This window comes from Paradesulfitobacterium aromaticivorans, assembly GCF_054657415.1.
The window spans coordinates 516,728-632,070 of record NZ_BAAHYT010000011.1 but is presented as its reverse complement, the minus strand read 5'-3'; the positions used below and the strand labels follow the sequence as shown (position 1 = coordinate 632,070).

Sequence of the window (115,343 nt, the reverse complement as noted above, 5' to 3'; positions counted from 1 at the left end):
CTTCCTATTTGTCATCCCCGTGGTCACTGGCAGCAAGATGGGTCTGGAAACTGTTTTTAACACACATAAAATAGTCTCCCCATATTTTGGGTGTTCTTCTTTATTAAGATGCTGTAAGACATTAGCATCACATGCTACTTCGCAGTCTTCCTGCATTTTGGCAAAGGCATACCAGATGACGGGATTAAACCAGTATACGGCCCTCAAAAGTAAGGTAAGCCAATTCATCCATAGGTCCCTGCGCTTGAGGTGGGACAATTCGTGCAAGAGTACATATCGTTTTTCATCATCTGAGAGAGCGGAGAGTATTTCTATAGGAACCAGCAAGGAAGGATTAATAAGACCGAACATTGATGGAGTATTCACATGTCTGCTATAGAAGATTAATATTTTTGAGCGAATTCCCATTTCTTGTTTGCATTTTTCGATAGCCTTAATAATAACTGGGTCACTGCAATTATTCCCATTATTCAGCTTTAATACATTGCTGGCGTAGACTAGGACTAAATACAGTACTATCATAATTGCACCGATTAACCAGGCTATTCCCAGCAGATCTACGAAGCTCAAACTACTTTTTTGGGGGAAAGTATTAGCCCTACTGTTTGGAGTTGATTCGTTATACGGAACACCGGGAGTGGAACTAGCATTAATTAGCGAGCCGGGATTACTTTCAGGTACAGTGAACACGAAATTGTTTCCGGTAATATTAATGTTACTAATCTCTTGAATGGCAGGGTTCAAAATATTTAAGGCACTTAAAGAACTCTCAGGTGCATAGGGAACCAGAAGTCTAAAAATTAACAGGAACCATATATAATGGTGCCACTGGGCTGACAACTTGTTTTTAAACAGCGCTTTACTAACAAGAATTAGTACAACTAGAACGCTTGCTGATATTGATAGAGAAAGCACCTCTCTAAATATTTCGGTTAGCATCATAGTCCCGACTCACCTCCAACTAATCTCTTTTTTGGCGGAGGATTTGCTCTAACTCCTCTAATTCCTCGGGTGAAAGCCTAGCTTCTTTGAGGAAATTAACAGCCATCAACTTGAAGGAGCCATTATAAACTCTTTGCAGAAAAGACTTAGTTTCAGCCTGTTTACAATCTGATTCTGTTACTTCCGGAAAATATAAATAGGTTTTACTGCCGGTGTTTACCGAAAGAGCTTTCTTCTTAACAAGTCGGCTAATAAGAGTATGGATGGTTTTGGGTTTCCAATCAGTAGTAGCCTCTAACGCTTCAATTATCGCACTAAATGGCAGTGGTGTCTGTGAGGCCCAGAAGACTTTCATTACCCGCCACTCCGCATCTGAAATTTGCGGAATCTCTTTCACGCTAAAACCCCCTCTGTCCTACGTCAGTAATCCATGTTTTTATCTTACATGTGTAGTCCTTCCATTGTCAAGTAGGTAATGTAAATTTTGGGTAAGCCGAGTCAAAGTAATTAATTTTTTATAATGGTTCGAGGTTGCAAGCAAAAGAATACTCTTTAGAACTTACCACCCTACAGATAATCCGTAATATTCAAAAAGATAAACCCGAAAGGTTAGCATTATTGCCAACCCGCAGGCGTCTTGTTTTTGGGTATTATCCCTTTACCACCGTGCCGTCCCTAAAGGTAAACAGGACATCATCATCAGCAAAGACCGTGACTTTATCTATAACCGCAATCCAAAGATCTTCGTCAAACTCCGTCAAAACAGAATCCTGCCGCAGCAATGTACTAAGAAAGGTATCCAATTTCTCTCGCTTTATCCGGCGGGCTTGCCGCTGTTCTTCGATTTTTTCCAGCTTAGCCTTGGCTTCTTCGTACCTTGCTTCAAAGCTTGAGTACCGTTATTGGTATTCAGCCTGGTCTAATTTTACACGGGCATTCTCCTCCACAACTGTCTGGTTAACTGGGTTTTCCCTTTTATAATAATAGGAATAATCCTTTATAATCGCTTAATATCTTGACATACTAATATCAATGTCACGTTCAATAACCACACTTTGGAGGACAAAATGATAACTACCGACAAACAACCTAACAGACTGCTAAGAGAAAAAAGCCCATATCTCTTGCAACATGCCTATAATCCCGTAGACTGGCATCCTTGGAACGAGGAAGCTTTCACAAAGGCCTCGAGGGAAAATAAGCCTATTTTCCTAAGTATTGGATACTCGACCTGCCATTGGTGTCATGTGATGGAGAGAGAATCTTTTGAAAACGATGAAGTTGCCGCCTTGCTCAACCGTTATTTCATCGCAATTAAGGTCGACCGCGAGGAGCGCCCGGATATCGACCATATCTATATGGCATTCTGCCAGGCGCTTACAGGTTCGGGAGGATGGCCGTTAACGATTCTGATGACCCCCGAGAAACGACCGTTTTTTGCGGGGACTTATTTCCCCAAGAACCGCCGCTACGGTCGCCAGGGACTGCTGGAAATTCTGGAACAAGTCGGGTCGCTCTGGGTGGAAGATGACCATAAACTTCGCGGGGCTGCGGAGGAAATTTTTGATGCCGTGCAAGCGCATACCCAAACCAAAACCGCACCGCTCATAGACAATGACCCCAGTAATGCACCTCTGCTTGGTCAAGACGCATCCCTTATAAAAGAGCAGGGAATAAAGCTAATAAACGAAACCTTTAGCCGTCTGGCCCATACTTTTGATAACCGCTATGGGGGGTTCGGGCAAGCACCTAAATTCCCATCCCCGCATGTACTCGGTTTTCTCTTGCGCTATGCCTTTAGTGAACCGGACAGTTCTGCTTTGGTTATGGCCTCTAAAACCCTGGACGGTATGGCACGCGGAGGAATGTATGACCACATAGGGTACGGATTTGCGCGTTACAGTACGGATGAGAAATGGCTGGTGCCACACTTTGAGAAAATGCTCTATGACAATGCCCTGTTGGCATACGTGTACCTGGAAGGGTTCCAAATGACACATAATGATGATTACCGCCGGGTGGCTGAAGAGATTTTCACTTACATTGAACGCGATTTGACCGCGCCCACGGGCGGGTTTTATTCCGCAGAAGATGCCGATTCCGAAGGAGTGGAAGGAAAATTCTATGTATGGAGCCCTGAAGAAGTCATTGAAATCTTAGGTTTGGAACAGGGCAAGCTCTATTGTGCTACTTACGACATTACGCCAGCGGGCAACTTCGAAGGTAAAAGTATACCTAATATAATTAATTCAGATCACCAACTCTTGGCACAGGAGTATGCACTCAGTCTGAAAGAACTTGAGTCTGCACTCACCAAAGCCCGCAGAACCCTTTTTCAGGTGCGGGAAGGGCGCATTCATCCCCATAAGGACGACAAAATCCTCACTTCTTGGAACGGCCTCATGATCGCTGCTCTAGCTAAGGGAGCACAAGTACTCCAAAATGACCGCTACTTGCTCTTGGCTAAGCGTGCTGTCAAATTTATCCTTAAGAACCTGCGCCGCCCTGATGGGCGTCTTTTAGCGCGCTACCGGGACGGAGAAGCAGCCTATCCGGCTTACCTTGACGATTATGCTTATCTCATATGGGGTCTGCTCGAACTTTACAGCGCACAGGGTCAAAGCAGTTACCTTGAAACAGCACTTGAACTGCAGCAGGACCAAAATCGGCTTTTCAGCGATGAGCAAAATGGTGGCTACTACCTGACCGGAACAGATGCCGAGGAACTCCTCATCCGCCCCCACGAAACTTATGACGGGGCCACACCTTCCGGTAATTCGGTCAGTGCTCTTAACCTCCTGAGGCTGGCGCGTCTAACCGGAGATACGCAGTGGGATGAAAAAGCCGCTAAGGCACTCTCTGCTTTAATGATGGCAGCAGTTGAATACCCTACCGGCTATACTGCGTCTTTACAAGCTTTGCAATTTTCCCTCTACCCAGGCCAGGAGATTGTGCTGGCCTCTCGTTCGCAGGCAGAAGAGCTTCCAGCTTTTCGCAAGACATTTTTCTCTGATTTACGTCCCTACTCAACCCTACTCTATCAAGACGGGAGCCTCGAAGAAATCCCCTGGCTTAAGGATTATCCAATCCCGGATGCAGGAGTTACTGCGTATGTCTGTCAAAATTTTGCATGTCAACAACCTGTACACACGCCAGAGGAATTTCAAAGCCTTATGTCACATTAGTTGACTCAAGCAATTTCCCGGGAGGATTCACTGGTTGCCAAATATCACTCATTTTCCACTTTAACTATCATAAGCGATGGATGTTCAGCAAGGTTAAGATCAATGGGGGCTAACAGAGGGCTGTTTTCCTCATACAGAGCCCGCACAAACGGGCGGCTTGGAAAAGACTGGTTTTGCTTTACCACATTCCCTCTAAGCCCGTTGCTGAGACGAACTCCCGAACCAGTTGGATAAATAGCGACATTTTTCGTAAATGAATCTACTATCTTGGGTTCAAAGTGAGTTCCGGAATTGGCCATCAGATACTCGAAAGCCTTATAAGGCTGGAAAGCAGGACGGTAAACTCTTCTGCTTGTTAAGGCCTCGAACACGTCAGCCACAGCGGTAATACGGCCGTATTCATGGATTTCTGTCCCTTTTAAACCCCGCGGGTACCCACTCCCATCCCATTTTTCCTGATGTTGAAAGGCAACATGAGTGGAAAGCAAACTAAAATCCCGATTTTTGCGCAAGATTTCATACCCATATATCGTGTGTTTTTTAATCTCATCAAACTCATCTAGTGTTAAAGGGGCAGTCTTGTTCAAAATTTCATCAGGAACCTTTATTTTCCCTACGTCATGCATAAGTACACCCATGCCAAGCTCAAGCAGTTTAGATTCAGAATATCCTGCGGCCAAAGCCAAAATCAAGGCTAAAACTGTAGTATTAATAGAATGCTGAAAAGTGTATTCGTCATATACTTGTATCTCAGTTAAATTCCCGACAATGTCCCTGCTGTTTAGTAAATCTTCAATCATTTCCTCAACTGCCGTGCGCACCTGTTCAATCGGAAGGGCATTATCCCGACCTGTGCCGATATGCCCGGTAATTTGTTTAAGGGTCTTATGGGCTAACTCTCTTGTAGGTGTGCTGATAGCTGGCTGAATTTCTACATCAGCTAAACGCTCATCTTCAATGAATACAACTTCACAGCCATAATTCTGCAGGCGGGATATGTAAGAAGAAGTAAGTTTTACCCCCGCTTGCAGCAAGACCTGGCACATAGCATTCATCACAGGCCGTGCGAGCACAGCCCCCTCTTTTAAATAATTAACATTTACTAAACGCATAAACATCTCCCTAAAAACTTTAATTTTTTGTCTATAATGCGTTTACATTCAGTAGTTTGCTGAATACCCCTTCTGCCTTATAAAAAAATCAGCCAACAATACTCTCTCAGCCGGATTTACTTTTCGTTATTTGCACTTTTGCCGCTAACCATATTTACTCGTACTAGCTAATTTTCGCACAAATAGTCCTTAATCCCGGCTTGTTCTTTGTGTTAATCTAATTTCTGCGCAAATTCGAAAATACCTGTCTCTGGTTGAAAATTTTCCCTTTAGTCCTATGCCTTTTAGGCCTAGTCCCATCAGCATCGTTGCGATTTTCCTTGCTTCTGATAAACAGCCAAATCTTACTTGAATCCTTCCCTTATATAAAAATTAAAAACGCAGAACTACTACTGTTGTGTCCTGCGCCACTACTAAACGGTTTTTTCCATTGGCCCCATTCATGAAGGTTATTTTTGCCCTTGGCGCTCCCACTCTACAACTGCGAGCAGAGCCGCGCCGCCAATAGCCCTTGCCTTTTCTGAGAGTGTGAAACAATAATCCTGTTCGCCCCGGGGGTCGATGTCACCGGTCTTAACTTTTTCCTTAACATACGTACCGGCGCGCAAAAGCCCGCGCAACATGCCCGTAATTGTTGCCCTCACTTCCGCTTGTGCTCCTTGTGCCTCCTGGATTATCCCCAACACTTCCCCTGCGCTCACGTGCTCGCCGATCTTTTTAAAGGGGCTGAACACTCCGGCTTGAGGGGAATAAACGACTCGTTCAGCTGCCACCCCGCCTATTTCTCCCGGGACTCCCGTGTTAGGCTCAGCCATACCTTCATAAATCAGGCGGGCCAGATTATGACCGCGGTTGGTCTCTAGCACTAGATCTACGTCTTTACCGGCGCTGAACCCCGGCCCTAAACCTATTGTCAAAGGGGCCATGTCTCTATTCGTTCCTAAGTTGCGTTTAGCCATGATGGCATCAATCACAACCACAGGCTTAATCTCAGGCAGAGTTTGCAAGTCGGGATCAATGAAAATCGGCACTGCCCCGAGATCCCACAAGCGTGAACACGCACCCGGTTCACTTGCCAGACGGGCTTGCACCCCTTCTACTTCCCATTTCCCTTCGGCGATGGCCGTCCCAAAACAGACCGGCCAGCGCACCATCAGGGGTTGGCTTACTTCCGTCATAAGGACACGAAATCCCGCTTTGGCCAAAGTCCACCCTACTCCTGTAGCCAGTTCTCCTGCTCCCCGCACCAAGACTATGGGACCCCTAAGCACTCTGGTATTATTAATCTTAAGATAAGTCATATTTAACACCCTAACTTTATTTAACATGATTTTAAGCAAGAAAATCTTATTTTTTCAAAGTTAATTATTCTAAACAATACCTATACCCTTTAACTGTGCTATTTTGAGTTTACACTCAAACGGATGCTAGATTAAGGGGCTTACCCGTTCCTCCCTTGAGCTCTTTCACAAGTTCTGCAGTCATACTCAGAGCAACTTCATACGGGGTTTCCCCGCCGAGGTCAAGACCCACCGGGCCGCGCACCTTAGCCCATTGTTCTTCACTTAACCCGCTCTCAAGCACCTGTTTGTGCAGAGCGGTAATTTTGCGCTTGCTGCCCATAACGCCGACGTAACGCAGCTCATGCTGCAAAACTTCGGATAAAATCTCTTGTTCCTGGCCCAGAGAGACCACAAAGAAAATCGTTTCTGAGGTAACATTACACTGCTTTAATCCTTCAAGGTAATCCGTACAGATCAATTGTACCCCTGATTTCGGAAAATAACTCTCATTTACCAGCTCAGGCCTAGGATCAATTAGCACTACCGGCAAACTGAGCTGGGCTGTTAAAGTCGCTAAGGGCTGGGCCACATGCCCAGCTCCAAAAATGACAACCTGAGGTGCGATGGTGTATACCTCATGGAACACTTCGATCGTGCCGCCACAATGCATTCCAATTCCTTCCGGAATAAGGTCATAGCGTTTCAATGTGCTCTGGCGGTTATTGAGAAGCTCCTGAGCGTCTTCAATTGCTAAATACTCGAGCTTGCCCCCTCCGATCGTCCCCTCAATTTTCCCGTTAGCCCGTACGATCATCTTGGCTCCCAAGCTGCGGGGCGTAGAACCCTCAGCGCGGACAATTGTGGCCAGAACGAAGGTTTCCCCGGCAGCACGCAACTCCTGAACCCTTGCAAGAATATCCATACTTCTCCCTTAAACGGGCCCACCTCCGCACCTCGTAATTTTCATGAATAAGTGGAACTGCTTGTCCCAATTTATTTCACCTGGACTGTCTCGGAAATTTCGAACGCGATTAAAGAACTTTTTCAGGGGACACTATTCACACTTTCTTAAACTTATTATACTCCTCCGGAGTATCTAAATCAGTAAAGAAGTCAGAATTTACTTGATAGGTTTTTAATTTTCCCTCATAGTTTTTAAGAACAGTTTTCCCCCCTTGCTCACCACTTAATGAAGATAATTCGGGGATCAGTTTGCGGTGAAAAAACACAGGAGAACCTGGCACCATTCCCGCGACTGGAACGAGTGCATCAGGTTCTGTGTGGGCAAAATTCTTAATAAGCCTGGCTAAAACTGGACTGTTAACTCCAACTTGATCCCCCGGTAAAAAGGCAATCCCCACAACATCATCACTCACACCCTCAAGTCCGGTTTTGATCGTTTGTGCCAGGGGTACCGGATCCGGGAGCAAACGCCACTTTCCTTTATTCTTGGTAAAAAGTGCATGCACTGAGGGAGAAAGGTAGACCGCAGGGGGTTTACGGGCAATAACTACTAGTTCGCCATTGAGCCCGGACTCTGCCAGAGCATCCAAGGCCTCGTGCACAACATATCCCAGCACGGTCGCACCGTACCAAGCTAAGGCTAATTTATCAGTGCCCATGCGCGTTGCCTGCCCCGCTGCCATTACCACCAGTCTAATCAACCGAACTGCCTCCCTCGGCGAGTCGCCATATTCTTAAACCGTTTCTAATCTTAGACACAGATCAACTTCTTAAGCAACTTGGATTTACCATAGCATTTAGGAAGCTTATTTGCAACCATTGTATTATCAGGTTGCTTGCAACATTACATCATCAGCGTGTATTATCCCTCCATCATTGAGCTAATTTCCTCAATGCCAACCTTAGCTGCTTTCGCCGCCCTAAACATTTTCTCCCTTTGAAATGAAGAACTAAAACCCACGATCCAGATCGCTGCTACCAACCAGCCGCGGGCATCAAGGAGGGGGACACTGACCGCATGTACGCCGTGGATATATTCCTCAAAATCTGTGGCAAACCCTGCTTCACGCACACGTTCTAATTCTACCAGATACTCATCTTCATCTGTAATAGATTTGTCTGTGAATTTAGGGAGGGTTCGCTCCTGCAAAATCCTGCGCTGCTGAGGTTTATCGAGGCTTGCCAAAAAAGATTTAGCTGCTGCCCCTGCAAAGAACGGAATACGGGCACCGACCGGTGCCGACACTTTTAGTTCAACCGGGCTCTCTGCTTTCTCAATAATAGTAATCCCGTATTCGTCAAACCTTCCTAAAAACACTGTCTGTTCGAATTCCTCAGCCAGCTTCAGCATGAACGGACGGGCTAGGCTGCGCAAACTGATCCCGGCCAAAGACTGGTTCCCAAGCTGAATTAAAGCCGGGCCCAGCCTGAACTTCTTACTGGCCCCATCCTGGCGCAAAGCTCCCAAGTCTAGTAGAGCCTGAGTAACTCCGAATACCGTGCTCTTATTAATATTAAGCACGCGGGAGAGATCGCTTATCCCCAGGGAGCCGGGAGTTTTTGCCACTTCCTGCAAAACAGCGAAGGCTTTATACACAATGGGTGCGCTATAAGCATTGCTGTTACCGTTGCTATGACCCTCTTTTACAATCCTCTCATTCATTGTTCTTTCACCTGCTTTCGCTGCTTTTGATTCAGAATTTACTATGAGCTAATACCTCATTTAGAATCCCGTTCGCTCTTATCTTTCAAGGCCCGCCAGATTTTCTCATAAGACATGGGCAAAGAATTAATGCGGACGCCAAGCGCATCAAAGATGGCATTGGAGATAGAACCCATGGTCGGGGTAGTTGCACCTTCCCCCACTTCTTTAACCCCCCAGGGAGCGTTTGGTTCATAACTGTCCACCAGCTCAGAGTTAAACTTAGGCATATCTAAGGCGGTAGGAAGACGGTATTCGGCCAAATTGGGATTGAGGATCCTGCCTTGGTCGTCAAAAAGCACCTCTTCCCACACTGACTCACCCATGCCCATATAGAAAGCACCGTGCACCTGCGCGTGGAGCAAGGCCGGATTTATCACCTTGCCGCAGTCATGCACATCCCAAGCTTCCAGAATTTTAACTTCCCCGGTCTCCTCATCTATTTCTACTTCCGTTACCTGAGCTGCGAAGCTGTAAGCAGGAGAGGTACCGACAGCAGCCCCTTTGAATTTGCCCCCCAGCTTAGGCGGGGTATATGATCCTTTTCCTACGAGCGGCCCTTTCTTCACAAAAAACTCCTGGGCGACTTCCCTAAAGGTTTTACTTATCTCCGGCTTTTCTTTCATAAATATCAGCTCATCCCGGCACTCCAACTCCTCCGCACTGGAACCCATCATCAGCCCAGCTGTTTCGAGAAGCTGGGTTTTAATCTCTTCCCCTGCCCTCTTGACGGCCCAGCCCGACATCAAGGTCTGGCGGCTGGCGTAAGCGCCGAAATCATGGGGCGCAGCTTCAGTATCAGCTGAGACTATGCGCATCTTATCAAAGGAAAAACCCATAGCTTCCGCGGCCATCTGGCAGAGAATGGTGTCACTCCCCTGACCGATGTCCACTGCTCCTGTGTACAGAGTTGCGGAACTGCCGTCCTCATTAACCTTGATCACTGCGGACGCTTGCGGCAAATTAGTGCGGTAAATCGGATACCCTGCGCCTGAGACAAAGGCTCCCAGGCCAATCCCGATTCCCCGCCCTTGAGGCCTGTCTTTGCGCTTTTCGTCCCAGTTGGAGGTTTCGCGCGCTTTCTCTATCGCTTCCGTAAGGGCACAGGATTCCACCTTAAATTCATTAGGAGTAATGGTATTGGCCTTACGAGCATTTCTTAGCCTAAGTTCAATCGGGTCAATTCCCAAATCTTTGGCGATATTGTCCAAATGACTCTCGAAAGCAAAGCGTGGCTGTGGGTGCCCGTGCCCGCGCTGCGCTCCACAGGCAGGCAGGTTTGTATAAACCCGGTACATATCAAACTTGTAATTCTCAAAGTCGTAAAGAATCGTAAGCAAGGCTCCCGCATAATACGCACTCGCAACCCCCAAGCTGGTATAAGCCCCGCCGTCCATGATAAAATCCGCATGCACCCCCAGGATCTTCCCGTTTTGGTCCACACCGGTCGTGAGCTTCATATACTGGCGATGACGTCCCCTGTTGTGAGCAAACATTTCATGGCGGTCATAAAACATTTTCACGGCACGACCGGTAAGTTTGGACAGAGCCGCCCCGGCAAACTCCAGCCCGGTCGGTTCAAGTTTCCCCCCGAAACCGCCCCCAATGTGCGTCTTAATTACGCGCACATTCCCCATGGGCATCCCAAACTGGCGGGCAATATAGTATTGGAAATAATGCGGGGACTGGGTGCTGGAATAGACTGTGAGTTTGTCATCCTCCCAGATCGAGATGGCAGAATGAGGCTCGATCGGGCTTTGATAAGCCCGTTGCCCGACAAAGTAGTCAGTGCGTACATGATAGGCTTGGGCCAACGCCTGCTCTACATCCCCAAAACTTTGGTGAATCTCAGTGTTAAGGTTGCGCTCATATTCCTCATGGATTTGCGCAGCATCCTCATCCATGGCATGCAGGGGGTCAAGTACCGGGGGGAGCACTTCGTATTCAACCTTGATTAACTTAAGCGCTTTATAAACGGTCTCTTCGTCCACCGCCGCTACCGCAGCCACTTTATCCCCGACAAACAAGACTTTGTCGATACAGAAAATGTTTTCATCCCAGCGCGCCGGACTGATGCCGTATTTTATGCTGGGCACATCTTTGTGCGTAATGACCGCTTTAACCCCGGGGAGGTTCTCAGCTTCTGAGATGTCTATACTAAGAATGCGAGCGTGAGCATGAGGACTGGTAAGGATTTTACCGTAAAGCATACCTGGGAATTTGAGATCGCCCGTATACTTTGCCTGGCCGGTGGCTTTAACCCGTCCGTCAAGCCGGCCCACACTCTTGCCGATAACAGAGTATTCTTGACTTACGGAATTACCCTGAGCAACCGCTGTTTCCTCCGTATTAAATTTTGCCTGAATCGCATTTTTTTCCTGAATAGCAGATTCTTTCTCAGCCACGGAGTTGTCCCTCCTCTCTTATTCCCGCTCAGAGGCAGCGAGAATAGCTTTCACAATATTTACATACCCGGTACAGCGGCAAAGGTTGCCGGAAATCGCTGCCCGAACTTCCTCTTCGGTGGGATGCGGGTTCTGCGTAAGCAAGGCCTTGCCGGATAAGATCATACCAGGAGTGCAGTACCCGCATTGAATCGCGGCATGATCAATGAACGATTCCTGCAGTTTATCGAGCTTGTCATTAGGGGCAACCCCTTCGATTGTCGTAATCTCCAACTCCTCTGCCTCAACTGCCAGGACTAAGCAGGAATTAACAGGCTTGCCATCGATAAGGATCGTACACGAGCCACAGTCCCCCAACTCGCACCCCTTTTTTGTTCCTGTTAACTCCAGATCATCGCGCAAAACATTCACTAGCAAAGAATTCCCTTTAACCATCAAGGTATGGGTATCCCCGTTAACCTTAAGATTAACTAAATAGCGTTTAACCCCTTGGGCATCTGTAACATCCTGGGCCACCTCTATCCACCCCTCTCTAAATTTAGCTGAGATAATTCTCCGTCACTTCATAAAACCAGTGTAAGCTCTTGTCGCGTTCAACAATATTCTGAAATCGAGCTAAGTTCCTTCCATTCAAAAAAGACATCTATTTGAAACAACTTTGTTACAATATAAAGAGACTTTACTCGGAACTCCTCGCAACAATTAATTTTCTCAAAAATCCATTAATCCAATGCAATCTATGCTTGCTTAGACATTTCCCTCATTTATTGCCTTCCGTAAGGCCCTGCGGGTTAAAACCCGTACTAAATCCCTACGGTATTCCTCTGAACCCCGGATGCTGGTACGTGGCCTGCTCTCATGCGCCGCCTGCACCCCCGCTTCTTCCAACAACTCATCCGTGACTTTTTGGTTTTTAAACACCTGTTCAGCCGCCTTAGCCCGCATGGGCACAGGCGCAGCCGCAGCCAAGACAATCTTCACCTCGTGGCAGATTTCCCCGTCCATTGTTACACTCACGGCAGCCCCGGCCACAGCCAAGGCTCCGGACCGGCGCAGCCCAAAACGGATATAGGTGCTGCCCGTCGAGTCTTGGTCCGGAATCATCACTGCGGTTAAGACCTCATCTGCTTTGATCTGTGTCTGGTGGACGCCCAGGAAAAACTCCTCCAGCGGCATGGTTCGCTCCCCTGCCACCCCCACCAATTTTATCACTGCGCCTAAAGCGATCAGAATCGGCGGCAAATCAGCAGAAGGCACAGCATTGACAATATTTCCTCCAACTGTCCCAAGATGGCGAATTTGATTGTTTGCCATATGATGTGCAGCTTCGGCTACAGAACGATACTTCTCTTGAATGATCGGAGAATTGGCAATTTCATTATGCGTTGCCCTGGCTCCGATCACTACTCCCGTACCTTTCTCATACCTGATTTCCTTCAATGCCCCCAAATTATTCAGGGAAATAATCACTTCCGGGCTTAGCTCACCGTGCTTCATCTTGTGTAAAAGGTCTGTCCCGCCTGCCAATATTTTAGCCTTAGACCCATGTTCAGCCAACAGCCAACAAGCTTCCTCCACACTCTCCGGCGCATAATAATCAAAATCCGGCAAGTACACTGCTTTCCCCCCTTTAAGTCTCCTATAAAGAACAATCTTTCAGTATGGGAATACTATACCATCAAACACACCGGTTGTCAGTAAATTCTGATAAAATGTTGATTTAGAGTGGTAAACAGTCGTTTTCTTAAGAGAGCAGAAGCTGGGATCTTATTCCCAGCTTCTAGAGCTTAATTTGACCCCTATTACTCCTGAAAACCATAATCTTTCCATTTTTCAAGAACACTATCTAAAACTGAATCAGTTAGTTCAATATTAATCGGTTTTTCTTCCCATTCATAGGGAATACAACAATCCATGATTATTCTGGATGTAATATCTCTGTTCTCAATAGGCAAAGATGGATCAAGAGGAGTCGAGCGCCCACGAGAGATAATCTGAACCCCTCTTCCTGGTGCCATGCGGGTGCTCATCGCCCAGATGACACGGCCCATATCATCAGCCGGAATATCTTCATCGACCACGACCACAACTTTTATGCCATAAGAACCGGTGGACGTAGAGATAACCGCGTTTCCAACATGAGCAGAATGGCCAGGATACATTTGTTTAACTGAGACAACAGCCATAAAGCGTCCACAGGACTCAGGAGGAATATAAACGGATTGAATACCAGGGATCTTCATAGCCTCAAGATCAGCCCAGAGTGTGGACGTTCTGTTCATCGCTTGAATCATGTGAGTATCAGTCACGGGGCGACCCACCGTTGTAGCATGGAACACCATGTTGTTACGATAGGTGACAGCTTTAACGTCGATGTAGTGCCTTGGCACTGTACCCTTGCCGGAATAGTAGCCTGTATATTCACCAAAGGGCCCCTCATCCCTCAGCTTCTCAGGCCACAGCTCTCCTTCAATCACCATCTCAGCACCAGCAGGAATAGGCAGATCAACATATTCGCCCTTAACGACTTCCACGGGGAACCCGCGCAGGGAACCGATATAGTTATACTCATCTTCCCCGGCCCCAATGAGGGTGCTTGACGCCAAGAACATTAGAGGGTCATAGCCAACAACTGCGGCGACCTGCATCGGCTTGTTCAGCTTGGCATATTTCATGCGGTGAAGGTCGCCATGTTTTCCTTTGATCAACTGGATGCCGCATGTTTTATCATCAAGAATTTGCATGCGGTAAGTCCCCAAGTTCACCCAGCCTGTCTCCGGATCTTTCGTAATAACACTGACAAACGTGCCAATATATCTCCCGCCGTCCATTTCATAAAATTTGGGCACCGGAAACTTAAAAAGGTTTACATCGTCACCCTTGTCAATATTTTCTTTAACAGGGCCCGTCTCGACCCATACGGGGGGAATCAATTCTTTGGTCCGGTCGACCCACTCCCTGGCCATCTGGCTGAGCGTGGTATTAATAGGCATATGCATAGCGAGCGCAAGACGTTGAGTAGAAGAGAGGGCACTTACAAAAACCGGAATACTGTAGTCCTTAACATTCTCGAACAGGAGTGCGGGGCCATTTTTTTCTTCATTTACTTTAGCGATATGAGATAGCTCCAAATTCCAGTCTACCTCGGTCTTTATCCTCATTAATTGACCCTGTGCCTCTAATTCCTTAATGAAATCTCTTAAGTCTTTAATTGCCATAAAATGCTCCTCCTAAATTCATAATCTTCAGGAAATAGCAGGTGAATCGCCTAAGACATTTAATATTCCCTTAGTGATTGGAGACAAGCCTGTCATTCGCAGACATCCCTCCCCAGACTGTAACCGGCCTACTTTGGAGAATCAACAGATTTCTGGGGAAAGGAACATCTCTGTCTAAGGCCCACTCAATGTCCTGCGGCCTGCCATAATGTCCTTCGATAGACATAGCTGTTTGAGCCAACAATTTGATCTCCATTGCTGTCAAACACGAAATCTTCTGTCTTTCCTTGGGTACTTCCCACGGTACCGTTTCGCCGGAGTTAGGATCTCGAATAAACTCCATGGTTTTGGGTGAGATCCACTGTTCTTTAATCTCCAAAGTTTTTTTGTCCACCACGAAATGATCCGGAGTGATAAATCCTCCGACAATGCCTTCCCCAAGACCCCAAGCCGCATCAATCACCACACGGTCGTGGTTCCCACTCACAGGGTCAACAGTGAAAGCCACGCCTGAGACTTTAGCATTCACCATTTTCTGCACCACTACTGCCATCGCTTCGTCGTCCAAATTAATTTCATTGCTCGAACGATAATGCAGCGCGTGGCTGGAAAACATACTTGCCCAGCATTGAAGAGTCTTGCTCAACACATTGTCTTCACCGTACACATTTAGGAAAGTCTCATGCTGCCCGGCGAAACTCGTGTTCGCGCTGTCTTCCATCGTAGCACTGGAGCGCACAGCCACTAATACATTGTCTCCTGTTCGCTCGCACAACTGCCTGTATGCGCTGCGAACCGCTATTTCGACCTCTTGCGGTATCCGGGCCTTTTCAATATACGGATAGAATTCTGTCTTTAATCTATCGTCTGAAACTTCACGTCCTTTTGACATGAGTTCAGTCAGTAATTCATTAATCCCGGCAATGTTCGCAAATTTGCGGTAGGCGTTGACTGTGATCGAAAACCCAGGCGGCACTTGCTTGCCTGCTTTGCTCAGTTCCCCCAGACTTGCGCCCTTGCCCCCTACCAGAAAAACATCTTCCTTCGAACATTCTTCCAGAAAGCGGATCATGTTTAGCCCCTCCTCCTAATCGTCAAGAATCTCTACCACGCCTTTGGTACCATTAATGCGGACACGATCCCCTGTCTTTACGCCCTCTGTCACTCTTTTTCCCCGCGTTATTGTGCCGACCACAGCCGGAATGTTGTATTCCCGAGCGCAAATTGCGGCATGGGCCAGCATCCCTCCACTATCGGTAGCCACACCCTTAATCTTAGAGAATAGAGGCGTCCAGGCCGGGGTCGTAAAGGGTGCGATCAGTACATCGCCAGGCATGATCTGAGAGAAACCTTCATACCCATATATTACCTTGGCGGTTCCTTCGATGATTCCCGGGGCACCTGGGAACCCTTCATACCTGTTCTCTACATCGATTTCAGGTACGGCCTGTCCCCTGATAACCTCGTTGGTCATGCCCCAGATCTTAATAAACACCGGATCGTCGACCCTGCCCTCGGGCACGGTGCCGATAATGGTCGGCACTTTCACATCGTGCAGCGCTTGCCAAACGGTCTTGCGCCGCTCGACCATGCTCTTCACCCGCGGCTGGTGTTCAGCCAGGGCAATTTTTTTGTCCAGAACGATATCTTCCATAACTTCTTCCAGTTCGTCGATGGTCATGAAGAACACGTCATCAGTCTTATCGAAGAATCCCCAATGAGCCAGGCGGCGGCCACATTCCTGGATGGCGTAACGCAGTTCAGAGTAGGTCCACTGCTCCACATAAAAGTTGTGGTCTTCGTTGAAAGGATAGGAGTACTGGGCATGCTTCAGAGCCTGTAGGAACTCATCCCTGTTCTCCGCCGGAATTTCACTCACGGTCTTGGCGATGTACTCGTCCCTCTCCTGGATTATCTTTTCGGTGTGTTCCTCGAAGTCGAAGCCGCCTTTCAGGATATAAGTTTGAATGGTTGAAAAGGCCGGCATGGGATCTTCGATCCAGGTTTTGTAGTAGGGATCGAAGAGAGCAGCCGTGGTCCTGCGCCCGTATTTGGCCAGGAAGTCGTTGAATTTGCCCAGCCACAGCTTGCCTTTGGTGCTGCTGCCCAGCCGTTCCTGCAACTCTTCCTGCCTGGAAATCTCGTTGAATTCTTCTACCAGTTCCAATTCGCTGGCCAAATCCGCCAAACGCCACAATCCCCGGTCGATTTCATACATTTTGGTTTCAAACCCCTGCAGAAAAGTGCGCATCTGCCTTTCTTCGATGCCGTGCTTCTGGCAGATCGCCTCAAAGGTCATATAGGCGAAGATGGAGGGGTACATGGCAATAAAGTGCAGCTCCCAGCTGCGCTTGGATATCTTCACCGCGTCTTTGAGCACCGTGATCAACCGGTCCGTAGGCAGAGTCTTCTTATCTATTCCTTTCAAATAGCTGAGGGAAGCTGTCCATTCCTCCACAATGTCCGCATAGCGTTTAGGCCAGTTATCCAGCATATCCTTAAGTTTGGCACCGAAAACCGGCTCTTTGGCCTGTATCACCTCGGGATCTGCAATAGGCACAGGTCCGGGGAAGATGCGCCCGTAGTAAAGGACAAAGTCAAAACCCTCAGAATAGGGAAAAGTAAAGTATTCCGAGGCAACACGGGCTCCCCGCGGCCAGTGATAGACTGATGCCCCCATGGGACTGATGGGAGGGGTATTGTGCAGGTTATCATGGAACCATAACCTTTGGGAGTCCTCTTCGCGGTAGGCTCTCTCTGGCAGCCACTCCACTTGATGATCACTGAATTCCAAATTTTCGCTGTTCAAATAATTCTCCTCCTTAAATTTTAACTTTTATGTCCTATTTCATCCTTAACAGTGCCAGGGTCTTGTCAAATCACCCCCCAGGCTTGAATTACCCGGCCTGTCCCCGGAGTATTACTCACCTCGTGGGTCTTAGCCTGCTATTTTCCCTTCCTGCTTCAACTTCCCGGCTATTATCTCACGCAAGCCCTTCTTGTTAATCTTTGACTCAGAAGCCAGGGGGAATGTCTCTACTATTTCCAGCCTTTCAGGCAATTTGTAGTTGGCAAGCTTTTTGGTCTTTAAATAATCGACCATTTCTTCAAAGGTTAACGGATCTTGGCGCTCAGCCGGAATCACAAAAACACAGGCCTTCTCTCCCATGATACGGTCCGGCATAGCTACCACTGCAACATTCGAAACTTTGGGATGGGACATCAGAGCATTTTCGATCTCGCCGGGATAAATGTTTTGCCCGCCGCGGATGATAATATCTTTCTTGCGTCCCGCAATCATTATGAACCCATCATCGTCAATCTTGACAAGATCACCCGGAGAAGCCCAGCCTTCTGCATCATACGCTTCGGAAAATGTCTTTTCCGGATCCCGATAATAGCCGCTGGAATTTTGGGGGCCGCGGAAATATAGCTGCCCCACCTCACCTTGAGGCACGCGGTTCCCGTCATCATCGACGAGTTTAATTTCATTTCCGGGCAGAGGCCGACCGACTGTTGAACGACGTTTTTCTGCCGAATCAGTGGCGGAGATTCCGGAAATTGATCCCGTGTCTTGCGATCCATACGTGCTTAAAATTGGTCCTGCCAACAACCGTTCAACTTCCTCAGCGAGAGTTGGGGAGAGATAACCACCGGAACAACGCACGGCTCGAATTGATTTTAGGTTATGGCTCTTAGGCAGTTCCTGAATCATTTGCGCCAGCTGTGCAGGAACCACACAGGGAATTGTAACCTTTTCTTGCTCAAAGAACTCTAACGCCTTTTGAGCAGTATACTCGTATAAGAGTGCTATCTTGGCCGCAACCTGCGGAGCGCAGAAATAGGTAGGAGTTCCTCCCGCCGCACCGGCCGCAGGTGCAACCGCACACACAACATCGTCCGGTCCAAGTCTCCAGTTCTTGACATGACTTTTAGTGCTCCACAACCGCGCGGCCATTGTCTGTTCTACAACTTTAGGAACACCGGTTGTACCGGTTGTTGTCGTTAAAAATCCTACATGAGTTGGATTCAGGCGACGGCTGACTAACAAATCCAGGGGATATTTTTCCTCAAGCGGTTCGTTTACAATATTTTCAAATGGCAAAGCCCCCTCAGGTACATCGGATCCGATAACAATAATATTTTTTAAGAGAGGCAACGATTCTTGAATTTCTTTGATCATTTCGTAATAATTAAAGTTTTTATATATATAGGGAATTACGATGGTGGTGGCCTCAATCAAGCCAATGATCTCTAACAGTTCCTTATGCCTTAAAGTGTGCATTAAGGTCATGGAAATAACTCCGGCCTTTTCGCACGCTACCCTGGCCACAAACCCCTCCACGCAGTTTGGCAATTGAATGACTACCCTGGCATCTTGGGGAATACCCCACTCGATAAATTTAAGCGCAACCCGGTCTGTTTGTTCCTTGGCTTGGGCCCACGTAAGGCGTGAACCCTTAGAATCAAGCAATGCTTCTTTATCTGGATATTCCCTCGCATTCCTCTCCCAAAAATCCGCAAAAACCTCATCTGTCCAATATCCTTTAGCCCGATAATCCTCCACTTGTTCTTCACTGTAACGAACTGGTTTCACCCTGCGTCCCTCCTCAACATCGAATCTCCCATAATTTCTTTAAATGCCTTAAGTACAGCTTCGGCGAATTCCGGTTCATCCAGGTTTGCATTCACTTCTATAACTTCTACATGATCTTTAACCTGTTGTTTTATTTCCTGAATGAAAATCGAATCACTCTCTGGCTGATAGACAGCACATCCCTCAATATCGAAAGAAGCCCATCCTTTGAGAGGAATAAGAAATTTTACCCGACTTTTAGCAAGATTAAGTTTTGGGGCCATGGTACGGGCCACAATTAAGAGTTCTTCATCATTTAGCCGCAAAAATGTCCGCAGAGCATCTAAATCATATTTCTGCCGTTGGTAATAATCAGGTTTGTATTTGCTGCGTGGCGGAGTCATCAAATTTACGGCACAGGGAGCAATGATTTGAGGAATTCCGTTTTTGCCCGCAGCCTCCAACCGATTGGGTCCTGCTGCCCGCGTTCCCCCGAAAATTTGTTCTCCTACTCCCCCAGGAGCCAGATCAATCACTGCAGCGAACATGTTTTCTTTTGTGATTAATTCTTCCATTGCTTTATCTGCAACGCCTGTCGCAGAAAAGCCAATCACTTGATAACCTTCTTCCTCTAAGCGTTCACGGACCAGGCTTGCCGTGCGCTCACACAGGCTTAACTGAGTCATCGCAACTAACTTTTTGGATTTATTAGATTTTATTTTAACGACTTCTTCAGATTTTTGTACCATGCCCACAATAGAGCCCGCCGCCCGCTCCAAAACATCACGAATTAAATCATTTAATCCGGTAAAATCTACAACAGAATGTAAGATCGCAATGTCAGACGTGCCAAAATACCGGCTGGCTAATCCCTGAGCGGCTGCCACACTGCAAACCATTAGTTTCGGCACCCCAAAAGGCAGCGTGCGCATGATATTCGTTTCCATCAGAGAATTGGTTGCCCCACCGATTCCAATGACACCCTGCACTTTACCGGCAGCATAAAGCTCGCTAATCTTGGCGCTGGCCCCAGCGGTCATAATTTCTCCCAGTTTCACCCGGTCTTCAGCGGCAAAGGCTCCATCACCAATGTTGCCCCGTGCAAAAATTTCTTCCCTCGTCACATCTGCCGGGATTCCTGCCAGCCCCCTGGTTCCCAGATCTAAAACAATCGTGTCGCATCCCCGCATTTCTATCTGGGCTTTTAGAAAATAAGTCTCAGCCGCCTTGGTATCCAGGGTGCTGAAAATGCCTACCGTCTTGCGCATACTCAACTTCACCTCCTCGTGTGATAATTTTCAATATTTTGAATTTTTAGTTACTATTAGTGTTATATTACACCTAATAAATATGATCGGCTATTCACACACTGGGTAAAAAGTTCAGTCAAAGCTTAGCCACTCTAGGTAAATTATCTTAAATTCCTGCCTCGTTAAAACGTCTTTCTAATTCTTGTAGAGCAATTCTCCGGGCAGAAGCAGTAAAAAACCAGCGATCCGTTTTACTTTCCAGCCATTTAAGGCGTTCTGGGATATCCGGGCCAAACCGTGCCAGATAAAAAGCTAACCCCTCTGCACTAAACCGGAATAGTTTATCCGAATCTTTGACAATTTGATCACTGCCGGAAATTGGTGTCAGGCGGGAATCATGTCCATCGATAATAGCCAAAATCTCTTCGGATTGTGCGGAATTGTAGCCCACCTGATCTAAAATTCCCCTAGCGATTTTAACTCCTTCAACCTCATGAATCCGATTTAGGTCTTTATCATAATTGCCCGGTCCAAACGCCTTAAGCTGTTCGTCTTCGCTTAATTTGCTCCACCCAACATCGTGGAGCAAGACTGCAGGAATGACGATTTTAGAATCCCCTTTTTCCTCCTGTAATAAGGTTTCTGCGAATCCCCGGGAAACAGGAACATGGATTTCATTACCCCTTGTCTGCAAATAAGGGGATGCCAAAGTAAAAATCTGCTCGTAAATCTTCATTAACAGTCCCTCCAAGCTTTTATAAAAACTTTAACGCCATCTGTACTTGAAGACTAACTTCCGGATCTGCCAAATCAAGTTTTGAGATTTCCTGAATCCTCTTAAGCCTGTATTTTAAGGTCCCATCATTGATGAATCCCCGTCGCGCTGTCGCCTGGATATTCTGATTGTTTTGATAGTAAAGTTTCAGAGTCTGAACTAACTCCGTTTTGTGTTTTTCGTCATACTCTATCACTTCTCCCAAAAGTTTCTTGGCAAACCATACAAACCGCTCGGGGTGAATTCCCAACATGCCATAGATCCCGAGCTTTTCGTACCTAAAGCAGGTGTGGTTCTTCTTCAAATTCTTCATAATCTTATTGGCTGCGTTCGCATTTTTATAGTTCTCTCTTGCCTCTGAAATGCTAAGGCTGCTGGCACCGATGGTAATCCACCAATCTAAGTAAGGTATAGACTCCAATCCTTTGATGAACTCCTGCATAATTGATTCAATCATTTTGTTTCCTTTGTCTTGATAAACCATTGCAATAATCCTATTTTCCTCAAAACCCATCACACCGTTGGCTGGAATGATATCCAGCGCTTCTTTAATCCATTTGCTCATGTACCCGGTTCGATCCCCTTCAAAGTCTAAGACCAGCTGGCTGATTGGGTACTCAAGTTTCAGGCCCAGTTTAACCGTTAGATCCAATACCCGTTCCTCACTGAATGACTCGCTGTATAACCATTCATCCAACAGGTTTTTGACGAAACTGCGTTTATTTTCGATTAAAACCTTCATTTTGAGTATTTCCAAGGCAATAACGATACTGGCATCACGTAAAATGATTCTTTTTTCTTCAGTGAGTTGAGTATTTCTAAGTTCTACCGTAAGAAAACCAAGAATTTCTTTACCACCCATCACCGGTGTAAGGCAGCGCCGAACTTGTTCCCCTAAGGAGTTGACTGTTTGAATAACAATCGTTTGCTTTTTGGAAAACAATTCGTGGCTCTCTGCCGGAAACATAGCCAATAATTCGGAAGAAGCCATTTGTTCTGTAATCTTAGCTGAAGCTAAGATCCTAAAATCAGCATCCTCAATCAGCACAGGGAGTCCCAGCGTGTGTGAGATAGCCTCAACAATCTGCTTCAAACCTAAATTCTCTAAAACCAGACCTGTGAGTTTATCGTGCAGATCTAAGGACTTCTGAAGAGATTTCTGTTGCTTTACCAAATGTTCGTTCACTTGCTTAAGTTCAGAATTCTTTTCCTGCAATTGACGATCGGTCAAGCGGTATAGTCTGGTGTTTTCCATCACCATCGCCACTTGTACCGCTAACATCGATAGCAGATTTTCGTCATATTCCGTAAAACCTTCTCCTGAGAGTTTATTGGCCACAAATAAATATCCTAACTGACGGTTTTTCAATACCAGGGGAACCCCAAGCAGGTCATTATTGATACCAAGAAAGGCTCCCGTTGTCGGAAGTTGGGACCCGTTAAGGCGGATGGTCACACCACCTGCCATAATATTCCCTAATGTTCCTTCTATTAGCCCCCGATATTCGGAAGCAAGGTTGGGAACCAAGTCATAACGGAAAATACGTGAAGCCTCGGAATCCTCTTCTTTGAGCACGAGCAAGGCTTTATCGCAAGCTACCAACTGGCAAACCTGATGATAAAACTCTTTTTCAGATTCGTTAAAATTCAAGCCATTCGATAAATGTAAGGTAAGTTCATTGAGAAATTTCCATTGATTAATGCGCTCCCTTTCCTCTTTGAGCATATACTGCAGGCTTTTAACAGCGGTATTCGGCTGCAGATCAAACCAATTTCTATCGGCTAAACCGTCCCATTCGTCTTTAGCCCTAACCTCATATTCACAATAGGGATCACCCTTAGCCACACATTTAGTTTCTACACAAACCGCTTCCTGGCCGAAAAATCCGCTGCAGTAGCCACTGGCATATCCGACGAGAGTCCAACAGACCGCTTCTGAGTTGCTCCCATACATTTTTAGATACTCTTCCGCTTCATAGGAGAATTCCCATTTGCCGCGCATGTAAAAATGCCCCAGACTACGATCATAGTCCAGCACCTCATTCGTGGCTCGCACCATGCCTTCAAGGGTGTGAATCTTAGGACCAAACAACATCCACTCGGCATCAGATTCAAAATCAAAAAGATGCTTGAAACTCTGACTATCGTTAAACCCGCAGCGATAGCCAAATCGTGCCAGAATCCCCCTGGCTAAGTCATAGCCAAGGCTTTTGATAAGCTCATCTTTTAATTGACTCAACGCATCCGCATGAAATAACAGCAATCTGTTATCTCGCAGAGAAATCAGGCCATCGCGTGGATAAATTGTGACGGCATCTTGAAGCTTCAGCCATTCCAAATCCATTAGTTTTCTTACCTCCTTAAATACGCGGGTAAGATACCTGAATATTCAGAATGTTTTTAACAAGTTTATTCCCTATACTCTGCAAAGTCTATTACTTATCTGGGTAAACGTGCGTTCATTAAATTACCTACTATAGATAAATTTAATTGGTTCAGACACTAATCAGTACAACTTTTTTGTCCCTGAGATAAAATCGAATCATGATCAAGTCCGGGTACCGAACGGGCAAGAGTCTACGCGGGAAATCATAAAAGTTCCTAGTACAGTAGCTATTGAAGCTATTCATGAAGAGGAATTGCTTTTAGTACGGTCATTTTTTCTGGAGTAACGACTTAGTATGGGACACTCTGTCTCCTGATGAAGAAGAATTTGTTGAACTTGAACGAGTTTCGTGGACACACGCACTTCATATGGCTTACGCAGGACAATTTACAGATGCGAAAACTGTTTTAGGCATTCTTCTAGCGCACGGGAAAATGACAGCGAAATAGTTTTCTCGAATATGGCAGCCCATTAAAATATTAACAGGAAAGAATCGGTGCATCAGTCTCTTTTTAATCGGCGACACAAATCTCAGCGTGAACGGTCTGTTTCTCAGGGTAAACAGTGGTGAATTTGTTGTTGAACACCTGGATTTTCTGCCAAAAATGAAAGCTGTTATTAAGCAGAGCCTAATAACAGCTTAGAGCGGCATTATTTTATCCCACTAGTCCTATGCGCAGTGCGAATTCATCCTAAATGTCAGTCCCCACAGGGTGTTCGTTCTCCTGCACTTGAAATACCCTTGAACCCACACCCATAATCAGGAGGCAGCTAATTCCCATCAGCACCCCGTCTAAAATCAGAGGTGTACTCCAGCCCCCTGTGCTGTCACGCAATGCCCCTGAAATAACCGGCGATAGAACAGCGCCAATTTCCGCAATTAGATTCCACATACCAAAGGCTGCCCCCCGTTGTTTTTCAGGAGCGGTTTCAGCCGTAAGAGCATGCGACACGGACTGTAAAGCGAAAAAAATCAAGCCGGAAATGAAGAGAATGAGAGACATTATTACCTTATCTTTTCTTCCTGACATCACATATCCAGCAAAGATAAAGATAAATACAGTAAGTGCTGCGGTAAGAGCCATCAAAACATTGCGTCGACCATTGGCTTATGTGCCATGTGATCCGAGATCCTTCCTCCGATTGGAAAACCTATAAGCCCGGCGGCAGCATTAAACGAAGCTACCAGCGCTGCCGAAGTCAAAGCTCCACCCCCGAAATCTTTGACAATTGCTACAGACCAAAACCCATAAAACCAAAGGTGCCACAGAATGGGGATTGCTGAAAGGTAAATAAGAATGAGGTTCGGATTTTTAAGGACGGGTTTAACCTCCCGAGCCTTATTTTTATAAATAAACACGATCAGGAGGAGCACCAGACCCGTTAGAGTGAAGGAAATCGCAACATCCGAAAGTCCTAAACTGTTGGTCAAAAAGTAGATTGCCATAATGGCGATTAGAAATACCAGTGAATACCTGATAAGGCTAAGGAGTGCCTTGGCAAAGGGTTCCCCTCCCTTTTCCCCTGGAGTATAAGATCTTATAAACTTGGAGATGATCATGGCAATTATGAAAGTGGTAACACCAAGCATCAGAAATGGATCCTTCCACGCATTAAGCCCCATCATCGGCTTAGCCCAATTAATCAAGTAAATGGTACCTATAAGCGCAGCGGTTAAGCCGACTGAAGTCCCCCTATAACTACACCCATGCCTAGACCCAATTTTTGGGGTGGGGTAATTTGCGCAATCAGGGAACGATCATTTGAATAAAAAACTCCCTCTCCTAAACCGGTCAGAACACGTAAGGCGATAAAAACAACCAGACCGCTTGTGAGTCCTGTTAAGAATGTCGTAATCCCTGCCCAAAAAATGCTGATGATAATAATCGTTCTATAACCAAACTTGTCCCCGAAATACCCTCCGGGAAATTGAGTAAGCATATAACCCGCAAAAAACAAACTCCCCAAAAGCCCACCAAAGCATGTGGATTTGCCGCAGCGTGCAAAAAGCCAACATTGTTTGCAATCATCCAGGTAACAACAGGTCCTGTAAGCGTACGATCAGCATAGGAAAAAACCCACCCTTAAAACAGCATTGCCCATATCGTATGGTAATGTTGCCAGCCCCCAGCTGCTTTCTTGCTCATTATTAATCCTCCCTCACTATACGACATTATTTAAGACATTATTCTTAAGCGTTCATCCAGTACCCGTCTGGATTTCATCTCAAACCGGGGTAGTGAAGCAGGCTCAGCAATTTCGACATTAAATCTTAAGCCGATTCTTTCCCGCAGCAATTTTTCAAGCTGTTTCTTCACATCATGCACATTTGTCTCAATTTGAACTTTAACTTGATTCATCTCCTCCTCAGTGTAGTACACGATCCGAAACTCACTGATATCCGAAAACTCCCGCACAATAGCCTCGATAGACTGGGGATAGATATTGATTCCACGAATGACAACCATGTCATCAGCCCGTCCCACGATTCCTCCCGGCAAATGGCGGTACTCATTGCCGCAGTCACACAATTTACTCGTCTTCTTGACTAGATCTCCAGTCCGGTAACGAATGAGAGGGTACCCTAAACGGCCCAAGTTTGTAAGCACTAACTCTCCATTCTCCCCTTCTTCCATCGGCTCCATAGTTTGAGGATTTATGACTTCGGCTATAAATTCCGCTTCGTTAATATGAAGTCCATTTTGATGAGAGCAGGAGTACCCGTAAGCACCCATTTCCGTCATACCCACGTGGTCATACACCTTGGCATTCCACGAACTTTCAATCCGCACCCGCACGGATGGAATAGACCCCCCTGGTTCACCGGCCAAAATAAGTCTGCCAATACGTGAATTCTTAATATCTAGGTTTTGTTCACTGGCTAACTCCGCCAAATGCAAAGCATAACTGGGCGTACATAACAAAACTGAGGCTTTATTTTCGATAATACTGTGTAACCTATCCGGAGAAGACTGTCCACCGCCTGGAATTACCAGAGCACCAATTTTTTTTGCAGCTTCATATGCAGACCAAAATCCAATAAACGGTCCAAAAGAAAAAGCCAAGAACACCCGGTCGTGATGGTCAACACCCGCTGCTTTGAATACTTCTACCCAGCAATCACGCCACCAATCCCAGCTCTCCTGAGTATCTAATACTTTCAGAGGCCGTCCGGTGGTCCCTGATGTTTGATGATACCTGACATATTGAGACTCTTCGTAGGTATGGTTACGCCCAAACGGCGGATAATTCACCTGTTCTGCTACAAGTTCCTTTTTCGTGGTGAAGGGAAGTTTACGTAGATCATCAAGCGAACAAAGCGGCAAACACGCAGATTCTAATTTTTCCTTATAGAATTCATTGAAATGAGTTACGTGAACCAACAGCTGATTCAGCTTTTGTAACTGGAGCATCTTAAGCTCCTTAGAGGAATGATGCGATTGTATAGGTATTGACATAGATAACCCTCCCACTCAACAGCTCTTCCATGCATTTATGTGTCATAACCTTCCTGCCGATGGCTATACTCCTATAAAAAACCCCCTTTCACTATAGTAATAATGCTATTATGAATTTTCTGTTAAATCAATCTAAGCGCGGTTAATCATTTAAAACCAAACCTCAAATGCTTAAATCCGGCTGTGAACGGGAATTCTCACGTTGCTACTCCAAAGCAAAAAGTGTGCCCACGGCACACTTTACCTTGTTCATATATCTTTTTACCATACATCTACCGAGCGTATTTCTCCTGCTCTGCCGTTCCCGGCAGCCAGGCGCAAGTGAAGGGGCTTTTCCCTCAAACTGTACAAGTCGCGAACATCATCGTTTGGCAATAGCTCTTCGATATCAGTCATTTCGCCTACGCCCTTGTCATTAAAAAACACTACCCACTGCATCTTGGTATAATTCGCAGAAAAAGCAGGAGAACCAAAGAGATATTCCCACAATACTCCTTTATCCCACACTCTGCCGTTTAGGGCTTGACAGCATTCAGGCCGGTGAATTTCTGTGCCTGAAAGCTTCCTCCCCCAGAGAGTACCGTCAATAACTAGGATTGCACATTCTGTCGTGGACGGGATTTGGGGCTCATGCTCAGCCCAGCACTTAAGCCCCCGTTCTTTAGCTCCATCTCCTTCTATTACCCACAACCGGCTGCCCGGTAAATAAGCCTTCCTACCGAGATCTCGTCCGCTTACGTGGTTTAGTCTTGTTCCATTTCCGTATAGGTAAATTGGTACGGCTCCGGTGTTATTTACAGCTTTATCTACTGATTCAAGCTTAGGCCCGACCCATTTTCCGCTCTCCTGCTCTTCCCTGGCATACCAAAACCAGATGGCAGGGTTAATCAAATCGGCAACATTGCTTGAATTAGTAGAACTAGCATAATCATCATCGCTAAGCAAGTGAGCGTGCTTGCCTAAATCGTAAGGTGTATTCGGTGGTGGCTCCGTAGGGTTCTTCCAGGCCACAATGTCAGCCAACGGCCACACCTTAGTCGTCGTTGTAAGCACAGCTTCATAACCTGCTGCCTGAATTTCCCGTCCTAACCGCTGCAGGGACGTTGTCTTTCCACCCGCGCCTATCAAAGTAATTACCCTGACGCACCCAGTCATTTCCCACAGAGTGCCTATCCGAATCAAGATAGCCCCCTCTTTCCTCTTGTGTAACCGTATTATTTTCCTTATGTAGCCGGATCAATGGTATATGGCATAAACCGGGCTTGCACTCTTTCGATTGACCGCGCGCCGCTCTTAGCGCAGACCCTCATTGACTTTTTGCGCTATTGCTGCCGCCAAACTGTTTCCTTCCTCCGCCAAGGAAGACGAGACAACCAGCAAATCTCGTTTGTTTTCCTCTGATTTTAAGCTTACAGCATTGATGCGCACATTATAAAGGGCCCCGTCTAACCCGGCCTTGAACATAAGGGCTGCCACACCCATATCGCTTAAGGCATTGGGATTGGCGTCTGTCAGAAGCTTGGGAACTTCGCGCAACCCTTCAAGGCAAAGCCTAGCCGTCTGCAAAGGGATTTCCGCAGCTTTGAAGGTGGCATTTTCCATCGCTTCACGCCGCCCTGCCTTCTCTTCATCCGTAGTTTTCGGCAAGCTTAAAGCATCCATCACAGCCTTGAACCCTTGGGTATCTTCATCGACGAGGGACAGCAGCCGCTCCCCTTTTTCTTCCGCAGTATCGAGCAGAGCACGCATCTGTCCTTCAACCGCCGCATATTTTTCTCGTCCGAGCGTAAGGCGGCAAACCATCGCGATCAGGGCAAACCCCTGACTCCCGGCATAGGCCGCCACGCTTCCTCCTCCCGGAGCCGGGGACAAGGATGCTACTTCCTCAACGAAACCTTCTAAAGTCAGATCGATCAAGTTCATTATACTACCACCTCGGTTATAACATTTTTTGTATTGTGTTCGATAATGCCAATATTTCTGCATCCACTAATCAACAAAAACTTTGGTAATACTTAACTTTTCTACATCCACCAACCCCAGGTCGGTGATCTTCAATTCCGGAATAACCGGCAAGGACATAAAAGCTAAGGTCATGAACGGGTCGATATCAGGGGACATCCCCAAGGCATGACCCTGAGCATGTAAATGGGACAACTGCTCGGCCACTTCTTCCGGGGATTTGTCCGTCATAAGGCCGGCAAGCGGTAAGGGCAGCTTGCCGATAACTTTCTCGCCCTCGATTAAGCATAACCCCCCACCCATCTTAACCACAGTCCTGATCGCAAGATCCATTTCTTGATCGCTCATCCCCGCGACCACAAGATTATGAGAATCATGGGCAACCGTTGAAGCCACCGCCCCCTTCTTGAGACCCAAGCCCTTAATAAAGCCTACCCCAACCCCACCGGTCGCGTGGTGCCGTTCCAGAACAGCTATTTTGGCAATATCCTGCTCAGGGTCCGGCTCGATGCAGCCGTTTACAAGCGGAAGCTCTGCAACTAGGGCGGAGGTAACAAGAGAATGTTCTTGAACCCCAATCACGCGCACTTTGCTCCTCGCTTGACCCTGGGTGAAGCCCTTAGTTTCAGCGGGTCCGGGAGGAACCTTTACCTCTAGCTTTACTTGATCCCATTTTCCTATGTTAACACTTTCCGTGAGACCCTGAGTGCTTGCATGCAAAAACGATGGTCTTTTCCCCTTGCTGCTCATTTTTTGCCCGTGCCAGTAAACATCTTCGATTTGAAAACTTTCAAGATCGCTAAGAATAAGGAAATCCGCCTGGTAACCGGGGGCTACAGCTCCGAGACGGGAAAGTCCTAAGGCGTGGGCCGCATTGATCGTACCCATTTGTACTGCCCTTACTGGCGGCTGCCCGGCCTTGATTGCCAGACGCACCAGGTGATCAATGCTCCCTTCGTTTAAGAGGTCAGCGGGATGGCGGTCATCTGTCACAAACAAGCACCGGTGGGCATTGCCGTTGTTCACTGCAGGCAGTAAATCCAGAAGGTTCTTGGCGGCACTTCCTTCCCGGAGCATCAGATTAAATCCGCGCCGCAAACGCTCCCTGGCTTCAGCGGGGGTCGTACACTCATGCTCCGTACGAATTCCCGCCACAAAGTACGCATTAAGATCCTCACCTGAAATTCCCGGCGCATGCCCGTCTTTCAGGTGTAAGGGAAGTTCCAGTTTGGCCACCATGTCAGCCTTGCCCTCGATCACACTCTGGTAATCCATTACCTCCCCTAAGCCAATAACTTGCGGATGCCCGACAAACTCCCGCAGTTCTTCAGCGCCAAGCCGGGCTCCGGATGTTTCGAGTTCTGTTGCCGGCACACAGGACGGGAGCACCACAAAAGCATTAAAAGGAAGGGGCTTAAGACTGTCAAGCATATACCTTATCCCCTTTACCCCGAGGACATTGGCAATTTCATGCGGATCAACCACAGCACTGGTGACTCCGTGAGCAAGCAAAAGGGAACAGAGCTCTTCCGGACAAAGCTGGGAACTCTCGATATGCACATGCCCATCAATAAGCCCGGGCACTACATACTTTCCATCAACGTCAAGCTCATGCACAGCCTTTGTATATGACCCAATTCCTACAAATTGTCCGTTATGGATGCCGATATCAGTGCTATGAACCTCGCCTGAGAATACATTAACCAGCCGGGCCCGCCGTAACACTAAATCGACCTCGGCCAAACCACGGGCTTGATCCATTCTCTCTTTCCATCCAGACATCTGTCCCCACCCCTCATCATACACGAAACTTCTTCACAGGGGAACTGCCCAGCCCACACCTGAACGCGTTAGTCCGGCTTTATCAAGCAAGCCCTACTCTTTGCAGCACTCGTTTCAAGCTGCGGGTAGAGCTTTGTTTAAGGCGGGCAATATCTATTGTTGGCAAGTTGCGGTCTTGCATCACAATTTGCCCGTCCACCATGGTCAGTGTCACATCTGATGACCGAGCTTGATATACCAGTTGGGAATATACGTCAACGTTTTCCTGGGGCCAAGTATGAAGCCCTCCTAGGTTGACAACTGCTAAGTCTGCTTTCTTGCCCACTTCAAGGCTGCCTAGATCATGTTCATGCCCGATGGCTTTCGCTCCTCCCAGAGTGGCCAATTCAAAAACCTGTTTGGCCGGCATCGCCGTCGGGCCGTGTAAAGGCTTCTGGATTAAAGCCGCATGCCGCATCTCCACGAAAGCGTCCAGATTATTGTTGCAGGGTGCACCGTCCGCTCCTAAAGAAACTTGGGCCCCCCTGCTTATAAGTTCAGGAATTGAGGCAATCCCTGACGCAAGCTTCAAGTTTGATGAAGGGCAGTGAGCAACTCTGGTCTGGCTTTGGACCAGAATTTCCTTTTCCCGGTCATCTAGCCAAATACAATGCGCTAAAATCAGGTTGGGGCCGGTCAGACCTACTTTTTCCAAGAACACCACATTGCGCAAGTTGCGGGTTCGCTCGACCACTTCGATTTCTCCCCGGTTCTCCGAGGCGTGAGTATGCACAAAAGCTCCTTTGTCTTTGGCTAAACGCGCCACCTCCTTTAACAGAGGATCCGTACAGGAAATAACAAAACGAGGGGTAAAGGCAACTTCCAGGCGGCCATTCCCCTTGCCGTGATATTTATCAAATAGGTCCACGCTTTCCTGCAAAGAGGCGTCTGTTGATTCCTGCAGGCTTTTAGGAATGTCGTCATCATATGCGTCCATCATGCACTTGCCGGAAATTGCCCTGATTCCGCTGTCAAGGATGGCCTGAAAGGCGTGTTCCGTGTGATGGACAGTTTCCATATCGACGATTGTGGTGGTCCCGCCCAGGAAGAGCTCTCCGATTCCCAACAGGGCTGAATCGTATAAAGATTCCGGGTCATGTCCCCCTTCCAGAGGCCATATTTTTAACTTCAGCCAATCCAACAGTTCAAGATCGTCAGCCTGGCCGCGGAATAAGGTCTGGCATAGGTGAATATGAGTCTGAATCAAACCGGGAATAAGCAAGTCCCCGTTGAGCTCGATTACTTTAGCAGCAGGGTCGTTTACATTCCCGATGGCGGCAATACCCGAACCGTCTACCAGCAAATTCCCTTTGATCACGTCACGCTGGGCATTCATCGTGACCATGGTTGCATTCTTAAAAAGTGTGCGCATAGGCAAAACTCCCCTCCTTGAAAGATAGGCAGGCAGTTGAATACCGCCGCTTGCCCGTTGCGGACAAGCGGCAATGGCTAAAGTCTTCTGTTTGGATTAATAAACAGCGTTATGCCCCTGACGACAGGATGAAGTGCAAAATGAAGAGAACCGTTAAAGTATAGGTTACGGGATTATTCTCTTTATGACGCCCGGTAACAAGTTTAATAATCGTATAGGACATAAAACCGAAGGCTAAACCTTGAGCGATCGAGAAAGTAAGCGGCATCATCACAATGGTCATGAAAGCCGGAAAAGCTTCAGTAAAGTCGTCAAACTTGATCTGGACAATTTCGCTCATCATCAAAACGCCTACCAGGATCAGAACGGGTGCAGTGGCTTGACCCGGAATCAGCCCGACCAAAGGAGCAAAGACAATCGAGACACCGAAGAGCACTGCAACAGTCACAGCAGTTAAACCTGTTCTTCCTCCTTCAGCCACACCGGAGGCACTTTCAATATAGGAAGTAACAGTAGGAGTTCCCATTACAGAACCGAACATTGTACCAATCGAATCACTCATTAAAGCTTTGCCGGCACGGGGTAAGTTGCCCTTTTCATCCAACAATCCCGCTTTGCGTGAGACCCCGAGCAAAGTCCCGATATTATCAAATAGATCGACAAAGGTAAAGGCGAAAAGGATTGAGATCAGGCCGTAGTTCAACGCTCCCAAAATGTCAAGTTGCATGAATGTCGGCGCGACCGCAGCGATCGGATTAGTGGGAGCAATGATACTGGAGATTCCGGTAGGCGCCGGGGAGACTTTGGCGATCATGCTAACAATAGTCGTTGCAAAAATCCCAATTAAGAGGCCGCCTTTAACTTTCTTGGCCATCAGCGCACCAGTGACGATCAGGCCGAATACCGCCACCAGCACTCCCGGATCTTTCATATTGCCCAGCATAACAAAGGTATCTTTGTTTCCAACAACGATCCCGGCATTTTTTAAGCCGATGAAGGCAATAAAGAGACCAATGCCGACGCCGATGGATAATCTGAGTGCCTGAGGTACGCCCTCAATGATCCATTCCCGGACCTTAGTTACGGTCAACAAGAAGAACACAACCCCGGAAATAAATACCGCCCCCAAGGCTGTTTGCCAAGGAAGGCCCATTCCAAGCACAACAGCGTAAGTGAAGAAAGCGTTTAAGCCCATCCCGGGAGCAAGCGCAATTGGATAGTTGGCATAAAGACCCATAATTAAGGTAGCCACAGCCGCAGATATGGCCGTGGCCGCAAACGTCGCCGTCACAGGCATCCCGGCGTCCTTTAAGATCATGGGATTAACAAAAAGGATATAGGCCATCGTCAAAAACGTAGTGACGCCGGCTAAGATTTCCTTGCGAACATTAGTCTTGTATTCGCTCAGATGAAAGATTCGTTCTAACAGTCCGTTAGAACCTTGAACTGTTGGCATGCACAACCCTCCCTAAGTTTTCTACTCTCTGAACTTTTGAGAAACAACACTGAATTTTTTTGACCCAGGTCACCTCCTTTCTCCTTCAAGTTCTTTCTCTGCCAGGGCAGCCAGGATTTTTTCCGGGGTAGCCGGCAAAGAAGTGATCCGCACCCCTACGGCATCATCGATGGCATTAATAACCGCGGCGGCCACAGGCAGCATTGCAGGCTCTCCCAGCCCTTTGGCCCCATACGGGCCGCTGCTCTCTGCCTCTTCGACAATGATGCTCTCTATTTCAGGCACATCCAAGGCCGTAGGAATTAAATAACTGGACAAAGCCGGGTTTTGAATTTTCCCTTCCTTAAGCTCTACCTGTTCGAGCAGAGCGTACCCAAGCCCTTGGGCGATCCCTCCGGCAATTTGTCCCTCCACCTGAGTAGGGTTCATAGCTTTACCCACATCGTGGGCCGCCACTATCCTTATGATGCGCACGATACCCGTCTCTGTATCCACTTCCACTTCTGCTACTTGACAGCCAAAAGCATAAGGCCAATACGGAGCACCCTGGCCGCTTTCCATATCTACCGGAGTAGTACGGGCCGTGAAACTATCAGCACTGATGAAGCGCTCCCCGTTCAAGCGGGCTTGGCTGACCATATCCCTCAGCGACATTGTGCGCGATGGATCTCCCTTAACCCCGATATAGCCGTCCCTCAGTTCAATCCCTTGGGGCGTGGTACAGGAAAAAGCGCGGGCTGCGTAGTCCAGTAATTTGCTTTTAGCTTGACGTACAGCTCTAAGCACGGCATTGCCTGTGTTGTAAGTCTGCCTCGTGGCCGCAGTTGTGCCTGAGTCCGGCGCTACATCTGTATCTCCAGTCACGACAGTTATATCTTCAGGTTGTATCCCTAATTCTTCAGCGACAATCTGAGCATAGACAGAACTGCTCCCCTGCCCCACATCAATAGCTCCGGTTAGGACAGTTGCCGAACCGTCTTCATGAATTTCAATGAAAGCGCTTGAAACATCAGGAAAGCCATTGCCGTACCCCGTACCGTACCAGGTGCAGCTTAAGCCTACTCCGCGTTTCTTCATTTTTGCCCCTCCTTGTCTGCCAGATAAGGGAGCACTGCCTTCAGACAGACTTCCATCCCCACGCTTTCCGTCAAGACCTGGCCCGTAGCGGTCGTGCTGCCGATCTTAAAGAGGTTGCGCAACCGTATTTCGACAGGAGATATTCCCAATTTCTTGGCTAGCAGATCCATTTGACTTTCATAAGCCAGAACCGGCTGGGCGGCACCAAAACCGCGCATGGCACCGGTATAGGGATTATTGGTATAAACAGCGTAACTGTCCACTTTAACGTTTGGAACCGTATAAGGTCCGGTCGCATGAACCGCGGCTTTGCGCAAAATATTCGGGCTCCAGGAAGTGTAGGCCCCTGCATCCCCTATTATTTTCGCTTCGAGGGCCAGCAAGCGTCCATCTTTGGCAGCTCCCGTTTTGAAGTACATCTTCATGGGATGGCGTTTGGAATGCGAGTAAAACGACTCCTCCCGCGTGTTCTCAAGCTTAACAGGGCGCAGGGTTTTCCAGGCCATGAGCGCTGCTATAATTTGCAGGGAAAGGTCTTCCCTGCCCCCAAATGCTCCGCCTACTGCCGTGGTTTTAACTTGAACCCGGTTGTTTTTAAGCCCGAGAGCATGAGCAATTTCTCCCCTGTCATAATGTGCATACTGGGTGGCAACCCGGACTACTACATGTCCCCGTTCATCAACATGCGCCAGAACCGCTTCCGGTTGCAGGAAGGCATGATCTACCATTTGCGTGCTGTACTCTCTTTCCACCACTACTTCAGCCAGCGCCCAGCCCTCATCCATATTACCGCGTCTGACCGGTAGATGGTAAAGAATGTTGGTATTAGGATAAAGTTCAGGATGCAAAGGCAGGGAAGATCCTCTCATACTCTCTTCCGGGTCGAAAACTCCGGGCAATATTTCATAATCTATCTCAACCAATTCAGCCGCTTTACGGGCAAGTTTTATGCTTTCCGCTCCGATGGCCACAACCGGGTCGCCGACCATCCGCACACGTTCCCCGGCCAGTACCGGTTGATCCCGAAACAGCACCCCATGGGCATTAGAAGCCACATCGGCAGCCGTCAGAATCGACACCACTCCCGAAATTCTGGCTTTTTCCACGTTAATCCCGCGGATGCGGGCATGAGCATGAGGGCTGCGCACTACCACCCCATAAAGCTGGCCTGGCAAATTTACATCAGCCGGATATTTAGCCTGGCCAAACACCTTGCCCCAGGCATCTTCCCGGATACTACGGGTACCCACAACCTCTGTTTTCATTCCGCCACCTCCTTTGAGGCTTTCCGGACAGCTCGCAGAATTTTATCGTAGCCCGTGCAGCGGCAAAGGTTGCCGGACATGCCCACGGCGATCTCGGCATCAGTGGGGTTGGAATTCTCATCGAGGAGTGCTTTGGCCGCGAGAACCATGCCCGGTGTGCAGAACCCGCATTGTACCGCTCCTTCTTCCACCAGGGCTTTTTGCACCGGATGGGGTGAACGCCTGTTGCCCACACCCTCAATCGTGGTAATACTGCGGCCATCCGCCTGGCCTGCCAATACCAAGCAAGAGTTGACCGTCTTGCCATCCATAATTACGGTACAGACACCGCATTCCCCTTCCCCGCAGCCCTCTTTCGTCCCCATAAGCCCCAGCCGGTTGCGCAACACATCCAGCAGGCGTTCATCCTCTGCTACTTCCAATAGGTAATCTTTGTCATTGACCGTAATTTTAATCTCCACCGATCTTCCCTCCTCCCAGGGCAAAGTCCAACGCCTGACGCATTACACCGCCAACAGCCACACGCTTATAAGGAGCTGAAGCCCTTGAACCTAAAGATTCCGCGACCACAGTCTGCGAGCCTTTGACCGCATCTTCCAACCACGAATCGTTCATTTCGCGTCCACTTAAACTCTGGGCCAGAGCCTCACTTAGAAAAGCCCGTTTGCCCACCGCGCCAAAAGCTACCCGCACTGCCACAGCAACTTTGTCTTTGCGCTTAACGGCAATCGCTGCGCTTAGGCGGGCGATCGCCAAGGCTTGACGGCGGGCAAGCTTGGCAAACCCGCTGTCCCAGCCATGAAGGGGGATGACAAATCTTTTGATCAGAGTTCCAGACTCAAGAAGTTGGCTCCGTGCCAGCAGGGCAGCGAGGGGCAGCTTTTCTTCTCCCTTGGCCGATACCAACTGAACCTCAGCCCCTAGAGCCAAAAGAGGAGGCAATCCGTCTGCGGCCGCGGAACAGTTGCCTAAGTTGCCGCCAAGTGTTGCCTGGTGCCTGATCTGAGGCGACCCCATAGTTTGGCAAGCTTGCCACAAAGCAAAAGCTTGCTCCCAGATCAACTCGCTACGCCCCAAATCAGCAAACGTAGCCATGCTTCCAATCTCCAAGCACCCTTCAAACTGCCGGATTCCCTGAAGTTCCGGAATTCTCCCCAGATCAATCAAGCCATTAGGCTTAACTATCCCGTCTTTCATGTGCAAGCTAAGATCAGTTCCCCCGGCTAAGAAAAACATGCCGGGGTTTTGGGCCAGCTTAAGCGCTTCTTCAGTGCTCTGGGGCCGGAAATAGTTCATCATTACACCTCCGTATCCCAAAATCATGTACTACAAATAAAAAACCGAACCACCGCAACTGACCTGAGAGTAAACACAAAGTAAACTCTCATAGTCAGATGATTTGCGGTCATCCGGTAGAAACTCTTGGCCCAATTACCAAGTATATATGAGGTAATGATTAAAGTATTTAATTAAACCACTTTTTCGCCAGTCCTCATATGATCTTTTTATCTTACTAATAACTTTTATGCATATAGACTCTGTATATTCTTTAGATTCGACCTCCGCTAGAAAATTCCTTCTAAAGTCTTCAGAAAATTTTTTATAACCCAAACCAAACTTGGCAACGCGTATTACTAGCACATAAGTATTGACAAACCAATTTAGATTTCATATAATAATTTTTGTTACGCGGTCGTGGCGGAACTGGCAGACGCGCTAGATTCAGGTTCTAGTGCTCGCAAGGGCATGGAGGTTCAAGTCCTCTCGACCGCACCACTGATAAATAAAGGCCTTCGGGCCTTTTTTGTTTTGGGTTGTTAACTATGAAAATCAAAAATAGTCAACAAAACTTTTTCTTCTAAACCTAAACACAACGGACTGCTATAATTATTTAAGCTAGTCCGTTCGTGAATAGGATTTTAATTAAGAGCAGTTCCAGAGCTTTAGTAAAATAATGGATTTTGGTATATTTTTTGGAAATATTAGGTCTCATCTAATATTGGGAGGTAAAAGGTTAAGCTTTTGAGTTTAACCGAAATTTCATGGATATGATATTACGCGGTGGGTTAGCAGGTATGATTGGATACACAGCCTGTGGCTTATCTAATTTGGTTTTTTATGGGTTAGGAATCTTGCCCTCTACCGGGGTCCATTATAATGCTGTATTTTTGACAGCTCCAAATACTCCAATAACCAGTTTTACCTTACTAATAGGGGTAATTGCCTGTTTAATGGTTACAGGTCCCTTTGTCGGTGTTATTATAGCCTACTTATTATCGCTGACGGGCTACGACTATGCATGGCTAAAAGGTTACGGTGTAGCCACGGTGCTTTGGCCTGTACATGTAGCCATAATTCCAAATCTGATGGCCCTACATTTATACTCAACTTTACCGCCTATAATGGTTTTTTGAAGCTGTTTTCGGCATTGTTAGGGCTTTAACGCTGCAATTTTGGCAAAAAAGAAAACCCCTAAAGGCGATACCACATGGTAACTAATGTCTTAATTTCCGGTTCAATAGCCGGATTAATAGCTATCGCCTTTGGTACTATACTAGATTACTATTTATTTCGAATAGGCATAATGGATAATAATATTTCAGTGTATGTTTCAGCCATTTTACTACGAAAAGAATTCTCAGGTGACAGAACATCAAAATACATCGGCCTAATTGGTCACCTTATTATGAGCATTCTTTTTGGAATAATTATTTCATTAACACTTTACCTTACTGGTTATCGCTATTCATATTTTAAGGGTATATTTATTGGTGGTGTTTTTTGGCTTATCCTTCATCAGGCTTTAACCGAAAAATTCTGGGTTCCAATAGAATATAATATATCTTCTAAAGGAGTACTGTGGCAATTTATTATTCACCTTTTTGAAGGATTCGTTACAGTATTTTTCATAAAATTAATTTAGTCATTTAGATTAATATCCTCTTTCGCACTTGGTATCCATGACCTAATATTTATTGCCTTAAAGAGAGAGCGACGCTGGGGCTGCGCCCTATCCGTCGCTCTCTCTTATTTTATATATACATTTTCTTGTTCATTATCCTGTTCCAAATAAGTCTTATACTCTTGCCTTTCCCGGATTTTCTGCCATAATATCACAGCAGCTATTACGCCAAAAACAATAAGAAATATTACTAACCCTATCTTGAAAAGTGGCAGTAGCATTGACTTATAAAACATAGCTGTAGTATTAAACACGGGAAACAGCTCCTTTCTCTTGCATGAATTTAGTGGACCCCATGCCTTGGAGGAAGGCTGGGAGTTTGACGTACTCATGTGTTTCATAGACATTTTTATATTTGTTGATGAATGGCACGATGCGAAATCCTTCCGGTTCGCCCAATACTCCGCCATAAGACCTTACGAAGAAGAAGCCAAGTCTTTTCCAGCTTTTACAGACATGGGTATGAAAAGTTAATTCTCTGAGGACGGTATCAACCCGTTTGTGGCTTTGGGCTGTCCAGAGCACTTTTAAGCCGGATTTCCTTACTTGGGCTCGTTTCCAAAGAAGTGCACCCGGGACCTTGGCCCAGACCCTTGCTTGTATCCAAAGGTTTACTTCGTCCAGGATGACCAGGCCATTTTCCGCGTTCACGAGGTCTTCCCAATCATCCATGACGTAGATTGGCCCGTTGCCTGGTAAGTTTAGCTCGATGTTTGTGTAGACCGGCATCATGGGGAATCTCTCTCTAAGAATGTAGGCATCGGCGCCCATGGTATAGGACTTGCCGGAGCCAGGGAGGCCGAGATAGCCTTCCACGCTGCACTGCAGGTAGAAACCGGCTGCCGTTTTTTCTTTGCCTTGAGCAAACTGAGCCAGGTCCATTTGGATTTCTCGCTGATTAGCTTAAACATTATGGTTTCACCAGCCTCCATATCCAGATCACGCCGCGGATCGTCATCATAGTTAACTCGAAAGATACTACTATGCCCAGTACTGTGATTAGTGCCGATATTTCTACGAAGTAATTGACCCCGGCAATGGCTCCAACGAATTGTTCCAATGCACTGAGGTCTAAGCTGCTGTTGGGGAACAAGTTAACGAGCCAGGTTAAGATGGCGAGGACAGCCGTGATTATTGCATCAGTTATCATCGGTCGCCACCCCCGCCTGTCAGACTGCGGTATTGTTTGTACCCGAAGATCAGAAGGGATGCCCATATCAGGAATGTCGTGACCGGCCGGATTTTGTCCACCCTGCCTACTGTGATCGGGAACTCCATTATATTGCCTATAATGGGGAGCTTTAAGGCTGGGGGAGCATTGGACTGCATGCCGCTAACTATTCGTTGCAACATGCTAAAGCTTTGGCCGACCCAGGCAAAGGGAGCATGCTGCATTAAGGGATTATGTATTGAACAACTGGTTCGACACATATTAACTCAAGTTTTTGTTTTTTAACCGTAATTCATGCCCGAACAACATGTCCAGCCGAGGCATAATAAAAGACCCCACGAGTGAGGTCTAGCCATTATGTATACGTTCAATTTGACTAACTAAATAATTAAAATCCAGTTCATACATACGCCCAATAAAGTCTTCATTCCTTATCACAGCTCGCAATTGTCGTCTTGTCAGGTGGATTAATCTTAGGCCCTGCACCCATGAAGGTTTCGGCAATCCAGACTTACGCCAGTTAAGAATTGGTATTTTAAATTGGTCAAAGTATTTTGGCGGATCGTCTGGCGGTACCGATGTAGTTGCCACTAGCAACAACAAATCTTGTTCATCTTCGTCCACTATAATCGTCGGTCTAACTTTGGATTCACCGGGAAGATCCTGATATCCAACATCAAGCCAAAAAATCTCGCCTACAGCAAACTCGTACATCGTTGATTTATTATTCCCCTTCAACAATGTAACGATGATCCTTGTTATCTTTGTCAAATAATAACTTCTTATCCTTGATTTCTGTTGGTCGAACCGTTATTTCCTGAATCTTTTTGGGGGTCAAGGATAATTTCTTATAGCCTTGTTCTTTGGCAACAGCGCTCAGATCTTCCCCCTCCTTAATCTTTATATCTTCATCCTTGTCCATATCATACCACCTTCTAAACATTCCTTCAATGAGTAGTATGCCCATAATTACCCACTTAGAAGATGCATAAATGAACTGGAATTGAGTTCCTGATGTTGCGATTACTGCTTGCTGAGAAACTCAATACTACTAGACCAGCCCTAGTTATTCTAGTGCATTTTCTTTTTACGTGAAAATCCTGCCCAACAAAATGCCCAACAGATTCTCAAAAACGTTCTAAACAACGTCTTGATATTTTTTAACGTTGCATATCGCGCAACATCCCCCTCTTAAATTAAGGCTTTTAGAATCGACATTTCCCTAGATCCGACTTTTTTATTGCGATACTCATCGTTCCCGGATTCAGGTTCTAGTGCTCGCAAGGGCATGGAGGTTCAAGTCCTCTCGACCGCACCATAAGCTGATTAACGTGATTTCCGTAAGGGAGTCGCGTTTTTTGCTTTACCTACATTTTGAATAAAAACCACCTGCAGGTCTGTATCTCAAACTTTAGCTCAAAAGGCTTTAACTGTCCACCTATTTCGCTCTGGCAACGATAAATTTTCATTCTGTTTCCTGCCAGCTTTTCTTCAGTAATATGACACACCTGTTCTACTTTAATAACCTCTCCATCAACGCGGAATCGAATGGGCCGGGGCAGCCCATCGCAATTAAACCAGGCTATCATTTCGATGGGCTTCATTATTATTTTCATCGAAATCACCTCACAACAGGCTTGTCATCATCGGGTATTCTTCATTTTCCATCACTCCGCCAGTTAGAGCGTGAAGGCCGGAGCGGAGAAATGACGAGCGGTAAATTGTCTGCGAACCATACTTGGCCCGGATGGCATCTACCGCCCGATCCAGCTTGCGCTGCTTTTCGTAGCTTTTCGCAAACAGAGAGGTTTGCACAAAATCGTTTTGGCATAGCTCTGTGACCCGGAGTCCCATATGTCTTAAGGGATGGCTTTGCCACATCTCGTTAAAAAGCCCGCAGGCAATTTCCCATATCTCTTCCGTGCAATCCGTAGGGTTCCAGAGCTTACGCTGATGAGAGCAGTCATAAAACTCGTTGGTTCGGCAGCTTACCGAAACCACTCTTCCCAGCACCTCAGCCTGCCGCAGACGGGTGCTTACCGTTTCGGCCAGGGATAAAAGCACGAGATGAGCGGTTTCCTTATCCTCTAAGTCGAAGGGAATCGTAGTGGAGTTTCCCATGCCTTTAATTTCGATAGCATCGTTTGGATGAACCGGGGAGTAGTCGATCCCGTTAGCATAGTTCCAAATGAGCACGCCATGACTCTTGAGAAACGGCTTCAACCACTCGAGATTGAAATTGGCCAGCTCGCCAATTGTTTGTATCCCTCTGGAACGCAGCTTCTTTGAAGTCGCCCGGCCTACCATAAACAACTCTTCAATCGGAAGCGGCCACATCTTCAGAGGGATTTCCTCCGGAAAGATTGTATGCACCCTATCCGGCTTTTTTAGCTCAGAAGCCATTTTGGCCAGAAGCTTATTCACGGAAATACCGACATTAACGGTGAAGCCCAGTTCCTTTTTAATTCTGTCTTTCATTGCATACGCCGTAGCCACCGGATTATCTGAAATAAGCCCCATGCCGGAGAAGTCCATAAAGCACTCATCTACGGAAAACCGCTGAACCAACGGGCTGTATTCCCGCAGGATCGCCACCATGGCGTCGCTGCATTGTCTATACAGCCTATAGTTTGGAGAAATAACAATAAGTCCGGGACACTTCATTTTGGCGGAAAACAGGGTCTCACCCGTTTCAATTTTGTACTTTTTAGCCGGGATAGATTTTGCCAGCACAATGCCATGCCGTGAAGCGGGATCGCCGCCAACTACCGACGGAACGGTTCTAAGATCAAGCGGATCACCCTGCTGAAGCCTATATACGGCTTCCCATGAAAGATAGGCCGAATTGGCGTCAACATGAAATATATACCGCTGTGCATTCATTTCTTTTCACCACCGGAATTAGTATGCTTCAATTCTATCAGAACATACGTTCTATGTAAATGGAACATATTGTCGTTTACGTTTGTGCAAATTCATTAGCAACTCGTCACCCCTGTCTAGTATTGTACATAAATTGGACCAGGAGGTGATTTTGTGTATACTTCAGACTATCATGTTCACTCTTATGGAACCCGCACATCCTGCGTCAACGGGCATGTCCACTGCATGGAAGGTGTTACAGGAAATACGGTTCCGTACGGAAGCTCACATGTCCATTACTACCGTGGCGTTACTACCTTTGATTATGGCCATGTTCACTGCTACTCCGGGGTAACCGGACCGGCAATCTATCTACCTGGAGGCGGCCATACCCATTCTTATTGTGGTACTACTACTTTCGATGATCGCCATGCGCACTTATATCAAGGGCAAACATCCAAGGCAGAATTTGCACATCTATTTAATAAAGCCTATAACTAAAAAACCCGGCCTAGCGCCGGGTAACTCCTTATATTCGAACCTGACTCTCTATTCCATTAAACATTTGTTTTCTTCTCCAGCACCGACTTAGGATTAGCGATTCAATGCGTTATTGGTCGGGGCTATCTGGATCACCGGTTGACTCTGATGACCCGCCTGCCGGTCTTGTTTAATAACGACCAAGGTCGCCGCACAGGCAAAGTAAACATTGAGAATGGTTAACACCGGGTCAATCAACGGATTGATGGCCAGCAATAGAATAATCGCAGCCCCAGCCGGTAAATTCAGAGGGGTCAGCACGATGGAAATCATAGACAGAGCGACCACAGCGGGGGCCCCTGCTCCGGCCAAGGCTGCCAGAATGGAACCGCCAAAAATCAGGAGCAATTGCTGGATGCCTATGGGATAGTGATATAACTGCAGCATAAACAAACTGCCGACGCTAAACACCAGCACCATGCTATAACGGCAAATGACAATACTTAACGGTACAATGAGGTTAACCATATCCTGTGACAGCCGGAAACGCTCCCGCAAAGTATCCAGTACAGTTGGCATTGCAGCAAAGCTATTGCTCGTGCCAAAGGCAATCACAATGGGATCGCGCAAGGCACTTAAAACGGAAAAAAAGTTTTTCTTAGCCACAAATGATATTATCAAAGTACCCACTAATACTAAAAATATGACAGACAAATAGATGAGCATGACAAATTTAGTCATCGCCAGGACAACACCCAATCCGGAGAGGGCAATTTCCGCGGCAATCACACAGAACAAACCAAACGGCAGCAGGTACATAGCCATCGCGATCGCTTTTGTAAATGCCTTAAAGGCGACTTCTGTCAAATTGAGAAATTGAATACGCTCTCCAGATGGGACTAAACCCACTGTAATTCCGAAAACAATCGCAAAGAAAAGCACTTGCAGAGTTTTGCCGTCACTGAGGGCTGTAAAAACATTAGCAGGTATCAGCATGTTTAAAAAACCAGTCAAATTCTGCGTCTGCGGTGCGGTTTGCACGGTCTGGGAACTCTGACTTTGATCTTCGCCATTCATCAGCACATTGCCAAGCGCATTGCGCGTGGTCTGATTCAACCCCTGACCGGGATTACCCGTTATGCCGGCGACCAGCCCTACCAAGGATGTCAAGGCCAGACCAAACACAAACACGATGACAATTCTTTTTAGATACGCGGCAGCTTCCCGGGAGGATAAAAGTCGTCCGACGCTGGTTATGACTGCAGTTCCCATAATCGGTATCACCATCATACTCAGAAAAGACAGATAGAGTTGCCCGAACGCACCTAAGGCTAGCGCAGTGTTTTTAGCAAATAATCCGGTGCCTGCCCCAGCCAGGATTGAGCCCAAAAGTACCCAGGGATTACGCAGCCAGTCTTTGAAACGGGCCTTTAGCACGGCTGTCATCTCAGTTACCTCCTTGGTACCTTTTTACCATCTGATCTATCTCCATTTTTCCTTGCATCTGATCGAGATAGAGGTTTAGCCACTGCAGGAGATGTCCGTTATCCGGAGCTACGGCAATGGCAATGGGGTCCCGGCGGTCCGTGAGCACAAACAGTTGTAGGTTGATCGCGGCATCCGGATGCTTGTGCAGGTAACTCTTCAATTCGTTATCATCGTAATATGCCGCTAAAACCTCCCCTTGATTCGCCGCTTGCATGATCCCGTCCGCCCCGTCGACTTGGATAATCCCGGCATCCGGAAACGTCTGCCGGGCATAATCGACGTAGGAAGTTGCGGTGCGCACCGCTATATTATCCGTGGTGCCAAGGATCAGCTGTAAAGGATCTTTGTCCGGATGCTGGGACTGCAAGGCGGCCAATTTCAGGCGGTTGACCAGGAGGGCTTGCTGAAAAACCACATAAGGACAGGTAAAACTAACGCGCTGAGCCCGGTTTAAGGTTACGCTCAATTTGGAAACGGCAACATCCGCTTGACCGGCAGCCACTTGATCGATCACCCCGTCAAATGAATCTGACGAACGGAGAAACTCTGCTTTTACACCGAGCCAGCGAGCAATATCGGTCGCTAGACTGACATCAATTCCCGTCAATCGACCCGTTTGGTCTTTGTAAAAAAATGGAGGACGGTCTTCTCTGTACAAGGCGACGATCAGTTTCCCCCGCGTCTTGATTGCGGCAATATCCGGAGTTAATGGCACGGAACCCTGATATTGAGCCACGGCAAGATTGGTGGCGTCCTCAGCATCATTCACGGAAACCGTATTAACCATTGCAGAGGTTGTGTCGACCGTGGTGGATTGAACTGTGCTTTCTTGTTTTTGGCAAGCGGTTACCATCAATAATAAGAGGACAACGCTAAATCCTAATAGCGTATTTCTGAAGTTTTTCCTCATTTTTTCCTTCCCCTTACGTTACTAAAAACCGTCCCGGCTTGCTACCAAAACATAGGGATCGGGTTGAGCTCATCTTCAGTATGGGGTCTTTGCAGCCAGCCCATCTTCACGGGCACGTCGTACAAACGGCCCGGGGCCAAACGCGCCCAAAAGTGTCTTAAGCCGGGTACTATGACCTTAACCACGGGCATGCCGATGTCCGGGCGGGTTTGGTCCAAGACCAGCATCTCCATACTCTGTTCCTCCACAATTCCCCGGCAATATTCAATGTCGATGAGTATATCCTGGTGAAAGGGCTGCCGATAGTCCGTGAGTTGTTTGACGGGTACTGTGGGATCCGGAGTCAGGTAAGGTTGGTTGACCAGGGTAGCCTCCTTCAGCCACTTTAGAGTAACTGCGTCCTCCAGTGGGGCCCGTCCGCTAATGGCCAAATCAAGAATGGAAAGAGACTGGTTCATTTCCGTTATAGCCCTAGACAAAGCGATTTTAGGATCAAGGTGCGTGCCAAAGCCAAATATTAGCTGGCTCCCCGTACCGCCGGTTCGGCAACTGACAGCTGCGAAAGTTGGAATGCCCAGGTCAGAGGTGAGGTCGATCGCCCATATCTTCCGCTCCATCCGGTTGTATTCTTCCTTAAGCTCCTTATAATAAGGCTCGCCGAAGCTTCCCATGTCCACTCCGGGACGTTGCAGCCGGTTGTACCACCACAGGCCAACAGCGTCACGCTCCACCAGCTCGAAAAATCCATGCAGCACGGCCTCCTCCAGGGTGTTGCCGGAGGCGTTGCCGTTAGAGTCGCCAAGGGCAAAGCGGGCGTAAGGATAATTAAAATAGCAGTACTCGGTAGGCAAGTAGCGAAAGCACCGGTGCGTCAGCGACCAGACCGGGGTCCAGTCAATCACGGCCTCCTCGTCAAAGGGTTTTGGCACATAATAGAAGTTTATCTCCTGGCGGTTGATTTCTTGGCGCTGCTCGTACTGGCGAGGGCTAAAGTGCTGGCAGGCGTCCAAGTGGATGGCTTCCTCACCAAGCTGGCGAAAGCTAGCCCGGCGCACGGGCTCGTCGCCCCGGAAAACCCCCGAGCTGCGCTCCAAGGCCTCGCATAGGGCGCTTGCTTTGGCTTGAGCGTCGGTCATACCTTTACCTGCGCTGTTGGAGCGCAGGCTGGCTTTTAGCTTTTTAAGGTTATAGCGACCATGGTACAGGGCCGTGTTTTCGCCGGCAAAGTAAAGGTGAACCTGGCTATCCTCCGGTCTCATGCGTGTGACTTGACTTACCAGACCGGTCAAAGGGTCGACCAGGTGGGCATATTTTTTATAAGTTTCGGCCGGTCGCAGCACCCGGTGACCGCCTTCAGCCACAAATGTTTTCAAGCAGCTCTTCAGTTGCAGGGGACGGGCTTCAACCAGGTTGGCATTCCCGCAGGACGGGCACTGGGGCAGGCGCTGGACGGGATGGGTTTGAATTGTAAACTTGCTGAAATCTAAAGTGATTAGGTTGTTAAACAGCACTGAGTTTTCCTTCCTAACAATCCACTTAACTAACTCCAAGGCAGCCAGGTTTAGGGCCGCCTGTTCCCCGGCGGGCATGCCCCCCCCGGCCGCGGGAATAACAGTCAGCCTTCCCTCCATCCTCTCCACCGCTTGCTCCACCTTGAGATTGGCCTTCATACGGGCGGCCAGGCACTCCCAACAGGCGGTTTTCCCCGGCTCAAACAGGGGACCCACCATGGCCTCCACGCCTGTGGGCTTTACGATTAGCCACGGGATGCCCTTCGCTTGGGATTCCCTGTTAAGACTGGCTAGCTCCTCGCTCAGATAATCATCAGTCAGCACTACCCACACGCTGCCCTCGGTAGCTACAGTCACACCCATTGATTCAAGAATGTTTGTATACGGGGCTGGGGACAGTCCGCCAAGAGTGCGAACCTCTACCTTTACCGCGGCTAGTTTTGCCCCAGCTTGAGCTGGAATGATTCCTAGCGCGCTCCAGAACGCTGCCTGTGCTGGCTCGAGGGAATCAGACTCCTCCGTGATGTACCCCTTCTTTTCCAGTTCGGTCAAGGCATCCCACACTGCGGATTCCGTGAGTACTCCATCAAGGGCCCTGACAATATCGTCAAGAGTATTTTTTCCATTCAGCAAAGGGGCCAAGGCGACATAGGTCTTGCCTTTGAGCACAAAGTGCTGTTGACTGGATAGTAAAAATACGGCCCTTTCCTCTGCTACTACATCCACCCGAAAATGATGTTTGAATCTTGGTCTTATCCAGAACATCAGCATACTACTCCTTTTTTCTATTGCCATCCCGTTTGGGAAGGCTGCCATGCACTGCACGCGAAAGATCCGGAGGAGGGGAAAATGCCCCCTCCCCCGGATCTAGGTCACTGTGGTCCAACCTCAATCGATGTCTAGATGACCGTGTATACAGAGAAGTCCTCCTGCCACTGAGTCCAAGGTCTCGTCGGAAAGTTCGTCACTTTGGGTGGGCAGGACAAGATAAAGCGTGTTGGCAGGTTGCTCGATCACCTTAACTTCCATGGCAGCAGGCAGCTTGGCGCCACCTTTCAGTTTGCCCATTTCTTTTTCCACGACCGCTTTAGGGTTGGCGAGCAGTTCCTGGCGGAAGCTCTCATCTTTGAGAGCCCTTGTGATCAGTCCATCATTGAACTCTTGCCAGCCGGGCAGTTTTGAATTTTGGTTACTCATTTTGTTTGCCTCCCTTTTATTTAATAAAATTTTTTTATTGAAAACGTATTTGTTAACAAACACGCATTTCACTTTTTTCTTTCTACTGGTTAATACGTCTTGGGCTTCACTTCATTACACACCCCAAAAAAATTTTTCATTCTAACGATGTAAGGACCGGGCATGCCCGCACTCCGGACAACGTTCCTCTTGGAAGCTGGAAGCAGCACGATTACAACCACATATGGCACAGCCGGCGGCTGACGGACCGGCAACTCCACCCACCACCTCGCTCAGATTGAGTTCATCCAACTCTTGGTCCGTTCCATTCCACCCCGGGTCCAGTTCTTCACCGAAGTTCCCACCCCTATCTGCAGCTGAGTCGGCATCTTCTCGGCTCATCTTAGCCAATAACTTGCTCAATAATTTCGCGCGCACTTGACTCTCCGGTTCAAAATCCGTTGTAAGGCATAGTTTTGCTGCTAGTAAGGCTGGTTCCAGTTGCCTGGGATAATTTTGCCTGAATGACTTTTTCCCTCTCCCCATCAGGACGTTAAGTTCCCGCTCAAACTGCTCAGCCCAGCTATGTTCATCCATGCTTTTCCCTCCACGGGGCCAAACGCTCGGCCAAACGGCGGGTGGCGCGATAGATAATTACGGCCACATTCGTTTCGTTCAATCCCGCTATGACAGCAATTTGTTTATTGCTCAAGCAGGCCCAGTACTTCAGACCGAGCAGGTCCTGTTCCCTTTGTGATAGACTTTTAATGGCCTCCAGCAACTCCGCCTGCGTTTCCCGTTCGATCACGCGGTCTGCGGGATCAGCTGTCGAACATCCGATCTCCCGGATGGCATCCAAATTGATAGAGGGATGCCTTTTTTGCTGGCGAAAGTAATCGGCAACAGTGTTCCGGACGATGCTCCACAGCCATCCCGCAAACTGGCCGAGTTCGGGATGGTAGGTAGACAGCTTGACCAGGACCCGTTCAAAAACCTTGCTGGTCAGGTCATCCGCAATGTCAGGCTTTTGCACCCGGCAGCGTATGTAATTATAGACGCGGCCAAAGTATAGGTTATACAAACGGGTGAAGGCCTCGGGATCGTTGCAGGCCTGTGCCACTAATTGTGGATCATCGACATTCTCCGTCCACAACGACAATTGCCGCACCTCCTATTCGTTAATACGTCCTAGGTCAATTTTCATTACACTTTAATGCGCCCCATCGAGGTAAACAAACGATTGGTTCTGTACTTGTTTCAAAACAACCAGATTGCCTTTTTCCTCTCCGGATTGGTCAAAACTATGCCGGCCGAGTACTCCGGACCAGTCGCGCAGAGCATGGAGCTGGGCAGCGATTTTCGCCGGCTCAGTAGATTCTGCCCTGCTGATCGCTGCAGCCAATAAATTAACGGCATCGTAGCCTGTGGCCGCCCATTGACCGGGTATGCTGCCGTATTTTGCCTGGTAAGCCTGTTCGAATTTGCTGACTTCCGGCCGACCGTCCTGTGGATTAAAGAACGACCCCACCACGGTTCCTTCCGCTGCCTGGCCGGCTGATTTGATCAGGTTGGGGGAATCTAGGGCATTGCCGGCTAAGAAAGGTACATTGATTCCCACCTGGCGGGCATCGGCCATAAACTGGCCGCCGTCCGGCAAAGAATTAGCCACAAATACCCCATCATAGTCCATAGCCTGCCATTTTTTAGCTAAGTCGGCCAACTGCTTAAGTTGTCCGTAATAGGAGATGCGATCGACAATCGTCAAGCCGGCTTCCGTGGCACTATCCTCAAAAGCGTTGGCTAAGCCACGGCCATAGGCATCCCCGGAATAGTAAATGGCTATCCGTTTATGCCCTTGCTGACGGGCGTAATCAGCCAGGCGGCGAGCTATTTCCGCATCACTGGGGATGCTCCGGAATACATATTGAAATCCTTGTTCAGTGAGTTCAGGTGCCGTTGATCCCGGAGTTAACATGACCAGACCGGCCTCCTCATAAATCGCAGAGGCCGGCAGGGAAACAAACGAATTACGGTCACCGATCACGGCGACTACGTTTTTATTTTCGGAGAAGGCCTGAGCCACTGCTTCCCCTTTGGTGACTGAACCTTCGTCATCCTGAGGCAGGATGCGCAAGTGGCGTCCAGCGATCCCACCGCTATTGTTAATCTCGCTGACGGCCAGTTCCACCCCTTGGGAGAGCCCGCCATCATTGCCGGCCAGCGGCCAAGCCAGTCCGATCAGAATATCCCCTTGCCCTTGGGCTGCAGCATTAGCCCTTAATTCTGCCAAGGCCATCTGACTGGCACAACCGGTGACCAAGCTTACGAGGATCAGAGTCGACGCCATGATCAAAATCAGTTTCTTCTTCATCATCGAGCCCCCTCCCTTAAGCCAACTGCCGCTTCGCCAATTCCGCAAACAGTCCTTCCTGGCGAATCAGTTCCTGATAATTACCCGTCTGCACCAATTTGCCCTGATCGAGAACAAAAATCCGATCGGCATTAATAATGGTGCTTAAACGGTGAGCAATGACCACCCGGGTCGCTTTTAAACCTTCCAAGCTGCGACTAACGATCGCCTGTGTCCGGTTGTCCAAAGCACTGGTGGCTTCATCGAAAAATATGATGCGCGGCTTACTCACCACGGCGCGGGCAATCAAGAGGCGCTGCCGCTGGCCGCCGGAGAGAGTGGAGCCCCCTTCGCTGACCATGGTGTACATGCCCATTGGCATTTGCCGGATGTCTTCATCCAGACCGACCATCCGGGCAGCCTCCCCGGCATCCTTGATTGTGAGTTGTTTACTGCCCACAATATTGGAAAAAATGTCGCCAACCATTAGATGGCTATTCTGCAGCACCACACCCAACTGTTGGCGCACTCCCCGCAGATCCAGTTGGCTTAAATCCTGTCCGTCGTAATAAACGGTGCCGGACTGCGCTTGCTCGAACCCTAGCAAAAGGCGGAGAAGGGTAGACTTGCCGCTGCCGGATGATCCGACCACCGCCACAAATTCGCCGGGTTTGATGTTAAGGGAAACATCGTTCAGAATGTTAGGCCCGTCCTCGGTGTAGCGGAAATAGACGTGGTTTACCTCGATGTCCCCACTCAATTCCCCGGGCATAGCTTTCGCTTCATCAATTTCAGGCAATGTCTCCAGAATTGGCCTAGCCCGTTGGTAGAGCGGCAATACATTGCTGCTGGCAATCAACGCAGCCGTGGTGGCCGTCGCCGCTGCGATAAACGAGGTGAAGGCACTGTAAAAGGCTAGAAAACTGCCGGTGGAAAGCCCGCCGGTAACCGCTGTGCCAGCCCCGGCATAGAGAACGAGGGAAGCCAGCACCGGGAAGGCACTGTTAAAAGTCGTTAAATAGTTGGTGATGCGCGCGGTTTCCCAAGTTACCTTCCGCATATCTCCAAAAGCACGGGCCCACAGCGCAAAAGCCCGCTTTTCCGCACCCGCTACCCCAAATTTAGCAATACCACGGATCAATTGCAGAATCAGACCTTGGATTTTACCCCCCCGCTCAGCCAATTCGCGTTGCTTACGCATTTGCAGCAGGCCGAATGCAACGGTAAAGGCAATCATCACGATCACGAGCACTAAGGCCTTTAGCGCCAGTTTAAGGTCATATGCGAACAGCAAAAAGAAGTTAAACGAAGAAAACACCCCGGAAATGATGGCTGTAATCGTTAAGCCGGAGAGGATTTTGCGGATGGTATTCATGCTGTTGGCCCTGTCCGCTAAATCCCCCACGCTATATTGGCGAAAAAAGGGAGCCGGCAGGTTTATGACGCGGTCCCAGACCGCTCCCTGCACATCGGCATTGAGGCGGCCTTCCATGCGCAGGAGGGCAACAGAACGGGTTAGTTCAAACATGGCGACTGCCAGAATACTGACAATGAGAATAAAGGTCAGTTGCCCCAGTTGACCACGTTCTGCCTGCGGGATAATGCTGTCGATCAGCTTGCCGGTGGCAATCGGGGTGGCCAGGTTTAACAGCCCGCCTACAATTCCCATCAGTAAGATCATGAGCAGATCCCGCCGCACTTTGCTTTTACCGGCAAACAGAAATAAATCCTTTACCTGTAGGGCGTGCGCCGGGAAAGTACGATAAAAGGCATAAGCAAACGGCTTGATCTGGGCGGCCACTTTGTTATCAACGCGGATCATGGTTTGGCGCACCGGATCATAAAGCTTATAAGCCCCAGCCCGCACCGGGAGCAATGCCACCGGGCACTCATCCTCTTCCAGATACCCTAAGAGGGGGCCATTGTCAGCGCGCCACCACTCCCCCTTCAGGGCGACTTGGCGTGTCCGGATCCGCGATACCTTGGCGATATCATCCAAAGGGTCGCGTGAAGGGCTTTTTTTCAGGCTCGGCGGCAATGGTCTGATTTCAATATTGGCCGCCTCACCCACAAGCCGACAGGCTGCCCACAGGGGATCGTTTACCGCTTCCCGGCCAAGCCCTTCGCTGGCTGACCTATCTAAGACGGCTGACAAATTGAGCAGGGATTCCTCCATCACTCCCTGTTGATCGGCCAACTTCTTGATCTGGCGGGCCCGCTCCTCTTTGTGCGCCTCGGTATGCAGGGCCAACCAATACTTAAACAGGAGTAGGTAGTAATTCCCGAAGTTCAACTTTTGATTCCTGACCAAAAACTCCTGACTGGTCATTATGTCCAACCGGCTGGCGTCCGCCGCCTCCAGCCATGTTCCCGGGGTCACGGGCACAAAGGTGCCGTCCAAGATAGCGTTTGCCGGATCATCTAACCAAGTTAGGCTGCCTTGGCGCAGTCTTGCCCATACGAGTCCTTGGTTGACACTTAAGATTTGTGCTCCGTCCACTTGATACTCCGTTGCCAGCGCTAACTTGACAAAACTCTTAGGTACGGATTTACGAACCACTGCTGCCGTTAATTGGATCAGCCAATTTTCCAGAAGCCCGACTATATTCGAGGTTTGAAGCTTGAGGTTCGAGGTGCGAGTGGATGTATCACTCTTGGGTTTTGAAGGGCTTCGTAGGTCGTAATCATTCTCAACTGGTACTACCTTAGCGGCATGGGGACCTGCTCCAGATATCTGGTCGGTTGCCTTGTTTAGGGCTAAGGCCAGAAAATCTCCCCAGGTGGTTTTGCGCACTTGCGTTCCCGGGGTGCCGTTTACTAGCAGTTGTAATCCCGCCGGCAAGCTCTCCTGATCCAATCCGAACAAAGCCTGGCCCGGCAGGACAGAGAGCAGGTGAAAACGCCGCCCCGTCCTTGTCCGTTCGTTCCCGGGTACGACAAATAATTCGGCCTGACCAGTCTCCACGACCCAGACTACTTCTGGATCATCCAGCCAAAACGTGTTGTTTCCTCCCACCGAAATGGGATCCCCGTTCAACTGGAATAAGTCAAGAGTCTCTTCCGGCACCTGTCTTCCCCCGCTTCATTAAAGTTTTTTCATCGGACTATTGCGCTTGAATCAAATCCTGGTAATGACCCGGCTGCTCTATTAACTGGTCATGAGTACCCCGTTGCACCACTTTACCCCGATCCAAAACAATGATCTCATCGCAATCCCGGATCGTGCTCAACCGATGGGCCACAATCACACAGGTACAGCCACGCCGCCTGAAACTGGCATCGACCTGCTGTTCGGTCTTCGGATCAAGAGCACTGGTCGCTTCATCAAGGATTAAGATGGTCGGATTATTGACTAAGGCGCGGGCTATCTCCATTCTTTGTAACTGACCGCCGCTATAATTACGCCCGCCTTCGGCCATCGGCGCGTCATACCCCCCCGGCCGGGCGGCAATGATCTCGTGAATACAACTATCTTTGGCTGCATGGATTAAATCACTTTCCAAAACTGTGCTATCCCAGAGTGTCAAGTTGTCCTTGATACTGCCCTCGAACATCTGGATATCCTGATCGACCACGGCAAGCGAATTGGTTAAGACTGAACGCGGAATTTGCGTCCTCGGCCGGCCGTCCAACAACACTTCACCCGCCCATGGTTCATAGAGTCCGGTCAGCACCTTGGCCACTGTCGATTTGCCACTGCCGGACGCTCCTACGATAGCTACCCGGGAACCCGGATCTATACTTAAATTGAAATTCTCAATCAGAGGCGGCTCCAGTGGACTATAGCCAAATGTTAAATTGCGCAGTTCAACCCGGCCGCTTAGCTTAACCGATATTTCAGGCATTTCCGGTGCCTCTGATATTGCCGCTGCCTCATCAGAGCCTTCCGATTGCATAATGTGCTGGGCCAAGGGATACTTAAAAACATCGTCGAGCTTATTCATATCCCCTTCCACTTTTTTAAGGGTCCCACCCAACTGCACCATCTGGTTGACCGGTGCCATAAAGCTGGTCATCAGGCTCTGGAAGGCCACCAGCATCCCAATTGTCATATTGCCGCCGATCACCTCATAACCGCCGACGGTCAAAATAACCACATTATTCAATGCGGTCAGAAGATTGGGTACCGCCGTCAGGAAGAGGTTAGTTACTCCGATTTCCTGTTCAGCATTCATCAATTTGGCCTGGTTACCGGCCCACTTGCTGAAAAAGTCTGATTCGGCACCCGTCGCTTTCAACGTTTCAATAATCTGCAAGCCGCCCATCGAAGTACCGACCAGTTTGCCGGATTCCATGGATAAGCGCAAGGTCTGATCCGTTCTCCGCCTGTCGGTCAACCTAAGAAAGGCCATGTTGAGCAGGGCTGCCGCCACGCCGATCACTGTTAAACGCAGATTATATTGAATCATTAAGAATAAGTAAAAAACGATCATCACCAAGTTGAGGGCAGCGTCGGCTAAATCCCGAGTTAAGAGTTGGGCCACCCGGTCATTGAGCATCACCCGAAACCCGATTTCACCGGCCTGACGCTGGTTAAAAAACTCAATGGGCAAGCGCAGGATGTGCCAGAAAAATTCTCCGGACGTGCGCAAGGCGATTTTGGTTTCCAAGCGCAGCAGATAATATTCCTGCAGCCAGGTCAGCCCACCCCGCAACAAGGCGGTCGCCATCATGCCCATTAGTAAAGGCATCAGCCAGTTTTCCATCCGACCCAGTAAAATGTGATCAATGAAAACTTTGCCAAACACAGGAATTAACAAGCCCGGAACCACCAGCAACAAACCGGCTAAGACCACATACACTAAAGCCGATTTAGAACCCCTTAGCCTTGGTCTGAGGGTTTTTAGCAGATTGCGTTTGCCTTTCTCCGGCACAAAATCCGCGGTAGGCGTAAAGATAAGAACTACTCCGGTGAAAGAATTATCAAATTCTTCCGCTGTCACCACACGGGGACCAAAAGCCGGGTCATTCAGGTAAACTTTATCCTGCTTAAACCCTTCCAAAACCAAAAAATGATTAAAATTCCAGTGAATTATGGCCGGTAGCCGTATTGCCCTCAAGGCTTCCGGTTCCTTGCGGTAAGCTTTAGTTTCAAACCCGTATTGGCGGGCTGCCTTGAGGATGTTAGAGGCTTTGCTGCCGTCGCGAGATACCCCACACACGATGCGCAATTCCTCCAAGGGCACTACCCGGCCGTAATAACCAAGGATGATGGCCAAAGAAGCAGCACCGCACTCAACGGCTTCCATTTGCAAAACAGTAGGAGTTTTCACTCTCTTTTGGGTAATCTTTTGGGTATTGCTTCTCATTCATTTCACTCCTCGGAAACTGCTGCAAAACCTTTAAGGGTTCAAATTCAACCAGGCCTCTAATTAAATTGGGGGAAAACCAAAGCTATGGGACGTTGTTTTTTTATCGTGATGGAGCCGCTGGCCAACGTCCCACTGTTCAATCTGAGCGGGGGGCCGCTGGGGGTTGACCATTTATACCTGCTGTATGTATTACTATCCGGGATGATGTCTACTTTCACTTCCAGTGGTGCCCCCATGCCGGACAGTTGGTGTACCAGATTCTCATTGCCTAGGGTCTTCATCATCCCTTGCGCGGTGGCCGGGAATTCTCCGACCGACGTTACCCGGCCCAGCAACAGACCGTATTCCTCTTTCTGAACGGAGGAAGGTGCCAGATTTACTTCCATGCCGGGCATAATTTGTTTGCCTTGGGTCGCCGGAACATACAGAACCGCTTCCAGGTCCTTAATTTGGGCCCCGGAAAGTTCGATACTAATCACCGGTTGCCCCGGCGTGACAAAATCCCCGATGCCGGCTTGCACTTCGAGCACTCGACCGTCAAAGGAGCTGACAACTTGAGAACTGGTTGCTAGTTTATCTTGTAATCCTTTAATATTTTGCTGCTGCTCAGTTATTTTCGCCTGGTTTGCTCCGCTTTTGAGCATTTCCTGCAGCTGCGCCTGGGCGGTGGTAATAAGGACCACTAAATCAGGCTGATCGATGCGTGCAATCACTTCTCCCTTGTGCACCACATGATTGGGCAGCACCCGGATATCCGTGATTTGACCGCCTGAACCGGCGGCGATTTGATGGATTCCCCCGGATTTAAGCAGAATTCCATGGGCCTCGATTTTAGTGGGAAGCGAACCGAATATCCCCCACCCGATCACTGCGGTAATGATTAGACCAAATGCCGTCAAGGTGATCCACCCCCGGGGGGAAGTGACAGTCATCAAGCTGTCCAATTGTTCCGGTGACGATAACCGTTCCAGAGAAACTTTACGGTAGATTTGGGTGCTCATACTCACTCGGCCTCTCCTCTCTCATCTCTCATCAGTATCCGGCATTTGTGTTATAATTCACTTCCTAAAAATATAAGCTATGAGATTAAGATCACTGATAGCTTTTGTGTCTTTTCATCACAGACTTCTCAAAGGGTAAAATATATCATTTGCACTTATTATTTATTCTATATTTTTCGAACTTCATCTGACAATGTACCTAGGTACAGCCGCACAAAATTAAAAGTACAGTCTCTTTTAACTAGAGACTGTACTTTTAGACAGTGACCTGTTATTATCCCCTCAGCAACTGGTTTTTGCATCCGCTACCAGCCCCCTCCGGGCAGCATAGGCAATCACCTGCGCTCTGTTTTCGAGATGCAGCAGTTCGAGGATTCTCTCCACATGGTATTTTACGGTCCGTTCGCTAAGTCCCAAAGACTTCCCCACGTCCCTATATGCTATGCCCTCGGCAATCATCCTGAGTACCTCTAATTGCCGTTGGGTGAGATTCTCTCTCTTGGTGCCATCTACTGTCTGTGGCGAAGTCTTATGGTTATTGGCGTCACTGCGTCTGAATTCTCGTAAGAGCTTGGCTGCAAGGCCGGGGGAAAGAGGAATCTCATCCTTTTCAAGATCGGTCAACCTCTCAACAAGCTCTTGGGCATTAGTGTTTTTTAACAAGTATCCTGATGCACCACACTTTATCGCTTCAAAAAGGTCCTCATCCTCTTCTGATGTAGTAAGCATGACAATCTTGATCTCCGGCATTTCAGCCTTAATCAGCTTCAAAGCATCCAGCCCGCTGACGTCAGGCATCCTAATATCCATTAAAATGATGTCCGGCTCCAGTATCCGGGCTTTTGCATAGGCTTCCCTGCCGTTTATTGCTACACCGGCAACACCAATTCCATGGGTTTCAAGAAGGTACTGTAAACCTTCCAGGAATAGAGGATGGTCATCTACCAGCATTAATTTCATTTATATTAATCCCCTTCTCTTTCCTTAATCGGGACAAATAAATCAATCCGGCTTCCTTTTCCTATTATTGATTTTATATCAATTTGTGCACCAATTTCCGAGGCACGCTCCCGCATTATCTTTAATCCAAACTTGGTTTTATTCGTGTTATCATGCAGCTCCATATCAAAACCTTTCCCGTCATCCTCTACTGTGGCACACAACTGCTCCCGGGCCAGTGAAAATGATATTCTTACATTAGCGGCTTCTGCATGTTTCCTGATATTGTTCAAGGCTTCTTTAAGAATGTTCAGTATATTAAAGCGTAGATTCGGTTTAACTTCTTCCCCGGCAAATCCAAGAGGAATATCCAGTCTTACCTTCAATCCGGTCTGTTCCTCAAAACTCAAAATATCCTTGGTCAATGCCGTCATAAAATCCATTTCCATAGATGCGGTACTCCTGGCATTACGGATATATTCCCTTATCTCATTATGAGCGGATTGAGTCGCTTCCACCAGTTTGTTAAGTTTGGGTGATGCAATTTCAACACCCGCGTTCATGAGCTCCTGCCTGATGCCCTGCGCCTGAAGGTTGATAAAGCCCAGCACCTGCCCCAGGTTATCGTGCATATCCCGGGCCTGCCGTTCCCTCTCCTCTGTGACTGCAAGTTTCCACTGCTGTTTCAAATACTCCTGGTGCGCCTGCTTTTTTTCAGTTATATCATAGTTAACAATAAGCCTGCCAATCAAGGTGCCCTTGCTGTCGGTAAGTGGAGAAATGAATAACTCATAAACCTTTGACACTCCGTTTATGTTTATTGAAAACTCTCTTTGAGCAATACTCCTGTCAACACAGGCGTTTACCAATTCCGGGATTTTAACGCACACTTCTTTAACTGTTTTTGAAATAATTCGGGCCACAGGATAACCGACTATTTTTTCAAAGGCTGGATTTATATCTAATACCCTATCTTGTAAATCCAGGACCATAACCCCTGCGTCCATGGTCTCAATCACAGTGGCACGTGCTACAGGAACTACGTCAAATAGCTTAAAGCGATAGATTCCGAAGGCAATAATCAAATTGGCCGGCCCAAAAAGCGCCGCTGTAATATCGAATCTTTTTACCGGACTGAGGCCCAAAACATATAGAATATTGGGTATTAAGGTTAAACTTAAGCCAATAAACAGTGCCATCGCCTGTTTCCTGTAAACGCTCTTTTTAAAAAATACCGCAACTATAAGCAGTACCCAGGCGGATATATTCAGCAAATGTGCGTACAGCGCATGGACAAGAAAAACAGGGCCATATTCTTTCTCGAGCACCGGAAATGCACCGCTGTAATCCATATGTATATCATATCTAACCAAGCCATATAGTCTGTCAGTCCAGACAAGCAGGATGATGATCGTCGGTATAACCGCAATCCATAACAAAAATTTTTTATTCCGAATCCACCGGTCATATCCACTGAATTCCATGCACAAGGCAAGCAGGATTACGGGAGAATAGCCATAGGCGATATACTGTATGTTCGCCCAAAAAAGCTTAGTGGAGAAATCTGTACTGGACATCTCCAGAGCATTGCCTGAAGTCCATATTGCAACCAGAATCATAAGCAATATGAAATATGTGGAACCTTTCACATTTCGCCGCTTTACTAGGGCATAGATTCCAAGGGATAGTGAGATTAAGGCAGAGGCGATTAGCGGCCATATGTAGGGAATATATTGAAACGCTATAATCTCCTCCCCCCCTTCACTGATGTCCTTTTCTTCGTGGAGTTAGTAGCCAATTTATGTATTATTAACCTTATCGTAGCACAAAAAGACTGTGTTTTAAACACAGTCTTCCTCTTAAAATGGCCGCCATTTAGGCGCTTATTTCTTCAACCCGTATAAATGTGGATTGCATCTCTTAGAAATGCTGCCGATCCAGGTTGTTTCTCATCATAATATGCGGTAAACCTCGGATCATCGACATACATCTGAGCCACTCCTGCATGCGCCTCTTTCGAGTAGCTATCCCAATAATAGCATAACCACCGGCGATGAAGATCTGCTGCTTTTTGGGCTAATTCGCCGGCAGGATCACCGGTTTGAAACGCCGCCTGAAGGGTTTCCATAACCTTATTCGTAAGCTTCGTAACCTCATCGTATTGTTCTCATCACGGGATAACTATACACCTTTACGTTACGTTAATGTAAAGCGGTTTTTAATATCCCATCTCCTTAAGAATCCTTGATAAAGTACGCAAGCGCTCACCTATAAGCTCGTCATCATTACTGAGAGCCTGGTTGAATAATTTAAGATCTTCATCGATCTTTTCATTATCAGTACAGACGGCCACCGTCATGGCATCACCCTGTAAACCCACTCTGTCAATAATAGGATTTTCGGTATCGTATAATTTTTCATAGCGATAAGCTTCACGAAAATGAAGTTTTGCTCTACAGATTAGAATTGCAAGATCCAGTACACGGTGAAGTGGTAATTCCTCAGACTGTCTCGACCATTTTTCTCCGGTATATCTCCATACCTTGGCTGAAACATCAACCTTACCACGATCATTCCACTGAGCTAATCCTAAAGAAAGCCCTTTTGCATCAGAATTATAAGCATATCTTCCATCCACATTTTCATAGTTCTCAGAGACAATTACCGGTTTATGCTTTAAAGTTGTTGGTATTTTCATGAATTCAACCTCCAAATTTGTTTACTGATCTAGTAACCTAGTTGTTTACTAAGTAACTAGGCTGATTATACTTCTTCTAACACGCCATGTCAAATAAAACGGAAAAACCGCTACAAAAGTAACGGCTTCAAATTCATTTGCTTTTTAAGTTGTTTTGCCTTTATTTAATAATTATCATAAGTCGCTCCTAGAACTCTTCAACTTCCTTTACTGTCCTTAGCCTATTTCTTTGGAAGAAAGCAATCATCAGGATAGCCGCAATCAGCGCCATAACTGAACCATAATAAAATGGTGCTCTGTTATTAACCTGATCGTAAAGTAAGCCTGCAATAACACTGGCCGGAAGAAGTGTTATTCCTATCAGGCTATTGTATATTCCCAGGCCGGTGCCCCTTTTATTCTTATCAATGAGATCTGAAACCAAAGCCTTCTGAACCCCGTCCGTTGCAGCACTGTAAAGTCCGTACAAGGCAAAGAGCATAACGAGCACAACTTTGCTGCTTGTCCTGCCGAATCCGAAATAGATAATTGAATAAAGCAGGTAACCAAAGATAATCAGTCTTTCCCTCCCAATTTTGTCTGACAATATTCCGGCAGGAACAGCGAATATGACCGACACAGAGTTGAATATCAAATAAACAATGGGTATAAGGGCAGCTTGAATTCCTATATCACTGGCTTTAACTAAAAGGAGAGCATCTGTTGAGTTCCCCAAAGTAAAGATAAAAACTATTCCTAAAAAAACATAGTATTTTTTGGAGAAATCCTTAAAAGTAATCTTTCCGAGGGGTGCCGCCTTCTCAGATTTTGCTTCCTTAACAAAACGAATAATAGAAATCAGCCCCAATAAGCCCGGTGTGGCGGCAAGGACAAATACCAGGCGGTAATTGCCAGGGAAAAGCAATAAGATGCCTGAGGCCAGAAGTGGTCCTATTATGGCTCCGCTGTTATCCATCGCTTTATGAAAGCCAAAATTCTTACCTCTTGTGGAATCTCCCGAAGAAACGGCTATTAAACTGTCCCTAGGAGCTGTTCTTATTCCTTTGCCAACCCTTTCGGTAAACCGAATAATTAGAACCTGAAACGGAGTCGTTACTAAGGAAAAGAGGGGGGACAGAATTGCTGTGAACGCATATCCAACGATCATAAAAGGTTTGTTCTTGCGAATTTTATCACTCCACCAGCCTGATAATGCTTTCAGGATCGAAGCTGTGCTTTCGGCAATTCCTTCAATTAAAGAAAGCTCCGTTTTCGAGGCTCCTAAGGTCATTAAGAATAACGGCATAACAGCATAGATCATTTTTGTGGTAGTATCCGTTAAAAAGCTGGTAATTCCAACGAAAAAAATGTTTCGTTCAATGCCTAAAATCTTTTTTGAGGACATTTTTTCTTCACTCATCATTACTACCTCATTAAGTTCTTTACCGGCGGTATCAATCTCGCCGATGAGTATATTAACGTTTTCGAGAAGCATGGGCACTGGAAAGACTCTGCGATCATCATCCAGGGTGATGGGGTTCTCAACTTAAAATTCAGGCGGGGTAATTGCCGAAATAAATATCAAATCCTCTGTACCAATGCTCCAAATCTTATGAGGAATACTGGAAAAATAGTAGATACTATCTCCTTCGGCCAAAAAGTAAACTTCTTCCCCGATCTGAATTTTCATCTCACCCTGAATCACGACAATGTTCTCTTCTCCAGGGTGAGTTAGTGGTTCATCGCAGGTCACTGCACCCGGCTCCAAACGTGCCATCATCATCTCAATGCTGCGGTTTAAATCAGGTGATAAGAGCTCAAAGGTAAGATGGGAATCGGGAAACTTCAAAATCTGACGCTCATCTTTTCTTACGACTGGGTTTGATTTGGCCTCATCCATAAGGAAATAAAATATGGGTACATTAAGCGCATTGGATATACGTCTTAAGGTAGTGATGGACGGATCCGTTAGACCCCGCTCGACTTGGCTTAAAAACCCTTGAGTTACACCGGTCCTTTCTGCCAACTCCTTGAGAGTGAGTTGCTTCTCCATTCTTTTAAGGCGAATCTTATTACCCAACATGCTAATAATACTCTCCTATCTCTCCTCCCTGTCATATGACAGGCCTAATGCTCCGGGCGCAGCAAGCCGTCCCTTGTGCCGCGCTACGACCATCACTAAAACAATAACTGTAAACAGATAGGGAAGCATTTTGAGAATAAAAGGCGAAATTGCGACGCCCATTACCTGAAGACGAAAACCCAAGGAATCAATTCCGCCGAACAGATAAGCGCCCAGCAAGGCTCGCAACGGGTTCCAGAGGGCAAAGATAACCAAGGCTACAGCAATCCAGCCGCGGCCTGCCGTCATGTTCTCCAGCCAACTGGGGGCATAAGCCAGAGAGAGGTAGGCTCCCCCAATCCCACTCAAGACGCCGCCTGCAACGACATAAACATATTTTAAGGCAAAGACATTTAGACCCAGGGCATCCGTCGCCGCCGGATTTTCACCCAGTGCCCGCAGATTTAATCCTGGCCGGGTATGATACATGAAATAGAAAAGAAGTATCACCAACCCATAGCTGATATAAACTAAAACATCATGTTGAAACAGAACCGGGCCGAGTACCGGGATGTCTGCTAAAGGACCCAGCGGTACGGGAGTAAAAGCCTTCGGCACGGGAATTCCGACGTAGTTTTTGCCCAAGTACCCACTGAGCCCTGTTCCAAAGATCACTAAGGCTAATCCACTTACTACCTGATTGGCCCGTAAGGTAATAGTTAGAACGGCATGAATCAGGGCAACTGCACCCCCTGCCAGCATTGATGCCAACAAACCCATCCAAGGGCTGCCGGTAGCAACAGTCATCATAAACCCAGCCACCGCTCCAACAAGCATAATTCCTTCAACACCCAAATTGATAATTCCCGCACGTTCAGTAATCAGTTCTCCCAGAGCGGCAAAGAGAATGGGCGTACCAGCGGTGACAGCGGCTGCCAATAACGGTATCAAGAACTCATTACTCATTTTTCAATTCCGCCCCTTTCCCTCTTGCCAGTTTGACGCGGTAATTTGTAAGCACTTCCCCGCCCAGTACGAAGAATAGGATCGCACCCTGGAGCATTGCTGCTACGGCAGCGGGAACACCTTCAATTTGAACTGCGTAACCGCCTACCTGGAGAGCCCCGAATAGAACAGATACTATAACAATGACCAGCGGATTCAATTTACTGAGCCATGCGATAATAATGGCGGTATATCCGTAGCCCGAGCTGAGGCCGTGTTGAAGCCGTCCAACGATGCCGCTTACCTCGGTCATCCCGGCCAGTCCCGATATTGCTCCACTAATTAACATAACCAGAAAAATATTTCTTTTAATATTTATGCCTGCATACTGGGCTGCCCTTTCACTTGAGCCAATCACTTTAAGGTCATAGCCCCAACGCGAGTACTTGAAAATCACGGTCAGGAGAATAGATAATAGCACCGCAATAAGTAAACCGGCATGGACACGGGAATCTCCCAACCCTGGCAGCCTTGCTGCCTCAGGAAAAGGAGCAGTGAAAGGAAAATTTAAGCCCTTTGGATCCTTCCAAGGACCGTAAACTAGGTAGTCCACCCATAGGATCGCGACATAATTAAGCATTAAGGTGGTAATAATTTCGTTGACCTTCCAAATAGCTCTCGGTATCGCAGGCAGAAGACCCCAGATTCCGCCCGCCGCCATGCCCAACAAAGCCATACCCGGCAACATCAAATAGCCTGGCAGGTTAGGATAGGTCAAAGGGAGCCAGGTTGCGGCAAGCGCCCCCATGTATAATTGTCCCTCGGCACCGATGTTCCACAGTTGCATTTTGAAGGCCACAGAAATCCCCAAAGCGCTAAGCATGAGAGGGATGGCTTTGACGATTGTCTCAGAGATTCCATATTTCGAACCTAAGGCTTCCCCAAACATCGTGGCGTAAACCGCAAGCGGGTTTTCTCCGGTTAAGGATAAAAAGACCGCCCCCAACATCAGGGCCAACAACACCGATATGAAAGGCACGGTTATAACCATTACCGGCGAAGGGTTCAATCGTTTTTCGAGATTAAATGTAAGCCGGCTCATTGTCATTGTTCCTTTCTTTCACTGAGCGGGAACCCGTCATTAAAAGCCCCACTTCTTCCAAATCAGTTTGTTCAATGGGGAAATCCCCGTTCAGTTGACCATTGAACATCACACCTACCCGGTCAGCTAATTTGAAAATTTCATCTAAGTCCTCGGATATGAGCAGAATCGCTGTCTTGCGAGTCTTTAGCTCCAGCAGCAGTTTATGCACCGCCTCAGTGGCCCCGATATCAAGCCCACGGGCCGGGTAAATGACGACCATAAGTCTGGGTGAACCGGAAATTTCCCTTGCTAATAATAGCTTTTGCAGGTTCCCGCCAGAGAGCATTTTTACCGGCTGGCGCAGATTGGCGAGCTTCACCTGGTACTGGTTAACCAGAGTCTCTGCATGCTTTTGGATTACCTTTGGTTTCAGCAGCCAACGTCCCGAGTATTGGGGCTGATGATAGTTTTTCAAAATCAGATTTTCCATGGCATTAAGTTGGGGCACCAACCCCATGCCTAGGCGATCCTCAGGAACATAACTTACCCCCAGGTCAATAATCTGACGGGGCGATAGCTTGGAAAGATCCTGGTTATCCATGCGAATTTTACCGTTTACAAGCGGCCGTAAACCTGCAATGACTTCTGCCAGTTCGCGCTGACCATTTCCAGCAACCCCTGCAAGACCAAATATTTCCCCTTCCCGTACCTGAAGCGAGAACTCCCGTAAGGAAGGAAGCCCCAAATCATTGAGGGCTGTCACCTTATCCAGTTCTAAAACAACCCGGCCCCCGGAAGAAGGTTTTCTATCATAATTCATAACTACATCCCTGCCAACCATTAAACGGACCATCTCCTCGGCAGTGACTTGGCTCTTTTCCAGTACTCCGGCCAGCTTTCCCTGGCGCAGTACAGTAACCCGGTCTGCCACCTCCTGAACTTCATTTAATTTATGAGTTATCAGGACCACGGCACAGCCTGCAGCAGCCATGTTGCGTAAATTGATAAACAGTTCTCTCGCTTCCTGAGGTGTTAGCACAGCAGTGGGTTCATCCAATATCAAGACTTTAGAACCGCGGTAAAGCATGCGCACGATCTCGACTCGCTGCTTTTCACCCACGGAGAGCTGCCAAATTTTAGCGTCTGGATTCAAAACCAGCCCGTATTTTTTGCTAAGCTCATTAATCTCTGATTTAAGTTTTTCCGCTGATAGAATAAAGGAACCTTTTTCGCCAAGAGTAATATTTTCAGCCACACTAAAGGGCTCTACCAGCTTAAAGTGCTGGTGCACCATTCCAATACCGCAGGCAATGGCATCCCTGGGTGAACGGAATTTTTGCTCAACTCCACTTACCAGTATCTTGCCGGCATCAGGCCGGTATAGTCCGGCAAGTATAGACATTAGGGTACTTTTCCCGGACCCATTTTCTCCTAAGACAGCATGGATTTCTCCGGGGTAAATATCCAGGTCCACCTGATCATTCGCCAGCACCCCTGGAAATTTCTTTTCAATTCCCTGTAATTTAATGAGTGGCTGTTTCATTTCTTTACCCCTTAATTAAGACTGAATTTGATGTAGACTGCTATCATGCTTAAAACAGGAGGCTGTGATTTTAGTCAGCCCCCTGTTGTATTAGAACAATTAATTAAGAATCATTTAGGGCGTGGGAATTGTACCCTCCACTCCTTGAACAAACCAGTTAAAGCTTAGCAATTCTGCATCGGTCATCTTCTGTCCCTTGGCAACTTTCACTTCACCCTTTTGGTTTTTAATCTCACCGGTGAAGACATCCCATTGTTTACTTAAGATTTTTTGTTTTGCCTGTTCGACGAGTGCTTTAGTTTCCTCACTTACCATCGGGCCATAAGGTGCCAGTCCGATGATCCCTTCACTTAGGTCACCCCAGTACTGTTCATTCGTCCAGGTGCCTTTTTGAACCGCTTCTACCGTTTTAACATAGTAAGGACCCCAATTCCAAATCGCAGAGGTAAGGACAGCCTTCGGTGCCATCTTAGACATATCGGTGTTGTAGCCGATACCGAATTTACCCTGGTCTTCAGCAGCCTGCATCGGTCCGGGGGTATCCTGATGCTGAGCGATTACATCGGCACCCGCTGCCAAGAGAGTTTTCCCAGCATCTTTTTCAGCAGCCGGATCATACCAGGTATTGGTCCAAACTACTTTGACTTTAGCATTCGGATTCACGGATTGTACCCCTAAAGTAAAAGCGTTGATACCACGAATGACTTCAGGAATGGGATGGGCTGCGACGTAGCCAATCGTGTTGCTTTTCGTGGCTTTACCTGCTACGATGCCGCTCATATATCGGGCCTGATACATGCGGCCGAAATAAGTACCGACATTTTTAGCCGTTTTAAATCCTGAATTATGCATAAACACGACATCCGGATATTTTTCAGCCACCTTAATTGTTGGATCCATGTAACCAAAACTGGTCGTGAAAATGATCTTGTTCCCTTTTTCGGCTAATTGAGTAATAACCCGCTCAGAGTCGGCACCCTCAGGTACACTCTCCATAATGGTCGTTTCCACATTCGGCATTTTTTCAACTAAGTATTTACGCCCGTTATCATGGGCTGTGGTCCAACCTGCATCCCCTACCGGTCCAACATAGACAAAGGCTACTTTAATTTTTTCTGCCGCAGCCGGTGTTGCAGGTGCATCTGCCGGCTTGGTTGCAGTATCCTTGCTGCTGCCACATCCGGCAATAATCAAAATAAGAGACATCAACACCACAACAAATACTGAACTTCGACGCTTCAATTTCATTTCTCCTGTTTTCCCCTTTCTTTACAATGCCAATCTAAAGATCAATTTGACCAATACAGTGAGCTGTGCCTATGGCTGTTTCCCAGCTCTAAGCTCACTCCTGGGCAACCCCCCCTTCGTTGGCTTTACAGAGGTTAAGTTTTTACTCTGATTTAAATAAAAAGAAGCTTCCTTGAGATAGTAGATAATAGATAATATATCTCAGTAAGCTTCTTTGCTTTACAAGTTTGAGTTACTTATAACCGTATTATATTACTTATAATTAACAATTACAATGAATTTTTAGTATGAGTAAAAAGCCCTTTATGCATGTTAACCCCCTCAATAACTAGTAAGTTATCTTTAGCAACAAGTCTTGACACGTTAGTTATAAGCGTGACCTTTACGTTTTTATCACTCTTTTAACAAATTACGACCCAAATTGATAGATAATATAATTGCTAATAGTACAAGAGCATACGAAACTATCACTACAATGATCGCTGGTCCATAGGAACCAAGGAGATCATAAATAAAACCAAAAACGCTTACCCCTATACCAACCATTAAATTTAAAGCCATCATTACGTAGGAGAATATGGTGCTATAATCTTTTGAACCGAAAACCTGTCGTACCAGTAATGGTGGTTCAATTGCTGATACCGATATGCCAATCCCAAAAAGTACGGCTCCGGCAGTAAGCAGAGTTGTATTCTGTCCGCTGACTAGGAGGACTGCCAATCCCGCTATTACAACCACAATTGCTATGGTAGAAGCCTTAATAATACCAATTTTGTCATTAAGCGCACCCAGAGCAATTTTGGCTATTATTGAAACAAGCATAATAATCGATATCATAGTTGCTCCTGTAGTCGCCGACAACCCAAGTGAAATAATATAGGAAGGAATATGTTGAGTGAAAATCCCATTAAAGGAAAGTAAACCTGCCGTGATAAAAATAAGCCAAAATGACGGTGACTTTAGCGCTCTTGAGGCCGAAACTCCTGATAAAGAAGCTGCTGTTTGCTGTTGGGATATGCTTGCAACATCAGTCGACTCTTCTTCTCCATAAGCCAACATTCCTTTATCTGCTGGTTTAAAACGGACAAGCAAAAGCGTACAAGGCAATACCAAAGCCAACCCGATTAGTCCAAGACCCCAATAACCGGTCCTCCAGCCATAATCCTTGATTAGCATCGATCCAATCATGTTAAAGGCTGCTCCACCGACTCCGGTGAAAGCCATCGCTATCCCGATAGCAAACCCGGTCTTCTTCTTAAACCAGTTACCTAACATGATCGGTACAGCCAAAAAGCCCGTAAATGCTAAGGCGATACCGCTTATTGCACCGCTAATATACCAGCCAAGCAAGGAATGATATTGAGACATAGCCATAAACGATGATAACAAAGCTATCAAAACTAAACTTTGAACCAATCTAAAATTTAATTTGGGGAGCATTCTGCCGGCAAAAGGTAAAGTTAACATCGTAACAATTGCTTGAATCATCATGTATGTTGCCAACGGCCCTCTGCCGACTCCCAATTCTTTAGCCACAGGAGTGAAAAATATACCTGCGCTCTGACCGGCTATACCAATTGAAACACCCATAATAATACATGCGGAAAATAAAATGACCCATGCATAATGAACACCTTTGTTATTCATTTTAAACCTCCCAGTAATTTACTATCCGACGGCACTTCATCCGTAGAATGACGTACAGTTACTTTTTCTTCGCGCCGTTAAAGCGAGTGGCAGCGACAAAGGCCTCCGTGAAGCTCGGCTCGATAGTCAGCTCAACGTACTCTACCTGACTTGCGACGCGTTCTGCCTCGGCGCGTTTTTCCTTGTTCAACAGCGCCATGCGCGCGCCATCGCCGGCTGCGTTCCCCACTGCATAGACCCTATTTAGATCGCAATCAGGAAACAGTCCGATAGTCAGAGCTCTTTGGCGGTCAATCACTGCTCCAAAACCGCCAGCTAGGATAACTTTATCCGGCTTCTCAACTCCGTACCTCCTCAGGAGCATTTGCGCGCCGGCATACATCGAGGCCTTAGCGAGCTGGATTGCAACAACATCCTCGGTGGTAACTGTGATGTCCTGGTCGATAGACGTCTCTTCCCGCAAGGCTATCACGAATTCTGGTTTCCCATCGGTGCCTGTGCGCAGACGTGATGAGGCTAACGACTTGTCGAAGTGTCCCCTCTTATCGATGATCCCAGCGGTGAGCATCTCAGCCAGTGCGTCGATGATTCCTGAGCCACAGATACCGCGCGCTTGCACTTCTTCCGCGCGTTGCTGCGTATTCCACTTTGGACAGCCAATCACGCTGAAGCGCACCTCCAGCGTTTGGGGGTCGATACGCACTTTGTCAATCGCCCTGCGGGTGGCGCGCATGCCGAACTTGATGCTCGCGCCCTCGAACGCCGGTCCTGTAGCGCATGAGGTTGAGAGCAGATGCTTGCGGTTCCCCAAGATCAGTTCTCCGTTTGTTCCGATATCGATGATTAGCCGGACGTCATCGTGATTATATGGTTCCTCGGCGATCAGCACCGCGACGTTGTCGGCCCCGACGTAGCCAGCCTCGATTGGCAGGAGATGAACGTTGGCCGAGGGCAAGATAGCCAGCCCCAAGTCGCGGGCTTTAACATTTACCGAGTGACGGATGGCTGGAGTGTAAGGCGCCATGCCCAACTGAGCAATGTCGAGACCCAGCAGAATATGATGCATCACGGTGTTCCCTACTAAGACTGCCTCTTGGATGTCTTCTGGCAACAGCCCGACCTGCAAAGTGACATTGCGGGCAATCTCGTCCAGTCCATTCATGATCGCCCGGTTCAGCGCATCTAAGCCGCCTGGCTGCTGGGCATAAGAAATTCGGGCAATAATGTCCTCTCCAAACTCCACCTGTGGATTCATCATCGCCTCGGTCGCCACTATCTCACCACTTGCCAAATCACAGAGGTGACCGGCAACCGTCGTGGAGCCGACATCTACCGCGAGGCCATAGGCCCGCTCGACATAACCAGGCTCAACACGAATGATCTCCTTCTGATCCCAAACGCTGATGGTAACCTGCCATCTTCCCCTGCGCAGCGCACTGGAGAGAGTCCGCAGTGCAGCATGATCGATAGAAAGGTTGCGCAACCCAAAGCGGCTTTCCAGCTCGACAATCAGGCGCTCCCAGTCGCTAGCAGGGTCATCGAAGGTGGGTGCAGATAGCTCGACATAGTATTTACGGATCGTAGGGATGACAGTAATCGCTTGCTGCCCGACCGCCTTGCGCACTATCTGCGACTCGACGCGGCTCTCGTCTGGCACGAACACGGCCACGTCTCCGTGCACAAGAGCCTGGCATGATAACCGCTCATCGGGCCGTAGCCCATGCCGTTCAGCAGTACGCTTTTCGTTGTCCCCAAGTGGCGATAGATGGGACATGCTCGATATAATACTGTGCTCCTTGAAGACGCCCTCCAATATCCGCACCTTGCACTTGCCGCAGGTCGCTCGCTCGCCACAGATCGTTTCAATGCCCTCGCCGAGAGAGCGAGCTGCTGTCCGTAATAGTACACCATCCTCGACTAGACCGTTCCTTTCTGAGGGAAGAAAGAGAATATGATGAAGGCTCAAAGCATCAACTCCTTAAAAGGCCAATTCAAGCATTGCCATCAAGAGACAAAACCTTGCTCGCACAGGAGGCGTAAGATTTGCTCTGCCAGATAGTCCGGTTCTCCTTCAAGGATGTTCCCGTTCTTATAACGTATTCCGGCTTAAATGGCTTGCGCAACCCGGCTTTCTCTGCCAGCAAAGAGTTAACCCCATCAGCGGCAATGACCACGTTGGCATACATCTCTCCTTGATCCCGTCGGGCACGCACCCCCACTACGCGACTATTTTCCATGATTAGGTCGTCGATGACTGTCCGGTTAACAAGTAACGCACCTGCCTCCACCGCTTTTTGCGCGAACCAGCGATCGAATAAATTACGCCGCACAGAATAGCCGTTATTAGGTGGCATACTAAGACGGTTACTATCTAACTCAATATTCAAGGCGTTATCCTCACCGAGTATACTGATTACCATCTTAGAAATTGGACGCTCCAGCGGTGCCTCCTCCCAATAGTTAGGAATTAATTCATTAAATACGTGCCCGTAGACAACGCCTCCAAACATGTTCTTCTCACCGGGGAATTCGCCCCGCTCGAACAGAACTACATCCATTCCTGCCTTCGCTAAGACAAAGGCGGCGGCGATGCCAGCTGGTCCTGCTCCGACAATGATCACATCGTGTTTCTTCATTCCTTGCCACCTCCTTCCGCACTTGCTTTCCGCTCACGAATTCCCTTGATCAGCGCGGGGATCACCTGATGGAGGTCACCAACGATGCCCAAGTCGGCTAGCTTCAAGATGGGCGCTCCTTTGTCTTTGTTGATGGCAATGATTAGCTTTGCGTTGCTCATACCCGATACGTGTTGACTGGCGCCAGAAACGCCAGCCCCTATATATAGCTGTGGGTTCGTTGTTCTGCCCGTCACCCCGACAAGTCGTTCTTCTGGAGCGCAACCTTGATCCAAGGCTAAGCGCGTCGCCCCAACAGACCCACCCACCACACTGGCCAGTTCCTCGATGATGGACCACTGTTGAGGACCGCCCACGCCTCGACCGCCAACGACGACAATATCCGCCTCTTTTAAGTCTACAGTTAAAGGGTCGGCCTTAATAAGCCCTACGACCTTCGTACGGATCTCCTCGGAAGAGATGTTTACCTCCACGGGGATAACCTCCGCTTTACGATTTTTTTTCGGTTTGTCGACACCAATTGCTCCGGGTATAATGGTCACGATTTTTGGTGAAGTCAAACACGTCAAAGTGGTGTAGACCCTGTCGCCGTAGCTAGGACGGATCATCAACAATCCACCTTGTTCGTCGTTCTTCAATATGACGCAATTGCTCATAGACCAACGTTGAGGCGAGCAGCCAAACGGGGCGCTAGATCATTGCCATTGGGCGTACCCCCAATCATTACGACCTCAGGATTGTGTTCTTTAATTAAGCCGGCTAGTGCAGATACATAGGCGTCGGTAGTGTACTGCGCGAGCAGGGCATGTTCCAATAGAAAGACCTTCTGCGCTCCAAAGTGGGCCAGAGTCTCTGATAAAGCAGCCACTCCATCGCCCATCAAAACTGCGCAGAGAGACACACCCCGCTTCATTGCCAGCTTGCGCGCATCGCCGAGCAACTCCAGTGTAACCTCGTGCAGCTCGTCACCCTGTCGTTCCACTAGCACCCAAACGTCTGCTGCCATTGTCATCCTCCTATCCTTTGACTAACATATCAAATATTACTGTCATAACGGGATCACGGGATGCACCATCCGCACCCCACCGCCCAAATAGGTGTTCTCTGCGAGCGATAACACCGATATTTGAAAATAATTCCATGGTCACCTTGCAACAAGTGGGGGCCGGCTGCAAATCAGCGACCCCCGCTCTACAAGGCCCTCTTTTAGCAGAGCTTAGAGTTGGCGACCCACCTTGTGACCATCATAGATTGCAGAACCTACTAGCCGTGCCGCTAAGCAATCGCCGATGCGGTGCAACTCTTTGACCTTCCCTTTTAGGGCAAAGTACAAATCCTCGTTAGGCTTTCTCCCTGTGTTGAAGATGACAGTGACCCCTTCCACCACTCGTTTAGAGCCGGTGAGCAGGTCAATCAAGGTAACGCTGTCCTTGTCGATGCTAACAACAAAGGTTTGCGGGGACAACTTGACACCGGCCTTTGCAAGGCGCTTTAAGACATGACCATTGGTCGTCCCCTCCACGTCACTCGCAATAAAGTTATGTCGATCAACGATCATAACTTCTTTACCCTGGGCTGCGAGGATCTCCGCCACACCTGGCGCCTTGACGTTTGCCTCCTCATCGAGAATCACGACCTTGTCTGTGGTCACTTCCTTACCCTCAATAACATCGTCCACTACCATGGTGTATCCGCTGTCCCAGCCAGGAATAGGATATCCGGTTACCCCTTGGAATCCGTTACGGTATGGAGTCGAACCATTCGCCAGAACTACGGCATCAGGGTTTTCCTTAAGCACGTCCTCGGCGGTCATCTCCTTACCGAGTACAATCTTCACTCCATGTTTGGCTGCCATTACCTTACGGTACCGAACCCATTCATCCGACTCAGCTCGGCCCGGCAGCTTAGACGCAAGGTTGATCTGACCACCCAACTCCTGCTCCTTCTCATACAGGGTGACTTCGTGACCTCGCGCTGCTGCTACCCAAGCGGCTTCCAATCCCGCAGGACCACCGCCCACGACCATGACCCGTTTCTTAGTGACTGCCTGATCCATAGTCCCGATGCCCCATGCTTTCTCTCTTCCCATAGTGGGATTCTGGGTACAGTCACAAGGCAATGACTTCGTTACGTTACCAATACAGCTCTGCAAACAACCCGTGCACGACCGAATCTCGTCCAGCCGCCCGTCTCTCGCTTTGTTACCCAGCTCCGGATCGGCGATTTGAGCACGAGTCATGGCGATGAGGTCGCCATGTCCGTCGGCAAGAATCTTCTCCCCCTCTAGGGGGTGTACGATACGCATATTGGCGACCACTGGTAGGTCTACAGCTTCTTTCAACTGTGCACAATAGGGGATAATGGTACAGTGTGGCTCGTACATCGTCAACCCTATTGAGCCCCCGTGAAAGCCTGTGGCAACATTAAAGTAATCTACCTTTCCCGTTGCCTCAATCAGCTGGGCGATTTCCTTAACGTCCTCGATGCCTAGACCACCTGGTGAGAAGTCATCAACTGTGAGACGGTAGCCCAAAGCCATACCGTCCCCAATTATACTCCGTACTTTATCGATGACCTGCATAGCGAAGCGCATACGGTTCTCTAGAGAGCCTCCGTACTCGTCCGTGCGCTTGTTCCACAAGGGGGAAAGAAACTGGTGGAAGAGGTAACTCGTTCCGCCGTGCAACTCGATTCCGTCGAACCCGGCCTCCCGACAGTTTGCGGCGGACAGACCGAAGTACTCGATGACCTCTTGGATTTCTTCGATCTCCATCGGATGTGGACCCTCTCTGCTTACCATTGTGCCCAGACCGGGGGTCCTGAGGCAGCCCAAACAGGGCGTCTACTCACAACGCCGCTGGCGTGCGCCCCTCCGTGTGCTAGCTGGCAGAATATCTTAGCTCCATTAGCATGCACCATTTCTGTACTCAGTTTCATCAATGGAACAGCCTCTTTGGGCCAGCCACAGCTCATCACGCCGTGCACTTGAAAGGCCGCGGTTGGGTGAACCTTATCGTCACCGAAGAACACCAAGCCAGCACCGCCCTTGGCCCGTTCAGCGAGGTAGTAGGCATATCGTTCATTAAAGAGTCCGGGAGATCCTGTACTCCACTCCTCTACCGGGTAGCCTACGCTTGGGTATGGATCAACATAACCAGTGCCATGTGCGGTTGTCATAAGTCGGTTTTTCAGGGTCACCGGCCCCACTTTAAGGGGCGTAAACAGGTACTTGAATTCGTCAGCCATTTCCATTTCCTCCTCTTTTCCTAGGCCTATGTTTCCATATGCCTGAGGTTATCTTGATTCGCCTGACTACTGTCAAAGCCGCTACAAATGAATATGAACATGTCCGTTCACTGTTGTGTCACGGTTGTCGGTGTCAACTTACCTGCACGATTTGCCTTCAAGTAGTTCCGACAATAATCGTCGCTGCCAGCGAGCGTGGCCGCCGCAACAAGTGTCGCCATCACCTCCCGATCTCGTACGTTTACCATGAACCCTTTGAGACCTAATGCCGTTATCATTGCCACGAACGTCCGGTTAAGAAGGCGTCGCTGCGGCATCTCAAAGCTAACATTGCTTGGAGCGCAAAACGTTCCAACTTCAGGATAACGCTCTCGGATCAGTCTCAGCGTCTGCAAGAAAACGGAGCCAGCGGTGTGATCCGCAGCAACCGTCATTACCAAGGGATCGAGATAAATGTCTTCGGGCTTAATGCCAGCCGCAGTCGCGCGCTCAATGAGCATATCGGCGACAACCAGCCTCCCCTCAGCGTCCATCGGGACGCCCCGTTCACTCATACAAAGCGCAACCAGACCACAGTTATATTCAACTGCAAGTGGAATCACAGTATTAAGTCGTTCCTGTTCTGCGTTTATTGAGCTTAGAATAGGGCGCGCTCCACGATACACCTTGATACCGGCGCGCAACGCCGCAGGGTTAGAGCTATCCAGAACGAGTGGCACATCAACAACACTCTGTACGATATCAACCATCCAAGCCAGATTCGCATCCTCATCTAGTCCGGCCAAGCCCCCCGCGTTGACGTCGAGCATTTGGGCACCACATTCTACCTGGGTTCGAGCCAGCGCCGCGATAGCGTTTTCGTCGTGGGCAACTATCGCTTCCCTAACTGTTGGAATGGTGCCGTTAAGAGACTCTCCAATGATCAGCATTTTTCACCTCAGATTCTGCCTCGATTATTTCTGAATTATCTAATTTTATGAGTCTAAAAAAAACGCACCCCGAGGCTGGTGTGCTCAGTGCCGCTGGTAAATGGGTCACACTATAGTCGCTAGCGCCGCAGCTTTCTTCTTGGCGACAAATGTTTGAGCCATCTGAACAGCTTGCATGGCATCTTTACCGAAAGCGTCAGCTCCAATCTTGACAGCCCATTGTGCGTCTAGAACACACCCCCCGATCATCGTGAAGATTTGGTCCCGCACACCAGCAGCTTTCAAACCTTCTTCAATTGCAATCATCTCACTTGCAACAGAGGTCACGAAGGCCGATGAACCGACGACATCAGCGGAGTTTTCCACCGCGATTCTAACAAACTCTTCGGCTGGAACGTTTTCTCCAAGGTTGAATACTTTGAATCCGGAAACTTCCATGAACAATGCTACGATGTTCTTACCAATGCTGTGCACGTCTCCTTTGACAGTGCCAATAACCACTGTACCCAAAGGCTCCTGGACCTCGCTACTACCTTCTGGTTTAAGAAAAGCGCTGCCCGCTTTCATGGCTTCGGCAGATGCTAAAACATCGGGAAGAAAATATTCCTTATTTTCCCAAAGGTTTCCGACTGTTTGCATAGCCTTTGTCATGCCTTCATTGAGAATGTCCACTACATCCACACCTGCTTCTTTTGCTTCAGCGCAGGCCTTCTCCGTTTGTCCGGAATCACCATCGACAATGGCTTTCCTAATTGCCGCAAGCAAGTTATTCTTTTCCATGATCTTCCTCCTTAACCACCTTTTCTTTGCAAGCTAGTCCTACGAATCAGAATTTCAAAGGAAGTTGACCGTACTCTTTAGCTGCTTCCATGAAGACATCCAAGTGCTCCGCCGGGGTACTGTAGTCCAAGGCATCCGTAGCCAGGCAGAAGTGACCTCCTGGTGCCCCTATCTTAACGATCCGCTTGACTTCTTCGCGAATCTTCTCCGCGGGACCATGCACTAGTAATTGAGCATTTATACCGTAGCGCAACATTGTCTTGTGCCTCATCGACCATTCTTTGGCTTTGTCCAGTGGTTGACCACTGAAAGCGTAGAAGCCCTCTACCCCAGCCTCGGCATGTGAATCTAATGTGTGCGTCCAGTCCTCAGCACCCCTAATGGCAACAGGTCCTTTCACAGATTTAACAAGTGCGGCTACATAAGGGTATTCGAATTCTCTATGCTGCTTATAGGATACCTGGTCATCAACTCCCACTAGGCGCACCATATCAGCCCCTGCATCGAACATGGCATTTACGAAATCGATAAGATGTTTCGTCGTGAGGGCTGCGAGACAGTGGGCCAGCTCAGGATTGTTGCGCAACGCTAAGAACAATTTTTGCATTGGCAGGATGACGGGGGTGATTCCCCCCGGTATGGCTGTGAACCCATAGATTGGCATAATGTCGCCGAGTTTGTCTTTTAATGCGCTAATCATCCATAACTCCCAGGGCAATTGACCATCCTTGCGTACGTTAGGGAACTTGATCTTGTCAAGATCGGCCGCTGTCTTTACAGGACTATCCACCAGCGTCGGTATCGAGCCAGCAGCGCTGTCCAAGATCCCGCCAAACTCCTTCTCGCCAATGCTAAAGCGAAAAGGTGAGAGCGTGTCGTACCCGAACCGTTCTATGTGGGTTAGATAAGCTAAGAGCGATACCTTTGGATCGGAGTACAAGTCGGGCGGCATCACGCCGTAGGTCACAGCAGAGTGGAGGCCGACAGCGTTCACCTCGATGGGGATACGGTCAGGCTGCTCCCCTCTCTTAACAGCTTCAATACGCTGACGAGGAGTCATGCGCTCCTTCGCTACCCGATTACGGATGCTCTCACATAATCGGTTGACCTTGTCCTCCTCTTCTTTTGTCAGTTGAATTCCATAGTCTTCCACAGTTGCACCTTCCTTTCTCTGATTGAAAAATCCCACACTATGTACATGTTAGCAAAACAATATTCGCAATAGTTCAGCATTATTTCGGCAAGAGTTCAGCAGGTCATTTCCGTGCGCGAATCTAACAGGGAAACACACAGACCCGCCACAATAGAATTAAGCATCTATCATAACGGGTCTGTGTCAGTTTACTCCGCTTCGAGCCGGATGATCTCTTTGAGCAATCGATGGCTTTCGGTGAGCCATGGCACTAGTTTCAGTATTGCATTATGTGGGTCTCAGTTGGAGGCAAAACGAGGATAAGCCACTGCCGGATCTGGGCGACCAAATGTCGGGTACCCAGCGCATCGGCGCTGGCGAGTGCGCTGGATAACTGTTGGACGGCCTCCGCTGCATAGCCCCGTTCCCTGGCCAGGCGCCCGAGATTGGCCTTTAGTCGAGCCGCATGGTAGGGGAATACCTGCCGTTCGGCCATGTCCAATCCTTCGGTAAAATATCTTTCGGCAGCCTCCAGGTCGCCCCTGGCGAGCTCAATCTCTCCGAGAATGGATAGGAGATGGCAGTGGAACTCAAGTAAGCCCTTCTCGTGGGCCAGATGCAACCCAGAGAGTGCGTGCTCTAATGCCTCAGTGTCGTGTATCAAATACAAGTAGTGGCTCAAGTTAATCCTGGCCACAACGATCTGATCCAGCGCAGTATCCTGATCCCGTGATCCCATAGCAACGGCCAACGCTGCCTGGTAGCAGGCAATAGCCTGGGGAAGATCGCCCTGCTGCGCAGCGATGAGGCCCAGACCGATTTTGATCTGGGCAAGGATCTTCGGTTCGACGTCTGATTCCTCACCGTAGAGTGCATCCGCGGTCCTAAAATGGTTCGCCGCTTCGGCGAGATCGGCCCCCTCAAGCAGCGGCGTTGCCCCCCAGAAGAACTCCTTGAGATCCACCTTCTCTACCATTAGTGCCGCCCCCAGATACCTCTCTGCCAAGGCTGCATCGCCACGCGACCTAGCGATCGCCGCAGCGCGGCGATAGACCTCGGCAGTCCGGGCGCTCTGCCCCGCTAAGAAATAGGTTTCGCCCAAGGCAGACAGAACGACAATCTGCTCCTTCTCATCAGAACCCGCAAGCGCCTGTTCGTAGAAAGCGATGGCCTCCGTATACGCACCAAGGCGCGTAGCCCGATTTCCAGCGCGCAATGCGTAGCGTTTGGCCCGGTCCGGTGCATCTCCCTCTCCAAAGTGCCATGCGAGGAGACCGGCGATACCTTCAAGGCGATCGTGGTAGATGCTTTCAAGTGCTTCAGCGATTCGACGGTGAAGCGATTGTCGCCGAGCTTTGCCAATCTCTCGACCAGCCACCTCCATCGTCAAGCTGTGGTCAAAGGTGTACCTGTTTCCGTCCGCTAGACGAACCAAGCCTGCAGCAACCAGTTCGTCAAGCCCGTCTACTGCCGCGCTTTCCGAAAGGGCGACAGCTCGGGCCACGACCTTGAACTCGAACTCCTGCCCGACCACCGCCGCCGTATCCAGGACACAACGCGCCGCCTCGGAAAGGTGCTCCAGACGCGCCCGAATGAAGCTGCGTACCGTCTGGGGCACAACCGGCGCGGCCGAAAGGACATTCATGTTCATTTCTCCGTCTGCGAGTAAGAGGCCGATTTCCCGTGCGTGGCGGACAAGCTCCGCGAGGATGTACGGGTTACCCTCGGATGTACGCGCCAACCACTCGGCCAGCATATGGGCGTTAGTTGTACTGAGCTGGTGGGCCACGGCGGTGACGTCGTCGTGCTCAAGGCGCGACAGGGGGAAGCGCAGCAGGAGACCTCCACGGTCGAGCGCGTGCAACAGCGCACCCAAGGAGGAACGAGGCGTAAAGTGGCGTGTTGTCGCGACGAACATGATTGGCTCCTCGGCCTTCTGGCGAAGCAGATAACCCAGCAGGCCAAGCGTGGAGGCGTCGGCCCAGTGGATATCGTCGAGAAAGACGATCACTGGTTGCTGATCGGCAAGGACGAATAGGAACTGTTTAACCGCTTCCCAAAGGCGGCGCTCATCCATAGCAATACTGTTGCGCTGGTCCGGAGCCGATGAGCCCGCCATTTCCGGGAGCAAACGGTCAATCTCCGCGCGCCACACAGGGGCAAGCTTGGTGCGTAGTATGCTATCGAGAGTAGTCCAATCCGGACGAAATAAAATCCCACGGAGCATTTCGACAATGGGCTGGTAGGGAAGGATCTGTTCTAGCTCGTGAGCGGTGCCTCTAATGGTTAGTGCACCTGACTCGCGCAGGAACTCTTCGACCAGACGTGTCTTGCCAATACCGGGCTCTCCTTCGATCAGTGCAAATCCGGGTTCCGCACCCAAAGCTAAACCGCGTAAGGCACTCAATTCGGCCTCACGCCCGACGAAGGGCAGCGGTGTCGACACCTGTAACGGCCCACTGCGGGCCGGACGCTTGTCCCGCAATACGCAAGCACTTGCTCGGTATTGGTCGCCGGTGCCCAACATCTTGTCCGTGATAATAGCTTCGTACAGCGCCTGAGTTTGCGGCATCGGCGGTACACCCATCTCCTGGTCAAGGAGTCCGCGCAGCTTCTCGAAGCGTCGAATCGCGCCTGCCCGATCTCCAGCAAGACAGTGCAGGCGCATGCAGGCACAATACAAGTCTTCTTGCAAGGGATCGAATTCCAACGCCCGATTTAGGGCTTCCAACGCATCGAGATAATTTTTGCGCTTTTCATGCTGCTCTGCCACGGCTGTCAGTCCTCGTATAGTGAGCCGGCGATACCGCTCGCGTTCGGCAACCGCCCAATTGTCGAACTCCGGTAGGTCGGGCAGGCTGAAACCCTCGAGGAAATCGCCACGATACAGGTTCAGCGTTGCGGTGAGCAACTCGAGATCGGCTACAGGAGGGGAAAGACGTTCCTCAAACAGATGCGCATCGATGGCAACCTCCGCGGCTACGGCTAGCGTGTCGTTGTCCGCGCGCAACGCATCACCCATCGTTTTACGCAGCTCGTGCAATGTGGCACCCAGCGCACGCTGCGCAGCCAGGCGGTCTTGATCTGGCCAGAGAAAAGCAAGCGCATGCTCACGGCTCAGTGCGCTGCTATGCGCTGCTATGTAGTAAAGGAGGGCACGTGACTTACGACGTCCCACCCGGAGCGGCTGACCGCTGCGCAGCACTCGCGGCGGTCCGAGAATCTCCAGCGAAAGCACACAGCCCCCGCCACGCTGTCGACGTGTCTCAGTCAACATTGCGGAATCACCCCCACGTGTACAAGAGGAGCCCGGCCACTCCGAGACAAAAGGTACAGTGCGAGTGATTGAAATGCGACGATACTTCGACAATGGCACGCTCCCAATGTGCAGCAATTGGCGCACACCGGCACTGCCATTTCGGATACGAGGCCAGTAGGCTACTATATCCATTATATTTCGTTGGGAAAATAAGACAAGATCAAGTCCGTCACATGTCAAAAATGGCGGGTGAAACGTTTAACGACGCATTCTAAACACCTATCGAACTCCTTAATGACTTAGTGCCTCTTGCGCTGCCTGCAGGATAAAGGCTCTTGTCGGAGTGGCTGGCCTCCCTGTGAGAACGGCTACCGCGTCGCTCGAAATATCGTAGACGCCGCTGGAATAGGCCTTGTAGATTTCCAGCATAAAATCGACTCTAAAATCCGGCAAGCCTGCAGCGACCATTGCCTGCCGAAAAGTATCCGGTGAAGCTTTTAGGAAAGAGATTGGTTTTCCGGCAATCTCTGATGCAATCTCCGCAAGATCGTTCCAGTCAAGTGACTCAGGGCCACATATTTCGTAGATCTTGTCTTGATGTCCATCGGTTGCCAGAACAGCGGCTGCGGCAGCTGCGCAATCGGTCCGGGTGACCGCAGTCACCTTCCCTTCGTCGACCGGCATGCTCATTTCACCGGATTTTATAGCGCCAAGAACATCTCTCACCAACACGTCTGCGTAAAGATTGTCTCGCAAGATCGTATAGGTGAGACCCGTTGCAAATATTGCTTCCTCAGTCTTGTCATGCACTTTCCCAATCGGACTCATTGTCTCTTTGGTACCACTGGTATAGACGATGTGCTTTACGCCTGCCTCGACCGCCGCCGCCACCGCATTTTTGTGCTCCGATAGCGGATCGCCCAAACCAGTCGTTGAAACAATAAGAACCTTTTCGGCCCCGGCAAAGGCACGCACCACAGACGCACGGTCTGTAAAGTCTGCCTTTCGAACATCAATTCCAGCAGCCGCCAGGTCTGCCGCTTTTTCCGGCTCTCTTACACTCACGGCTATTTGTGAAGCCGGTATACGTTCTCTGAGAAAGTTAACTGCCTGTCTGCCCAGATTTCCGTTAGCCCCAGTCACTACAATCATTTGTTTTCCTCCTAATTCTTGATTAATATATTCTTCATGGATTCACTAATTACTTTTTCCCCAGTAAATATCCTCTCCTTTTTTGTTTGATTATTTAGACAATTCCCAATATAATCTTAGAGTAAGGGATTCATATTTACAAGTACGCATATTTTAGATAGATACTCATAAAAAAAGTACTATTGTTAATGGAGGTATTTCTCCAGTGGTTAAAAAAAATTCAAGAGTACACTTGTCCCGTTGCTGTTGTGCAGAATGTAATTTCGGGAAAATGGAAGATAGTTATCTTATGGCAGTTAAGTCAAAAAACAAGAAGGTTTAATGAACTACAAAAACTCTTACCCGAAATATCACAGGGGATACTTACACAACAGCTACGTGAACTCGAACGTGATGGGCTTGTGCATCGGGAGGTATATAAAGAAGTACCGCCAAAAGTTGAATACTCATTAACAGATATCGGAAAAAGTTTTATACCTGTATTAGAAGTAATCGCTGAGTGGGCTGATCGTTATATGAGCTTTTTGGTCAGATAATTGCCATTGGATTCCTTTCAAGTTTATTAAGTCCGAAGGCTGGTTTGCAGCGGCATTATTCTTATGGGCATCAAAATCAGGCTTTCCGATTAACACACGGAGCTTTTTTGTCAGCAAAAGAAGAGTTTTACCATCTACTATGTCCTAATGTTACTTTCACCTATTCTAAATGAGATTTGGTCGTTGAAGTCAAGACAAAGAGATATGGCAGTGAATCTACCCAGGTTAAATTCTAAGCACTAATGCCTTGCATAAACCGATAAACCTTTTCCGGATCTTTCCGGCCAGGTCTCTCTTCTACACCGGTTAAGACATCAACTGCATAGGGGTTCGTTTCGTGAATAAGTTGAAGGACATTTGCCGGATTTAACCCCCCGGCCAGTATCACCGGTAAAGCAATTTCTTGCCGAATGGTTTTAAATGCTGACAAGTTAACAGTAACTCCTGTCCCTCCCGGTCGGGAGGCGGTATAGGAATCTACCAGTAAAGCAGAAATTTTAGTCTTTGCCAGGGCCCGTGCTGCCATAGCAGGATCGGTAAATTCAAAAGCACACTTCCCATCACCGTCAATACGCAAAGCCTTGATCGTTTTTATTCCCAGCAGGCTAAGCCGATGAGCTAACTCTTTTACTTCCTGCAACGTTTCTTGATAATGTAGTTGAACGATATTAGCACGGGTGGCTTTCGCTATGGCCAAGATTTTCTCTACCGGCCCCCCCGTTACCACACTGGAACTTACAAAAGGTGGCACCTTATTAATTAGCTTCCTGGCTTCGGCCTTTGTCAGGTTCCATGGTACCGGTACGGGGAAATCTACCACAAACCCTAAAGTATGCACCCCGGCCTTCACACACAGAGATATATCTTCTTCATTCATTATGCCGCACATCTTAACTCGTGTCATACGCTTTTCATCCCGGTTTTACTAAGAGAACGGTACATTTCTACAGGATCTTTGGCTTGCAGGATGGCGGTTCCCACCAAAACTGCGTGGGCACCTGCTGCTAGGGCTCGCTGCACATCTGCGGAGGAAGATATTGAACTTTCACTAACCACTAAAACCTCCGGACGTACTAAGCTGGCCAGCTTTTCAGTATTATTCACACTTCCGTCATCCATTTCCAATTCCACAATATTACGATTGTTAATTCCTATGATATTTAACTTTAACTCGTTAGTGGAAATTATCTCTGATTCGTTATGGGTTTCCACCAGGGGCTCCAAACCCAGCATCAAGGCATCTTCAATCAACTGAAATAGCCGTTTCTTTTCTAACATGGAAGCAATCAGCAGGACTGCGCTGGCACCCAGATCCACACTCTCCTGCAATTGTACGCGGCTATTAATAAAGTCCTTACGAAGAACCGGCAGAGAAGTAGCCAGCGCAATCCGCTGCAGCAATTCCGGTGAGCCTTCGAAATATCTCGGTTCGGTTACCACAGAAAGCGCAGGTGCACCCGCTGCTTCCAAAGCTTGCGCGAACTTAACCGGGTCCCGCCCCTGGAGCAGGTCTCCTTCTTGAGGCGACCTGGATTTGATATCAGGGATAACCGGTATCTTACCGGAATGGTATTGATTCCACAATGCCGTGGAAAATTTCTTCATTTTAATTCACCAACCTGAAATCCTGAGAAGCAGTTATAAGCTGCTTCAATTTGGCCTGGGCTGCACCGCTGTCAATAATCTCACCGGCCAACTGTATTCCTTCTGCGAAGGAATTTGCTTTACCCCCTATATACAAAGCTCCAGCAGCATTTATAATTACCGCATCGCGACGAGGGCCCTTATTGTTCACGGAGAAAACATCGCGGATTACGCCGGCATTCACTTCCGGGGTTCCCGTGGCGATATCTTCAAGCGTGCAGCGAGTCAAACCAAAATCCTCCGGGGAAATTTCATAGGTTCTAATTGAACCGTTTTTTATTTCATTAATCCTTGTTGTACCTAAAAGGGAAATTTCATCGAGACCGTCCAGGCCATGTACAAACATCCCACGAGTATAACCTAACGACAAAGCAATCTGGGAAACTGTATCCAACAACTCAGGCTTGTAGACGCCTAAAATATGCCGCGTAGCTTTGGCAGGATTGATCAGGGGACCAATAATGGTGTAAAAGATGGTCTTTATACCCAGCGCTTGTTCCGGTGGCAGTACTTTATGCATTACCGGGTGGAACAGAGGAGCATAAATAAAAGCAATGCCAACTTCTTCGATAAGCTTTTCTATACCCCTAGGAGAAAGATTTATTTCTACACCGAGGGCTTCCAAAACGTCAGCGCTGCCGGAAAGGCTGGATATAGAGCGGCTTCCGTGTTTTGCCACAGGAATACCCGCCGCAGCAGCAACTAAGGCTACGGCAGTTGAAATATTAAAGGTGCTCAAGCCTCCACCGGTACCGCAAGTATCCATGAGTTCGTCACTTACCCTCGGTGAAATGCCGATGCAGTTATCACGCATGGCTTGGGCTATGGCAGTTATCTCTGTAATTGTTGGCCCCTTCATTAACAAGGCTACCTGAAAACCTGCGATCTGCACATCACTAAGCTCGTCATTTTTAATAGCAATAATTAAATTATAAGCTTCATCAGCCGTTAAATCTTCTTTAATCGTTAATTTCTGCAAAATGTTTTTAATCAAATCTCTCTCTCCTTCGTCATGCAGTTACTGACACACCGCTTTCTTCATTACCCGCACATATTCCGCCACATAGGGCACACAGTCCACGCCATATTGCTCCACTATTTTAACAATCGCGCTTCCCACAATCACGCCGTCGGCAAACCGGATCATCTTCGCCGCCTGTTCAGGGGTGGAGATGCCAAAACCGATGGCGCAAGGGATATCTTTGACCGCTTTAACCAGTTTGACCATTTCGGCAACGTCAGTGCTGATCTCCTGCCGCACGCCGGTAACGCCCATTGAGGATACGCAGTAAACGAATCCCTGCGCCTCCCTGGCAATCATGCGGATGCGGTCGTGTGAGGTCGGCGCGATCAGCGAGATCAAGTCGACGCTGTATTTTGAGCAATATGGCATGAGCTCTTCTTTTTCTTCAAATGGCACATCAGGAACAATCACTGCGTCAATACCCGTCTCCTGACAGTTTTTCATAAACCGGTCGGTACCGTAGGTAAAGACCGGGTTCACATAGGTCATGAACGCCAGGGGTACATTACATACCTTGCGGATACGCCGCACCATGTCAAAGATTTTGTCGGTCGTTGTGCCGCCTGCCAGCGCACGCTCATCCGCGCGCTGAATAACGAGTCCCTCCGCGACCGGATCTGAAAACGGAATGCCCAGCTCGATCAGGTCTGCGCCTTCCTCTGCCATCTTAATCACCAGCTGTTCGGTTATTTCCAATGATGGATCGCCGGCCGTTATAAATGGAATAAACGCCTTACCCTTTGCAAACGCCTGCTGTACCTTATTCATAGATTTGTACCCTCCTGTACCGTGCAATCGCAGCGACATCTTTATCCCCTCTGCCGGAAAGATTGATTACCAGGATTCGGTCTTTGCCCATCGTAGGTGCAAGTTTTCTCGCGTATGCAACCGCATGTGCGCTTTCGATCGCAGGAATAATTCCCTCAGTACGCGAAAGGTATTCAAAGGCCTCCACCGCTTCGTCGTCGGTAACCGGCACATATTTCGCCCTTCCAATATCGTGCAGATTGGCATGCTCGGGACCCACGCCCGGATAGTCAAGCCCCGCGGAAATAGAATAGACCGGCGCGATCTGACCGTACTGATCCTGACAGAAGTAGGACTTCATTCCGTGAAAGATGCCTACCGTTCCGGTTGCCATTGTGGCGGCGTTCTTGTCTGTGTCGATGCCATGTCCCGCCGCCTCACAGCCGATCAGTTCAACCCCTGGATCTCCGATAAAATCATAAAACAGTCCCATCGCATTGCTGCCGCCGCCAACGCAGGCGATTAGCGCGTCGGGCAACCTGCCCTCCTTTTGCAGCATCTGCTGTTTGACTTCGCGACCGATCACGCTTTGAAAATCACGAACAATGGTCGGAAACGGATGCGGTCCCATTACAGAGCCGAGCACATAGTGAGTGTCATCCACCCGTGCCGTCCATTCACGCATCGTTTCGTTCACCGCATCTTTAAGCGTTTGAGTGCCACTAGTGACCGAATGCACCTTCGCGCCCAGTAACTCCATTCGGTAAACATTGAGCGCCTGACGGTCAGTGTCCTCCTTTCCCATGTAAATTTCGCATTTCATCCCCATAAGTGCAGCGGCGGTTGCTGTGGCAACGCCGTGCTGTCCGGCACCCGTCTCCGCGATCACACGGGACTTGCCCATTCGCTTGGCAAGAAGCACCTGTCCAAGAACATTGTTGATCTTATGTGAGCCGGAGTGGTTGAGATCCTCCCGCTTAAGATAGATCTTCGCACCGCCCAGATCTCTAGTCATCTTTTCTGCATAATATAGCAGCGAGGGCCGCCCCGCATAATTTTTGAGCAGATCTTCCAATTCCTCCTTAAAGTCAGGATCGTTCTTATAGTGGTTGTATGACTCTTCCAATTCGATCACTGCGTTCATTAGCGTCTCGGGAATATATTGTCCGCCATGGGTTCCAAACCGTCCTTTTAACATATATAACTATCCCTTCCTAGAAAGTGCACTTTCTATAAAATTAAAAGCCTTTGTCCACATAAGGGACAAAGACTAAACTCTGCGGTTCCACCCAAATTGCGTATAAAACGCCACTCGTATCGTGCACTAATATACACGCTCCATTGATAACGGGTGGAGTTCCCGGCTGACATACTCTCTTAAAAATTTCTGTCAAGCCCTCATGAGACCATTCACAATAAGCTTTACCACCGCAATTACACCACCTGCGGCTCTCTATGGATAAAGTGGATTATGCTACTATTCTCAATCTACGGTTTGTTGTTTGTAATATTTTGTGTTTAATGTTACTTTGTAAAACTTTCTTTGTCAATGGGAAAGTTTACCTGACAAACGCCCAATTTTCGGCTGCTTTTTCACACTTCGCCCCAGAGTTGTGATCTGCGGGCCTGTAGCAAAGCGGCACAGAGCCAGCTGGTGCAGTCAGAGAAAATGGCAGCCTTTGGCAGGGATAATTTGATAATACCGGGGAATATTGATCTAATTTCCTTGCAAGAGCGCTAATTTAGACTGTGAAGGAGAAGAGAACATGCTTAGTGGTGGATACTGTTTACGGTGCTGGAGCAGTAGGCTTGAGAGCAATCATGGCTGCTAAAATTACCAGTTGCAGGCACATCATTGCCGTCGATATCCATGACAGCCGCCTTGAATTAGCCAAGGAACTGGGAGCTATCCATGCTTTTAACGGTAAAGAGGTTGATGTAGTTAAAGAAATCAAAGAGGTAACCGGGGGCGGCACTAATTATGCTAAAGACTCAAACTGAGCCCGAGGCATAGCACCATATTGAAACCCTAAAGCCCTTGAAAATCAAGGGCTTTAGGGTTTATCTTTATCCGTATTATTATCATTACATAGTATCTACCTATTTCCCTCCCCGGGCAATAAATTCAAGCACCTTCTGGCAGGTTTCAAAACGATCCTTGCCAGAAATCAGAATTGCACGATCAACAGGCTTTATGCTTCCACCGATCATATAAACATTTTGAGCGGCTTCGATATCCTCATGCTTCATGGCATCCAAGCAACTTACAGGCGCTTTTAGATAGTCTGCAAGGTACCCAGCTGCACGCTCATCGGGTCCCCGGCCAACAAGAATTAAATCCATAAATCTTTTCTCTCCTTCTAACCATTTTAATGGGTCAATATCCTGAATATTTGTCCATGACCCCTTTCTCACTTCAAAGTGCAAATGTAGCCCCGTACTTTGTCCAGTGCTGCCCATCTTTCCCATGACAGCCCCTTCAGTTACTTGCTGGCCGTCGGTAACCGAACAACTGGACAGGTGGGCATAGATCACGTCATATTGACCACAACGAACAATAATATAGTTTCCCCAACCTGCTGGATCCGCACCTTGACCTGGAGCATAACGAGCCACAATAACTGTTCCAGACACTGCGCAATAAATATTGTACTCGTCAGATACGAGATCAACGCCGGTATGATATCCCTTAGCGTATCTAGCATTTTTGACTCCGTAAGGATAGGTGACACGGTATGATTTTAAGGGAAACATCTAAATACCTCCTTTCCCACAAATATATGCAATAAGGGCTACGATTGTAGCCCCCGCTCCATGCATCCCGGCACGTGTTATGTTATAATCATTTCCGTAATATCGGAAATTCCCGTGCTGAAAAACTGACTATAGGGTGAGAAGATCACATGAAAAGAACAATACTCATCATTTCTGTGGCTATACTCTTGTTGGGAGGGCTGGGAGCAGCGGCCTTATCTATTGATAACCCTCTAAGACCCGGCAACCTTAGTGCAGAGCCTCCGGAAGCAGATCTCGCGTTCGCAGTTCTAGGAGATATTCATGGGAACACTGACAGTTTCCAGGAAGCTATTAAAGATTTACATAAGATTAATCCCGCTCTCGATACGCTTGTGTTAAATGGGGACACCGTTGATCAAGGGATTGACAAGCAATATGATTCAATCACTAAGGTTCTTGCCAAAAATAAGTCGTTACAGCCCCAAACGATAATCAAAAATATCGGTAATCACGAGTTCCATGACTACGAGCAAGGAAAAGTAAATAGCCCTGCGGACGTTGAGGCATTTATTGGCAGGTATCTTGCATTCGCCGGTGAGGATAAAGTATATCACGATACTTGGATCAACGGTTATCACTTTATATCTTTAGGATCAGAGGATGGTAATTCTAATACCACCAATTCAACAAGGGCTTATCTATCTCAAACCCAACTAAAGTGGTTTCAAGATAAACTTGCTGAAAAATACGAAACGGGAAAACCAATCTTCGTGTTCTTACATCAGCACTTGGATAATACGAATGGATGGATTGGTGTCGATCCAGCCGGAGCAAAGGTGTTAAGGGAAATTTTATCGCGCTACCCAGAAGCAGTATTGTTCACTTCGCACACTCACCGGCAGTTAGACCAAACCAGTGTTAAATTAAATCAACCTTTTACCATGGTGCATACGGGGGCCATAAATTATACAATTATCCCGGATTCCACTGGTAAAGGCGGAATGACCAGAGAGTCTTTGATACAGGGTTTATACGTTGAGGTCAAGGGAAATGAAGTTACGATCAAAGGGAGAGATATTAAAAAAACATCCTGGATTTTCACCCAGGAGCTTAATGGTCCCTAAACTTTCCTATGCGGCTGAGCCTTTTGGTCAAGTCAAATTAAGCGCAGAATATCTGCCGTTCCCAGAGGAGATCTTTTACGACTGCTGAACAGCCTGATCCGGATTAGGAGTTCTCTGAGTTTATACTGATCCAAAAAAACGCCTTCCGTCTTGAGCAATTCCTGGAGTTCCTTCGTTCCAGAGTATTTGCCAAAGGCAACCGAGTGTTCCCGTGCGATGCTTTCCGGAGGAAATGACTGATAATTGGCGATGTCCTTTCTGATTCCGTCGAGATGAACCGATGAAGTATGGGTGAACACATCAGCACCCACAATCGGCTTGGCCCGGGGTATAGCTCTATGCGTTATGGAACTTACCAGGGAACAAATCGAATTAACCTGACTGATATCGAACGAAATTGGCCGATTCAGAATATGCTTGAGCGCCACCGCAACTTCTTCGAGGGGTGCATTTCCAGCCCTTTCACCCAAACCCCCAACCGTGACGCTAACCGCTTTGAACCCCGCCCTTATGGCAGTAATTGCATTCGCGGCAGCCATACCCAGATCGTTGTGGGCGTGGAACTCAAGCGGTATCGAAATTTGGCCGGTCAAGTGGGAAAAGCGACAGTAAACTTCGAGCGGATCTAAAATGCCCAGGGTATCCGCAACCCTTATCCGGTCGATCCCTAGTCGCTCTGCCTCTTTTCCGATATCCATGAGAAAATCAACATCTGCTCGGCTCGCATCTTCCAGGCCCAAACAGATATATTTACCCTCTTTCTTAGCCAGGGTAACACATTCCCCCATTTTCTCCATCACCCATGACCGGCTTTTCTTTAACTTGTGCCGAAGATGTTGATCTGACACGGGAATTGAAATTCCAACCCCCTTTACCCCCGTCCGAAAACTTGCTTCAAGGTCAGATTGAACTGCCCGGTTCCAGGTACTTAACCGCGTAGGGAGACGCAAATTCACAAGCCTTTTGATTGAGTCCAGCTCGTCCGGACCGACAGAAGGAACCCCGACTTCAAGTTCATCAATTCCAGCACCGGCCAACCGGGTTGCGATCATTTTTTTCTCCGCGTAACTGAACGCTACACCCGGAGCCTGTTCCCCATCTCTGAGTGTTGTATCACAAAGCCATACATTATCCGGCACGGGTTATCCCCCCTTAAACCAGACCAATCGCATCAGCCCGACACTGTTGGCAATGAGTCATCTGTGGCAAAATGTGGGCTAAGTGCTGCCGGTGGTTTATCATCTCTTTCGGTGTTGGCGAAGTATGGCGCCTAAACTTTCCCTGAGGAATCAGCGGCACGAGGTTTAATAGATGCGCTCCTCTCCGCTTGACTTCCCGTGCCAGAGCCTCCAGTCCGGAATCATTCAATCCGGGAATGACCACGGTATTAACTTTAATCGTTAGTCCTGCTTCTGAAGCCAACTCAATGCCCAACAGTTGGTTTTCTAACAAGACCCGTACAGCATCAAGGCCTATCAATGTCTGCCCTTGCCATTGAATGTAACTATAGATTGCTGAAGCTGTCTCTTCATTCAGAGCATTAACCGTTACCGTAAGATGAGAGACACCCAGTCTTACCAAGTCATCCATTTTTTCCGGGAGAAGCAGACCGTTCGTACTCAAGCACAGGGATAAGTCAGGAAAGTGCTCCCGCACCAAAGCTAACGTCTCAAATGTGGCTGGGTTCGCCAAAGGATCCCCCGGCCCGGCAATACCCACGACGTTTAGATATTGTCCGATGGCAGACTGCTTGGCCTCACGAACTTGTTCTAAAGCTTCTTCAGGTGTAGCCAGTTTGCTCGTTACACCGGGGCGCGATTCATTCGCACAGTCAAATTTGCGCACACAATAATTGCAGGAGATGTTGCAGGCGGGTGCCACGGGTAAATGAATGCGACCAGCCTTAATATGCCTGCCGGTAGCAAAGCAAGGATGACCTTGGTTAAGACGGGAACTTGTTGTTTCAGGAATTAATTCCTGAACGCAGCTGTGCATAGCCAACACCTCCCTTCTTCTGTAACCACCGGGGTGGATTTTTTATGAGTAAGCGCTGCAGCCTTTGGGCTGCATCTTCGATCAGTGTACCTGCTTCAGCCTTTAAAGGGAAAATTTTTTGCTGGATAAGCCTGGCTGCGGCAGGCCCTCCAATATTGGTACAATAGAGGATAGAACAATCTTTGACTGCATTGAGCCGTTGGTTAACTTTGTCTTCTTCCTGATCTTTATAACCTTCATCCTCTGTACTATTAAGGCTAACCGTATCTACCGCCCGATATGAAGATGGATCAAATTCATAAATAACGATCGTAGAACTTTGAGCAAAATGGGAATCAATGTGGATTTCATCCTTGCTACAGAAAGCAACTCTAATCATTAACCTCTCCTCCTAACCTGCCATAGTATTTAAGGCGTCAACTAAAAATTGCCGGGTACCACGGTAACCAGTCCATACTTTGAGATTTTCGCCCGCCCGGTCAAACACGGGAAGCCCCGCTCTTAAATGGGGAAGGCGGAGAGCGGATGCCGCTTGTCTGCCGTTCGAGTTGGCGATGATTAAGTTACTTCCGCCTGCCCGATCTTCCAGATCTTCCAAATCCCCCACCTGAACGGGGATTGTTGCGGGAAATCGATTCATTTCTTGTTTGGAAGCCCCTAAAGCCGTTGTAATTTCCGCCCCCACTTCTAACAAAGCCGTGGCTAAGGAGTAGAGTAAGTCAGTTTCCAAAGCCAACGCAATGTGTTTGCCACCGATTTGGTCGTGATAATCAGCATACATATCGAGAAGTTGACTTCTTTGTTGTTGAAGCTTAGCGGGAACCGGTTTCTGAGCCAAGTTCGCTAATGCCATTACCAAAGTGTCGGTGGCTTTAAGTCCCGTGAGGGAGGGGAGATTAAGATGTGGAACATGAAACTTTTCCTGAAAATATTGTCCAACTTTTTGCATGCTGAGACCAAAAGAGAAAGCTGCTTTACAATAAGGAAGTTGAAGGATTTCATTGAGTGTTGTCCCCCCCTGAACCACAGGAGCGGGATCAAGTTCTGTATGCCCATCCAGTGACGTGGACAAGTCCGGAACAACAAGCGGCTGAAACCCGAAAAGGCTGATCATTTCTTTTAATTCCGCGACATCCCCGGGGCTTAGATGAAGGCCGGGAAAAAGAGCAATAGCACGTAGGGAACCTTGGATTGATGAGTGAACCGTGCGGGTAGCAGAAGATTTAAGGATAGTGGCCAGGAGAGATAAGACTGTTTGTTGATACCCTTCCTGCATGGAGCCCGTATAGTCCGGCGTACGGCTTAAGACGACCGGGAATTCTGTTAGGTCAGGCCGTTCCAGACGCAATTCCGCAAGGGCGCTTTCCATGTCATCCCCATAGGTCTCGGTCAACCCTGTACTCATGACTCCAATGATTTCCGGTCGGAATTTATCAATCGCTTTGGCAATTCCTTGCTTTAGATGGTCCCAGCCGCCAAAGATGGAGGAATCCTCCAATAAAGCGGTCGAATTAAGAGGGATCGGTTCCTTAAAATGCCGGGAAAGTTGCAGCCTGATAAACGTAGAGCAGCCCTGTGAGCCGTGGAGTAAGGCAAGCAGCCCGTTGATTCCCAAATAGGCCAGCGTGGCGCCCAAAGCCGGACTGTTTTTTTGCGGATTCCCTCCATAATGACGCATATTACTCATTGCTGCCCCCTCCTTCCCCGGCAAATGGTTGTCCTAAGAGATCCCAGACCGGACTGAAGACAGTTCGGGTCACCGCTTGGGCAAAAGTGATCATCCCCTGATATCCTGCATAAGGAAGTTTGCGGCCATGGTTGATATCCAAAAATGGGGTCCTCGTTTTATATGCCAGGTATTTTGTTTTGCCGCCGGCCACAATCAGATCCGGTTTCTTTTCCTTAATAAGTCTTAAAAAGCCGTCTGCACTGGTATCTTCAATAATATGGGCCGAAGGATCCATCATCGCTTTCATCCGTAAAAAGTCTTCGGGGGTGGAATTTTGAGTGCCCCCCGCCAGGACTTCAATTCCTAATTCTTTTAAGGTCGAAACCATGGACCAAGTCTTAATTCCACCGGTAAAGAGAATTGCAGTCTTCCCTGCAAGTTTCTCCTTATGGGGGACGAGCTTGGCCCGGGTAAAAATCTCCCGTTCCTTGACATACTGTCTGGTTCGGTGGAGCAAATCAGGATCCCCTAAAGCCTTGGCAATGTTCACAAGAGCATTTGAAGTTTCCACAACTCCATAAAATGAGGCATCAATAAAAGGAATTTCCCAACTAAGTTCCATTTGACGCGCGAGATTGGTCAAACTCTTGGAACAAACCAAGACATTGAGGCTTGCCCGATGGGCCGACCTGAGATCATCAAATTGGGCGTTCCCTGTAATCGCCGCTTGTAAGGTGATCCCTAGATTCTCGAACTCAGGCAGAACTCCCCATAGATCTCCGGCAATGTTATATTCTCCGATTAAATTAATGGCCTTGGGATTTTTCGCATAAGGTATGCTCGGGTCTATTTCCTGACCGATAACATATTTCAAAAGAATGTCCCCAGCGATCCGGTTGCCAATGTTTTTGTCTCCCAGAAATCCCGGAGCGTTGACCGGTATCACCGGCAGACTCAAGGCGGTTTGGACTTGTTGGCAGATAAGATCAAGGTCTTCCCCGATCAGTGAAGAAACGCACGTGTTATAGACGAAAATCGCCTTTGGATGATGTTTATCGGCAATTTCCAGTAAAGCCTGATGCAATTTCTCTTCCCCACCGTAAATGATATCATTCTCCCGCAGATCGGTTGTCAAACCGCGCCGAAAGAGTTGGGAACCAGAGGAGCGCGCCCCTCTGTTGTCCCATGAGTTGCCCGCACAGGCAATCGGCCCGTGAACCACGTGAGCTGCATCAGTAATAGGCATGAGGACCACGCGTGCTCCATCAAAAGCGCAACTGCGTTCAGCCCCTTCACCCGGGAGAGCCCGCATGCAAAGCTTGGGTGCACCTTTCTCAGCAACCTCCCGGTTATCCTTTAAATCAAGGTTCGAGAGTTTAACAAACATACGAGTCTCCCCCCTAAATTCTTGTATAAAAGGTTTCTCAACAGGCTACCTCAAGAGTTCGAAATGAGCATTGTCCGCTGTCCGATCTTTTTCTTCAAGCAAAGTGTTGGCGATCATTGTAATTAAATTCAGCGTTCCTTCGTAACCAATAATCGGGTAGCGGTGGAGGTTTACCCGGTCTGTAATCGGGAAACCGATGCGAACGAGCGGGATTCCGGCATCCCGAGCCGCATATTTCCCATGCGAATCCCCGATCAGCAAATCCACAGGGTCGTTCATGAGCAAGGAGCGCAGATGCCAAAGGTCTTTTCCCACATGCACGGTTGCGGACTGGCCGAAAGAGCTGGTTCTGAGCAACCCTTCCATATCTTTACGGAACGATGGATTTCCATTACTTGAGATAATGTGCACAGGGACGCCACCCATATCAAGCAAGAAACCGACGACGCCTAAAAGGACGTCCGGATCACCGAAGAGAGCGAAGCGCTTCCCATGGATATAGGGGTGAGCATCGGTCGCCGCATCAACTGCCCGACCGCGCTCAGCTTCGATATCCTCCGGAATGGGCTTACCCGTCATCTCCGCCACCTTGGTTAAAAACCGGTCGGTATTGGAAATCCCAATCGGCATCAGAACGGATTCAGTCGGTATTTTTTCTTTATTTTGGAGGTGCTTCCGGGTCGCTGTCGTGGAATAAGACTGGAGGAATAAGAAGCCCACAGCGTTTAAGGCTTCAATCACTTCATTCAAAGGGGTTCCTCCGGGATACATTTCGAACGTGCCGGTATTAGGAGAATCGACCACATCACTGTAGTCTGAAAGTAAGGTGTACTGAACCCCGATTCTCTCCAACAAACGCTTAATTTCCCTAAGGTTAGCCGGATAGGGATCAAAGCCAGGCACTACATATAACCGGTTATTTAAGGTTTTTTCATCCCGCGGCTTAGCCAAGGATTGAATGAAGCCTTTGAGCATATTGTCATACCCGGTAATATGAGAACCCTTGAAACTGGGAGTATGAGCCAGAGCCACTGGAAAATCCTTAGGAATCGCCTCTTCTTGTCGAGCTTTATCGACATAAGCGCCGATATCATCTCCGATTACTTCAGCCATACAGCTCGTGAACACAGCCATTATTTTCGGCTTATAGAGTGTATGAGCATTTTGCAAACCTTCAACGAGATTCCGTTGTCCTCCAAAAACTGCCCCGTCTTCCGTCATGGAATCGGATACGGCGGAAATCGGCTCACGGTAGTGACGGGATAAATTGTTCCTGAAATAGGCAGCACATCCCTGAGATCCGTGGACAAAAGGAAGACAACCTTCCACTCCCAGGGCACAAAGCATGGCACCCAGAGGTTGACAGGCTTTGGCCGGATTGATCACTAAGTCCTTCCGCTCAAAATTTAAGTTGTGATAGTCTTTGGTATTGATCCATTCTGCAACGGTATTGGCCGAACTCACCTTGCTGCCACCTCCTTATTCGTGGAAGTCTTCCAGGGACTCTGAATCAGATTCCAGGTGGGACTATTGATGGCCATATCCATATCTCGGGCAAAGATGGGAAATCCGTCATATCCGTGGTAGGGTCCGGAATAATCCCAGGAATGCATTTGTCGAAATGGAAGTCCCATCTTTTCAAATACATATTTTTCTTTAATTCCGGCACCGATAAGATCGGGTGCCAGTCGTTTGGCAAATTCTTCGAGTTCATACGCTGATACATCATCATAAATCAACGTGCCATCCTGAACTTTTTCAAAGGTTCTCTCATAGTCGTCATTGTGGGCGAACTCGTAGCCTGTTCCGATGATCTCCATCCCCAGATCTTCATAGGCTCCGATAACATGGCGCGGCCGAAGTCCACCCACATAGAGCATCACTTTTTTCCCTTCCAAACGGGGGCGGTAGGTTTCGATGACTTCAGCCATCATCGGTTCATACTTGGCAATCACTTTCTGCGCATTTTCCTGGATGGTGTCATCAAAAAACTCTGCGATTTTGAGCAGGGATTCTTTAATCTTGGTTGGCCCGAAAAAGTTAAACTCCATCCATGGTATTTGATAATTATCTTCCATATGGCGGGCAATATAGTTCATACTCCGGTAGCAGTGAATCAAATTTAGTTTGACCTGATGACCGGTTTGAATCATTTCCAACGTTGAATCCCCTGTCCAGACATTCCGAACTTTTAACCCGATCTCTTCCAGGATTTTCTTAGTAGCCCAGGCATCTCCGCCGATGTTGTAATCCCCGATCAGCCCGACATCATAGGGTCCCACATCCGTTCGGAATGCTTTGCCCAGAATGTAATCCCGGATGCTGTCATTGGCAATATGATGGCCCAGAGATTGGCTTATGCCCCGGAACCCTTCACAGCGAACAGGTATGATGGGGAGCTTCAATTCTTCAGATAATCGCCGCGCCACACTCTCGATATCGTCCCCGATAAGCCCAACCGGACATTCCGATTGGATAGAGATCCCTTTGGCGTTGGGAAAAAGCTGAACAATTTCGCGTAAGATCCGTTCTAACTTTTTATCTCCACCATAGACGATATCATTTTCCTGAAAATCAGAAGTGAATTGAAAAGGTACGAAATTATCCACCCCAAGCGTTCCTTCAGCCAGGTTGCGCCGGGTACTCCAGGAGTAATAACCACAGCCAACCGGTCCGTGCGAAAGATGAACAATATCTTTAATTGGCCCATAAACAACCCCTTTAGAACCCGCGAAGGCACACCCCCGGGCAGTCATGACACCCGGTACCGTCCTAACATTTGACTTAAGGGCACACCCTTTGCATTCATCATCCTTAACGGCGAGATGTTTGCTCCGAATTTTTTGAGCCTTTTCAGGGTAAAGCTTGAGGATCTCTTCAACCGTTTCTTTCATTTGACTTACAGAATTCATACCGACCCCTCCTAATCTTACAATGATGCCCTATTCCTCTAAAATGCCGTATTCCATTAGCAGTTCCTCTAATTCCTCCATGGCCAGAGGGGTAGGAATGGTAAGATCCTGATTTTCATCGATTTTGCTGCCTAAGGCTCGGTATTCATCAGCCTGAGGATGCCCTGGACTGTATTCGATAACGGTCATTTTGCGCAATTCTGCACGCTGAACTTGATTATCCCGAGGCAAGAAGTGGATCATCTTGGTATTTAGGCGTTTGGCCAACTCTTCGATCAGTTCATATTCTTTATCCACTTTGCGGCTGTTACAGATTAACCCGCCCAGTCTGACACTTCCGGTGGTGGCATACTTTAAAATCCCTTTGGCAATATTATTCGCGGCATACATGGCCATCATCTCGCCGGAGGTTACGATATAAATCTCCTGAGCTTTGTTTTCACGGATTGGCATCGCAAATCCGCCACAGACCACATCCCCTAAAACATCGTAAAAAACATAATCAGTATCCGTTGCATAGGCCCCGTTTTCTTCTAAGAAATTAATGGCGGTAATAACCCCCCGGCCCGCACACCCCACACCAGGTTCAGGCCCTCCGGATTCGGCACAACGGATTCCGGCATACCCTTCTAGCAGGACTTCCTCCAGCTCCAGGTCTTCTACGGAACCTCTTTCCCGGGCTAAATCCATGACAGTCGATTGCGCTTTGCTATGAAGGATCAAGCGTGTGGAATCTGCTTTCGGATCACACCCAACGATGGTTACCTTCTTCCCCATTTCGGCAAGCGCAGCGACGGTGTTCTGGGTGGTTGTGGATTTTCCGATTCCGCCTTTGCCGTAAATTGCAACTTGTCTCATATCCTACATCTCCTCATTCCTATTTGTTAAGTAAGTGTTACTTTTCAGGTATTCAGAATTTAGAATACTTCCGGACGATAAACCGTCCTCTCATGCTGACTCCTGACTCCTGGCTCCTGACTTCTGAGTAGTTTCTTCACTTTTTTCCGTACCTTTAGCTAACCGCATTCTTGCCCTTTTCCTTGGTCCGAACCCGAATCACTTCGACAAGCGGACAAACAAATATTTTACCGTCTCCGACATTTCCCGTTTGATTGACTTGGGTAATGGTTTTGACAACGTCTTCCACCTCATCATCTTGGACGATCAACGTAAGCATCCGCTTCGGAATCCAGTTAATTCGCGTTTCGGTGGCGTATTGCGGTTTCATCACCTTATTGAGCTCAGGGTCAAGTTCCGCAGCCCATCCCCCAATCCCATACTGCTTTCCACGTCCTTCTACACTCTGAATTGTGAGAGCAGGAAAGCCGGCATCTTCAAGCGCTTTTTTCGTAGGAGGAACCTGATGCCTCCGAATAAAGGCTATAATTTCCTTCATATTTACAACCCCTTCGTACTTTTGCTTATGGTATAAGCCTCTTCTACTTCAGTGATAAAGATTTTTCCATCTCCCATCGTACCGGTTACAGAGTTTTCAAGGATAATGTCTATCGCTTGATCCAGATTCTCATCTTCGACCACCATGAGCAACAAGGTTTTAGGAAATTCGTCATAAACAACGTCTCCAATGCGTATGCCTTTGGTGCGCCCCCGTCCAAAGACGTGCATCTTAGTTAAGGAAGTTAGCCCCGCATCTGCCAGAGCTTCGGCAACAGCTTCCGCTTTCTCTGGTCTGATAATGGATCGAATCATCTTCATTTCTCAATTCCTCCTTAAGTGCGCACGTTGTGCGCTTCATATACATTTCTCAGAAATCATCGCTCCTGCGTTGCGATGTAAGACAACCGACCCACCTCATGCGAAAGCCTCTGGGGGACAACAGCATGTCGGTAAAGTCAGGATTAGACAGCACTTGCTGTCGAGTAGCCTGGCGAGTCAGGCCATATATGGTAAAGCCTGTGGGCTGAATCCGGGTCCGTGGCTGTGGAACGCTGCCGGACGTAAAACACCGGTATCAATGGGTATACCCAATATATTAGGGATTGGATATAAGCAGGCCTGTTGACGCACCTGCGGTAAGCAGGGTAACGACCAACCGGATACCTACGTATGGAGATACTATATGAAGCTGTCAAACGTGACCTGCCTAAGTGCCGTTCTCGGCATATGGCAGAGAGCCCTAACAGTAGCCTAACGGCCTTCTGTAATGGAAGGCACCTGGTGAAGGGGGGCAGTATTCCAAGTTCCAATTTTGAGAGGAGTTGCTTTGAATGGAGCAATCAAAACTTGTGGAAAGATTGGAAGGTTATCGCCGTCGAAACAATGCCGACCATTGCTATGTTAACGGTGACCTTTACCGCTTGTTCTACAACAGAGACCTGTACATCATCGCTTACAACTCCGTCAAGTCCAACGACGGCGCGGAGACCTCCGGCGCTGATGGCACCTCCCTGCACGGCTTCGGCGAGGAATGGATTACGGAACTTATCGCTTCCATGCGTGACGAGTCCTACCAGCCTCAGCCAAACAGAACAACGATGATACCTAAACGCAATGGTAAAATGCGCAAGCTCAGCTTTCCAAACGGAAAGGACAAGCTCGTTCAGGAGGCAGTCCGCATTATCCTGGAGTGCATCTACGAACCTACCTTTTCGAACCTCTCGCACGGCTTCCGGCCAAAACGGTCTACCCAAAGCGCCATTGCCGAGGTGGAAACATGGAGAGGTACGATTTGGTGTATTGAGGGTGATATCTCCGCCTGCTTTGATGAAATTGACCATCGCACACTTGAAAAGATACTGCGGGAGCGTATCAGCGACGAACGCTTCATCCGGCTTATCAACAAGATACTCAAGGCTGGCTACTTCGACATGCAGCACGTTTACCATGGGACTAAGACCGGAAACGCCCAAGGCTCCTGCTGCAGTCCCATACTCTGCAACATCTATCTTGATAAGCTGGACAGATTTATGGAAAACATGATCGAGACAGACACCACAGGTGATTACCGCAGGCAAAACCCGGACTACGCCAAGGCAAGATACCAATACAAAAAGGCAGTCAGCAACGGCAGCGACCCGAAAACCATTAAGCACCTGAAGTGTAAAATGGAAAACCTCCCGTCCAGTGATAGATTCGACCCCAATTTCCGCAGAGTAAAGTACTTGAGATACGCTGATGACTTTCTGATTGGCCTGATTGCTCCTAAAGCTTATGCAGAGGACTTGAAGCGGAAAATCAAGGAGTTTCTGAAAAACGAACTCTGCCTGAGGTTGAGCGACGAGAAAACCAAAATCACGCATGCCGCTGATCATGACGTGACCTTTCTCGGATATATCATCCGCAAGGGCGCTGTCAAACACGGTAAATTTCAAAGCAACCCTTTTGACCCAGCCCTTCGTATCTACATGAATACGGAGGGCATCCTGAATAAGCTACGGGAAAATGGCATGTGCACAGGCAATGGCTATCCCATTGGTATCACTCGCCTCCTTAGAGAATCTCCGGAAGAAATCATCAAATACGGCAACCAGGTACTGCGTGGACTCCTGACAGGGCAGCGCGGCTGCGCCAATTTCTATGAGGGTGCGCGCATCCAATACATCGTGCATTTTTCCATAGCTAAAACTCTGGCGCGCAAATTCGACATCAGTATCAAGAAAGTGTTCGCCCGGTACGGCAGGGCTCTTATGGTCAATTACAAGAATGCAAAAGGTAAAGCCTGCTCAGTCAGTCTGGCACTGTACAAATCTTTTGCGAGACAAAAGGACTTCTTCGCTAATATCAAGTTGGCAGTTAAATCGTTCTTCTTCCTGCCCATGTACAACTTGATGGACCCGCTTGCCCGTGGCTGCTACATCTGCGGCAATCCGCACTACAATGTCAGCATGTATCACAGGAAAACGAAGAAGAAGCTCGATGAGCCCTATTCGCCGATTATTACTGTCATGCTGTCCATCAACCGGCGACAGATACCCCTTTGCGCGCACTGTTTTGCCGATGTCGAAGCCGACAGGTTTCAGCTTAATCAGCTAAAACGACGATGACCCATTTGGAATATGGAGAGCCGTATGCGGTGAAAGTCGCTTGTACGGTTCGGGAAGGGGCGGGTTACTTTGCTAATCCGCCTATTTCATAATATGTGATCTTCGCCATTTTTTCAGGTTGTGTATCCTCATGACATCTCTTTGAGATCGACAATCACCACCCTTCATAAACAAAACTCGGCTTGCGCTAAGGTACGCAGACGGAAGTCCGAAAAAAAGTCCCGTGGACTTTTTGCGCTTTAGCTTCGTTTCCTTATCCACCTTGAGACTGATACGTTCCTAACGGGAAATAAAAAGAGAGCCCCCAAATCATCGATAAATAGGGGCTCTCTTAAACTCTCTAACACTACAAGTCAAGATGACTTGTTGCCCAGTTTATTGGGTTTACACCATTTACTACAAAAACAGCCGTACGCTAATCCAGAAAACCGGATCATTGTACGGCATCGTTGCCATATCGTTGATACTTAAAGTAGAAAGGGTTACTTTCACTTTGTTAATTTGATTATACTGCAAATTAGGATATCCGGCTAGGGGATTCAGAAAATAACACTGTATACAGGAAAAGATTGAGAGCCCAAAGTCTATTCCACTACAAACGAGGAAATATAGTTACTCAACGAACAGATTCTTGTATAATAAGAGATATTAAGTCCTAGGAGAGTGAATTGATGAAAAAAATCGAAGCTATTATTCGACCCGGAAAACTGGACGATGTAAAAAACGCTTTAATGGAATTAGGTATTTACGGAATAACCCTTAGCAATGTTTTGGGTTGTGGAAATCAAAAAGGATATACTCAAGTTTACCGTGGGCAAGAAGTCATCACTAAGCTCTTACCGAAGGTCAAACTCGAGATTGTCACTTCTGATGAGAAAGCCGAAGAAGTCATTTCAACGATCATCAGATCAGCAAAAACTGGTGAGGTTGGGGATGGAAAAATATTTGTTTCTCATATTGAGGAGGCTATTCGTATTCGTACAGGTGAAAGCGGAGATCAAGGGCTTTAAGATTCCCACCATTCAGAGTCAAGTCCAGTGAATCACATAAAGAGGTTCTCACTTAATTCAAAGTCCGGGTAAGCATTTTCCCCATGCTGAGTTAAATCTAATCCGTTCACTTGCTCTTCGTCCGTTGCTTTTAATGGGGTAAGAAGAGCAACTACTTTTAATAGAAGCCATGTCATCCCACCAGTGAATAAATACGTGACGACAATGGCCAAGATTTGAATAAAGACTGGCTCCAATCCTCCTCCATTCATTAAACCATTTTTACCTAGGGGATTGAGGGAAAGATCAACAAAGATCCCCGTAGCCAGAGTACCCCAAGTGCCACCAATTCCATGAATTCCAAAAACATCCAGTGCATCGTCATAATCCAGCTTATTTTTTATGATACTGACTCCTAAATAACAAAGTCCTCCAGCGACAAAGCCGATGAGAAGTGAACTGGTCGGAGAAACAAAGCCAGAAGCCGGCGTAATTGCGACAAGCCCTGAAATGGCACCGCTTATTGCACCAAATACCGTCACTTTACGATGATAGAACCATTCACCCAGCACCCATCCGATCATACCTGCTGCACCGGCAAGCTGGGTCGTTACAAAGGCAAGTACGGCTACGGCATTGGCCCCCATTGCGCCCCCGGCGTTGAACCCGAACCAACCAAACCACAGAAGTCCTCCCCCCAACAGAACATTCGGCATGTGATGGGGTATCGTTAAATCATCTTTACTTCTTAACCTCTTACCGATGACAAGGGCCGCAACCAGTCCTGATACTCCGGAAGCCATTTCTACGACAGTTCCCCCGGCGAAATCCAGGAGTCCGAGATTTCGGAGCCAACCCCCAACACCCCAAACCCAATGAGATAGCGGCACATAAACAAAAATGGTCCACAAAGCAGTAAATAATAAGAAGGCTGGAAAGCGTAATCTTTCTGCCGTTGCTCCACTCAAGACAGCCGGTGTAATGATCGCAAACATCAGTTGAAACAAGAAAAACAATAAGTGCGGGATCGTCGGAGCATAATCCGGGTTAGCGTTTAAATCGACTCCCTTTAGAGCAAACCAATCCAGGCTACCGATAAGATGGCCGTGATCCGGTCCAAAAGCTAAAGAGTAGCCGAACAAGGCCCAAATAACCGTTACTACGCCAATCGTCGAAAAGCTTTGCATCATGATGGATAGAACATGGCGTTTACGAACCATTCCTCCATAGAAAAAAGCTAATCCGGGTGTCATTAAAAAGACCAAAGCAGTACACATAAGTACAAAAGCATTATCTCCAGTATTAAACGACATACTCTATCCCCCTGAGAACAATAATCTTGCGAAAAATCCCGTAAAAAGGCAAAAAGAAGCTCTAAAAAGCGAAATGCTTTTTCAGAGCTTCTTTGCTCCCACTAAACCATTGCTAACCTAACGATGATTATAGCATTTGATAAATTGAGCGTCTAGGTATGATCGTTTCGGAATACTGTATACATTATATTCTTTATAATAGCACCCAAGAGATAAAAATTACCAAAAAAGAGAGAACCCCTATTAAAAAAGGTTCTCTCGAGTTATTATTTATAGACCTTTTTCACCTCGGTCTCCTGTTCGCAGGCGAACCGCTTCTTCTACTGGATAAACGAAAATTTTGCCATCTCCAACTTGCCCTGTTTTAGCGATCTTCGAAATAATGCCAATGATTTGTTCTACACTTTCATCTAGAGTGACAATCTCGAGTTTGACTTTCGGTAGTAATTGAATAATCACCTCTTGCCCCCGATAGATCTGGATATATCCCTTTTGCCGTCCACACCCCAAGACATTGCTTACAGTCAAACCGTATATTCCTTCGGTAGAAAGGGCTTCTTTAATTTCATCAAGTTTTCCTGGCCGGATAATGGCCTCTACTTTTTTCATAGTTTGACCTCCTGCATATTACCGGATACTTTCGCAGCGGATAGCATATCGATATCTGAACGAATAAGATGATCGGGATAAGCTAACATGCCCATTTCAGGTAGATCCAGTCCGGAGATTTCATCTTCAAGCTTAACCCGCATTCCCAGGGTAGAGTTCAGTACTTTATAGAAGAGGAAGGAAAGTCCAACGCCCCAGACTAAAATTGCGGCCACATCGATAAGCTGTGCCATGAATTGACCTGCATTACCGTAAAATAAACCCGTTACTCCGCCCGCAACACCATTCAGGCCGTCGCCATAGGTCCCGTCGGCAAAGAGTCCTGTAGCCAGAATCCCCCAAATCCCGTTGACAAAGTGAACTGAGATGGCTCCGACGGGATCATCAATTTTCAGTTTGCGGTCAACGAGCAAGACACTTGCAACCACCAAAGCCCCGGCTATAGCTCCGATGAGAACTGCACTATTGACATTGACAAACGCAGAAGGTGCAGTAATCGCAACCAGCCCTGCTAAAGCGCCATTGCACATCATCGAAGGATCCGGCTTTTTATAGAAAATCCACATGATCATCATGGCCACAAATCCGCCAAACGCTCCTGCGAGCATCGTATTAACCGCGACAACTGAGATCCGAAGATCGGTTCCTGCTAATGTACTCCCTGGGTTAAACCCAAACCAACCAAAGAATAAAATAATGGTGCCAAGGATTGCCATCGGGATATCATGCCCTGGTAGGACGTTGACTTTACCGTCTTTTGAGTATTTGCCAATTCGTGGTCCAATAATAATTGCTGAGGCCAAAGCCGCACTTCCACCGATCGAATGCACAACCCCGGATCCGGCGAAGTCAACTACACCATGACCAAGGCCAAGCTTCACTCCAAGTTGGGACAACCAGCCACCGCCCCAGACCCAGTTACCAAAGATAGGATAAAGAATCATTGCAATAAAGAAGCTGCCAATAACTACAGCAGAAAACTTAACACGCTCAGCCATGGCTCCGGTGGGAATGGTCACTGCTGTATCCATAAAGACCATTTGGAACAGGAAAAGAACAAAGACTCCAACATCATAAGCCCCGCCTGAAGTCAGAAAAAAACCTGTGTGGCCAAAGAGTCCCCAGCCATTGACTGCAAATTCGTTAGTCAATGGTGCAGTTCCGCCTAAAGCTCCGATGGCACCGACTCCTCCAAATTCTAAGCCAAAACCAACGAGATAATAACCAATCGCACCCACAAGGAAGACCATCAAGTTCATCGCCATGGTGTGAGCCGCATTCTTAGCTTGGGTAAATCCGGTCTCTACTAAAGCAAACCCGGCTTGCATGAAGAAGACCAAGAAACCCGTCAGCAGTACCCAAACAAAATTAATCCCAATTTTATTTTTGCCGACCTGAGTTGCAACCTCTTCTAATGTCGGGTGTCCTGCCGTCGCCGCTGTAATATCACCAATTCCACCGGTCGACGCTCCAGATGGGTCCCCGGCCAAAGCCACTGACGCAAATATCAGTACAAAAAACAGAGCTAAAAATAGTGTTCTCAATCCACGTTTTGCCAACATGTTCCATTACCCCTATCCTTTTCATTTTTTTCGACCTAAAATCTTCTCCAATTTGATCCCCTTGGTTCTTTTAAAAATATTTCTAAGATGAAAGCTTTGGTATATTCCATAAAGAAGAGTAAGCACTCCTAAATAGAGTGGAGAGACCGTCTGGTTAAAAGCAACCATCGGAATCGATGCATAAGGACCGAAAATGATCCAACCCAACCCCATCAAAATCAATAAACTATCTAAAACCATTAAAGTATAGATCACCTTCATTTAACTTGATCACCTCCTTAAAAAAGAAGAGAGAGCCGCTTCATTTCCAGAAAGGGCTCTCTCTTCACTCTTTGACACTCCAAATCGTTTGGATTTGGTGCCCGCCACTCAACACTTACTCTGCTTACTCTGCTTACTCTACTTACTCAATCTTTACGGATTTATTACACTCGTATAATCCAGTAAACCAACTCTACAATGCGGCTTCGCCAACTTCTCCGGTTCTAATTTTTATAGCATTCTCCACAGGAGTAATAAAGATTTTGCCATCCCCAATTTCTCCAGTTCTTGCTGCATCAGAAATTATTTTAATGACGTCTTCAATATACTTGTCCGGTATAACCACTTCGACTTTTACTTTAGGAAGTAGGTAAACCGAATACTCCACTCCCCTGTAAACCTGGGTATGACCCTTTTGATTCCCGCATCCAATCACTTGGCTCACCGTCAGCCCGTTTACTCCAAACTTATCTAAAGCATCTTTAACACTATCCAGCTTACCTGGTCGGATAATCGCCTCAATTTTTTTCATTTGAGTATTACCTCCTCGCTCTTTTCATGATTGAACCGGCTTAACCAAGCATCCCTTACCTTACTGGGCAGGTTGCCCGCTGGTAGCAGTTTTAATGGCCATAGCTTTAGCCGTAGAGACTGGGGTTGGCAGAAACCCACTACCGATAAAATCCGGATATGCCTCCTCTCCATGCATCGACAAATCCATTCCTGCCTCTTCCTCTTCGGAAGATGCCCGTAGTTTTGTAAACACGCCTACCACTTTCAGGATCACGAATGTAGCAATGGCTGCAAGAGCAATGGTAATAACAATACTTAAAGCCTGAATTCCCAGTTGTGCAGGATTACCATACAAGAGGCCATCTGCTCCCGCGGGATTGATCGTCTTGGTAGCAAATAGACCCGTTGCTAAGGCACCCCACATTCCACCTATACCGTGGCAGCCGAAAGCATCCAGCGCATCATCATAGCCCAATTTTGCTTTCAGTACACTCACTGCGAAGTAGCAGAGAGTTCCTCCGACTAAACCGATCACGATAGCAGATAATGGAGTGACAAAACCTGCCCCCGGTGTAATTGCAACTAAGCCAGCTACTGCACCGCTCGCTGCGCCGAGAACCGTAGGCTTACCCCGATGGAGCCATTCTGCCAACATCCAGGCTAAAGCGGCTACCGCTGCAGAGGTATTCGTTGTGACAAAAGCAATTCCCGCCAATCCATTGGCTCCAAGAGCACTCCCGGCATTGAAACCAAACCAGCCGAACCAGAGTAACCCAGCCCCCAAGACCGTCATAGGGATCTGATGGGGAGCCATGGGTTCTTTACCATACCCCTTGCGTTTACCCAGGACTAGAGCAGCAACTAATCCAGAAACACCGGAACTAATGTGCACGACCGTGCCGCCTGCGAAGTCAAGGGCTCCCATAGTACGTAAGAATCCTCCAACACCCCAAACCCAGTGAGCTAAGGGGTCATAAACAAAGGTCATCCATAAGAGAACAAAGGCCAGGAAGGCGGGAAACCTCATCCGTTCTGCAATAGAACCTGAAATTAAAGCCGGTGTAATGATCGCAAACATTAACTGAAAAGCCATAAATACAATTGCTGGAATGGTTGCCGCATAATCTGGATTAGGGTCTATACCTACTCCGGAAAGTCCCAGCCAATTTAAACCTCCAATTAAACCGCCTTGGTCTGGGCCAAAGGCTAATGTAAATCCTATCAGAATCCATTGAATCGAGGCTAAAGCCATAATAATAAAACTATGCATGGTCGTACTTAACACATTTTTCTTTCTGACCATTCCGCCATAGAAAAGAGCTAAACCAGGAGTCATCAAAAAGACTAAAGCTGCTGAAACAAGGATAAAGCTCGTATCACCCGTATCGATTGCTGAACCATCTGCCGCCAAAACCGTGGCGGGAAGCGCTAATACACTTATAAGAGCAATTAACAAAATCCATAACTTCTTCATCACTTTTCCCCCTTTTATAAATCCATAAGATTCTCAAACGTTTTCAATCCAGCAATTGTCTTGACCCTCATTATCAGTTGGTTTTCAATGCAGAGTCTTTTCAGGACATCACCTCCTTAATCTAATTTTTTATTTAAAGTTTCTAAAAAAGAAGAGAGAAACACCTATCCTTTCAGATAAGGGCTCTCTCTATCACTATTACGCTCCAAACCCAGGTTTGGTGCCCACTCATATGAAGTGGCCTTGGCCACAAATTGCACTCGACTTTGAACTCTAAATCTCTAAAAAACTCTAAATCTCTTAATCTCTAAGTCTCTGAATCTCTCAGTAAAAAAATAAGCGCCATATAATTATCCAGGTAGACCCAGATAACTATATGGCGCCATTGCCATACTATAGTATCCCAACACATCAATGTCTCTTCGTTGTTTGATGAAGTCATTATAGCGCAAACTTGAGAATCTGGCTAGTCGTTTTAGTGAATAACATTGTATACTTGACACCCCGTTGTTGAGTATTTTCAATGATGAAATCTATCGAGAATTACATTCTCAATCCCAAAACGAAAACGTTAATACTGAATATCGCAACTTTTTCGTAATCCCCTAATGGCTGCCCCTTGCGTGGCAAGCTAATACTTGAAACAGTTCTATGGCAAGGATACCGAGATTATGCTATCTTTTCGACGTCAGTGCCATCGACATGACTACCCACCACTTCAGTCATAACAGCGATGATATAAAAGTGTTTTGCACTACTCTTCTTTAAAACACCTAATAAGTTAAGGAAGAAAATACACTAGAATTTCCTCCATGGCCACTCAGGCTCATTATATAATCGCAAACGTAAGATTCTCCATATCTCCTTAAAGCCCTCTTGAATATTTTCTGCGCTATGGCCCAAGGCCCGGAAACAATAAACCTGCTTACAAATTGCAGTTCCGGCAATCAAAATATTATAGCGTTCAGCCATATGTTCCAGAAAACCGTTTTCATCTTCCGTGTTTCGCTGCAGTAATTCAATCATCAGTTTTTGTAGATTAGGATCAATAGCCCAAAATGTGCCCATATGGGTATAGCCATGCATTACCCCAAGTGGACTATTCCAAGTTTGCAAATATGGCGGTACCTTTTGCGGCTCCAGCATAAACCGATCACTAAAAATCAATTCATGGTCAAGAAAAATATGGGTCTGCTGGTCAAGCAAATTATATTTAAACAGCTCTTGCCGGGCTGCTCGCCCAGGTGCAGTGATTTCCCAAAAAAATGCGGAAGCTTCACTTGATATTTGGAGATTCATACGACTGAATAAACAGGCTTCGGCAAAGGGTATGACCACTTCTGGCATATATTCAAGTCTTGCCCCTTGCTCAACGATCAAGGTTGTGAATTGCCTCGAAAGTATTCCTTGCGGTGAGCGGAAAACCTTGGTAGCCCCTTGACCGAAAACAACGGCCTGAGAATCCTGCTTTACCCGCACTAAAATACTATGCTGGTCCCCTTGCAGAAGACCAGCAGCCGGATTCATGATATAGAAAAAAACCGCTCCCTTGTCATTCGCATAGAGAGGGTTTGAAGCCCGTAGCGGCATTCTCTGCCGAAGAGAGCTGATAATACTCCTACCTTTTTCCTGTTGGACTTCAACTTGAAGAATACCGTGTTTTAACGGTGCAATCATTAGGTAATATCCTCCATGATCACGTTTTTCCGTATCCACAGTAAGACATTATCTAAACCTTCTTCAGTTTTCAGATTGGTAAACAAAAAGGGTCGTTTACCGCGCATGCGCAGTGAATCTTTGGCCATCACTTCTAAACTGGCTCCGACATAAGGGGCAAGATCCGTTTTATTGATGATCAAAAGATCCGAACGGGTAATACCAGGGCCACCTTTACGGGGTATTTTTTCGCCTTGGGCCACATCGATGATATAAATTGCAACATCGACTAATTCGGGGCTAAAGGTAGCCGCCAAATTATCCCCGCCACTTTCCACAAAAATAATGTTCAGATCCGGGAATCTTTCCTTAAGCGTATCAATCGCTTCCAGGTTCATAGAGGCATCTTCCCTTATGGCTGTATGGGGACATCCTCCCGTTTCGACTCCAATGATTCGATCCCGTGGCAAAATACCGTTACGACAAAGGAATTCAGCATCTTCCTTTGTAAAAATGTCATTGGTTATCACTGCAATACTATAATCTACTGCCAGATAGCGTGTTAGTTTTTCTACAAGAGCAGTTTTACCTGAACCGACAGGACCCCCTACCCCGATACGAATCGGCCACACAAAAAAACCTCCTTCAAGACATAAATATACGGGAATATAATCTTTCGTGAGCCATACCGGCCCAATCGAAGGCTGGTGCACTGCCACCCCAATCTTTTTCAGTGGCAGTGGTTGCCCATTGAATACAAGAGTTGAGCAAAGGTTGAAGAAGCGCGAGCACCTGCTGTCCACTCGTCTGTCCCAGCGGAATAGCCCGTACGCCATTCGCAATAAGAGACGCAATGGTCATATGTGCAAAGGCAACGAGCAGCAGGGGTAATTCAATTCTTGAGATCGCTCCATAGTGTCCCAAAATGATGGCATGGTGGCCCAAGGGGAATTTAACGTCTGAAATATAATGGACATCAATTTCAGAAAGTAATTGTCGAAGCCTTCTACCCATCTTAAGACTACCTTCACGGCTTTCAGACGGTAATTTCATGGCATTTAACCGTCTGTCCAGTAAATTAAGGTGCTTCAGATCTGATTGCTGTGCTGCATTCCAAGCGAGTTTTACCGCTAGTAGATCAGTAGGCCGCCAAGTGTAGTAGAGAAAGGTCTGCATAAACTGGGCTAATTCTTGCTTGGTTTTAATGTCACTGCGTTGAATAAACGTTTCTAGACCAAAAGATTGGGTAAAGCTACCCGAAGGAAAGGATGAATCTGCTAACTGCATTAATCGCAATCCTTTTTCCAAAGATGGTTGGTGAATCATGGTGCAAAAGCCCGATCTTCTTTAACCGGGGATAACCCTAGCTTAGATAAATGCTCTTGTAATACAGGATTATAGGGCGTAATCACAGACTCACTCTTCACCTCGATCGGGGCATGCATATTACCAATAGCATGTGCAGCTAACCCCATTTCCGTCATGTTCCTGACCGGAACGATCAAAACAGCCTCTTCTTTTACCCTTACGACAATTACGTGGTTTTCTTCCCGGTAAAGAATATCCCCAGGATGCAAATGTTCACTCTCCAGTTGTATCCCTATATCTCTGCCCACATCTGTTGTTTTACGAAGAATCCTTTTCTGAAGTTCATCCCAGGAAAGAAATACCTGTTCAATGGTTAAAGCCTCTTTTCCGCGATGCTGGTCGTGTTCCAAGTCAGTAAGTTTACCCACCACTTTAGTAACTATCATAGCTTACATACTCCTCATCAATATTTCGTCCAAACTTAAAACATAAAGTACCGCTGTGCCAGAGGCAGGACATCAGCCGGTTCGCAAGTAAGGTTCTCTCCATCTGCGGTGACTTGATAGGTTTCAGGATCGACAGAAATGTGCGGCGTAGCAGAGTTATGTTTCATATCAGCCTTACCAATTTGACGGCAATTTTTCACCGGAACAAGTTGTTTATCCAGTTTTAGTTCCTTAGCCAGCTTTTCCGAATCCGCTGCTTGGGATATAAAAGTTACGGAACAAGAAGCGATCGCTTTACCAAACGCAGCAAACATTGGCCGTTGGATAACCGGTTGTGGTGTGGGAATGGACGCATTGGCATCGCCCATAGCGGCATACATGATAAACCCGCCTTTGATCACCATTGCAGGTTTTACCCCGAAAAACTTCGGATTCCACAGGACGAGGTCCGCTAATTTACCCTTTTCAACCGAACCCACAACATGGCTGATTCCATGAGTGATCGCAGGATTAATGGTATATTTACTAATGTAGCGTTTAATTCGTTTATTATCACTAGCTATACTATCAGACTCCAATGAACCACGCTGAAGCTTCATCTTATGCGCTGTCTGCCAGGTTCTAATGATAACTTCGCCAACCCGCCCCATCGCTTGAGAGTCTGAAGACATCATGGAGATGACACCTAAATCATGTAAAATATCCTCAGCCGCAATCGTTTCAGGGCGGATACGGGAATCAGCAAAAGCGATATCCTCAGGGACTTGTTTATCAAGATGATGACAAACCATTAACATATCGAGATGTTCTTCGAGCGTGTTCACCGTAAACGGCCGGGTAGGATTGGTTGAGGATGGCAACACATTGGGCAAAGAGGCAACTTTAATAATGTCTGGGGCGTGGCCTCCTCCAGCTCCTTCGGTATGAAAAGTATGGATAGTACGCCCGGCAATTGCAGCAATTGTATCTTCGACAAAGCCGGCTTCATTTAGGGTATCCGTATGGATGGCGACCTGAATATCATATTCATCCGCAACTTTGAGGCAGCAGTCTATAGCGGCAGGCGTCGATCCCCAATCCTCATGAAGTTTAAGGCCCATTGCTCCGGCTTTAACTTGGGCTATCAGCGGTTCAGGACAAGAATTGTTCCCTTTTCCGAAAAAACCGATATTAACCGGAAACGCTTCAGCAGACTGCAGCATCCGGAATATATTCCATTCACCTGGGGTACAGGTTGTAGCATTTGTTCCAGCTGCTGGGCCGGTACCGCCTCCTAACATGGTTGTGATACCGGAAGCAATCGCTGTTTCAACTTGCTGCGGACTAATAAAGTGAATATGGCTATCAATTCCGCCTGCAGTCACGATATAGTTCTCTCCTGCAATCACCTCAGTGCCTGCCCCTATAGGAAGGTTAACCTCGGCCATCGTCTTGGGATTTCCTGTGTGGCCAAGGCCATAAATACGTCCTTCCTTAATACCTATGTCAGCCTTAATAATACCCCAATGGTCAATAATTACTGCATTGGTAATGACCAAATCCATAGCCTCATCCAGCGCCTGTGGGTCTTGCCCCATACCATCGCGAATGACCTTACCGCCACCAAATTTTGCTTCATCACCTGGTCTGGTAAGATCATCTTCCACTTCTAACCATAATTCTGTATCGGCTAATCGAATTTTATCGCCAGTGGTTGGCCCATACATATCAGCATGTTGACGGCGTGACATACTCAAAGTCACATTTGTTCCCCCTAACGTACTTATTTTATAAACCCTTGCTGTTTAGCTTGATCGATACTTTTCGTCTTGTCCATATAACCCGCAGTTAAGTTATTTGCTCCAAACCAAGGCCCCTCACCTGAAAATTGAACAAGCTTAACCGTGCGGCTTTCTCCAGGTTCGAAACGAACAGCGGTACCTGATGGAATGTTTAAACGCATGCCCCAAGCTAATGTTCGATCAAAGACTAAATACCTGTTCACTTCAAAAAAATGATAATGAGAGCCGACCTGGATGGGACGGTCACCCGTGTTTTCAACCGTTATTATTTCTGTATTCAGGCCTTGATTCGCATTGATTGCGCCTTCAGCCAATTTGACCTCTCCTGGTATCATTAACTTTTACCCCCTTGATCTGGTTTCCACTCCGTTCGGCGATAAGCATTACCTTTACGTTTGGCCTCACGGCGTAAGTTTCCACTGGAGACTCACGTCTCTGTCCCTGACTTCTTTTGTAGCGGTTAGCCATTGGATAAACGTATAGGATGATGTACTGTCACTAATTTAGTCCCATCAGGAAAGGTTCCCTCAACCTGAATTTCCTCAATCATTTCAGGGACTCCCTCCATAACTTGGTCACGCTTCAGGATCTTTGTCCCCATCTCCATGAGTTGGGCAACTGTAAACCCATCCCGGATTCGTTCCAGCAGTTCAGCAGTAATCAAGGACACTGCTTCTGGATAATTCAACTTCAATCCACGGTTTAAACGTTCACGGGCTACCTGTCCTGCTGTATAAATCAACAGTTTATCTTTTTCAGTCGGACTAAGATGCATCGTTTAACCTCCCGTTCCTTATAATGATTTAAATGGCCATCCGTTTCTGAATTTCCTCTTGATTTATATCCTTAGTGAAGCCTTTTGTCACAATCTGTCCTTTTTCCATCACGTAATAATAATCTGAAAAATCAACGACAAACTCCAAATATTGCTCAACAATCAGGA

General features: G+C 47.8%; 107 protein-coding genes, 1 tRNA gene, 2 pseudogenes, 1 riboswitch and 1 other annotated feature (2 of these 112 running past the window's edge). Of the genes and pseudogenes, 10 read left to right on the top strand and 100 right to left on the bottom strand.

Going from position 1 to position 115,343, the window contains the following annotated elements; all coding sequences use genetic code 11:
• Positions 1-942: the 5' end (the start) of a M56 family metallopeptidase gene (locus ACYQ2N_RS19825; RefSeq protein ID WP_460001145.1), read on the bottom strand. The gene continues 1,716 nt to the left of window position 1, outside the view; the window shows 942 of its 2,658 coding nt (coding positions 1-942); it begins with the start codon at positions 940-942; its stop codon lies off the left edge, out of view.
• A gap of 19 nt (positions 943-961) precedes the next feature.
• On the bottom strand, positions 962-1,339 hold the full coding sequence (locus tag ACYQ2N_RS19820) for a BlaI/MecI/CopY family transcriptional regulator (RefSeq protein ID WP_460001143.1): 378 nt from the start codon (positions 1,337-1,339) through the stop codon (positions 962-964).
• Positions 1,340-2,009: 670 nt separating this feature from the next.
• Here ACYQ2N_RS19820 and ACYQ2N_RS19815 point away from each other — a divergent pair.
• The gene (locus ACYQ2N_RS19815; protein WP_460001141.1) at positions 2,010-4,127 is read left to right on the top strand and encodes a thioredoxin domain-containing protein; all 2,118 of its coding nucleotides are present in this window, start codon (positions 2,010-2,012) and stop codon (positions 4,125-4,127) included.
• A gap of 44 nt (positions 4,128-4,171) precedes the next feature.
• Here ACYQ2N_RS19815 and ACYQ2N_RS19810 read toward each other — a convergent pair whose 3' ends face one another.
• The 28 genes from ACYQ2N_RS19810 to ACYQ2N_RS19675 form a co-directional block, all read right to left on the bottom strand.
• A complete protein-coding gene (locus ACYQ2N_RS19810; RefSeq protein ID WP_460001140.1) occupies positions 4,172-5,239 on the bottom strand; it encodes an HD-GYP domain-containing protein in 1,068 nt (355 codons plus the stop codon).
• Between the two features lie 449 nt (positions 5,240-5,688).
• Entirely contained in the window at positions 5,689-6,540 is an 852-nt protein-coding gene (yqeB, locus tag ACYQ2N_RS19805) for a selenium-dependent molybdenum cofactor biosynthesis protein YqeB (protein ID WP_460001139.1), read from the bottom strand.
• 115 nt (positions 6,541-6,655) lie between these two features.
• Positions 6,656-7,444: an XdhC family protein gene (locus tag ACYQ2N_RS19800; protein ID WP_460001138.1), complete on the bottom strand. Its 789-nt coding sequence runs from the start codon at positions 7,442-7,444 to the stop codon at positions 6,656-6,658.
• A 136-nt stretch (positions 7,445-7,580) separates the two neighbouring features.
• A complete protein-coding gene (locus ACYQ2N_RS19795) occupies positions 7,581-8,186 on the bottom strand; it encodes a nucleotidyltransferase family protein (RefSeq protein ID WP_460001137.1) in 606 nt (201 codons plus the stop codon).
• Positions 8,187-8,347: 161 nt separating this feature from the next.
• The gene (locus ACYQ2N_RS19790) at positions 8,348-9,148 is read right to left on the bottom strand and encodes an IclR family transcriptional regulator (protein ID WP_460001136.1); all 801 of its coding nucleotides are present in this window, start codon (positions 9,146-9,148) and stop codon (positions 8,348-8,350) included.
• A 56-nt stretch (positions 9,149-9,204) separates the two neighbouring features.
• Positions 9,205-11,592: a 4-hydroxybenzoyl-CoA reductase subunit alpha gene (gene hcrA, locus ACYQ2N_RS19785; RefSeq protein WP_460001135.1), complete on the bottom strand. Its 2,388-nt coding sequence runs from the start codon at positions 11,590-11,592 to the stop codon at positions 9,205-9,207.
• Positions 11,593-11,610: 18 nt separating this feature from the next.
• On the bottom strand, positions 11,611-12,108 hold the full coding sequence (locus ACYQ2N_RS19780) for a (2Fe-2S)-binding protein (RefSeq protein ID WP_460001134.1): 498 nt from the start codon (positions 12,106-12,108) through the stop codon (positions 11,611-11,613).
• Positions 12,109-12,339: 231 nt separating this feature from the next.
• The gene (locus ACYQ2N_RS19775; RefSeq protein WP_460001133.1) at positions 12,340-13,209 is read right to left on the bottom strand and encodes an FAD binding domain-containing protein; all 870 of its coding nucleotides are present in this window, start codon (positions 13,207-13,209) and stop codon (positions 12,340-12,342) included.
• Positions 13,210-13,394: 185 nt separating this feature from the next.
• Positions 13,395-14,810 carry a phenylphosphate carboxylase subunit beta gene (ppcB, locus tag ACYQ2N_RS19770; RefSeq protein ID WP_460001132.1) on the bottom strand — a complete coding sequence of 472 codons (1,416 nt, stop codon included), beginning with the start codon at positions 14,808-14,810 and terminating at the stop codon, positions 13,395-13,397.
• 70 nt (positions 14,811-14,880) lie between these two features.
• Positions 14,881-15,882, bottom strand: a complete 1,002-nt coding sequence (locus tag ACYQ2N_RS19765) for a PEP/pyruvate-binding domain-containing protein (RefSeq protein ID WP_460001131.1) — start codon at positions 15,880-15,882, stop codon at positions 14,881-14,883.
• Positions 15,883-15,897: 15 nt separating this feature from the next.
• A complete protein-coding gene (locus ACYQ2N_RS19760; RefSeq protein WP_460001130.1) occupies positions 15,898-17,619 on the bottom strand; it encodes a PEP-utilizing enzyme in 1,722 nt (573 codons plus the stop codon).
• Between the two features lie 129 nt (positions 17,620-17,748).
• Positions 17,749-19,407 (bottom strand): AMP-binding protein, encoded by a 1,659-nt coding sequence (locus ACYQ2N_RS19755; protein WP_460001129.1) that lies wholly within the window; start codon positions 19,405-19,407, stop codon positions 17,749-17,751.
• On the bottom strand, positions 19,404-20,654 hold the full coding sequence (locus ACYQ2N_RS19750; protein ID WP_460001128.1) for a Tm-1-like ATP-binding domain-containing protein: 1,251 nt from the start codon (positions 20,652-20,654) through the stop codon (positions 19,404-19,406). Before ACYQ2N_RS19750 ends, ACYQ2N_RS19755 begins: the two co-directional genes overlap by 4 nt.
• 148 nt (positions 20,655-20,802) lie before the next feature.
• Positions 20,803-21,372: an HD domain-containing protein gene (locus ACYQ2N_RS19745; protein WP_460001127.1), complete on the bottom strand. Its 570-nt coding sequence runs from the start codon at positions 21,370-21,372 to the stop codon at positions 20,803-20,805.
• Between the two features lie 19 nt (positions 21,373-21,391).
• On the bottom strand, positions 21,392-23,755 hold the full coding sequence (locus tag ACYQ2N_RS19740) for a XylR N-terminal domain-containing protein (protein WP_460001126.1): 2,364 nt from the start codon (positions 23,753-23,755) through the stop codon (positions 21,392-21,394).
• 734 nt (positions 23,756-24,489) lie between these two features.
• The gene (locus tag ACYQ2N_RS19735) at positions 24,490-24,882 is read right to left on the bottom strand and encodes an MFS transporter (protein ID WP_460001125.1); all 393 of its coding nucleotides are present in this window, start codon (positions 24,880-24,882) and stop codon (positions 24,490-24,492) included.
• Positions 24,882-25,445 carry a hypothetical protein gene (locus ACYQ2N_RS19730; protein ID WP_460001124.1) on the bottom strand — a complete coding sequence of 188 codons (564 nt, stop codon included), beginning with the start codon at positions 25,443-25,445 and terminating at the stop codon, positions 24,882-24,884. Before ACYQ2N_RS19730 ends, ACYQ2N_RS19735 begins: the two co-directional genes overlap by 1 nt.
• Positions 25,446-25,471: 26 nt before the next feature.
• Complete coding sequence (locus ACYQ2N_RS19725; protein ID WP_460001123.1) at positions 25,472-25,765, bottom strand: MFS transporter; 294 nt, start codon at positions 25,763-25,765, stop codon at positions 25,472-25,474.
• Positions 25,766-25,974: 209 nt separating this feature from the next.
• A complete protein-coding gene (locus ACYQ2N_RS19720; protein WP_460001122.1) occupies positions 25,975-27,255 on the bottom strand; it encodes a phenylacetate--CoA ligase family protein in 1,281 nt (426 codons plus the stop codon).
• Positions 27,256-27,516: 261 nt separating this feature from the next.
• The gene (locus ACYQ2N_RS19715; protein ID WP_460001121.1) at positions 27,517-28,437 is read right to left on the bottom strand and encodes a putative selenium-dependent hydroxylase accessory protein YqeC; all 921 of its coding nucleotides are present in this window, start codon (positions 28,435-28,437) and stop codon (positions 27,517-27,519) included.
• A 111-nt stretch (positions 28,438-28,548) separates the two neighbouring features.
• A complete protein-coding gene (locus ACYQ2N_RS19710) occupies positions 28,549-29,178 on the bottom strand; it encodes a cyclodeaminase/cyclohydrolase family protein (protein ID WP_460001120.1) in 630 nt (209 codons plus the stop codon).
• A 66-nt stretch (positions 29,179-29,244) separates the two neighbouring features.
• Positions 29,245-30,999: an adenine deaminase gene (ade, locus tag ACYQ2N_RS19705; RefSeq protein WP_460001119.1), complete on the bottom strand. Its 1,755-nt coding sequence runs from the start codon at positions 30,997-30,999 to the stop codon at positions 29,245-29,247.
• 82 nt (positions 31,000-31,081) lie between these two features.
• A complete protein-coding gene (locus tag ACYQ2N_RS19700) occupies positions 31,082-32,410 on the bottom strand; it encodes a 5'-deoxyadenosine deaminase (RefSeq protein ID WP_460001118.1) in 1,329 nt (442 codons plus the stop codon).
• A gap of 109 nt (positions 32,411-32,519) precedes the next feature.
• On the bottom strand, positions 32,520-33,866 hold the full coding sequence (locus tag ACYQ2N_RS19695) for an NCS2 family permease (RefSeq protein ID WP_460001117.1): 1,347 nt from the start codon (positions 33,864-33,866) through the stop codon (positions 32,520-32,522).
• Positions 33,867-33,935: 69 nt separating this feature from the next.
• Entirely contained in the window at positions 33,936-34,943 is a 1,008-nt protein-coding gene (locus ACYQ2N_RS19690; protein ID WP_460001116.1) for a xanthine dehydrogenase family protein molybdopterin-binding subunit, read from the bottom strand.
• Positions 34,940-36,208, bottom strand: a complete 1,269-nt coding sequence (locus tag ACYQ2N_RS19685; RefSeq protein WP_460001115.1) for a xanthine dehydrogenase family protein molybdopterin-binding subunit — start codon at positions 36,206-36,208, stop codon at positions 34,940-34,942. The genes ACYQ2N_RS19690 and ACYQ2N_RS19685 overlap by 4 nt, the downstream gene beginning before the upstream one ends.
• Positions 36,205-36,669, bottom strand: a complete 465-nt coding sequence (locus tag ACYQ2N_RS19680) for a (2Fe-2S)-binding protein (protein WP_460001114.1) — start codon at positions 36,667-36,669, stop codon at positions 36,205-36,207. Before ACYQ2N_RS19680 ends, ACYQ2N_RS19685 begins: the two co-directional genes overlap by 4 nt.
• Positions 36,659-37,504: an FAD binding domain-containing protein gene (locus ACYQ2N_RS19675; protein ID WP_460001113.1), complete on the bottom strand. Its 846-nt coding sequence runs from the start codon at positions 37,502-37,504 to the stop codon at positions 36,659-36,661. The genes ACYQ2N_RS19680 and ACYQ2N_RS19675 overlap by 11 nt, the downstream gene beginning before the upstream one ends.
• Before the next feature lie 71 nt (positions 37,505-37,575).
• A riboswitch (purine riboswitch) is annotated at positions 37,576-37,676 on the bottom strand.
• 221 nt (positions 37,677-37,897) lie between these two features.
• Here ACYQ2N_RS19675 and ACYQ2N_RS19670 point away from each other — a divergent pair.
• Both ACYQ2N_RS19670 and ACYQ2N_RS19665 read left to right on the top strand, forming a co-directional pair.
• Positions 37,898-37,984, top strand: a tRNA-Leu gene (locus ACYQ2N_RS19670).
• A gap of 712 nt (positions 37,985-38,696) precedes the next feature.
• Complete coding sequence (locus ACYQ2N_RS19665) at positions 38,697-39,131, top strand: hypothetical protein (RefSeq protein ID WP_460001112.1); 435 nt, start codon at positions 38,697-38,699, stop codon at positions 39,129-39,131.
• Between the two features lie 104 nt (positions 39,132-39,235).
• On the opposite strand, the gene ACYQ2N_RS19660 is transcribed toward ACYQ2N_RS19665, so the two are convergent.
• The 7 genes from ACYQ2N_RS19660 to ACYQ2N_RS19630 form a co-directional block, all read right to left on the bottom strand.
• On the bottom strand, positions 39,236-39,424 hold the full coding sequence (locus tag ACYQ2N_RS19660) for a hypothetical protein (protein WP_460001111.1): 189 nt from the start codon (positions 39,422-39,424) through the stop codon (positions 39,236-39,238).
• Positions 39,417-40,052 carry a hypothetical protein gene (locus tag ACYQ2N_RS19655; protein WP_460001110.1) on the bottom strand — a complete coding sequence of 212 codons (636 nt, stop codon included), beginning with the start codon at positions 40,050-40,052 and terminating at the stop codon, positions 39,417-39,419. Before ACYQ2N_RS19655 ends, ACYQ2N_RS19660 begins: the two co-directional genes overlap by 8 nt.
• A gap of 28 nt (positions 40,053-40,080) precedes the next feature.
• Positions 40,081-40,320, bottom strand: a complete 240-nt coding sequence (locus ACYQ2N_RS19650) for a hypothetical protein (RefSeq protein ID WP_460001109.1) — start codon at positions 40,318-40,320, stop codon at positions 40,081-40,083.
• Positions 40,321-40,689: 369 nt separating this feature from the next.
• Positions 40,690-41,055, bottom strand: coding sequence for a hypothetical protein (locus ACYQ2N_RS19645; protein WP_460001107.1), 366 nt, complete (start codon positions 41,053-41,055; stop codon positions 40,690-40,692).
• A gap of 10 nt (positions 41,056-41,065) precedes the next feature.
• On the bottom strand, positions 41,066-41,263 hold the full coding sequence (locus ACYQ2N_RS19640) for a hypothetical protein (RefSeq protein ID WP_460001106.1): 198 nt from the start codon (positions 41,261-41,263) through the stop codon (positions 41,066-41,068).
• Positions 41,264-41,708: 445 nt separating this feature from the next.
• Entirely contained in the window at positions 41,709-41,957 is a 249-nt protein-coding gene (locus tag ACYQ2N_RS19635) for a hypothetical protein (RefSeq protein WP_460001105.1), read from the bottom strand.
• Positions 41,958-41,967: 10 nt separating this feature from the next.
• Positions 41,968-43,224: a Y-family DNA polymerase gene (locus tag ACYQ2N_RS19630; protein WP_460001104.1), complete on the bottom strand. Its 1,257-nt coding sequence runs from the start codon at positions 43,222-43,224 to the stop codon at positions 41,968-41,970.
• A gap of 153 nt (positions 43,225-43,377) precedes the next feature.
• Here ACYQ2N_RS19630 and ACYQ2N_RS19625 point away from each other — a divergent pair, with 153 nt between their 5' ends.
• The gene (locus tag ACYQ2N_RS19625; protein ID WP_460001103.1) at positions 43,378-43,704 is read left to right on the top strand and encodes a YmaF family protein; all 327 of its coding nucleotides are present in this window, start codon (positions 43,378-43,380) and stop codon (positions 43,702-43,704) included.
• Positions 43,705-43,797: 93 nt separating this feature from the next.
• Here ACYQ2N_RS19625 and ACYQ2N_RS19620 read toward each other — a convergent pair whose 3' ends face one another.
• From ACYQ2N_RS19620 to ACYQ2N_RS19460, 33 genes and pseudogenes are all read right to left on the bottom strand, one after another.
• The gene (locus tag ACYQ2N_RS19620) at positions 43,798-45,129 is read right to left on the bottom strand and encodes a dicarboxylate/amino acid:cation symporter (RefSeq protein ID WP_460001102.1); all 1,332 of its coding nucleotides are present in this window, start codon (positions 45,127-45,129) and stop codon (positions 43,798-43,800) included.
• Position 45,130: 1 nt separating this feature from the next.
• The gene (locus tag ACYQ2N_RS19615; RefSeq protein WP_460001101.1) at positions 45,131-46,081 is read right to left on the bottom strand and encodes a substrate-binding periplasmic protein; all 951 of its coding nucleotides are present in this window, start codon (positions 46,079-46,081) and stop codon (positions 45,131-45,133) included.
• A 41-nt stretch (positions 46,082-46,122) separates the two neighbouring features.
• Positions 46,123-48,357 carry a TOMM precursor leader peptide-binding protein gene (locus tag ACYQ2N_RS19610; RefSeq protein WP_460001100.1) on the bottom strand — a complete coding sequence of 745 codons (2,235 nt, stop codon included), beginning with the start codon at positions 48,355-48,357 and terminating at the stop codon, positions 46,123-46,125.
• Between the two features lie 123 nt (positions 48,358-48,480).
• A complete protein-coding gene (locus tag ACYQ2N_RS19605; RefSeq protein ID WP_460001099.1) occupies positions 48,481-48,789 on the bottom strand; it encodes an NHLP leader peptide family RiPP precursor in 309 nt (102 codons plus the stop codon).
• Positions 48,790-48,930: 141 nt separating this feature from the next.
• Entirely contained in the window at positions 48,931-49,365 is a 435-nt protein-coding gene (locus ACYQ2N_RS19600; protein WP_460001098.1) for a hypothetical protein, read from the bottom strand.
• Positions 49,358-49,927 carry a sigma-70 family RNA polymerase sigma factor gene (locus tag ACYQ2N_RS19595; RefSeq protein WP_460001097.1) on the bottom strand — a complete coding sequence of 190 codons (570 nt, stop codon included), beginning with the start codon at positions 49,925-49,927 and terminating at the stop codon, positions 49,358-49,360. The genes ACYQ2N_RS19600 and ACYQ2N_RS19595 overlap by 8 nt, the downstream gene beginning before the upstream one ends.
• Before the next feature lie 51 nt (positions 49,928-49,978).
• Positions 49,979-51,142 carry an ABC transporter substrate-binding protein gene (locus tag ACYQ2N_RS19590; RefSeq protein WP_460001096.1) on the bottom strand — a complete coding sequence of 388 codons (1,164 nt, stop codon included), beginning with the start codon at positions 51,140-51,142 and terminating at the stop codon, positions 49,979-49,981.
• A 13-nt stretch (positions 51,143-51,155) separates the two neighbouring features.
• Entirely contained in the window at positions 51,156-54,185 is a 3,030-nt protein-coding gene (locus ACYQ2N_RS19585; RefSeq protein ID WP_460001095.1) for an NHLP bacteriocin export ABC transporter permease/ATPase subunit, read from the bottom strand.
• A gap of 37 nt (positions 54,186-54,222) precedes the next feature.
• A complete protein-coding gene (locus ACYQ2N_RS19580) occupies positions 54,223-56,427 on the bottom strand; it encodes an NHLP family bacteriocin export ABC transporter peptidase/permease/ATPase subunit (protein WP_460001094.1) in 2,205 nt (734 codons plus the stop codon).
• Between the two features lie 59 nt (positions 56,428-56,486).
• Positions 56,487-57,431, bottom strand: coding sequence for an NHLP bacteriocin system secretion protein (locus tag ACYQ2N_RS19575; protein WP_460001763.1), 945 nt, complete (start codon positions 57,429-57,431; stop codon positions 56,487-56,489).
• Between the two features lie 282 nt (positions 57,432-57,713).
• A complete protein-coding gene (locus tag ACYQ2N_RS19570; protein ID WP_460001093.1) occupies positions 57,714-58,391 on the bottom strand; it encodes a response regulator in 678 nt (225 codons plus the stop codon).
• 5 nt (positions 58,392-58,396) lie between these two features.
• Positions 58,397-60,079 (bottom strand): histidine kinase N-terminal 7TM domain-containing protein, encoded by a 1,683-nt coding sequence (locus ACYQ2N_RS19565; protein WP_460001762.1) that lies wholly within the window; start codon positions 60,077-60,079, stop codon positions 58,397-58,399.
• 182 nt (positions 60,080-60,261) lie between these two features.
• Positions 60,262-60,537: pseudogene (locus tag ACYQ2N_RS19560) on the bottom strand (TipAS antibiotic-recognition domain-containing protein); the annotation flags it as partial.
• Positions 60,538-60,588: 51 nt separating this feature from the next.
• Positions 60,589-61,068, bottom strand: a complete 480-nt coding sequence (locus ACYQ2N_RS19555; RefSeq protein ID WP_460001092.1) for a DUF6530 family protein — start codon at positions 61,066-61,068, stop codon at positions 60,589-60,591.
• 187 nt (positions 61,069-61,255) lie between these two features.
• Complete coding sequence (locus ACYQ2N_RS19550) at positions 61,256-62,452, bottom strand: MFS transporter (RefSeq protein WP_460001761.1); 1,197 nt, start codon at positions 62,450-62,452, stop codon at positions 61,256-61,258.
• A gap of 141 nt (positions 62,453-62,593) precedes the next feature.
• Positions 62,594-63,130, bottom strand: coding sequence for a helix-turn-helix domain-containing protein (locus ACYQ2N_RS19545; protein ID WP_460001091.1), 537 nt, complete (start codon positions 63,128-63,130; stop codon positions 62,594-62,596).
• 15 nt (positions 63,131-63,145) lie between these two features.
• Positions 63,146-64,075, bottom strand: coding sequence for an ABC transporter permease (locus ACYQ2N_RS19540; protein WP_460001090.1), 930 nt, complete (start codon positions 64,073-64,075; stop codon positions 63,146-63,148).
• On the bottom strand, positions 64,068-65,156 hold the full coding sequence (locus ACYQ2N_RS19535) for an ABC transporter permease (RefSeq protein WP_460001089.1): 1,089 nt from the start codon (positions 65,154-65,156) through the stop codon (positions 64,068-64,070). The genes ACYQ2N_RS19540 and ACYQ2N_RS19535 overlap by 8 nt, the downstream gene beginning before the upstream one ends.
• Positions 65,137-66,681 (bottom strand): ABC transporter ATP-binding protein, encoded by a 1,545-nt coding sequence (locus tag ACYQ2N_RS19530; protein ID WP_460001088.1) that lies wholly within the window; start codon positions 66,679-66,681, stop codon positions 65,137-65,139. The genes ACYQ2N_RS19535 and ACYQ2N_RS19530 overlap by 20 nt, the downstream gene beginning before the upstream one ends.
• Before the next feature lie 114 nt (positions 66,682-66,795).
• On the bottom strand, positions 66,796-67,929 hold the full coding sequence (locus ACYQ2N_RS19525; RefSeq protein ID WP_460001087.1) for a BMP family ABC transporter substrate-binding protein: 1,134 nt from the start codon (positions 67,927-67,929) through the stop codon (positions 66,796-66,798).
• 393 nt (positions 67,930-68,322) lie between these two features.
• A complete protein-coding gene (locus ACYQ2N_RS19520; RefSeq protein WP_460001086.1) occupies positions 68,323-69,576 on the bottom strand; it encodes an MFS transporter in 1,254 nt (417 codons plus the stop codon).
• Between the two features lie 58 nt (positions 69,577-69,634).
• A complete protein-coding gene (locus ACYQ2N_RS19515) occupies positions 69,635-71,239 on the bottom strand; it encodes an ASKHA domain-containing protein (protein ID WP_460001760.1) in 1,605 nt (534 codons plus the stop codon).
• A 27-nt stretch (positions 71,240-71,266) separates the two neighbouring features.
• Positions 71,267-71,542 (bottom strand): annotated as a pseudogene (locus ACYQ2N_RS19510) (2Fe-2S iron-sulfur cluster-binding protein); the annotation flags it as partial.
• A 25-nt stretch (positions 71,543-71,567) separates the two neighbouring features.
• The gene (locus ACYQ2N_RS19505; protein ID WP_460001085.1) at positions 71,568-72,212 is read right to left on the bottom strand and encodes an FAD-dependent oxidoreductase; all 645 of its coding nucleotides are present in this window, start codon (positions 72,210-72,212) and stop codon (positions 71,568-71,570) included.
• On the bottom strand, positions 72,209-72,820 hold the full coding sequence (locus ACYQ2N_RS19500) for an electron transfer flavoprotein subunit alpha/FixB family protein (protein WP_460001084.1): 612 nt from the start codon (positions 72,818-72,820) through the stop codon (positions 72,209-72,211). Before ACYQ2N_RS19500 ends, ACYQ2N_RS19505 begins: the two co-directional genes overlap by 4 nt.
• 44 nt (positions 72,821-72,864) lie before the next feature.
• Positions 72,865-73,218, bottom strand: coding sequence for an electron transfer flavoprotein subunit alpha/FixB family protein (locus tag ACYQ2N_RS19495; RefSeq protein WP_460001083.1), 354 nt, complete (start codon positions 73,216-73,218; stop codon positions 72,865-72,867).
• A 210-nt stretch (positions 73,219-73,428) separates the two neighbouring features.
• Positions 73,429-75,012: an oxidoreductase gene (locus ACYQ2N_RS19490; RefSeq protein WP_460001082.1), complete on the bottom strand. Its 1,584-nt coding sequence runs from the start codon at positions 75,010-75,012 to the stop codon at positions 73,429-73,431.
• Positions 75,006-75,458: an oxidoreductase gene (locus tag ACYQ2N_RS19485; protein WP_460001081.1), complete on the bottom strand. Its 453-nt coding sequence runs from the start codon at positions 75,456-75,458 to the stop codon at positions 75,006-75,008. The genes ACYQ2N_RS19490 and ACYQ2N_RS19485 overlap by 7 nt, the downstream gene beginning before the upstream one ends.
• A 107-nt stretch (positions 75,459-75,565) precedes the next feature.
• Positions 75,566-76,387, bottom strand: coding sequence for a dihydropteroate synthase (locus tag ACYQ2N_RS19480; protein WP_460001080.1), 822 nt, complete (start codon positions 76,385-76,387; stop codon positions 75,566-75,568).
• A 105-nt stretch (positions 76,388-76,492) separates the two neighbouring features.
• A complete protein-coding gene (locus ACYQ2N_RS19475; protein ID WP_460001079.1) occupies positions 76,493-77,167 on the bottom strand; it encodes a B12-binding domain-containing protein in 675 nt (224 codons plus the stop codon).
• Positions 77,168-77,213: 46 nt separating this feature from the next.
• Positions 77,214-78,320 carry a uroporphyrinogen decarboxylase family protein gene (locus ACYQ2N_RS19470; RefSeq protein ID WP_460001078.1) on the bottom strand — a complete coding sequence of 369 codons (1,107 nt, stop codon included), beginning with the start codon at positions 78,318-78,320 and terminating at the stop codon, positions 77,214-77,216.
• A gap of 256 nt (positions 78,321-78,576) precedes the next feature.
• Positions 78,577-81,576, bottom strand: coding sequence for an ATP-binding protein (locus tag ACYQ2N_RS19465; RefSeq protein WP_460001077.1), 3,000 nt, complete (start codon positions 81,574-81,576; stop codon positions 78,577-78,579).
• 273 nt (positions 81,577-81,849) lie between these two features.
• Positions 81,850-82,710, bottom strand: coding sequence for an NmrA family NAD(P)-binding protein (locus tag ACYQ2N_RS19460; RefSeq protein ID WP_460001076.1), 861 nt, complete (start codon positions 82,708-82,710; stop codon positions 81,850-81,852).
• 188 nt (positions 82,711-82,898) lie between these two features.
• On the opposite strand from ACYQ2N_RS19460, the gene ACYQ2N_RS19455 reads away from it, so the two are divergent.
• Complete coding sequence (locus ACYQ2N_RS19455; RefSeq protein ID WP_460001075.1) at positions 82,899-83,246, top strand: winged helix-turn-helix transcriptional regulator; 348 nt, start codon at positions 82,899-82,901, stop codon at positions 83,244-83,246.
• Between the two features lie 232 nt (positions 83,247-83,478).
• On the opposite strand, the gene ACYQ2N_RS19450 is transcribed toward ACYQ2N_RS19455, so the two are convergent.
• From ACYQ2N_RS19450 to trpB, 5 genes are read right to left on the bottom strand one after another with little or no spacing between them, the layout of a single operon-like run.
• Positions 83,479-84,150, bottom strand: a complete 672-nt coding sequence (locus ACYQ2N_RS19450) for a phosphoribosylanthranilate isomerase (RefSeq protein WP_460001074.1) — start codon at positions 84,148-84,150, stop codon at positions 83,479-83,481.
• A complete protein-coding gene (locus ACYQ2N_RS19445; protein ID WP_460001073.1) occupies positions 84,147-84,851 on the bottom strand; it encodes an indole-3-glycerol-phosphate synthase in 705 nt (234 codons plus the stop codon). Before ACYQ2N_RS19445 ends, ACYQ2N_RS19450 begins: the two co-directional genes overlap by 4 nt.
• Before the next feature lies 1 nt (position 84,852).
• The gene (gene trpD, locus ACYQ2N_RS19440) at positions 84,853-85,884 is read right to left on the bottom strand and encodes an anthranilate phosphoribosyltransferase (protein ID WP_460001072.1); all 1,032 of its coding nucleotides are present in this window, start codon (positions 85,882-85,884) and stop codon (positions 84,853-84,855) included.
• Between the two features lie 24 nt (positions 85,885-85,908).
• A complete protein-coding gene (trpA, locus tag ACYQ2N_RS19435) occupies positions 85,909-86,682 on the bottom strand; it encodes a tryptophan synthase subunit alpha (RefSeq protein WP_460001071.1) in 774 nt (257 codons plus the stop codon).
• Positions 86,675-87,859, bottom strand: a complete 1,185-nt coding sequence (trpB, locus tag ACYQ2N_RS19430) for a tryptophan synthase subunit beta (RefSeq protein ID WP_460001070.1) — start codon at positions 87,857-87,859, stop codon at positions 86,675-86,677. The genes trpA and trpB overlap by 8 nt, the downstream gene beginning before the upstream one ends.
• A gap of 58 nt (positions 87,860-87,917) precedes the next feature.
• Positions 87,918-88,161, bottom strand: a binding site (T-box leader).
• Positions 88,162-88,434: 273 nt separating this feature from the next.
• Here trpB and ACYQ2N_RS19425 point away from each other — a divergent pair.
• Complete coding sequence (locus ACYQ2N_RS19425; RefSeq protein WP_460001069.1) at positions 88,435-88,662, top strand: zinc-binding dehydrogenase; 228 nt, start codon at positions 88,435-88,437, stop codon at positions 88,660-88,662.
• A gap of 99 nt (positions 88,663-88,761) precedes the next feature.
• On the opposite strand, the gene ACYQ2N_RS19420 is transcribed toward ACYQ2N_RS19425, so the two are convergent.
• Positions 88,762-89,415 (bottom strand): M23 family metallopeptidase, encoded by a 654-nt coding sequence (locus ACYQ2N_RS19420; protein ID WP_460001068.1) that lies wholly within the window; start codon positions 89,413-89,415, stop codon positions 88,762-88,764.
• Between the two features lie 149 nt (positions 89,416-89,564).
• On the opposite strand from ACYQ2N_RS19420, the gene ACYQ2N_RS19415 reads away from it, so the two are divergent.
• Positions 89,565-90,521: a metallophosphoesterase family protein gene (locus ACYQ2N_RS19415; RefSeq protein ID WP_460001067.1), complete on the top strand. Its 957-nt coding sequence runs from the start codon at positions 89,565-89,567 to the stop codon at positions 90,519-90,521.
• A gap of 32 nt (positions 90,522-90,553) precedes the next feature.
• On the opposite strand, the gene ACYQ2N_RS19410 is transcribed toward ACYQ2N_RS19415, so the two are convergent.
• The 10 genes from ACYQ2N_RS19410 to ACYQ2N_RS19365 all read right to left on the bottom strand — a co-directional run bounded on the left by ACYQ2N_RS19410 (position 90,554) and on the right by ACYQ2N_RS19365 (position 100,200).
• Complete coding sequence (locus ACYQ2N_RS19410; protein WP_460001066.1) at positions 90,554-91,660, bottom strand: homocitrate synthase/isopropylmalate synthase family protein; 1,107 nt, start codon at positions 91,658-91,660, stop codon at positions 90,554-90,556.
• A 13-nt stretch (positions 91,661-91,673) separates the two neighbouring features.
• A complete protein-coding gene (locus ACYQ2N_RS19405; RefSeq protein WP_460001065.1) occupies positions 91,674-92,516 on the bottom strand; it encodes a radical SAM protein in 843 nt (280 codons plus the stop codon).
• Positions 92,485-92,895 carry a nitrogen fixation protein NifX gene (nifX, locus tag ACYQ2N_RS19400; protein ID WP_460001064.1) on the bottom strand — a complete coding sequence of 137 codons (411 nt, stop codon included), beginning with the start codon at positions 92,893-92,895 and terminating at the stop codon, positions 92,485-92,487. Before nifX ends, ACYQ2N_RS19405 begins: the two co-directional genes overlap by 32 nt.
• 12 nt (positions 92,896-92,907) lie before the next feature.
• A complete protein-coding gene (gene nifN / locus ACYQ2N_RS19395) occupies positions 92,908-94,203 on the bottom strand; it encodes a nitrogenase iron-molybdenum cofactor biosynthesis protein NifN (RefSeq protein WP_460001063.1) in 1,296 nt (431 codons plus the stop codon).
• Complete coding sequence (gene nifE, locus ACYQ2N_RS19390; RefSeq protein WP_460001062.1) at positions 94,196-95,572, bottom strand: nitrogenase iron-molybdenum cofactor biosynthesis protein NifE; 1,377 nt, start codon at positions 95,570-95,572, stop codon at positions 94,196-94,198. The genes nifN and nifE overlap by 8 nt, the downstream gene beginning before the upstream one ends.
• A 45-nt stretch (positions 95,573-95,617) precedes the next feature.
• Complete coding sequence (gene nifK, locus ACYQ2N_RS19385) at positions 95,618-97,036, bottom strand: nitrogenase molybdenum-iron protein subunit beta (protein ID WP_460001061.1); 1,419 nt, start codon at positions 97,034-97,036, stop codon at positions 95,618-95,620.
• The gene (gene nifD / locus ACYQ2N_RS19380) at positions 97,033-98,484 is read right to left on the bottom strand and encodes a nitrogenase molybdenum-iron protein alpha chain (RefSeq protein WP_460001060.1); all 1,452 of its coding nucleotides are present in this window, start codon (positions 98,482-98,484) and stop codon (positions 97,033-97,035) included. Before nifD ends, nifK begins: the two co-directional genes overlap by 4 nt.
• A gap of 30 nt (positions 98,485-98,514) precedes the next feature.
• The gene (gene nifH / locus ACYQ2N_RS19375; protein ID WP_460001059.1) at positions 98,515-99,342 is read right to left on the bottom strand and encodes a nitrogenase iron protein; all 828 of its coding nucleotides are present in this window, start codon (positions 99,340-99,342) and stop codon (positions 98,515-98,517) included.
• A gap of 154 nt (positions 99,343-99,496) precedes the next feature.
• A complete protein-coding gene (locus ACYQ2N_RS19370) occupies positions 99,497-99,880 on the bottom strand; it encodes a P-II family nitrogen regulator (protein ID WP_460001058.1) in 384 nt (127 codons plus the stop codon).
• A gap of 2 nt (positions 99,881-99,882) precedes the next feature.
• Positions 99,883-100,200 (bottom strand): P-II family nitrogen regulator, encoded by a 318-nt coding sequence (locus ACYQ2N_RS19365; protein WP_460001056.1) that lies wholly within the window; start codon positions 100,198-100,200, stop codon positions 99,883-99,885.
• 154 nt (positions 100,201-100,354) lie between these two features.
• Between ACYQ2N_RS19365 and ACYQ2N_RS19360 the strand changes: the two genes are divergently transcribed.
• From ACYQ2N_RS19360 to ACYQ2N_RS19350, 3 genes are all read left to right on the top strand, one after another.
• Positions 100,355-100,507, top strand: a complete 153-nt coding sequence (locus tag ACYQ2N_RS19360) for a hypothetical protein (protein ID WP_459997470.1) — start codon at positions 100,355-100,357, stop codon at positions 100,505-100,507.
• A 205-nt stretch (positions 100,508-100,712) separates the two neighbouring features.
• Positions 100,713-102,488 (top strand): reverse transcriptase/maturase family protein, encoded by a 1,776-nt coding sequence (locus tag ACYQ2N_RS19355; protein ID WP_459997471.1) that lies wholly within the window; start codon positions 100,713-100,715, stop codon positions 102,486-102,488.
• A 671-nt stretch (positions 102,489-103,159) separates the two neighbouring features.
• Complete coding sequence (locus ACYQ2N_RS19350; protein WP_460001055.1) at positions 103,160-103,498, top strand: P-II family nitrogen regulator; 339 nt, start codon at positions 103,160-103,162, stop codon at positions 103,496-103,498.
• Positions 103,499-103,530: 32 nt separating this feature from the next.
• Here ACYQ2N_RS19350 and ACYQ2N_RS19345 read toward each other — a convergent pair whose 3' ends face one another.
• From ACYQ2N_RS19345 to urtE, 14 genes are all read right to left on the bottom strand, one after another.
• Positions 103,531-104,790: an ammonium transporter gene (locus ACYQ2N_RS19345; RefSeq protein WP_460001054.1), complete on the bottom strand. Its 1,260-nt coding sequence runs from the start codon at positions 104,788-104,790 to the stop codon at positions 103,531-103,533.
• 270 nt (positions 104,791-105,060) lie between these two features.
• Positions 105,061-105,399, bottom strand: a complete 339-nt coding sequence (locus ACYQ2N_RS19340) for a P-II family nitrogen regulator (RefSeq protein ID WP_460001053.1) — start codon at positions 105,397-105,399, stop codon at positions 105,061-105,063.
• A complete protein-coding gene (locus tag ACYQ2N_RS19335) occupies positions 105,396-106,961 on the bottom strand; it encodes an ammonium transporter (protein WP_460001052.1) in 1,566 nt (521 codons plus the stop codon). The genes ACYQ2N_RS19340 and ACYQ2N_RS19335 overlap by 4 nt, the downstream gene beginning before the upstream one ends.
• A 21-nt stretch (positions 106,962-106,982) precedes the next feature.
• Complete coding sequence (locus tag ACYQ2N_RS19330; protein WP_460001051.1) at positions 106,983-107,222, bottom strand: hypothetical protein; 240 nt, start codon at positions 107,220-107,222, stop codon at positions 106,983-106,985.
• Positions 107,223-107,415: 193 nt separating this feature from the next.
• A complete protein-coding gene (locus tag ACYQ2N_RS19325) occupies positions 107,416-107,754 on the bottom strand; it encodes a P-II family nitrogen regulator (RefSeq protein WP_460001050.1) in 339 nt (112 codons plus the stop codon).
• 60 nt (positions 107,755-107,814) lie between these two features.
• Entirely contained in the window at positions 107,815-109,209 is a 1,395-nt protein-coding gene (locus ACYQ2N_RS19320; protein ID WP_460001049.1) for an ammonium transporter, read from the bottom strand.
• 798 nt (positions 109,210-110,007) lie between these two features.
• Positions 110,008-110,886: an urease accessory protein UreD gene (locus ACYQ2N_RS19315; protein ID WP_460001048.1), complete on the bottom strand. Its 879-nt coding sequence runs from the start codon at positions 110,884-110,886 to the stop codon at positions 110,008-110,010.
• Positions 110,886-111,497, bottom strand: coding sequence for an urease accessory protein UreG (gene ureG / locus ACYQ2N_RS19310; protein WP_460001047.1), 612 nt, complete (start codon positions 111,495-111,497; stop codon positions 110,886-110,888). The genes ACYQ2N_RS19315 and ureG overlap by 1 nt, the downstream gene beginning before the upstream one ends.
• Before the next feature lie 13 nt (positions 111,498-111,510).
• The gene (locus ACYQ2N_RS19305; RefSeq protein ID WP_460001046.1) at positions 111,511-112,152 is read right to left on the bottom strand and encodes an urease accessory protein UreF; all 642 of its coding nucleotides are present in this window, start codon (positions 112,150-112,152) and stop codon (positions 111,511-111,513) included.
• 35 nt (positions 112,153-112,187) lie between these two features.
• Positions 112,188-112,619 (bottom strand): urease accessory protein UreE, encoded by a 432-nt coding sequence (locus ACYQ2N_RS19300; protein WP_460001045.1) that lies wholly within the window; start codon positions 112,617-112,619, stop codon positions 112,188-112,190.
• A 35-nt stretch (positions 112,620-112,654) separates the two neighbouring features.
• On the bottom strand, positions 112,655-114,361 hold the full coding sequence (gene ureC, locus ACYQ2N_RS19295; RefSeq protein WP_460001044.1) for an urease subunit alpha: 1,707 nt from the start codon (positions 114,359-114,361) through the stop codon (positions 112,655-112,657).
• Positions 114,362-114,381: 20 nt separating this feature from the next.
• Positions 114,382-114,735: an urease subunit beta gene (locus ACYQ2N_RS19290; RefSeq protein WP_460001043.1), complete on the bottom strand. Its 354-nt coding sequence runs from the start codon at positions 114,733-114,735 to the stop codon at positions 114,382-114,384.
• A gap of 125 nt (positions 114,736-114,860) precedes the next feature.
• A complete protein-coding gene (locus ACYQ2N_RS19285; RefSeq protein WP_460001042.1) occupies positions 114,861-115,175 on the bottom strand; it encodes an urease subunit gamma in 315 nt (104 codons plus the stop codon).
• Positions 115,176-115,203: 28 nt separating this feature from the next.
• On the bottom strand, positions 115,204-115,343 hold the 3' end of the coding sequence (urtE, locus tag ACYQ2N_RS19280) for an urea ABC transporter ATP-binding subunit UrtE (RefSeq protein ID WP_460001041.1). The gene runs 553 nt beyond the window's last position; only the last 140 of its 693 coding nucleotides appear in the window; its start codon lies beyond the right edge, outside the window; its stop codon occupies positions 115,204-115,206.

What these genes read in the sequence shown, in the direction of transcription:
- ACYQ2N_RS19580 (WP_460001094.1), bottom strand. Translation starts at nt 56,427, where the DNA reads ATGAGAAGCAATACCCAAAAGATTACCCAAAAGAGAGTGAAAACTCCT.
- ACYQ2N_RS19450 (WP_460001074.1), bottom strand. Translation starts at nt 84,150, where the DNA reads ATGACACGAGTTAAGATGTGCGGCATAATGAATGAAGAAGATATATCT.
- ACYQ2N_RS19355 (WP_459997471.1), top strand. Translation starts at nt 100,713, where the DNA reads ATGGAGCAATCAAAACTTGTGGAAAGATTGGAAGGTTATCGCCGTCGA.
- ACYQ2N_RS19315 (WP_460001048.1), bottom strand. Translation starts at nt 110,886, where the DNA reads ATGATTGCACCGTTAAAACACGGTATTCTTCAAGTTGAAGTCCAACAG.
- ACYQ2N_RS19575 (WP_460001763.1), bottom strand. Translation starts at nt 57,431, where the DNA reads ATGAGCACCCAAATCTACCGTAAAGTTTCTCTGGAACGGTTATCGTCA.
- ACYQ2N_RS19720 (WP_460001122.1), bottom strand. Translation starts at nt 27,255, where the DNA reads ATGTCAATACCTATACAATCGCATCATTCCTCTAAGGAGCTTAAGATG.
- ACYQ2N_RS19460 (WP_460001076.1), bottom strand. Translation starts at nt 82,710, where the DNA reads ATGATTGTAGTGACTGGGGCTAACGGAAATCTGGGCAGACAGGCAGTT.
- ACYQ2N_RS19640 (WP_460001106.1), bottom strand. Translation starts at nt 41,263, where the DNA reads ATGGACAAGGATGAAGATATAAAGATTAAGGAGGGGGAAGATCTGAGC.
- ACYQ2N_RS19650 (WP_460001109.1), bottom strand. Translation starts at nt 40,320, where the DNA reads ATGATAACTGATGCAATAATCACGGCTGTCCTCGCCATCTTAACCTGG.
- ACYQ2N_RS19645 (WP_460001107.1), bottom strand. Translation starts at nt 41,055, where the DNA reads ATGTACGAGTTTGCTGTAGGCGAGATTTTTTGGCTTGATGTTGGATAT.
- ACYQ2N_RS19415 (WP_460001067.1), top strand. Translation starts at nt 89,565, where the DNA reads ATGAAAAGAACAATACTCATCATTTCTGTGGCTATACTCTTGTTGGGA.
- ACYQ2N_RS19750 (WP_460001128.1), bottom strand. Translation starts at nt 20,654, where the DNA reads ATGCGCAAGACGGTAGGCATTTTCAGCACCCTGGATACCAAGGCGGCT.
- ACYQ2N_RS19480 (WP_460001080.1), bottom strand. Translation starts at nt 76,387, where the DNA reads ATGCTGATCATTGGAGAGTCTCTTAACGGCACCATTCCAACAGTTAGG.
- ACYQ2N_RS19330 (WP_460001051.1), bottom strand. Translation starts at nt 107,222, where the DNA reads ATGAAGGTGATCTATACTTTAATGGTTTTAGATAGTTTATTGATTTTG.
- ACYQ2N_RS19320 (WP_460001049.1), bottom strand. Translation starts at nt 109,209, where the DNA reads ATGAAGAAGTTATGGATTTTGTTAATTGCTCTTATAAGTGTATTAGCG.
- ACYQ2N_RS19525 (WP_460001087.1), bottom strand. Translation starts at nt 67,929, where the DNA reads ATGAAATTGAAGCGTCGAAGTTCAGTATTTGTTGTGGTGTTGATGTCT.
- ACYQ2N_RS19455 (WP_460001075.1), top strand. Translation starts at nt 82,899, where the DNA reads ATGGAGGTATTTCTCCAGTGGTTAAAAAAAATTCAAGAGTACACTTGT.
- ACYQ2N_RS19325 (WP_460001050.1), bottom strand. Translation starts at nt 107,754, where the DNA reads ATGAAAAAAATTGAGGCGATTATCCGACCAGGTAAGCTGGATAGTGTT.
- ACYQ2N_RS19490 (WP_460001082.1), bottom strand. Translation starts at nt 75,012, where the DNA reads ATGGTAAGCAGAGAGGGTCCACATCCGATGGAGATCGAAGAAATCCAA.
- ACYQ2N_RS19340 (WP_460001053.1), bottom strand. Translation starts at nt 105,399, where the DNA reads ATGAAAAAAGTAGAGGCCATTATCCGGCCAGGAAAACTTGATGAAATT.
- ACYQ2N_RS19365 (WP_460001056.1), bottom strand. Translation starts at nt 100,200, where the DNA reads ATGAAGATGATTCGATCCATTATCAGACCAGAGAAAGCGGAAGCTGTT.
- ACYQ2N_RS19620 (WP_460001102.1), bottom strand. Translation starts at nt 45,129, where the DNA reads ATGACAGCCGTGCTAAAGGCCCGTTTCAAAGACTGGCTGCGTAATCCC.
- ACYQ2N_RS19800 (WP_460001138.1), bottom strand. Translation starts at nt 7,444, where the DNA reads ATGGATATTCTTGCAAGGGTTCAGGAGTTGCGTGCTGCCGGGGAAACC.
- ACYQ2N_RS19335 (WP_460001052.1), bottom strand. Translation starts at nt 106,961, where the DNA reads ATGTTGGCAAAACGTGGATTGAGAACACTATTTTTAGCTCTGTTTTTT.
- ACYQ2N_RS19685 (WP_460001115.1), bottom strand. Translation starts at nt 36,208, where the DNA reads ATGAAAACAGAGGTTGTGGGTACCCGTAGTATCCGGGAAGATGCCTGG.
- ACYQ2N_RS19790 (WP_460001136.1), bottom strand. Translation starts at nt 9,148, where the DNA reads ATGAATGAGAGGATTGTAAAAGAGGGTCATAGCAACGGTAACAGCAAT.
- ACYQ2N_RS19665 (WP_460001112.1), top strand. Translation starts at nt 38,697, where the DNA reads ATGGTAACTAATGTCTTAATTTCCGGTTCAATAGCCGGATTAATAGCT.
- ACYQ2N_RS19600 (WP_460001098.1), bottom strand. Translation starts at nt 49,365, where the DNA reads ATGGATGAACATAGCTGGGCTGAGCAGTTTGAGCGGGAACTTAACGTC.
- ACYQ2N_RS19540 (WP_460001090.1), bottom strand. Translation starts at nt 64,075, where the DNA reads ATGAGTAATGAGTTCTTGATACCGTTATTGGCAGCCGCTGTCACCGCT.
- ACYQ2N_RS19445 (WP_460001073.1), bottom strand. Translation starts at nt 84,851, where the DNA reads ATGAAGAAATTTTCCACGGCATTGTGGAATCAATACCATTCCGGTAAG.
- ACYQ2N_RS19555 (WP_460001092.1), bottom strand. Translation starts at nt 61,068, where the DNA reads ATGAAAATACCAACAACTTTAAAGCATAAACCGGTAATTGTCTCTGAG.
- ACYQ2N_RS19735 (WP_460001125.1), bottom strand. Translation starts at nt 24,882, where the DNA reads ATGGCTCTTACCGCAGCACTTACTGTATTTATCTTTATCTTTGCTGGA.
- ACYQ2N_RS19615 (WP_460001101.1), bottom strand. Translation starts at nt 46,081, where the DNA reads ATGAGGAAAAACTTCAGAAATACGCTATTAGGATTTAGCGTTGTCCTC.
- ACYQ2N_RS19675 (WP_460001113.1), bottom strand. Translation starts at nt 37,504, where the DNA reads ATGAACTATTTCCGGCCCCAGAGCACTGAAGAAGCGCTTAAGCTGGCC.
- ACYQ2N_RS19545 (WP_460001091.1), bottom strand. Translation starts at nt 63,130, where the DNA reads ATGTTGGGTAATAAGATTCGCCTTAAAAGAATGGAGAAGCAACTCACT.
- ACYQ2N_RS19420 (WP_460001068.1), bottom strand. Translation starts at nt 89,415, where the DNA reads ATGTTTCCCTTAAAATCATACCGTGTCACCTATCCTTACGGAGTCAAA.
- ACYQ2N_RS19815 (WP_460001141.1), top strand. Translation starts at nt 2,010, where the DNA reads ATGATAACTACCGACAAACAACCTAACAGACTGCTAAGAGAAAAAAGC.
- ACYQ2N_RS19655 (WP_460001110.1), bottom strand. Translation starts at nt 40,052, where the DNA reads ATGGACCTGGCTCAGTTTGCTCAAGGCAAAGAAAAAACGGCAGCCGGT.
- ACYQ2N_RS19530 (WP_460001088.1), bottom strand. Translation starts at nt 66,681, where the DNA reads ATGAAACAGCCACTCATTAAATTACAGGGAATTGAAAAGAAATTTCCA.
- ACYQ2N_RS19590 (WP_460001096.1), bottom strand. Translation starts at nt 51,142, where the DNA reads ATGATGAAGAAGAAACTGATTTTGATCATGGCGTCGACTCTGATCCTC.
- ACYQ2N_RS19500 (WP_460001084.1), bottom strand. Translation starts at nt 72,820, where the DNA reads ATGATCCGTCCTAGCTACGGCGACAGGGTCTACACCACTTTGACGTGT.
- ACYQ2N_RS19520 (WP_460001086.1), bottom strand. Translation starts at nt 69,576, where the DNA reads ATGAATAACAAAGGTGTTCATTATGCATGGGTCATTTTATTTTCCGCA.
- ACYQ2N_RS19690 (WP_460001116.1), bottom strand. Translation starts at nt 34,943, where the DNA reads ATGAAGAAACGCGGAGTAGGCTTAAGCTGCACCTGGTACGGTACGGGG.
- ACYQ2N_RS19550 (WP_460001761.1), bottom strand. Translation starts at nt 62,452, where the DNA reads ATGTCCTCAAAAAAGATTTTAGGCATTGAACGAAACATTTTTTTCGTT.
- ACYQ2N_RS19765 (WP_460001131.1), bottom strand. Translation starts at nt 15,882, where the DNA reads ATGATCCGCTTTCTGGAAGAATGTTCGAAGGAAGATGTTTTTCTGGTA.
- nifX (WP_460001064.1), bottom strand. Translation starts at nt 92,895, where the DNA reads ATGATTAGAGTTGCTTTCTGTAGCAAGGATGAAATCCACATTGATTCC.
- ACYQ2N_RS19495 (WP_460001083.1), bottom strand. Translation starts at nt 73,218, where the DNA reads ATGGCAGCAGACGTTTGGGTGCTAGTGGAACGACAGGGTGACGAGCTG.
- trpA (WP_460001071.1), bottom strand. Translation starts at nt 86,682, where the DNA reads ATGAATAAGGTACAGCAGGCGTTTGCAAAGGGTAAGGCGTTTATTCCA.
- ACYQ2N_RS19300 (WP_460001045.1), bottom strand. Translation starts at nt 112,619, where the DNA reads ATGATAGTTACTAAAGTGGTGGGTAAACTTACTGACTTGGAACACGAC.
- ACYQ2N_RS19370 (WP_460001058.1), bottom strand. Translation starts at nt 99,880, where the DNA reads ATGAAGGAAATTATAGCCTTTATTCGGAGGCATCAGGTTCCTCCTACG.
- ACYQ2N_RS19305 (WP_460001046.1), bottom strand. Translation starts at nt 112,152, where the DNA reads ATGCAGTTAGCAGATTCATCCTTTCCTTCGGGTAGCTTTACCCAATCT.
- ACYQ2N_RS19740 (WP_460001126.1), bottom strand. Translation starts at nt 23,755, where the DNA reads ATGGATTTGGAATGGCTGAAGCTTCAAGATGCCGTCACAATTTATCCA.
- ACYQ2N_RS19635 (WP_460001105.1), bottom strand. Translation starts at nt 41,957, where the DNA reads ATGAAAATAATAATGAAGCCCATCGAAATGATAGCCTGGTTTAATTGC.
- ACYQ2N_RS19605 (WP_460001099.1), bottom strand. Translation starts at nt 48,789, where the DNA reads ATGAGTAACCAAAATTCAAAACTGCCCGGCTGGCAAGAGTTCAATGAT.
- ACYQ2N_RS19505 (WP_460001085.1), bottom strand. Translation starts at nt 72,212, where the DNA reads ATGAAGAAACACGATGTGATCATTGTCGGAGCAGGACCAGCTGGCATC.
- ppcB (WP_460001132.1), bottom strand. Translation starts at nt 14,810, where the DNA reads ATGGCAATTAAAGACTTAAGAGATTTCATTAAGGAATTAGAGGCACAG.
- ACYQ2N_RS19285 (WP_460001042.1), bottom strand. Translation starts at nt 115,175, where the DNA reads ATGCATCTTAGTCCGACTGAAAAAGATAAACTGTTGATTTATACAGCA.
- ACYQ2N_RS19475 (WP_460001079.1), bottom strand. Translation starts at nt 77,167, where the DNA reads ATGGAAAAGAATAACTTGCTTGCGGCAATTAGGAAAGCCATTGTCGAT.
- nifN (WP_460001063.1), bottom strand. Translation starts at nt 94,203, where the DNA reads ATGAGTAATATGCGTCATTATGGAGGGAATCCGCAAAAAAACAGTCCG.
- ACYQ2N_RS19535 (WP_460001089.1), bottom strand. Translation starts at nt 65,156, where the DNA reads ATGAGCCGGCTTACATTTAATCTCGAAAAACGATTGAACCCTTCGCCG.
- ade (WP_460001119.1), bottom strand. Translation starts at nt 30,999, where the DNA reads ATGTCTGGATGGAAAGAGAGAATGGATCAAGCCCGTGGTTTGGCCGAG.
- ACYQ2N_RS19810 (WP_460001140.1), bottom strand. Translation starts at nt 5,239, where the DNA reads ATGCGTTTAGTAAATGTTAATTATTTAAAAGAGGGGGCTGTGCTCGCA.
- ACYQ2N_RS19710 (WP_460001120.1), bottom strand. Translation starts at nt 29,178, where the DNA reads ATGAACTTGATCGATCTGACTTTAGAAGGTTTCGTTGAGGAAGTAGCA.
- nifD (WP_460001060.1), bottom strand. Translation starts at nt 98,484, where the DNA reads ATGAATTCTGTAAGTCAAATGAAAGAAACGGTTGAAGAGATCCTCAAG.
- trpB (WP_460001070.1), bottom strand. Translation starts at nt 87,859, where the DNA reads ATGTTAAAAGGACGGTTTGGAACCCATGGCGGACAATATATTCCCGAG.
- ACYQ2N_RS19485 (WP_460001081.1), bottom strand. Translation starts at nt 75,458, where the DNA reads ATGGCTGACGAATTCAAGTACCTGTTTACGCCCCTTAAAGTGGGGCCG.
- ACYQ2N_RS19345 (WP_460001054.1), bottom strand. Translation starts at nt 104,790, where the DNA reads ATGTCGTTTAATACTGGAGATAATGCTTTTGTACTTATGTGTACTGCT.
- ACYQ2N_RS19700 (WP_460001118.1), bottom strand. Translation starts at nt 32,410, where the DNA reads ATGCGCACACTTTTTAAGAATGCAACCATGGTCACGATGAATGCCCAG.
- ACYQ2N_RS19570 (WP_460001093.1), bottom strand. Translation starts at nt 58,391, where the DNA reads ATGAAATTAATGCTGGTAGATGACCATCCTCTATTCCTGGAAGGTTTA.
- ACYQ2N_RS19745 (WP_460001127.1), bottom strand. Translation starts at nt 21,372, where the DNA reads ATGAAGATTTACGAGCAGATTTTTACTTTGGCATCCCCTTATTTGCAG.
- ACYQ2N_RS19405 (WP_460001065.1), bottom strand. Translation starts at nt 92,516, where the DNA reads ATGCACAGCTGCGTTCAGGAATTAATTCCTGAAACAACAAGTTCCCGT.
- nifE (WP_460001062.1), bottom strand. Translation starts at nt 95,572, where the DNA reads ATGTTTGTTAAACTCTCGAACCTTGATTTAAAGGATAACCGGGAGGTT.
- ACYQ2N_RS19465 (WP_460001077.1), bottom strand. Translation starts at nt 81,576, where the DNA reads ATGTTGACTGAGACACGTCGACAGCGTGGCGGGGGCTGTGTGCTTTCG.
- yqeB (WP_460001139.1), bottom strand. Translation starts at nt 6,540, where the DNA reads ATGACTTATCTTAAGATTAATAATACCAGAGTGCTTAGGGGTCCCATA.
- ACYQ2N_RS19695 (WP_460001117.1), bottom strand. Translation starts at nt 33,866, where the DNA reads ATGCCAACAGTTCAAGGTTCTAACGGACTGTTAGAACGAATCTTTCAT.
- ACYQ2N_RS19350 (WP_460001055.1), top strand. Translation starts at nt 103,160, where the DNA reads ATGAAAAAAATCGAAGCTATTATTCGACCCGGAAAACTGGACGATGTA.
- ACYQ2N_RS19290 (WP_460001043.1), bottom strand. Translation starts at nt 114,735, where the DNA reads ATGATACCAGGAGAGGTCAAATTGGCTGAAGGCGCAATCAATGCGAAT.
- ACYQ2N_RS19630 (WP_460001104.1), bottom strand. Translation starts at nt 43,224, where the DNA reads ATGAATGCACAGCGGTATATATTTCATGTTGACGCCAATTCGGCCTAT.
- nifH (WP_460001059.1), bottom strand. Translation starts at nt 99,342, where the DNA reads ATGAGACAAGTTGCAATTTACGGCAAAGGCGGAATCGGAAAATCCACA.
- ACYQ2N_RS19610 (WP_460001100.1), bottom strand. Translation starts at nt 48,357, where the DNA reads ATGTTCTGGATAAGACCAAGATTCAAACATCATTTTCGGGTGGATGTA.